General features: G+C 68.7%; 105 protein-coding genes and 1 tRNA gene (2 of these 106 running past the window's edge). 70 read left to right on the top strand and 36 right to left on the bottom strand.

The features are described from left to right. A protein-coding gene (locus tag G6N31_RS07835; protein WP_098001310.1) for an asparaginase crosses the window boundary here: on the bottom strand, positions 1-310 show its 5' end (the start). It extends 620 nt beyond the left edge of the window; 310 of the gene's 930 nt are visible here — the first part of the coding sequence; it begins with the start codon at positions 308-310; its stop codon lies beyond the left edge, outside the window. 42 nt (positions 311-352) lie between these two features. On the opposite strand from G6N31_RS07835, the gene lspA reads away from it, so the two are divergent. The 16 genes from lspA (at position 353) to G6N31_RS07755 (ending at position 18078) form a co-directional block, all read left to right on the top strand. Then, the gene (lspA, locus tag G6N31_RS07830; protein WP_234815154.1) at positions 353-952 is read left to right on the top strand and encodes a signal peptidase II; all 600 of its coding nucleotides are present in this window, start codon (positions 353-355) and stop codon (positions 950-952) included. Further along, positions 949-1878, top strand: a complete 930-nt coding sequence (locus tag G6N31_RS07825) for an RluA family pseudouridine synthase (RefSeq protein ID WP_098001312.1) — start codon at positions 949-951, stop codon at positions 1876-1878. The genes lspA and G6N31_RS07825 overlap by 4 nt, the downstream gene beginning before the upstream one ends. Next, positions 1875-2771: an EamA family transporter RarD gene (gene rarD, locus G6N31_RS07820; protein WP_098001314.1), complete on the top strand. Its 897-nt coding sequence runs from the start codon at positions 1875-1877 to the stop codon at positions 2769-2771. The genes G6N31_RS07825 and rarD overlap by 4 nt, the downstream gene beginning before the upstream one ends. 59 nt (positions 2772-2830) lie before the next feature. Beyond that, positions 2831-6382: a DNA polymerase III subunit alpha gene (gene dnaE / locus G6N31_RS07815; RefSeq protein ID WP_098001315.1), complete on the top strand. Its 3552-nt coding sequence runs from the start codon at positions 2831-2833 to the stop codon at positions 6380-6382. Beyond that, positions 6379-7584, top strand: coding sequence for an MFS transporter (locus tag G6N31_RS07810; protein WP_098001317.1), 1206 nt, complete (start codon positions 6379-6381; stop codon positions 7582-7584). The genes dnaE and G6N31_RS07810 overlap by 4 nt, the downstream gene beginning before the upstream one ends. A 121-nt stretch (positions 7585-7705) precedes the next feature. Continuing rightward, on the top strand, positions 7706-8239 hold the full coding sequence (locus G6N31_RS07805) for a hypothetical protein (protein ID WP_133117650.1): 534 nt from the start codon (positions 7706-7708) through the stop codon (positions 8237-8239). Continuing rightward, a complete protein-coding gene (locus tag G6N31_RS07800) occupies positions 8236-9147 on the top strand; it encodes an ABC transporter substrate-binding protein (protein ID WP_133117651.1) in 912 nt (303 codons plus the stop codon). The genes G6N31_RS07805 and G6N31_RS07800 overlap by 4 nt, the downstream gene beginning before the upstream one ends. Then, entirely contained in the window at positions 9144-10211 is a 1068-nt protein-coding gene (locus G6N31_RS07795; protein ID WP_098001323.1) for an ABC transporter substrate-binding protein, read from the top strand. Before G6N31_RS07800 ends, G6N31_RS07795 begins: the two co-directional genes overlap by 4 nt. Beyond that, positions 10208-11101: an ABC transporter permease gene (locus G6N31_RS07790; RefSeq protein WP_098001325.1), complete on the top strand. Its 894-nt coding sequence runs from the start codon at positions 10208-10210 to the stop codon at positions 11099-11101. The genes G6N31_RS07795 and G6N31_RS07790 overlap by 4 nt, the downstream gene beginning before the upstream one ends. Beyond that, a complete protein-coding gene (locus G6N31_RS07785; protein ID WP_098001327.1) occupies positions 11098-11916 on the top strand; it encodes an ABC transporter ATP-binding protein in 819 nt (272 codons plus the stop codon). Before G6N31_RS07790 ends, G6N31_RS07785 begins: the two co-directional genes overlap by 4 nt. Then, a complete protein-coding gene (locus tag G6N31_RS07780; protein WP_098001329.1) occupies positions 11913-12800 on the top strand; it encodes a carbon-nitrogen hydrolase family protein in 888 nt (295 codons plus the stop codon). The genes G6N31_RS07785 and G6N31_RS07780 overlap by 4 nt, the downstream gene beginning before the upstream one ends. Beyond that, positions 12800-14323 (top strand): amidohydrolase family protein, encoded by a 1524-nt coding sequence (locus tag G6N31_RS07775; protein WP_098001331.1) that lies wholly within the window; start codon positions 12800-12802, stop codon positions 14321-14323. Before G6N31_RS07780 ends, G6N31_RS07775 begins: the two co-directional genes overlap by 1 nt. Beyond that, positions 14320-15702, top strand: a complete 1383-nt coding sequence (hydA, locus tag G6N31_RS07770; protein ID WP_220098544.1) for a dihydropyrimidinase — start codon at positions 14320-14322, stop codon at positions 15700-15702. The genes G6N31_RS07775 and hydA overlap by 4 nt, the downstream gene beginning before the upstream one ends. After that, positions 15699-16400, top strand: coding sequence for a GntR family transcriptional regulator (locus G6N31_RS07765; RefSeq protein ID WP_098001335.1), 702 nt, complete (start codon positions 15699-15701; stop codon positions 16398-16400). Before hydA ends, G6N31_RS07765 begins: the two co-directional genes overlap by 4 nt. A gap of 30 nt (positions 16401-16430) precedes the next feature. After that, complete coding sequence (locus tag G6N31_RS07760) at positions 16431-16841, top strand: allophanate hydrolase-related protein (protein WP_098001337.1); 411 nt, start codon at positions 16431-16433, stop codon at positions 16839-16841. Then, positions 16822-18078: a Zn-dependent hydrolase gene (locus tag G6N31_RS07755; RefSeq protein ID WP_163722095.1), complete on the top strand. Its 1257-nt coding sequence runs from the start codon at positions 16822-16824 to the stop codon at positions 18076-18078. Before G6N31_RS07760 ends, G6N31_RS07755 begins: the two co-directional genes overlap by 20 nt. Here the strand turns inward: G6N31_RS07755 and G6N31_RS07750 are convergent. Next, positions 18066-18302 carry a hypothetical protein gene (locus G6N31_RS07750; protein ID WP_098001341.1) on the bottom strand — a complete coding sequence of 79 codons (237 nt, stop codon included), beginning with the start codon at positions 18300-18302 and terminating at the stop codon, positions 18066-18068. The two genes, G6N31_RS07755 and G6N31_RS07750, sit on opposite strands and share 13 nt — an antisense overlap. A 258-nt stretch (positions 18303-18560) precedes the next feature. Here G6N31_RS07750 and ilvA point away from each other — a divergent pair, with 258 nt between their 5' ends. Next, a complete protein-coding gene (gene ilvA / locus G6N31_RS07745) occupies positions 18561-19826 on the top strand; it encodes a threonine ammonia-lyase IlvA (protein ID WP_420090102.1) in 1266 nt (421 codons plus the stop codon). A gap of 27 nt (positions 19827-19853) precedes the next feature. Here the strand turns inward: ilvA and treZ are convergent, their stop codons facing one another. The 4 genes from treZ to sucT are packed head-to-tail and all read right to left on the bottom strand — an operon-like array spanning position 19854 to position 28240. Then, the gene (gene treZ / locus G6N31_RS07740; protein WP_098001493.1) at positions 19854-21602 is read right to left on the bottom strand and encodes a malto-oligosyltrehalose trehalohydrolase; all 1749 of its coding nucleotides are present in this window, start codon (positions 21600-21602) and stop codon (positions 19854-19856) included. Then, positions 21595-23895, bottom strand: a complete 2301-nt coding sequence (treY, locus tag G6N31_RS07735; protein WP_098001343.1) for a malto-oligosyltrehalose synthase — start codon at positions 23893-23895, stop codon at positions 21595-21597. Before treY ends, treZ begins: the two co-directional genes overlap by 8 nt. A 2-nt stretch (positions 23896-23897) precedes the next feature. After that, positions 23898-26048, bottom strand: coding sequence for a glycogen debranching protein GlgX (gene glgX / locus G6N31_RS07730; protein WP_098001495.1), 2151 nt, complete (start codon positions 26046-26048; stop codon positions 23898-23900). Next, on the bottom strand, positions 26048-28240 hold the full coding sequence (sucT, locus tag G6N31_RS07725) for an acetyltransferase SucT (RefSeq protein WP_163722093.1): 2193 nt from the start codon (positions 28238-28240) through the stop codon (positions 26048-26050). Before sucT ends, glgX begins: the two co-directional genes overlap by 1 nt. Positions 28241-28263: 23 nt before the next feature. On the opposite strand from sucT, the gene G6N31_RS07720 reads away from it, so the two are divergent. From G6N31_RS07720 to G6N31_RS07705, 4 genes are read left to right on the top strand one after another with little or no spacing between them, the layout of a single operon-like run. Beyond that, positions 28264-29565, top strand: a complete 1302-nt coding sequence (locus G6N31_RS07720) for an adenosylmethionine--8-amino-7-oxononanoate transaminase (protein ID WP_098001345.1) — start codon at positions 28264-28266, stop codon at positions 29563-29565. A 38-nt stretch (positions 29566-29603) separates the two neighbouring features. Continuing rightward, the gene (locus G6N31_RS07715) at positions 29604-30746 is read left to right on the top strand and encodes an 8-amino-7-oxononanoate synthase (RefSeq protein WP_098001347.1); all 1143 of its coding nucleotides are present in this window, start codon (positions 29604-29606) and stop codon (positions 30744-30746) included. Continuing rightward, on the top strand, positions 30743-31423 hold the full coding sequence (bioD, locus tag G6N31_RS07710; RefSeq protein WP_098001349.1) for a dethiobiotin synthase: 681 nt from the start codon (positions 30743-30745) through the stop codon (positions 31421-31423). Before G6N31_RS07715 ends, bioD begins: the two co-directional genes overlap by 4 nt. Further along, complete coding sequence (locus G6N31_RS07705; RefSeq protein ID WP_098001351.1) at positions 31423-31947, top strand: 2'-5' RNA ligase family protein; 525 nt, start codon at positions 31423-31425, stop codon at positions 31945-31947. The genes bioD and G6N31_RS07705 overlap by 1 nt, the downstream gene beginning before the upstream one ends. A 2-nt stretch (positions 31948-31949) precedes the next feature. Here the strand turns inward: G6N31_RS07705 and G6N31_RS07700 are convergent, their stop codons facing one another. Then, entirely contained in the window at positions 31950-32522 is a 573-nt protein-coding gene (locus tag G6N31_RS07700) for a TetR/AcrR family transcriptional regulator C-terminal domain-containing protein (protein WP_098001353.1), read from the bottom strand. 175 nt (positions 32523-32697) lie between these two features. On the opposite strand from G6N31_RS07700, the gene bioB reads away from it, so the two are divergent. From bioB to G6N31_RS07685, 3 genes are read left to right on the top strand one after another with little or no spacing between them, the layout of a single operon-like run. Continuing rightward, positions 32698-33693, top strand: a complete 996-nt coding sequence (gene bioB, locus G6N31_RS07695) for a biotin synthase BioB (RefSeq protein WP_098001499.1) — start codon at positions 32698-32700, stop codon at positions 33691-33693. Continuing rightward, on the top strand, positions 33693-33920 hold the full coding sequence (gene bsaP / locus G6N31_RS07690; protein WP_098001355.1) for a biotin synthase auxiliary protein BsaP: 228 nt from the start codon (positions 33693-33695) through the stop codon (positions 33918-33920). The genes bioB and bsaP overlap by 1 nt, the downstream gene beginning before the upstream one ends. Beyond that, positions 33917-34558 (top strand): DUF2567 domain-containing protein, encoded by a 642-nt coding sequence (locus G6N31_RS07685; protein WP_098001357.1) that lies wholly within the window; start codon positions 33917-33919, stop codon positions 34556-34558. Before bsaP ends, G6N31_RS07685 begins: the two co-directional genes overlap by 4 nt. On the opposite strand, the gene G6N31_RS07680 is transcribed toward G6N31_RS07685, so the two are convergent. Continuing rightward, the gene (locus tag G6N31_RS07680; protein WP_098001358.1) at positions 34509-35858 is read right to left on the bottom strand and encodes a lipase family protein; all 1350 of its coding nucleotides are present in this window, start codon (positions 35856-35858) and stop codon (positions 34509-34511) included. The genes G6N31_RS07685 and G6N31_RS07680 overlap by 50 nt on opposite strands. A gap of 42 nt (positions 35859-35900) precedes the next feature. Then, complete coding sequence (locus G6N31_RS07675) at positions 35901-36578, bottom strand: NUDIX hydrolase (protein ID WP_179964325.1); 678 nt, start codon at positions 36576-36578, stop codon at positions 35901-35903. 75 nt (positions 36579-36653) lie between these two features. Between G6N31_RS07675 and nadA the strand changes: the two genes are divergently transcribed. The 4 genes from nadA to G6N31_RS07655 are packed head-to-tail and all read left to right on the top strand — an operon-like array spanning position 36654 to position 40569. Further along, positions 36654-37685, top strand: a complete 1032-nt coding sequence (gene nadA, locus G6N31_RS07670) for a quinolinate synthase NadA (protein ID WP_098001362.1) — start codon at positions 36654-36656, stop codon at positions 37683-37685. After that, entirely contained in the window at positions 37682-39235 is a 1554-nt protein-coding gene (locus G6N31_RS07665) for an L-aspartate oxidase (RefSeq protein ID WP_098001364.1), read from the top strand. The genes nadA and G6N31_RS07665 overlap by 4 nt, the downstream gene beginning before the upstream one ends. Beyond that, entirely contained in the window at positions 39235-40092 is an 858-nt protein-coding gene (gene nadC, locus G6N31_RS07660) for a carboxylating nicotinate-nucleotide diphosphorylase (protein WP_098001501.1), read from the top strand. Before G6N31_RS07665 ends, nadC begins: the two co-directional genes overlap by 1 nt. Before the next feature lie 3 nt (positions 40093-40095). Beyond that, the gene (locus G6N31_RS07655) at positions 40096-40569 is read left to right on the top strand and encodes a hypothetical protein (protein WP_098001366.1); all 474 of its coding nucleotides are present in this window, start codon (positions 40096-40098) and stop codon (positions 40567-40569) included. Here the strand turns inward: G6N31_RS07655 and G6N31_RS07650 are convergent. Next, the gene (locus G6N31_RS07650; RefSeq protein ID WP_098001368.1) at positions 40540-40962 is read right to left on the bottom strand and encodes a nitroreductase family deazaflavin-dependent oxidoreductase; all 423 of its coding nucleotides are present in this window, start codon (positions 40960-40962) and stop codon (positions 40540-40542) included. The genes G6N31_RS07655 and G6N31_RS07650 overlap by 30 nt on opposite strands. A 36-nt stretch (positions 40963-40998) precedes the next feature. On the opposite strand from G6N31_RS07650, the gene hisD reads away from it, so the two are divergent. The 8 genes from hisD to hisI are packed head-to-tail and all read left to right on the top strand — an operon-like array spanning position 40999 to position 47431. Beyond that, a complete protein-coding gene (gene hisD, locus G6N31_RS07645) occupies positions 40999-42354 on the top strand; it encodes a histidinol dehydrogenase (protein WP_163722092.1) in 1356 nt (451 codons plus the stop codon). Beyond that, on the top strand, positions 42351-43457 hold the full coding sequence (locus G6N31_RS07640) for a histidinol-phosphate transaminase (protein ID WP_098001370.1): 1107 nt from the start codon (positions 42351-42353) through the stop codon (positions 43455-43457). The genes hisD and G6N31_RS07640 overlap by 4 nt, the downstream gene beginning before the upstream one ends. A gap of 32 nt (positions 43458-43489) precedes the next feature. Continuing rightward, the gene (hisB, locus tag G6N31_RS07635; protein WP_098001505.1) at positions 43490-44098 is read left to right on the top strand and encodes an imidazoleglycerol-phosphate dehydratase HisB; all 609 of its coding nucleotides are present in this window, start codon (positions 43490-43492) and stop codon (positions 44096-44098) included. Further along, positions 44095-44715, top strand: coding sequence for an imidazole glycerol phosphate synthase subunit HisH (gene hisH / locus G6N31_RS07630; protein WP_098001372.1), 621 nt, complete (start codon positions 44095-44097; stop codon positions 44713-44715). The genes hisB and hisH overlap by 4 nt, the downstream gene beginning before the upstream one ends. Next, positions 44712-45479 carry a bifunctional 1-(5-phosphoribosyl)-5-((5-phosphoribosylamino)methylideneamino)imidazole-4-carboxamide isomerase/phosphoribosylanthranilate isomerase PriA gene (priA, locus tag G6N31_RS07625; RefSeq protein ID WP_179964276.1) on the top strand — a complete coding sequence of 256 codons (768 nt, stop codon included), beginning with the start codon at positions 44712-44714 and terminating at the stop codon, positions 45477-45479. Before hisH ends, priA begins: the two co-directional genes overlap by 4 nt. 10 nt (positions 45480-45489) lie before the next feature. Then, on the top strand, positions 45490-46305 hold the full coding sequence (locus G6N31_RS07620; protein WP_098001376.1) for an inositol monophosphatase family protein: 816 nt from the start codon (positions 45490-45492) through the stop codon (positions 46303-46305). Then, positions 46302-47087 (top strand): imidazole glycerol phosphate synthase subunit HisF, encoded by a 786-nt coding sequence (gene hisF / locus G6N31_RS07615; protein ID WP_098001379.1) that lies wholly within the window; start codon positions 46302-46304, stop codon positions 47085-47087. Before G6N31_RS07620 ends, hisF begins: the two co-directional genes overlap by 4 nt. Next, positions 47084-47431, top strand: a complete 348-nt coding sequence (gene hisI / locus G6N31_RS07610; protein WP_098001381.1) for a phosphoribosyl-AMP cyclohydrolase — start codon at positions 47084-47086, stop codon at positions 47429-47431. The genes hisF and hisI overlap by 4 nt, the downstream gene beginning before the upstream one ends. Before the next feature lie 5 nt (positions 47432-47436). Here the strand turns inward: hisI and G6N31_RS07605 are convergent, their stop codons facing one another. Further along, positions 47437-47901, bottom strand: a complete 465-nt coding sequence (locus G6N31_RS07605; protein WP_098001507.1) for a peroxiredoxin — start codon at positions 47899-47901, stop codon at positions 47437-47439. Between the two features lie 41 nt (positions 47902-47942). On the opposite strand from G6N31_RS07605, the gene G6N31_RS07600 reads away from it, so the two are divergent. The 6 genes from G6N31_RS07600 to lgt all read left to right on the top strand — a co-directional run bounded on the left by G6N31_RS07600 (position 47943) and on the right by lgt (position 55582). Further along, the gene (locus G6N31_RS07600) at positions 47943-49469 is read left to right on the top strand and encodes an anthranilate synthase component I (protein ID WP_098001383.1); all 1527 of its coding nucleotides are present in this window, start codon (positions 47943-47945) and stop codon (positions 49467-49469) included. Further along, positions 49466-50062, top strand: a complete 597-nt coding sequence (locus G6N31_RS07595) for a TIGR02234 family membrane protein (protein WP_098001385.1) — start codon at positions 49466-49468, stop codon at positions 50060-50062. Before G6N31_RS07600 ends, G6N31_RS07595 begins: the two co-directional genes overlap by 4 nt. Positions 50063-50127: 65 nt before the next feature. Beyond that, positions 50128-50946, top strand: coding sequence for an indole-3-glycerol phosphate synthase TrpC (trpC, locus tag G6N31_RS07590; protein WP_098001387.1), 819 nt, complete (start codon positions 50128-50130; stop codon positions 50944-50946). After that, positions 50947-52206: a tryptophan synthase subunit beta gene (trpB, locus tag G6N31_RS07585; protein ID WP_098001389.1), complete on the top strand. Its 1260-nt coding sequence runs from the start codon at positions 50947-50949 to the stop codon at positions 52204-52206. Then, on the top strand, positions 52203-52991 hold the full coding sequence (gene trpA / locus G6N31_RS07580) for a tryptophan synthase subunit alpha (protein WP_098001391.1): 789 nt from the start codon (positions 52203-52205) through the stop codon (positions 52989-52991). Before trpB ends, trpA begins: the two co-directional genes overlap by 4 nt. Next, on the top strand, positions 52988-55582 hold the full coding sequence (gene lgt / locus G6N31_RS07575; protein WP_163722090.1) for a prolipoprotein diacylglyceryl transferase: 2595 nt from the start codon (positions 52988-52990) through the stop codon (positions 55580-55582). The genes trpA and lgt overlap by 4 nt, the downstream gene beginning before the upstream one ends. A gap of 2 nt (positions 55583-55584) precedes the next feature. Here lgt and G6N31_RS27630 read toward each other — a convergent pair whose 3' ends face one another. After that, positions 55585-55716 carry a hypothetical protein gene (locus G6N31_RS27630; protein WP_272938765.1) on the bottom strand — a complete coding sequence of 44 codons (132 nt, stop codon included), beginning with the start codon at positions 55714-55716 and terminating at the stop codon, positions 55585-55587. 10 nt (positions 55717-55726) lie between these two features. On the opposite strand from G6N31_RS27630, the gene G6N31_RS07570 reads away from it, so the two are divergent. The 6 genes from G6N31_RS07570 (at position 55727) to G6N31_RS07545 (ending at position 65029) form a co-directional block, all read left to right on the top strand. Continuing rightward, positions 55727-56113: an NINE protein gene (locus G6N31_RS07570; RefSeq protein WP_098001394.1), complete on the top strand. Its 387-nt coding sequence runs from the start codon at positions 55727-55729 to the stop codon at positions 56111-56113. Beyond that, the gene (locus tag G6N31_RS07565; RefSeq protein ID WP_098001396.1) at positions 56103-56516 is read left to right on the top strand and encodes a DUF2752 domain-containing protein; all 414 of its coding nucleotides are present in this window, start codon (positions 56103-56105) and stop codon (positions 56514-56516) included. The genes G6N31_RS07570 and G6N31_RS07565 overlap by 11 nt, the downstream gene beginning before the upstream one ends. An 80-nt stretch (positions 56517-56596) precedes the next feature. Continuing rightward, positions 56597-61153, top strand: coding sequence for a glutamate synthase large subunit (gltB, locus tag G6N31_RS07560; protein ID WP_098001399.1), 4557 nt, complete (start codon positions 56597-56599; stop codon positions 61151-61153). Continuing rightward, positions 61146-62654, top strand: coding sequence for a glutamate synthase subunit beta (locus G6N31_RS07555; RefSeq protein WP_098001401.1), 1509 nt, complete (start codon positions 61146-61148; stop codon positions 62652-62654). The genes gltB and G6N31_RS07555 overlap by 8 nt, the downstream gene beginning before the upstream one ends. 27 nt (positions 62655-62681) lie before the next feature. Next, positions 62682-64100 carry a pyruvate kinase gene (pyk, locus tag G6N31_RS07550; protein ID WP_098001403.1) on the top strand — a complete coding sequence of 473 codons (1419 nt, stop codon included), beginning with the start codon at positions 62682-62684 and terminating at the stop codon, positions 64098-64100. Positions 64101-64129: 29 nt separating this feature from the next. Beyond that, a complete protein-coding gene (locus tag G6N31_RS07545; RefSeq protein WP_098001509.1) occupies positions 64130-65029 on the top strand; it encodes an acyl-CoA thioesterase II in 900 nt (299 codons plus the stop codon). Here the strand turns inward: G6N31_RS07545 and G6N31_RS07540 are convergent. The 6 genes from G6N31_RS07540 to G6N31_RS07515 form a co-directional block, all read right to left on the bottom strand. Beyond that, positions 65007-65510, bottom strand: a complete 504-nt coding sequence (locus tag G6N31_RS07540) for a DUF4190 domain-containing protein (RefSeq protein WP_098001405.1) — start codon at positions 65508-65510, stop codon at positions 65007-65009. The genes G6N31_RS07545 and G6N31_RS07540 overlap by 23 nt on opposite strands. After that, positions 65507-66988, bottom strand: a complete 1482-nt coding sequence (locus G6N31_RS07535) for an ATP-binding cassette domain-containing protein (protein WP_098001511.1) — start codon at positions 66986-66988, stop codon at positions 65507-65509. The genes G6N31_RS07540 and G6N31_RS07535 overlap by 4 nt, the downstream gene beginning before the upstream one ends. After that, on the bottom strand, positions 66975-68537 hold the full coding sequence (gene cydD, locus G6N31_RS07530; protein WP_098001407.1) for a thiol reductant ABC exporter subunit CydD: 1563 nt from the start codon (positions 68535-68537) through the stop codon (positions 66975-66977). The genes G6N31_RS07535 and cydD overlap by 14 nt, the downstream gene beginning before the upstream one ends. Before the next feature lie 53 nt (positions 68538-68590). Continuing rightward, positions 68591-69640, bottom strand: coding sequence for a cytochrome d ubiquinol oxidase subunit II (gene cydB / locus G6N31_RS07525; RefSeq protein WP_098001409.1), 1050 nt, complete (start codon positions 69638-69640; stop codon positions 68591-68593). 14 nt (positions 69641-69654) lie between these two features. Beyond that, positions 69655-71112, bottom strand: coding sequence for a cytochrome ubiquinol oxidase subunit I (locus tag G6N31_RS07520; RefSeq protein ID WP_098001411.1), 1458 nt, complete (start codon positions 71110-71112; stop codon positions 69655-69657). A gap of 80 nt (positions 71113-71192) precedes the next feature. Then, entirely contained in the window at positions 71193-71786 is a 594-nt protein-coding gene (locus G6N31_RS07515) for an HdeD family acid-resistance protein (RefSeq protein ID WP_098001413.1), read from the bottom strand. A gap of 265 nt (positions 71787-72051) precedes the next feature. Here G6N31_RS07515 and G6N31_RS07510 point away from each other — a divergent pair, with 265 nt between their 5' ends. Genes G6N31_RS07510 through G6N31_RS07480 form a run of 7 tightly spaced genes read left to right on the top strand, consistent with a single transcriptional unit; the run spans position 72052 to position 78765 of the window. Then, positions 72052-72927 (top strand): ABC transporter substrate-binding protein, encoded by an 876-nt coding sequence (locus G6N31_RS07510; protein WP_098001415.1) that lies wholly within the window; start codon positions 72052-72054, stop codon positions 72925-72927. Positions 72928-72944: 17 nt separating this feature from the next. Next, positions 72945-73856, top strand: a complete 912-nt coding sequence (locus G6N31_RS07505) for an amino acid ABC transporter permease (RefSeq protein ID WP_098001417.1) — start codon at positions 72945-72947, stop codon at positions 73854-73856. A 35-nt stretch (positions 73857-73891) separates the two neighbouring features. Continuing rightward, entirely contained in the window at positions 73892-74644 is a 753-nt protein-coding gene (locus G6N31_RS07500; protein ID WP_098001513.1) for an amino acid ABC transporter ATP-binding protein, read from the top strand. Continuing rightward, the gene (macS, locus tag G6N31_RS07495; RefSeq protein WP_234815155.1) at positions 74641-75771 is read left to right on the top strand and encodes a MacS family sensor histidine kinase; all 1131 of its coding nucleotides are present in this window, start codon (positions 74641-74643) and stop codon (positions 75769-75771) included. Before G6N31_RS07500 ends, macS begins: the two co-directional genes overlap by 4 nt. Beyond that, on the top strand, positions 75732-76418 hold the full coding sequence (locus G6N31_RS07490) for a response regulator (protein WP_098001419.1): 687 nt from the start codon (positions 75732-75734) through the stop codon (positions 76416-76418). The genes macS and G6N31_RS07490 overlap by 40 nt, the downstream gene beginning before the upstream one ends. Before the next feature lie 43 nt (positions 76419-76461). Next, positions 76462-78228, top strand: coding sequence for a DUF2339 domain-containing protein (locus tag G6N31_RS07485; protein WP_098001517.1), 1767 nt, complete (start codon positions 76462-76464; stop codon positions 78226-78228). 39 nt (positions 78229-78267) lie between these two features. Next, positions 78268-78765 carry a Dps family protein gene (locus tag G6N31_RS07480; protein WP_098001421.1) on the top strand — a complete coding sequence of 166 codons (498 nt, stop codon included), beginning with the start codon at positions 78268-78270 and terminating at the stop codon, positions 78763-78765. Here the strand turns inward: G6N31_RS07480 and G6N31_RS07475 are convergent. Then, positions 78740-80011, bottom strand: coding sequence for an adenylate/guanylate cyclase domain-containing protein (locus tag G6N31_RS07475; RefSeq protein ID WP_098001519.1), 1272 nt, complete (start codon positions 80009-80011; stop codon positions 78740-78742). The two genes, G6N31_RS07480 and G6N31_RS07475, sit on opposite strands and share 26 nt — an antisense overlap. Before the next feature lie 217 nt (positions 80012-80228). On the opposite strand from G6N31_RS07475, the gene G6N31_RS07470 reads away from it, so the two are divergent. Then, complete coding sequence (locus G6N31_RS07470; RefSeq protein ID WP_234815156.1) at positions 80229-80549, top strand: hypothetical protein; 321 nt, start codon at positions 80229-80231, stop codon at positions 80547-80549. A 10-nt stretch (positions 80550-80559) separates the two neighbouring features. Here the strand turns inward: G6N31_RS07470 and G6N31_RS07465 are convergent. Then, a tRNA-Leu gene (locus G6N31_RS07465) sits at positions 80560-80636 on the bottom strand. 70 nt (positions 80637-80706) lie between these two features. Between G6N31_RS07465 and G6N31_RS07460 the strand changes: the two genes are divergently transcribed. After that, on the top strand, positions 80707-81339 hold the full coding sequence (locus G6N31_RS07460) for a two-component system response regulator PdtaR (protein ID WP_098001423.1): 633 nt from the start codon (positions 80707-80709) through the stop codon (positions 81337-81339). Positions 81340-81466: 127 nt separating this feature from the next. Next, a complete protein-coding gene (locus G6N31_RS07455; RefSeq protein WP_098001425.1) occupies positions 81467-82801 on the top strand; it encodes an ABC transporter substrate-binding protein in 1335 nt (444 codons plus the stop codon). Positions 82802-82867: 66 nt separating this feature from the next. Here the strand turns inward: G6N31_RS07455 and G6N31_RS07450 are convergent, their stop codons facing one another. From G6N31_RS07450 to G6N31_RS07435, 4 genes are read right to left on the bottom strand one after another with little or no spacing between them, the layout of a single operon-like run. After that, positions 82868-83674: an ABC transporter ATP-binding protein gene (locus G6N31_RS07450; protein WP_098001427.1), complete on the bottom strand. Its 807-nt coding sequence runs from the start codon at positions 83672-83674 to the stop codon at positions 82868-82870. Then, a complete protein-coding gene (locus tag G6N31_RS07445; RefSeq protein ID WP_098001429.1) occupies positions 83671-84648 on the bottom strand; it encodes an ABC transporter ATP-binding protein in 978 nt (325 codons plus the stop codon). Before G6N31_RS07445 ends, G6N31_RS07450 begins: the two co-directional genes overlap by 4 nt. Next, the gene (locus tag G6N31_RS07440) at positions 84641-85630 is read right to left on the bottom strand and encodes a branched-chain amino acid ABC transporter permease (protein WP_098001431.1); all 990 of its coding nucleotides are present in this window, start codon (positions 85628-85630) and stop codon (positions 84641-84643) included. Before G6N31_RS07440 ends, G6N31_RS07445 begins: the two co-directional genes overlap by 8 nt. Positions 85631-85639: 9 nt before the next feature. Beyond that, positions 85640-86926, bottom strand: coding sequence for a branched-chain amino acid ABC transporter permease (locus G6N31_RS07435; protein ID WP_098001433.1), 1287 nt, complete (start codon positions 86924-86926; stop codon positions 85640-85642). Between the two features lie 431 nt (positions 86927-87357). On the opposite strand from G6N31_RS07435, the gene G6N31_RS07430 reads away from it, so the two are divergent. Continuing rightward, positions 87358-88476 (top strand): branched-chain amino acid ABC transporter substrate-binding protein, encoded by a 1119-nt coding sequence (locus tag G6N31_RS07430; protein WP_244962256.1) that lies wholly within the window; start codon positions 87358-87360, stop codon positions 88474-88476. A gap of 56 nt (positions 88477-88532) precedes the next feature. Here the strand turns inward: G6N31_RS07430 and G6N31_RS07425 are convergent, their stop codons facing one another. Beyond that, entirely contained in the window at positions 88533-89741 is a 1209-nt protein-coding gene (locus G6N31_RS07425; RefSeq protein ID WP_098001437.1) for a lipid-transfer protein, read from the bottom strand. After that, on the bottom strand, positions 89738-90172 hold the full coding sequence (locus G6N31_RS07420) for a Zn-ribbon domain-containing OB-fold protein (protein ID WP_098001439.1): 435 nt from the start codon (positions 90170-90172) through the stop codon (positions 89738-89740). Before G6N31_RS07420 ends, G6N31_RS07425 begins: the two co-directional genes overlap by 4 nt. Before the next feature lie 96 nt (positions 90173-90268). Between G6N31_RS07420 and G6N31_RS07415 the strand changes: the two genes are divergently transcribed. The 3 genes from G6N31_RS07415 (at position 90269) to G6N31_RS07405 (ending at position 95174) form a co-directional block, all read left to right on the top strand. Then, positions 90269-91495, top strand: a complete 1227-nt coding sequence (locus tag G6N31_RS07415) for an MFS transporter (RefSeq protein WP_098001441.1) — start codon at positions 90269-90271, stop codon at positions 91493-91495. A 43-nt stretch (positions 91496-91538) separates the two neighbouring features. Continuing rightward, complete coding sequence (polA, locus tag G6N31_RS07410; RefSeq protein WP_098001443.1) at positions 91539-94280, top strand: DNA polymerase I; 2742 nt, start codon at positions 91539-91541, stop codon at positions 94278-94280. Between the two features lie 90 nt (positions 94281-94370). Further along, positions 94371-95174: an acyl-CoA thioesterase gene (locus G6N31_RS07405; RefSeq protein WP_098001445.1), complete on the top strand. Its 804-nt coding sequence runs from the start codon at positions 94371-94373 to the stop codon at positions 95172-95174. 9 nt (positions 95175-95183) lie between these two features. Here G6N31_RS07405 and G6N31_RS07400 read toward each other — a convergent pair whose 3' ends face one another. After that, positions 95184-96347 (bottom strand): PrsW family intramembrane metalloprotease, encoded by a 1164-nt coding sequence (locus tag G6N31_RS07400; protein WP_098001447.1) that lies wholly within the window; start codon positions 96345-96347, stop codon positions 95184-95186. 171 nt (positions 96348-96518) lie between these two features. Here G6N31_RS07400 and rpsA point away from each other — a divergent pair, with 171 nt between their 5' ends. Together rpsA and coaE are read left to right on the top strand one after the other, a co-directional pair. After that, positions 96519-97961: a 30S ribosomal protein S1 gene (gene rpsA / locus G6N31_RS07395; RefSeq protein WP_098001449.1), complete on the top strand. Its 1443-nt coding sequence runs from the start codon at positions 96519-96521 to the stop codon at positions 97959-97961. Between the two features lie 75 nt (positions 97962-98036). Further along, positions 98037-99170 carry a dephospho-CoA kinase gene (gene coaE / locus G6N31_RS07390; RefSeq protein WP_098001451.1) on the top strand — a complete coding sequence of 378 codons (1134 nt, stop codon included), beginning with the start codon at positions 98037-98039 and terminating at the stop codon, positions 99168-99170. Here the strand turns inward: coaE and G6N31_RS07385 are convergent. Both G6N31_RS07385 and G6N31_RS07380 read right to left on the bottom strand, forming a co-directional pair. Continuing rightward, on the bottom strand, positions 99167-99730 hold the full coding sequence (locus G6N31_RS07385) for a hypothetical protein (RefSeq protein ID WP_234815157.1): 564 nt from the start codon (positions 99728-99730) through the stop codon (positions 99167-99169). The two genes, coaE and G6N31_RS07385, sit on opposite strands and share 4 nt — an antisense overlap. Positions 99731-99740: 10 nt before the next feature. Then, the gene (locus G6N31_RS07380; protein WP_179964323.1) at positions 99741-100247 is read right to left on the bottom strand and encodes a ribonuclease FAU-1 family protein; all 507 of its coding nucleotides are present in this window, start codon (positions 100245-100247) and stop codon (positions 99741-99743) included. 68 nt (positions 100248-100315) lie between these two features. On the opposite strand from G6N31_RS07380, the gene uvrB reads away from it, so the two are divergent. Together uvrB and G6N31_RS07370 are read left to right on the top strand one after the other, a co-directional pair. After that, positions 100316-102475, top strand: coding sequence for an excinuclease ABC subunit UvrB (gene uvrB / locus G6N31_RS07375; RefSeq protein WP_098001457.1), 2160 nt, complete (start codon positions 100316-100318; stop codon positions 102473-102475). 39 nt (positions 102476-102514) lie between these two features. Continuing rightward, positions 102515-103933, top strand: a complete 1419-nt coding sequence (locus G6N31_RS07370) for an MFS transporter (protein WP_098001459.1) — start codon at positions 102515-102517, stop codon at positions 103931-103933. A 55-nt stretch (positions 103934-103988) separates the two neighbouring features. Here the strand turns inward: G6N31_RS07370 and G6N31_RS07365 are convergent, their stop codons facing one another. The 5 genes from G6N31_RS07365 to G6N31_RS07345 are packed head-to-tail and all read right to left on the bottom strand — an operon-like array spanning position 103989 to position 108804. Beyond that, a complete protein-coding gene (locus G6N31_RS07365) occupies positions 103989-104402 on the bottom strand; it encodes an ATP-binding protein (protein WP_098001461.1) in 414 nt (137 codons plus the stop codon). Continuing rightward, complete coding sequence (locus tag G6N31_RS07360; RefSeq protein WP_098001463.1) at positions 104389-104730, bottom strand: STAS domain-containing protein; 342 nt, start codon at positions 104728-104730, stop codon at positions 104389-104391. Before G6N31_RS07360 ends, G6N31_RS07365 begins: the two co-directional genes overlap by 14 nt. Then, positions 104730-106703 carry a glycosyltransferase family 2 protein gene (locus G6N31_RS07355; RefSeq protein ID WP_098001465.1) on the bottom strand — a complete coding sequence of 658 codons (1974 nt, stop codon included), beginning with the start codon at positions 106701-106703 and terminating at the stop codon, positions 104730-104732. The genes G6N31_RS07360 and G6N31_RS07355 overlap by 1 nt, the downstream gene beginning before the upstream one ends. After that, positions 106700-107935, bottom strand: a complete 1236-nt coding sequence (locus G6N31_RS07350; RefSeq protein WP_098001467.1) for a GAF domain-containing SpoIIE family protein phosphatase — start codon at positions 107933-107935, stop codon at positions 106700-106702. The genes G6N31_RS07355 and G6N31_RS07350 overlap by 4 nt, the downstream gene beginning before the upstream one ends. Continuing rightward, a complete protein-coding gene (locus G6N31_RS07345; RefSeq protein ID WP_098001523.1) occupies positions 107932-108804 on the bottom strand; it encodes a glycoside hydrolase family 26 protein in 873 nt (290 codons plus the stop codon). Before G6N31_RS07345 ends, G6N31_RS07350 begins: the two co-directional genes overlap by 4 nt. A 438-nt stretch (positions 108805-109242) precedes the next feature. Here G6N31_RS07345 and G6N31_RS07340 point away from each other — a divergent pair, with 438 nt between their 5' ends. From G6N31_RS07340 to G6N31_RS07330, 3 genes are all read left to right on the top strand, one after another. Further along, positions 109243-109920 (top strand): cutinase family protein, encoded by a 678-nt coding sequence (locus G6N31_RS07340; protein WP_165776218.1) that lies wholly within the window; start codon positions 109243-109245, stop codon positions 109918-109920. 118 nt (positions 109921-110038) lie between these two features. Beyond that, positions 110039-111082, top strand: a complete 1044-nt coding sequence (locus G6N31_RS07335; RefSeq protein ID WP_163722088.1) for a hypothetical protein — start codon at positions 110039-110041, stop codon at positions 111080-111082. 181 nt (positions 111083-111263) lie between these two features. Continuing rightward, positions 111264-111710, top strand: a complete 447-nt coding sequence (locus G6N31_RS07330; protein ID WP_098005750.1) for a universal stress protein — start codon at positions 111264-111266, stop codon at positions 111708-111710. Between the two features lie 78 nt (positions 111711-111788). Here the strand turns inward: G6N31_RS07330 and G6N31_RS07325 are convergent, their stop codons facing one another. Continuing rightward, positions 111789-112673, bottom strand: a complete 885-nt coding sequence (locus G6N31_RS07325) for a fructose bisphosphate aldolase (protein ID WP_098005748.1) — start codon at positions 112671-112673, stop codon at positions 111789-111791. A gap of 33 nt (positions 112674-112706) precedes the next feature. Next, entirely contained in the window at positions 112707-113384 is a 678-nt protein-coding gene (locus tag G6N31_RS07320; RefSeq protein WP_098005761.1) for an MBL fold metallo-hydrolase, read from the bottom strand. 173 nt (positions 113385-113557) lie between these two features. Here G6N31_RS07320 and uvrA point away from each other — a divergent pair, with 173 nt between their 5' ends. After that, positions 113558-115041 carry the 5' portion of an excinuclease ABC subunit UvrA gene (gene uvrA / locus G6N31_RS07315; RefSeq protein ID WP_098005746.1) on the top strand. 1420 nt of this gene lie beyond the right edge of the window, so 1484 of the gene's 2904 nt are visible here — the first part of the coding sequence; it begins with the start codon at positions 113558-113560; the stop codon falls past the right edge of the window.

Genomic DNA, 115041 nt, shown 5'->3' with positions numbered 1-115041 from the left:
CGCCCGTCAGCACCACCGGCACGACCGCGTCGGAGGTCAGTGCCAGCCACAGAGCCGTCTCTTCCAGCGAGTCGGTGCCGTGGGTGACGACCACGCCATCCGCGTCGGCGGCGGCGTCCCGCACCGCAGCGGCGATGCGGTCCCAGTCCGCGGGCAGCAGAGCCGAGCTGTCCACGTTCATCACATCGTTCACCGCGACGTCGAGGCCGGCCGTGAGGTCGGTGCCCGATCGGGTGGGACGTTTCACGCCCTCGACGTCTGCGCTGGTTGCGATCGTGCCGCCGGTGGTGATCACGACGAGTCGGGCCATGGCTGCGATTGTTGCGCATCCGGGTTTTGCGATGATGGACCCGTGACTGACGAATCCACCGGGCCGGCCGCCGAGGATCGGCTCGCGCAGCCCGCCCCGCGACGCCGGCTGCGTCTCCTGCTCGGGGTGGCCGCGGTGGTGCTCGTGCTGGACATCGTCACCAAGGTGCTCGCGGTCGAACTGCTCACCCCGGGTGAACCGGTGTCGATCATCGGTGACACCGTGACGTGGACGCTGGTGCGCAACTCCGGGGCGGCGTTCTCGATGGCCACCGGGTACACCTGGGTGCTGACGTTGATCGCGACCGGAGTGGCCGCGGGGATCATCTGGATGGGCCGGCGCCTGGTGTCGCCGTGGTGGGCGCTCGGCCTCGGGATGATCCTCGGCGGCGCGCTGGGCAACCTGGTCGACCGGTTCTTCCGGTCTCCGGGACCGCTGCAGGGCCACGTCGTCGACTTCCTGTCGATCGGTTGGTGGCCGGTGTTCAACGTGGCCGACCCCGCGGTGGTCGGCGGCGCGATTCTGCTGGTCGTGTTGTCGTTGCTGGGATTCGACTTCGATTCCGTCGGGAGGCGCAAGCCGGACGACGGCGACGATTCCGTCGGGAGGCGCGCGCCGGACGGCGAGGAAAAGCCCGCATGACGACGCGGTCGATGCCGGTGCCGGACGGCCTGGCGGGGATGCGGGTGGACGCTGGACTGGCCCGGTTGCTGGGCCTGTCGCGGACGGTGGCCGCCGCGCTGGCCGAGGACGGCGGAGTCGAACTCGACGGGACCGTCGCCGCCAAGTCGGACAAGCTGACCGCCGGGGCCTGGCTGGAGGTGCGGCTGCCGGAGCCGCCCGCGCCGGTGGAGAACACCCCGGTCGAGATCGAGGGCATGGAGATCCTGTACTCCGACGACGACATCGTGGCCGTCGACAAGCCGCCGGGCGTCGCCGCGCACGCGACGGTGGGCTGGCACGGCCCGACCGTGCTGGGCGGCCTGGCCGCGGCGGGCTACCGGATCAGCACCTCGGGCATCCACGAGCGCCAGGGCATCGTGCACCGGCTCGACGTGGGCACGTCGGGGGTGATGGTGGTCGCGTTGTCCGAGCGTGCCTACACGGTGCTCAAGCGGGCGTTCAAGCAGCGCACCGTGGAGAAGCGGTATCACGCCCTGGTCCAGGGCCACCCCGATCCGTCCAGCGGGACCATCGACGCACCGATCGGCCGGCACCGCGGCCATGACTGGAAGTTCGCGGTGGTCGAGGGCGGCCGGCACAGCATCACGCACTACGACACCCTCGAGGCGCACCGCGCGGCCAGCCTGCTCGACATCGAGCTGGAAACCGGCCGTACCCACCAGATCCGGGTGCATTTCGCGGCGCTGCACCATCCGTGCTGCGGCGACCTCACCTACGGCGCCGACCCGACGCTGGCCAAGAAACTGGGGCTGGAGCGGCAGTGGCTGCACGCCCGGTCGCTGGCCTTCACCCATCCCGCCGACGGCCGTCGGGTGGAGATCGTCAGTGACTACCCCGACGACCTCCAGCATGCGCTCGACGTGTTGCGAAACCACGAGCCGTGAGGTCCGGGCTGCTCTTCGGAGTCGGCGCGTACGGGATGTGGGGACTGTTCCCCGCGTTCTTCCCGTTGCTGAAGCCGGCCGGCGCCGTCGAAGTGCTCGCGCACCGCATCATCTGGAGCTTCCTGCTGATGGTCGTCGTGGTCGCCGCCGTGCGCCGGCTGGGCGACCTGCGACGCATCACCGGCCGCGAATGGCTGCTGCTCACCGCCGCCGCCGCGTTGATCTCGGTGAATTGGCTGATCTACGTCTACGCCGTGAACAACGGTCATGTCGTCGACGCGGCGCTGGGCTATTTCATCAACCCGCTGGTGTCGATCGCGCTCGGGCTGCTGGTGTTCCGGGAGAGACTCAACGGCTGGCAGGTGGGGGCGTTGGGGATCGCGATCGCCGCGGTGGCGGTCCTGACGGTCAACCTCGGCGCACTGCCCCTGGTGAGCCTGGGACTGGCGTTCTCGTTCGGCCTCTACGGGGCGGTCAAGAAGCTGGTGCCCACCGACCCGCGCGTCAGCGTCGGGGTCGAGGCGGGCTTGGCCACGCCGCTGGCACTGGCCTACGTCGTGGTGCTGCAGGTGACCGGACACGGCACCTTCACCACCCACGGCGGCGGCCACGTCGTGCTGATGATCCTGGCCGGCGTGCTCACCGCGCTGCCGCTGCTGCTGTTCGCGGCCGCCGCGCAGCGGCTGGCACTGGTCACCTTGGGTCTGTTGTTCTACATGACCCCGGCGATGCAGCTGACGTGGGGCGTGGTCGTGGGACAGGAGCCGATGCCTCCTGCGCGGTGGGTCGGTTTCGCCCTGATCTGGGCCGCGCTCCTGGTCTTCACCGTCGACGCCGTGCGCCGCGCGCGTGCCGACCGGAGGTCCGCGCGCATCTCGGCGCCGGTGCCGTGAAGACACGCATCCCCGACACGCCGAACGGTGTCGGTGGGCGGTCATAGACTGGCCACCCTATGAGCAGTCTGGATTCGCAGTCCTCGGGTTCGTTCGTGCACCTGCACAACCACACCGAATACTCCATGCTCGACGGGGCGGCGAAGGTCAAGCCGATGCTGGCCGAGGCGCAGCGGCTGCAGATGCCGGCGATCGGCATGACCGACCACGGAAACATGTTCGGCGCCAGCGAGTTCTACAACGCCGCCACCGACGCCGGCATCAAACCGATCATCGGCATCGAGGCCTATATCGCGCCGGCGTCGAGGTTCGAGACCAAACGGGTGCAGTGGGGCGATCCCAGCCAGAAGAGCGACGACGTCTCCGGCAGCGGGTCCTACACGCACATGACGATGGTCGCCGAGAACGCCACCGGACTGCGCAACCTGTTCAAACTGTCGTCGCTGGCGTCGTTCGAAGGCCAACTCGGCAAGTGGGCCCGCATGGACGCCGAGATCATCGCCGAGCACGCCGAGGGCATCATCGCCACCACCGGCTGCCCGTCGGGGGAGGTGCAGACCCGGCTGCGGCTCGGCCACGAACGGGAGGCGCTGGAAGCCGCCGCCAAGTGGCGGGAGATCTTCGGTGCGGACAACTTCTTCCTCGAGTTGATGGACCATGGGCTCGACATCGAGCGCCGCGTGCGCGAAGGCCTGCTCGATATCGGCCGCAAGCTCGGCATCCCGCCGTTGGCGACCAACGACTGCCACTACGTCACCCGCGACGCCGCCCAGAACCATGAGGCGTTGCTGTGCATCCAGACCGGTAAGACGCTGTCGGATCCCACCCGGTTCAAGTTCGACGGTGACGGCTACTACCTGAAGTCGGCCGCGGAGATGCGCGCTCTGTGGGACGGGCAGGTGCCCGGGGCGTGCGATTCGACATTGCTGATCGCCGAGCGGGTGCAGTCCTACGCCGACGTGTGGACTCCGCGGGACCGGATGCCGATCTTCCCGGTGCCCGACGGACACGACCAGGCGTCGTGGCTGCACCACGAGGTGATGGCGGGGTTGGAGCGCCGGTTCCCGGGCGCGGTGGGGCAGGAGTACGTCGAGCGCGCCGAGTACGAGATCAAGGTCATCTGCGACAAGGGCTTCCCGTCCTACTTCCTGATCGTGGCCGACCTGATCAACTACGCGAAATCCGTCGACATCCGGGTGGGGCCGGGCCGCGGGTCGGCCGCCGGGTCCCTGGTGGCTTATGCACTGGGCATCACCAACATCGACCCCATCCCGCACGGCCTGCTGTTCGAGCGGTTCCTCAACCCCGAGCGTCCCTCGGCGCCCGACATCGACATCGACTTCGACGACCGTCGGCGCGGCGAGATGCTTCGCTATGCGGCCAACAAGTGGGGCAGCGACCGGGTGGCCCAGGTCATCACCTTTGGCACCATCAAAACCAAAGCAGCCCTGAAGGATTCCGCCCGGGTGCACTACGGGCAGCCGGGCTTCGCGATCGCCGACCGGATCACCAAGGCGTTGCCCCCGCCGATCATGGCCAAGGACATCCCGGTGTCGGGGATCACCGACCCCACCCATGAGCGCTACAAAGAGGCCGCCGAGGTCCGCGCTCTGATCGACACCGATCCCGACGTCCGCACCATCTACGAGACCGCCCGCGGCCTGGAGGGGCTGGTCCGCAACGCCGGTGTGCACGCCTGCGCGGTGATCATGAGCTCCGAACCGCTCATCGACTCGATCCCGCTGTGGCGCCGTCCGCAGGACGGGGCGGTGATCACCGGGTGGGACTACCCGTCGTGCGAGGACATCGGTCTGCTGAAGATGGACTTCCTCGGGTTGCGCAACCTGACGATCATCGGCGACTGCATCGAGAACATCAAGACCAATCGGGGCGTCGACGTCGACCTCGAATCTCTGGCGCTCGACGACCCGAAGGCCTACGAACTGCTCGGCCGCGGCGACACCCTGGGGGTGTTCCAGCTCGACGGCGGTCCGATGCGCGACCTGCTACGGCGCATGCAGCCCACCGAGTTCAACGACATCGTCGCGGTGCTGGCCCTCTACCGGCCCGGACCGATGGGGATGAACGCCCACAACGACTACGCCGACCGCAAGAACAACCGGCAGGCGATCAAACCGATCCATCCGGAACTCGAGGAGCCGCTCAAAGACATCCTCGCCGAGACCTACGGCCTGATCGTCTACCAGGAACAGATCATGTTCATCGCGCAGAAGGTCGCGTCCTACACGATGGGTAAGGCCGACGCGCTGCGTAAGGCGATGGGCAAGAAGAAGCTCGAGGTGCTCGAGGCCGAATACAAGGGCTTCCGGGAGGGAATGACCGCCAACGGGTTCTCCGAAGGCGCGGTGAAGGCCTTGTGGGACACCATCCTCCCGTTCGCCGGATACGCGTTCAACAAGTCGCATGCCGCCGGGTACGGGCTGGTGTCCTACTGGACGGCCTATCTGAAGGCCAACTACCCGGCCGAGTACATGGCCGGGCTGCTCACCTCCGTGGGTGACGACAAGGACAAGGCCGCGGTCTACCTCGCGGACTGCCGGCGCCTGGGCATCACGGTGCTGCCCCCCGACGTCAACGAGTCGGTGCAGAACTTCACCTCGGTCGGTGACGACATCCGGTTCGGGATGGGCGCGATCCGCAACGTCGGCGCCAACGTGGTTACCTCGCTCGTCAGCACCCGCAGTGAGAAGGGAAAGTTCGCCGATTTCTCCGACTACCTCAACAAGATCGACATTGCGGCCTGCAACAAGAAGGTCACCGAGTCGCTGATCAAGGCCGGTGCGTTCGATTCGCTGGGCCACCCCCGCAAGGGGCTGTTCCTGGTGCACACCGATGCGGTCGATTCGGTGCTGGGCACCAAGAAGGCCGAGGCGATGGGCCAGTTCGACCTGTTCGGTGGCGGGGATTCGGCCACGGAGTCGGTGTTCACGATCAAGGTGCCCGACGAGGAGTGGGAGGACAAACACAAGCTGGCGCTGGAGCGTGAGATGCTCGGCCTGTACGTGTCCGGACATCCTCTCAACGGCATCGCGCACATGCTGGCCGCGCAGGTCGACACCCAGATCCCGGCCATCCTCGACGGCGACGTCCCCAACGAGTCCCAGGTGCGCGTCGGCGGCATCCTGGCCTCGGTGAACCGGCGGGTCAACAAGAACGGGTTGCCCTGGGCCTCCGCCCAATTGGAGGACCTCACCGGCGGTATCGAAGTGCTGTTCTTCCCCCAGACCTACTCCTTGTTCGGCGCCGAGATCGCCGACGACGTCGTGGTGCTCGTCGGCGCCAAGGTGGCCATCCGTGACGACCGGATCTCGTTGATCGCCAACGAGCTTGTGGTACCCGACTTTTCGAGTGCACAGGTGAACAAGCCGGTGGCAGTGAGTCTCCCGACACGGCAGTGCACCGTGGATAAGGTCAGCGCGCTCAAGCAAGTGCTGGCACGCCATCCCGGCCCCGCGCAGGTGCATCTGCGGTTGATCAGCGGGGAGCGGATCACCACCCTCGAACTGGACCAGTCTCTGCGGGTGACCCCGTCGTCCGCGCTGATGGGCGACCTCAAGGAACTGCTCGGCCCCGGCTGTCTGGGCGGGTGAGCCGCCCTCCGCCGGTTCGCCTGAGCGCCTGGCGGTTTGTCACCACCTTCGGCGCGGTGAGCCTGCTCGCCGACGTCGTCTACGAGGGCGCCCGATCGATCACCGGACCGCTGCTGGCGTCTCTCGGTGCGACGGCGCTGGTGGTGGGCGTGGTGACCGGGGTGGGGGAGGCGGCCGCGCTGGTCTTGCGGGTCGTGTCGGGTCCGCTGGCCGACCGCACCGGGCGGTTCTGGACCTGGGCGATCGCCGGCTACTTCCTGACGGTGGCGACCGTGCCGTTTCTGGGCGTGGCCGGAGCGCTGTGGATCGCCGCGGCGCTGGTGATCGCAGAACGGGTGGGGAAGGCGGTGCGCAGCCCCGCCAAGGACACGCTGCTGTCGCATGCCACCGCAGTCACCGGGCGTGGTCGGGGTTTCGCCGTGCACGAGGCGATGGATCAGGTCGGGGCGTTCGCCGGACCGCTCGCGGTGGCGGCCATGCTGGTGATCTTCGACGGCGACTACGGCCCCACCTTCGCGTTACAGGCGATCCCCGGGGCGGGTGTGCTGGTGCTGCTGTTCTGGCTGCGTTCGGCCGTGCCGCAGCCCGGTCTCTACGAGTGTGCGGCCCCGCATCCGGAGCCCGGACCCGCGCGCACCTTCGTACGCGCCCTGCCGCGCTCGTTCTGGCTGTACTCGGGTTTCTCCGCGTTGACGATGACGGGATTCGCGACGTTCGGGGTGCTGTCGTTCCATCAAGTCACCTCCGGGGTGGTCGCGGTCGCCGCGGTGCCGGTGATCTACGCGGCGGCGATGGCCGCCGATGCGGTGGCCGCGCTGGTCCTGGGATGGCGCTACGACCGGGTCGGCCCCCGGGTGCTCGGCTGGCTCCCGGTCCTCGCGGCGCTGGTGCCGCTGCTGGCGTTCGGCGCGCACATCGCGATGGTGGTCGCGGGTGCGCTGCTCTGGGGCGCCGCGGTCGGCATCCAGGAGTCCACCCTGCGCGCGGTGGTCGCCGATCTGGTCGAACCCGGCCGGCGCGCCACCGCCTACGGAATCTATGCCGCGGTGATCGGCGCGGCCGCCGCGGTGGGCGGTGCGCTCACCGGGTTTCTGTATTCACAGTCGGTTACGGCGTTGGTCGTGGTGGTGGCCGGAATCCAGATCCTGGCGCTGGGATTTCTGCCCGTCGTGTGGCGTGCGGCGCGGGGTCATCGACGCTGAGGCGCGACTTACGCTCGCGCACAACGCGGTCGGTCGCCCCGCCGACAAGGTGAGGAACCGTTAACGCGGCGAGGTAGCTCGGGTAACACTTCCGAAACAGCAGCTGCATCTAATGCTCTGCATGCGTTGTATACAGGACACAACGAGCCGGCTGGTCGTTGTCGAGTGGCCCGGGGTGGCCCCCGATGAGGCGTTCGACGATCTCGGTGACGTGCTGAGCCGACGTCTGCACATCGCAGCCGGACAGGGCCGACGGTGTTGCGCGTCCGAGACCGAACTGGTGGCGGTGGCCGCCGACGACACCACGCTGCCGCCTGCGACCCAGGCCGCGTTGCAGGTATCGGGACCAGGCCGTGCCGTGGCATCCACCGCACTCGCCGAGGTGCACGGCGGCTGGATTGCCGTGCCCGGACTCGACATCCGCGTCGTGGCGCAGACCGATCTCGGCGGCCCGGCCATCGCCATCTCCTACGACGACGCCGCGACGATCCTGGCGGGGGACCGGGACGGCCGACTCCTGGTGCGCACCGTCGCGGTCGTCGCCGCGACCGCGCCGGGCGCTCGGGGCGGCTGGCGGGTGGTTGGCAGCGGACTCGGTGAGGTGCCGGTGTCGACCGCTCTGGTGCGCGGGCACCGCGCCGGGTGCGCCGCATGAACTCGCGGACCCTCGTCCTCACCCATGGTTGCTCCCTGTCGAATCTTCCCCTCTTCGTCGCCGTCGGGGAGGGGCTCTTCGCCGACGAGGGGCTGCGCGTGGAGGCGCCCTACTTCGACGACATCGGTTCCACCGCAGAGCTTCTCGCCACCGGTGTAGCCGATCTCGGCACCGCCGGGTTCACCCAGCCGCTGATCGACGCATGCCGGCCCGACCCGCCGATCCTGGTCGCCGGCAGCGGTCTGATGGGGGTATTCGTGCTCACCCGCGATCCGGTGTCCGACGCCGCTGCGCTGGCCGGGCACCCCGTGGGGACCTTCCGCGCGGACCCGATGGAGGTGCTGCTCCACGATGTGCTGGCCGCCGCCGGGCTGGCCACGAGTGACGTCGAGATCCGTTACTTCGGCGTGCTCGAAGACGCCATCGAGGCCTTCACGGCCGGGGAACTGGCCGCGCTGACCCTGGCCGAACCCTACGCGGGCCGGGTGCGCGCCGCGGGCGGACACGTTCTCAGCGATGGCACCGACGTGTGGGGTCACCCGTTCCCCGACACCACCCTCGTGGCGTCCAGTCGGTTCCTGCGGGAACATCCCGATCACGTGCGCGCGGCCATCCGGGCGATGCTGCGGGCCTACGACCTGATCGTCGCCGACCTTCCGGCCGCCGTGCGTCACGCGCAGAAGTTCTTCCCCGGATACCGCCTCGACGAACTCGTCGATGCCGTCGGACGTCAGCCCTCGATGGTCGACATCCGTGACCTCACCGCCACCGTCTACGGGAGGTGGGAGACCCTGCGGTCCCTGGGCCTCGTACCCGCCGACGTCGATCTACCGCTCCACGCCGTCAATCTCGACCTGCTCAACGCCGAGCTCGCAGCCCGCACCACCGCCAAGGAGAACGCCCGATGAGAGAAAAGATCACCGCACCCGTCAGCCGCCGCATGTTCTTCCGCAACACCGCGATCGCCGGAGCGGCGGTCGCTGTCCCGGCCTGGCTGCTCAGCGGCTGTTCCGGCACCGCCGGCACCGCCGGCACGGCGCCCAACGCGGCCGGGGTCACCACCCTCAAGGCCACCCATGGGACCGGGCTGTGCAATCTGGGGATCTTCCTGACCAAGGAACGCAAGCTCAGTGAACCCGACGGCACCGCAATCGAGTTCGTCGTGACACCGACCAACGCCGACATCGTCACCTTGTTCGGCGCCGGTCAGGTCGACATGTCGCTGGTGCCCTACACCCAGTTTCTCACCCTGTACGACGCCGGCGCGCCGGTGACCATCGTCGCGGGTGGCGGCGTCGAAGGCTGCTCGATCGTGGCGCAGCCGGGCATCACCTCCGCGGCCGACATGCGGGGTAAGACGCTCGGCACCTTCCAGGCCGACACCCTCGAAATGCTGCCTTACGACTACCTGCAGAAAGCGGGAATGTCGTTCGGCGACATCGAGGTTCGGTACTTCGGTACCTCGCCCGAGCTCGCCCAGGCATTCATCAGCGGCTCCATCGACAGCATGTGTCACATCGAGCCCTACGTCACCCAGGCGCTCAACGGCAGGACCGGATCGGTGCTGCTCTCCGACGGCAAGGACGTCTACGGTCCTGGATACACCGACTGCGTGCTGGCCGTGCGCAATCCGTTGCTGCAGGAGAATCCGAAGGCCGTCAAGGCGGTGATCAAGGGATTGTTCGAAGCCCAGCAGCAGACCGAGGCGGACCGCAGCGCCGCCGTCGAGGTGGCCGTCGGTACCTACTTCAAGACCAGCCTCGAGGACGCACTCGACGCATCGACCAAACAGCCCAACGTCGTCGACCAGCGCAACAAGACCCAGTTCATGCTCGACCGCGCGGTCGGCATGAAAGACCTCGGCTACCTGAAGAAGCTGCCCGACGAGAAGATCGCCGACTGGTCGTTGCTCGAAGAGGTGATCAGCGAAAACCAGAGCCTCTACAACTCGCTGAAGGTGAAGACCGCATGACCGCCATCACGCACATCGACCTGCCGGCCCAGCGCACCGCGCCCGCCGCACCGCGACGCTCGCGCGGCAGATACCGCCGTCTCGGCGCCGCCGCCGCGTGGTGGGTGGCGTCGGTGGCCCTGTTCGCCGGTATCTGGGAACTGGCGTGGCTGATGGGATGGGCGCCCGAGCTGCTCCTGCCGCCGCCGCACATCTTCCTGCAGGATTTCAGCAGCCAGGCCCAGTTCTTCGACACCGCAACTATCGGCGCCGAACAGGCCACCCCGGTGGTCGCGGTGGCCGGCACGGTGCTCGCGACCGTGCTGCGCGTGCTGGCCGGCCTGGCGCTGGGCTTCCTCGCCAGCCTCATCACCGGCGTGCTGATCAGCCAGTTCCTGATGGTGCGCGGCCTGGTGCTGCCGACGATCACGCTGCTGGCGCCGATCTCGCCGATTGCGTGGCTGCCCGTGTCGATCTTCCTGTTCGGTATCGGCGACGGTCCGGCGATCTTCATGGTGTTCATCGGCGTCTACTTCGTCATGACGCTGGCGACGATCGGCCTGATCAATGACGTGCCCACGACCTATATCGACGTGGCCCGCACGATGGGCGCCTCCCGGCGCCAGATCCTGTTCCAGGTCATCCTGCCCTCGATCCTGCCCGGCCTGCTGCAGAGCTTGCGGCTGAACCTGTTCGCCGCGTGGATGGTCGTGCTGCTGGCCGAGGCCGTCGGCGTCGGCAGCGGGCTCGGCCAGGTGGTCATGTTGGCCCGCAACACCTTCAACTCGAGTCTGGTGTTCTTCTCGATGACCGTCATCGGCATCGCCGGCTACCTGCTCGACATCGCGTTCCGCCAGATGCAGAACCGGTTGCTGTGGTGGCAGCCGGTCGGGAAGGGAGCCCTCCGATGACACCGGCAGCAGCAGAAGCCAAGCAGGCCACCGGGGCGGTGCACTGCCGTGCCGTCAGCAAGGTGTTCGGCGACAGCGGATCCGAGGTGGTCGCCGTCGACTCGGTCAACCTCGACGTGGCCCCGGGGGAGTTCGTCGTCATCCTCGGCCCCAGCGGCTGCGGGAAATCCACCCTGCTGTCGATGATCGCCGGCCTGGAGCCGGTCACGTCGGGTGAGATCACCGCCGACGGTGCGCCCGTGATCGGACCCGGTCCCGACCGCTGCATGATCTTTCAGCAGTCCTCGCTGTATCCGTGGATGTCGGTCGCCGACAATGTCAGCTTCGGGCTGAAGCTGCGCGGTGTGCCGAAGGCCGAACGGCGCGAGACCGCAAGGGATCTGCTGCAGACCATGGGGCTCGGCGACTTCGCCGACGCACAGCCGGACGGCCTGTCGGGCGGGATGCGCCAGCGCGCGGCGATCGCCCGCGCGCTGGCGATGCAGCCGCGCGTGCTGCTGATGGACGAACCGTTCGCCGCGCTGGACGTGCAGACCCGCGCGAAGCTGCAGAACTACATCGCCTCGCTGCGCGCGGAGAGCGGCGCTTCGGTGCTGTTCGTCACGCACAGCATCGACGAGGCGGTGGCGCTGGCCGACCGCATCGTGGTGTTCACCGCGCGGCCCGGCCGGATCAAGGCGATGGTCGACGTCGAAATGGAACGCCCGCGCGACCCGCGATCGCCGGAGTACCATGCGCTGCACGACCAGCTCGTCGACCTGCTCGCCGACGAGGTCGACCGCGCGTTCGCCCAGCAGGAGAGGGCGCGCAGATGAGCACGCTCGTCGTCGCGGCGGCCCAGCTCCCGGCGTGTGCGGACGACCCCGACAAGAACCTGGCGGTGGTCGAGGCAGCGCTGACCGACGCGGCCGCCGCGGGTGCCGGCCTGGTCGTGTTCCCCGAGTTGGCCGCCACGCCGTACTTCTGCGGCGAACCACCCGGCGCCTACCGGGACTGGGCGCAGCCAGTGCCCGGCCCGCAGACCGACTCCATCTCCGTGCGCGCGGCGGAACTGGGTGTGGCGGTGGTGCTTCCGCTGTTCGAAAGGGACGACAGCACCCACACGTTCCACAACGCGGCGGTGGTGCTCGACGAGCGCGGCGCCGTCGTGCCGTGCGTCGACCGGGCTGGACAGACCCACACGGTCGCCCGCAAACTGCACCTGCCGGTCGGTGACTTTCCGGCACCGGGGTTCGACGAACCGGCGCATTTCACCCCCGGGCAGTGGCTCGGGGTGCACACCGTGGCCGGTGCGCGCCTCGGTATCCCGATCTGCTATGACCGTCGATTCCCCGAGTGTTGGCGGGAACTGCGGGCGCTGCGGGCGGATCTCGTGACCGTCCCGGTCGCCGGCAGCGGTGGTGACAGCGTCGACTTCTTCCTGGCCGAACTGCGCACCCACGCCCGTGAGAACGGGTTGTTCGCCGTGGCGGCCAACAAGATCGGGGTGGAATGGGTGGGCGGCCACGCCGTCGAGAACTTCGGCGCCTCCTGCATCGTCGGCCCCGACGGCGAGGTGATCGCGCACCGGCCCGGCGCCGACGGTCCCGGCCTGGTGATCGCCGAGCTCGACATCGGCAGCCTCGTCGAGACCCGCCGCGCGCTGCGCTATTTCGACCACCGCCGCACCGACCTTTTCCCCAGTGCCGAGGAGATCTGATGAGCACCCTGTTCCGCAACGCTCTCGTCGTCGCAATGGACGACACCAACCGCAGCAGGCCCTTCCGATCCGACGTGCTGGTGGTCGGGGACCGGATCACCGCGGTGGCGCCGGATCTGCCCGTGCCCGACGGGGCCGAGATCATCGACTGCACCCACCGGCTGTTGATGCCCGGCCTGGTCAATGCGCACGTGCACTCGTGGGAGGCGCTGTTCAAGGGCCGCTACGACAACCTGCCCCTGGAACTGTGGATGCTGCTGTCCTATCCGATCCTCGGCTTAGAGCCGATGTCGGAGCGGCTGATCTATCTGCGCACGCTGCTGGTGGGCATGGAGTCGCTGCGCAACGGCGCCACCTGCCTGCTCGACGACGTCATCGAGTCGCCCACGCAGAGCCTGACCGCCCTGGAAGCCGTCTTCCGGGGGTACGAGGACATCGGCATCCGCGCCAACTGCTCGGGCAACATCGTCAACCGGCGCTACATCGACACCATCCCGTTCGTCGACGAGATGGTGCCGGCGGAGCTGGTCACCGAGGCCCGCGCGGTCGCGCCGCGGACCACTGAGGACTACGTGCAGTTCAGCAAGGAGGCGCTGACACGCTTCGACGGCCGGGCGGGCCGGCTGCGTTATGTGATCGCGCCCAGCGGCCCGCAGCGATGCACCGAGGAGTTGTTCGTCGCCGCCAACGAGTTGTCGCGCGAGCACGACACGACCTTCCACGTGCATGTGCTGGAAACCAAGATGCAGGCCGTGACCGGCCGGGAGTTCTACGGGTCGACCCTGGTCGAGTACCTGGACTCGCTCGGAGTGCTGACCGACCGCGCCACGCTGGCGCACGGTATCTGGCTGACCGACAGCGACATCGAACGGCTCGGCGCGGTCGGGGCGTCGGTGGCGCACAACCCGATCTCGAATCTCAAGCTCGGCTCGGGCATCGCACCGTGGCGCGCCCTGCTCGACGCCGGGGTCAACATCGGGCTGGGCTCGGACGGGCTGTCCAGCAACGACTCAGCGCGGATGTTCGACGTGGTGAAGTCGGCGGCTCTGTTGCACAAGGTGACTCAGCCCGACTTCGAGGCATGGCCCACCGCCGACGAGGTGCTGTGGGCCGCCACCCGCGGCGGGGCCAGGTCGGCGCGGCTGGCCGACCAGGTCGGCGCCATCGCGCCCGGTCGCAAGGCGGATCTGGTGATGCTCGACCTCAACGCGTTGAACTTCACCCCGGCCAACGACGTCGCCCGGCATCTGGTCTACGTGGAGAACGGCGACTCGATCACCGAGGTGTGGGTCAACGGCGAGGTCGTCGTCCGCGACGGACGCTGCCTGCACATCGACGAGGACGCGGTGCTGGCCGAGGTGCGCGAGCTCGGAGGGGAGTACCTCCACCGCTACGCCGAGATCGAGCAGCGCAATCACGCGCTCATGCCGCACTTTCGTGCGATCTACCAGCGCTGCTGCCGGGAGGCCGTGGGCATCAACAGATTCAGTGACGACGAACGAGCATGGGTGGGTGTGCTGTGAGCCTGCTGATCAAGGGCGCGCGGGTGGTCACGGCCGCCGACGACTACGTCGCCGACGTGTACGTCGCCGACGGCAAGGTGACCACGATCGGGGCCGCGCTGGACATCCCGGCCGACCAGGTGATCGACGCGAGCGACTGCTACCTGTTGCCGGGCGGGGTGGATCCGCACACCCATCTGGCGTTCAGCCTGGCCAGCACCACCACCGCCGACGACTATGAGTCCGGCACGATCGCCGCAGCGATGGGCGGCACGACGACGGTGGTGAACTTCGCCCAGCAGCGCAGGGGGCAGCACCTGCGGGCCGCGATCGACGACGGGCTGGCCGCGGCCGAGGGCAAGGCCGTCATCGACTACGCCCAACACATCGTGATCACCGACATGGCCGCCGAATCGCTCGGCGAGATCGACGAACTGGTCGACGAGGGTGTCACCAGCATCAAGATGTTCATGGCGTACCCGGGTGAGCTGATGGTCGACGACGCGACCCTGTTCCAGGTCATCGAGCGGGCCGGCCAGGTCGGCGCGCTGTGCTGCATTCACGCCGAGAACGGTCCGGTCATCGACGTGCTGGTGCGCCGCGCCCTGGCCCAGGGCCGCACCAACCCGTCCTGGCACGGCCGCACCCGGCCCGAGCTGGCGGAGGCCGAGGCCACCCACCGTGCGATCGCGCTGGCTGAAATGGCGGACGCGCCGGTGTATTTCGTGCACTTGTCGTGCGCGGAGGCGCTGCAGGAGGTGACCGGGGCCCGTGACCGCGGGCGGCCGGTGTTCGCCGAGACGTGTCCGCACTACCTGTTCCTGGACTCCAGCGTCTACGACGACGAGAGCTTCGACACCGCCAAGTACGTGCTCACTCCGCCGCTGCGCCCGTCGCACCACCAGCAACATCTCTGGCGGGGCCTGCGTACCGACGACCTGCAGGTGGTGTCGACCGACCACTGCCCGTTCTGCCTCAACGGCCAGAAGACGATCGGTGCCCACGACTTCTCGAAGATTCCCAACGGCGGCCCCGGGATAGAACACCGTCTGCAGTTGATGTACTCGGGCGGTGTTGTGGCGGGACATCTTTCGCTTCGGCGGATGGTCGACGTCTTCTCCACCACGCCTGCGCGGTTGTTCGGCTTGTTCCCGCGCAAGGGCGCCATCGCCGTGGGGTCCGATGCTGATCTCGTGATCTTCGATCCGAACGGTTCGACGACCATCAGCGCCGAAACCCATCACATGAAGGTCGACTACAGCATGTACGAGGGCTGGACTCTGCGTGGTGCGGTTCGCAGCGTCATCTCGGCGGGACGCCCGGTCGTGGTCGACGGCCTCTTCGTCGGCAAGCACGGTGCGGGACGGTACCTGCGACGCGAACAGAGCGGGCAGCTGTGAGCGAGCGTCTGCAGGGAATCGCCTCGTTGTCGGCCCAGACGCGCCGCAAGACCTACGAACACGTGTACCGGGCGCTGCGGCACGCGCTGATCACCGGTCAGATACCGCACGGCACCCATCTGGTGGAGACGGAGCTGGCCGCTCAGCTCGGGGTGAGCCGGACTCCTGTGCGGGACGCGTTGCGTCGCCTGGAAAGCGACGGATTCGCCGAACGGGGTAGCGGGGGCGGGCTGTGGTCGCGAGGCATCGGCGCCGATGAGATCGAGGACCTGTTCCTGGTTCGCGCCGAACTGGAGAAGCTCGCGGCGCGGCTGGCCTGCGAACGCGCCAAACCGGAGCAGTGGGCCGAACCCCGCGCCCTGCTCGATGCGATGGTCGAGGTGATCGACGCACACGGCGTCGGCTCCGAGGAGTTCTCGGAGATCCATCTGGCGTTTCACAGCTCGATCTACCGCATTGCGTTCGGTGACCGGTTCGCCGGGCTCCTCGACGGTTATCTGCTCCAATGCCTCGACGTGGCCGCCGAGCTGAGTTATCGCGATCCCGGCCGCACGCTACCGGCGGTCGAGCAGCATCAGCTCCTCCTCGACGAGTTGTGCAGCGGTGACGTCGGCCGCGCGGTCGCCGCGGCCGAAGCGCACGTCCGCCGCGGCGCCGACGATGCGCAGCGTGCGCACACCGACACCACCCTGTCCTGATTTCCAGCGAAAGGTCTTTCCGTGCATCAGATGTTCCTCAACGGCACCGCCATGTCCGGCCAGAAGGACCATGGCTGCATCGCCGGTCTAGCGAGGCCTCTCGGTCCGGCCACCACTGCGCCGGACTTCCGGTTCTTCGCCGTTCGCGACGAGTTCCCCGGCCTGTTCCCCGTATCGAGTGGTGGGCTGCCGATCGTCGGCGAGCTCTACGAGATGTCCGACAGTCTCTTGTTCGACACGCTCCTACCGCAGGAGCCCAAGGAGCTCGAGCTCGGGACGATTCACCTCGCCTGCGGAACGGCCGTACGAGCAATGATCCTGCAGCCGAACCGGATCGCGACCGGCGACAAAGTCGTCGACATCGCCGACTTCGGCGGTTGGCGCGCCTACCAGTCCCATCTCGCGGCCAATGCCCGGGTTCATGACGTCCTCGGGCTGTGACCTCGCGGTCGCCGCAGAGCACGTCGTCGATCGACTCGACGCTCTGGCGGCGATCGGAGCCGATCCGGCCGGCGGGGTGACCCGGCTGGCCTACTCGCCAGAGGACGTTCATGCCCGCGAGACCGTGGCGAGGTGGATGGCCGAGGCTGGTCTGCAAGTCTGGATCGACCAGGCCACCAACCTGTTCGGTCGGCTGCCGGGCAGCGACCCCGGCGCCGGCGCCCTGCTGAGCGGCAGTCACCTCGACAGCGTGACCAGGGCCGGTGCGCTGGACGGTCCGGCCGGGGTGGTGGCCGCCCTCGCGGTGGCGCAGGCCCTGTGCGCATCGGGGACGACGCTGCGGCACGACCTGGTCGTGGTGGCGTTCAGCAACGAGGAAGGTACTCGTGGCACGCCCGGCATGGTCGGTTCGAAAGCGATGGCCGGGCTGCTCACACCCGAGGACCTGGCCCGGCCCGGTGACGGAGCCGTCACGCTCGCCGAGCGGATCCGTTCCGCGGGCGGTGATCCGCAGCGTATCGCCGACGCCAGGTGGTCACCGGACCGGATCGCCGGCTTCATCGAGTTGCACATCGAGCAGGGCCCGGTACTGCATTCGGAGGGCGCACGTATCGGGGTGGTCACCGAGGTCACCGGCCAGCTGAGTGTTGCCGTGACGATCACCGGCGAGGCCAACCATGCCGGCTCGACCCCGATGAACCATCGTCGCGACGCCGCGGTGGCCGCCGCGCGCGTGGTGCTCGCGGTGGAACGGCTGGCCACCGACGGCCACGTACGGGTCGCGACCACTGGCGTCCTCGGCCTCCGGACGGGAGCGCGCAACGTGGTTGCGGGGGAGGCGCTGCTCGGTGTCGACATCCGTGACGGCAGGGCCGAGCGGATTGCCGACGCGTACGCGCGCCTGGATCGGGAAGTGACCGACATCGCCCGCCGGACCCGCACGCTGATCACCCTGACACCCGGTACCTGTCAGAGCCCGGTCGCCACGGATCGGCGGCTCACGGAGCACATCATCGATGCAGCCGATGAACTGGAGGTGCCGTGGCTGGAGCTACCGAGCGGGGCGGGTCATGACGCCCAGGTCATGTCGGCGATAGCGCCGATGGCGATGGTGTTCGTCCCGAGCGTGGGGGGCGTCAGCCACTCGCCGGACGAGGCGACCGACCCGAGTGACCTGGTGCTCGGCGCGAATGTCCTGCTGCGCGCGCTCGTCGCGGCCGACGCTCAGCTCCCGTAGCCCACAGAGCCGATCAACGAACCGCCGATCCAGGCCAGGGTGGCCGCCCCGGCGCCGATGAGCACCGCGGGCGCGGCGGAGGCCGCGATCGCGCCGACCACGATGAAAGTGGCGAGCCCGACGATCAACGCCACCACCTTGTACAGCGGCCACGGGACACCGGCGATCGAGACCGTCGCGGCGCGCCGAGCGCCGAGGTCGCGGGCGTGTTCAGCCGTGGTCATGGTGTCGACGATAACCCTTATGCAAGTTTTCGGCCACCCGAAACACCGGATGTGGGGCGGCTGTTTCGGCTGGCTTGTCTGCGGGCTTCCGGTGGGCGTCGCCGGCCGGGCGGGAAATCCGGTTTCCGCTTGACCGCTGCTCAGTGGCACCATTGACCGGTGTCCACCGAGCTGAGCCGGCAGTACCGCCTCGATCCGGCCGACGAGCGCTCGCGCGAGGAGAAGATGGCTGCCGACGAGCGCTCGCGCGAGGAGAAGATGACTGCCGACGAGCGCTCGCCGCTGTGCGCGGCGGACATCGACGAGGCTGCGCGGCGAATCGCCGGCGTGGTCACCCAGACGCCCCTGCAGTTCAGCGACCGGTTGTCCGACATCACCGGTGCCCAGGTGTACCTGAAGCGCGAGGACCTGCAGGCCGTGCGGTCCTACAAGCTGCGCGGCGCCTACAACCTGCTCATGCAGCTCGGCGCCGAGGAGACCGCCGCCGGGGTGGTCTGCTCATCGGCCGGCAACCATGCGCAGGGGTTTGCGCTGGCATGCCGGTCGATGGGGATCCGGGGCAGGGTGTATGTCCCCGCCAAGACGCCGAAGCAGAAGCGCAGCCGGATTCGCTACCACGGCGGCGACTTCATCGACCTGATCGTCGGGGGCAAGACCTACGACATGGCCGCCCAGGCCGCGCTCGACGACGTGGCCCGCACCGGTGCAACTCTGGTTCCGCCCTACGACGACCTGCGCACGATGGCCGGTCAGGGCACCATCGCCGTTGAGATCCTCGAGCAGCTCGGCGGCGAACCCGACCTGGTGATCGTGCCGGTCGGTGGCGGCGGCTGCATCAGCGGCATGACAACCTATTTCGCCGAGCGCACCACCGCCACATCGGTGCTGGGCGCGGAGCCGGCGGGGGCGGCCTCGGTGGTGGCCGCGCTGGCCGGCGGCACACCCGTCACCCTCGACCACGTCGACCAGTTCGTCGACGGCGCGGCGGTCGCGCGGGTCGGCACCCTGCCGTTCGCGGTGTTGTCCGCCGCCGGTGACATGGTGTCGATGACCACCGTCGACGAAGGCGCGGTGTGCACCGCAATGCTCGACCTCTATCAGAACGAGGGCATCATCGCCGAACCGGCCGGCGCCCTGTCGGTGGCCGCGCTGCTCGACGCCGACATCGAACCGGGCTCGACGGTGGTCTGCCTGATCTCCGGCGGCAACAACGACGTGTCGCGCTACGGCGAGGTGCTCGAACGCTCCCTGGTACACCTGGGCCTCAAGCACTATTTCCTGGTGGACTTCCCGCAGGAGCCCGGCGCGCTGCGCCGTTTCCTCGATGACGTCCTCGGACCCAACGACGACATCACGTTGTTCGAGTACGTCAAGCGCAACAACCGCGAGACCGGAGAGGCCCTGGTCGGCATCGAACTGGCGTCTGCCTCCGATCTGGAGGGTCTGCTGGAGCGGATGCAGGCCTCGGAGTGCCACATCGAACTGCTCGAGCCGGGCTCGCCCACCTATCGCTATCTGACCTGACGCCGTGGGGCCAGGGCTACCAGCGGGTCAGCGTGACCGCAGCACCGCCACGGAGTGACCACCCAACCGGGTGATGTCGCCGGCGACATCCGGCTCGCCCCAGGCCAACACCACGTCACCGGAAGCCGGCACCTCGACGGTCTCGGTGCCGAGGTTGCAGACGATTGCGAAGCCGCCCCGGCGCATCAAGAACCAGCGGGCCGTTTCGTCGTAGTCGATCTGCAGATGATCCAGCCACGGGTCGGCCAGGTCGGGTTCGGTGTGGCGCAGCCGGATCAGATCCCGGTAGAACGCATACAGCCGGCCGTGCTCGCCGGTGGTGACCTCGTCCCACATCAGCTTCGAGCGTTCGAACGTCTGCGGGTCCTGCGGATCGGGGATCTCGTCGGCGTCCCATCCGTGGTCGGCGAACTCGCGCTTGCGCCCCTCGGCGGTGGCTCGGGCCAACTCCGGTTCGGGGTGGGAGCTGAAGAACAGGAACGGCGAACTGGAGGCCCACTCCTCGCCCATGAAAAGCATTGCCGTATACGGTGACCCGAGAGCCAGAGTCGCCTTGATCGCGAGCTGGCCCATGGCGAGGTTCTGTGATGGCCGATCGCCGATGGCCCGGTTGCCGACCTGGTCGTGGGTGAGGGTGTACGCCAACAACCGGGTGGCCGGGATCGTCGCGGTGTCGAGCGGGCGTCCGTGGCGGCGCTGCCGGAACGACGAGTACGTGCCGGCGTGAAAGTAGCCGTGGCGCAACGTCGTCGCCAGCGTCTCCAGCGTGCCGAAGTCGCCGTAGTAGCCCTGGCGCTCGCCCGAGACCGCGGTATGGATGGCGTGGTGGATGTCGTCATCCCACTGCGCGGTCATCCCCAGACCTCCGTGAGCGCGGGGGGTGATCAGCCGCGGATCGTTCATGTCGCTCTCGGCGACCAACGACAGGGGACGCCCGAGGTCGCTTGACAGCTCGTCGGTTTCGGCGGAGAGCTCTTCGAGAATGTGGTACGCGGTGGTGTCGACGAGGGCGTGGACGGCGTCGAGCCGCAGTCCGTCGGCGCCGAAGACGCGCATCCAGCGCCGTGCGCAGTCGAGGATGTAGCGGCGGACCTGGTCGGCGCCGGCGTCGGCGATGTTGATCGACTCGCCCCACGGATTGGATCCGCTCGACAGGTACGGCCCGAACTTGGGCAGGTAGTTGCCCGACGGTCCGAGGTGGTTGAACACCGCGTCGATGAGCACGCCGAGGCCGCGGGTGTGGCAGGCGTCGATGAATCTGACCAGTCCGTCGGGGCCGCCGTAGGGTTCGTGCACGGCGTACCACAGCACCCCGTCGTAGCCCCAGCCGTGGGTGCCGCCGAAGGCGTTGACCGGCATCACCTCCACGAAGTCGACGCCGAGGTCGACCAGGTGGTCGAGCTTGTCGATCGCGGAGTCGAAGGTCCCCGCCGGTGTGAAGGTTCCGATATGCAGTTCGTAGATGACGGCGCCCTCGATCGAGCGCCCCTGCCATCCGCCCGCGGCCTCGGCGCGGGGGCCGGGTTGCCACAACTGTGAGCGTTCGTGCACTCCGTCGGGCTGCCGGGGCGAGCGGGGGTCGGGCAGCACTGTGGGGTCATCGTCGAGGACGTAACCGTATCGCGCGTCCGCGGCGGCCTCGACGACCGCACGCCACCAACCCTTCTCGTCGCGCTCCATGGGGTGCAGGACACCCTCGACGTCCAGCCGCACCCGTTCGGGAATGGGTGCCCAGACGGCGAATTCGTGGTCGTTGCGGGTGTCGGGATCAGTCATCGCCATGCACCAGCAGAGCTACCGGAAGGTTGGCGAATAAGTCCTCGGCGCGCACCGTTCCGCTGTACGCGGCACCGCTGAGGCGGTCGGTCCAGGCGCCCGTGGGCAGCGTGACCGTGGTGTCGCCCCAGCCGTTGTCGGCCAGCCGCACCGTCCAGCGACTGACCGCGACGAGCACGTCATCGCCGCGCAGGAACGCCACCACATGGCCGGCGTTCTCACCGTCGGCGAGCACGGGACGATGCCCGCCGGCCAGGAACGTCTCGGGTCGCTCCCGCCGCAGCTGCAGCGCGGTCCGCACCACCCGGATCTTCGGATGTGCCAGCTGCCGCAGCGCCTCCCGGCGAGCGGCGTAGTCCACCGGGCGCCGGTTGTCGGGATCGACGAGGCTGTCCTCCCACAGCTCGGTGCCCTGATAGACATCGGGTACGCCGGGCGCGGTGAGCGCGATCAGCTTCTGGCCGAGTGCATCCGAACGAGCGTGCTGATCGATCCGGGCGACCAGCTCGGTCATCTCCGTCGCGATCGGGCCGTCGAAAACGGTGTCCAGCCAGGCGTGTACCGCAGATTCGAACCCGTCGTCGGGGTCGTTCCAGGCGGTATGCAACGCGGCTTCGCGGATCGCCTTCTCGGTGTAGGCGTGCAGTCGGTGGCGCAGCTCGTCGGTCACCGCGCCGTCGGTCGGCCACACCCCGAAGATGTTCTGCCACAGGAACAAAGCGGTCTGGGCATCGGGGCTGGGGTTGACTCGCTCCCACCCGCGGACCATTTCGGCCCACAACGAAGGAACCTGAGACAGCACGCCGATGCGGGCGCGTACGTCTTCCCCCCGCTTGGTGTCGTGGGTGCTAAGGGTGGTCATCGCCTGCGGCCACAGGGCCGCGCGTACGGCCGCCCGGCGATGGAACTCCGCGGTGCTGACGCCGAACTTGTCCGGTTCGCCGCCGACCTCGTTGAGCGAGACCAGGCGTGCGTCCCGATAGAACAGGCAGTCCTCCATGGACTTCGCCGTCGCCGCGCCGCAGAGCTGTTGCAGGCGGACCTCGACTTCGGGGCTACCGGCCAGCGCCGCGGCCAGCAGGGTCAACGGCTCGTCGAGATGGGGGTGGTCGACCGCGGTCGCGGCCAACGCGCCGGGAAGCACCGCCGACAGTGCGGGGTAGTCGGAGCGGTACACGCCCACGTGACTGAGCACGGCCGCCACCGCATCCGGCAGCAACGGGTGATCCCGACCGGTCGTCGCGACGGCGGTGCGGCACAGCCGCGCGAGTTCGCTGGCCAGCGTCGCGGTCACCGCCTGTACCTTCAGGCGGCGAGCGACGTCGGGCATGGCCGCGTAATCGCCGCCCGGCGACTCGACGAGTTCGGTCAACGCTTCCTCGCCGGACGGGTCGACGAACACGCCACCGGCTTCGCGCAGCGCGTCGTATCCGGTGGTGCCCTGGACCGGCAGGCTGAGGTCGAGTGCCTCGTCGACGGCCAGGATCTTCTCGATGACCAGCCACGCGTGCGGCCCGATCAGCTGTCGCAGCCAGACCAGATAGCCGGCCGGATCGGACAACCCGTCCGGATGGTCGATGCGGATGCCGTCGACCAGTTCCGCGGAGAACCAGCGTCCGACCTCGGTGTGCGTGGTGTCGAAGACCGCACGGTCCTCCTGACGGAGGCCGGCCAGCGACGTGATGGAGAAGAACCGGCGGTAACCGCAGACCCCGCTGCGCCAGCCGACCAGCCGGTAATGCTGGCGGTCGTGCACCTGCGCACCCGAGGCGCCGGCGTCGGCGGTGCCGGGGGCGATCGGGTAGGCGAGGTCGCCGAGACGCAGCTGATCTCCGTCGACGACGAGATCGTCGACGTCGTCATCGGAACCGAGTACGGGCAGGATGATCCGGCCGTCCGGGTCGAGATCCCAGTCGATGTCGAAGAACGATGCGTACTCCGACCGGCGACCGTGGGTCAGCAGATCCCACCACCACGCGTTCTGCCGGGGGACGTCGACACCGACGTGATTGGGCACGATGTCGACCACCAGACCCAGACCGGCCGCCCGCGCGGCCGCGGCCAGCCGGTGCAGACCTTCCGGCCCGCCGAGCTCCGCGGACACGGTGGTCGGGTCGGTGACGTCGTAGCCGTGTGTCGAGCCGTGCGCGGCGGTCAGGATGGGGGACAGGTACAGATGTGACACGCCCAGCTCGGCGAAGTAGTCGACGAGCTCCTCGGCGTCGGCGAAGGTGAACGCGTCGCCGCTGGCCGCGCCGCGCATCTGCAGCCGGTAGGTGGACAGCACAGCCATGGTCACGCCACCTTGCGCAGCACGAGCAGCGACCGGGGCTGCAGTGAAATCTTCTGCCCTGCAATGACGTCGAGGTCGGTATCGCCGGTGACGTGGCCGGTGTCCAGGGCGCCGACCCAACGCCGGGCGTAGTCGTGGTCCGGGGTCACGAAGTCCTGGGGCTCGTCGTGGGCGTTGAAGCACAGCAGGAAGGACTCGTCGACGACGCGCTCCCCGCGTTCGTCGGGCGCCGGAATCGCGTCGCCGTTGAGGAACACCGCGACGCACTCGTCCAGACCCGAGCCCCAGTCCTCGAGCTCCATCTCCTTGCCCGACCGGGTCAGCCACGCGATGTCGCGGACCTGATGGCCGCTGCGGATCGGCTTGCCCTCGAAGAAGCGCCGGCGCCGGAACACCGGATGGCTCTTGCGGAAACGGATCACCTTACGGGTGAACTCCAGCACATCGGCGTTGGTCTCACACAGCGCCCAGTCCATCCACGACAGCTCGGAGTCCTGGCAGTAGACGTTGTTGTTACCTGATTGGGTGCGACCGATCTCGTCGCCGTGCGAGATCATCGGAGTGCCCTGGGACAGCATCAGCGTGGCCATGATGTTGCGCATCTGCTGACGGCGCAACTCGTTGATCTGCGGGTCATCGGTGGGACCCTCGACGCCGCAGTTCCACGACCGGTTGTGACTCTCCCCGTCGCGGTTGTCCTCGCCGTTGGCCTGGTTGTGCTTCTCGTTGTAGGACACCAGGTCGTTGAGAGTGAAACCGTCGTGGCAGGTCACGAAGTTGATGCTGGCGCTCGGCCGGCGGCCGGTCGCCTCGTACAGATCCGACGACCCGGTCAGCCGGGAAGCGAACTCGCCCAGGGTTGCGGGTTCGCCCCGCCAGTAGTCGCGCACAGTGTCGCGATACTTCCCGTTCCACTCGGTCCACAAACCTGGGAAGTTGCCGACCTGGTAGCCGCCTTCTCCGACGTCCCACGGCTCGGCGATCAGCTTGACCTGGCTGAGCACCGGGTCCTGCTGGATGATGTCGAAGAACGCCGAGAGCCGGTCCACGTCGTAGAACTCGCGGGCCAGCGTCGAGGCCAGATCGAACCGGAATCCGTCGACGTGCATGTCGAGAACCCAGTACCGCAACGAGTCCATGATGAGCTGCAACGTGTGCGGATGACGGGCGTTGAGGCTGTTGCCGGTGCCGGTGAAATCCTTGTAGTAGCGGTTGTCCTCGTCGAGCAGTCGGTAGTACGCGGCGTTGTCGATGCCGCGGAAGTTGATGGTCGGGCCGAGGTGATTGCCCTCCGCGGTGTGGTTGTAGACCACGTCGAGGATGACCTCGATGCCCGCCTCGTGGAACGCACGGACCATTGCCTTGAACTCCGCCACCGCGCCACCGGCGCTGCGGGTCGCGGCGTACTCGCTGTGGGGGGCGAAGAACCCGAAGGTGTTGTAGCCCCAGTAGTTCCGCAGGCCGAGGTCCAGCAGCCGGTGATCGTGCATGAACTGATGCACCGGCATCAACTCGATCGCGGTGATGCTGAGCGACTTGAGGTGGTCGATGATCGCCGGATGCGCCAGGCCCGCGTACGTCCCGCGCAACTCGTCGGGAATGCCCGGATGACGCTGGGTCATGCCCTTGACGTGGGCTTCGTAGATCACCGTCTCGTGGTAGGGCGTGCGCGGTGGGCGATCGGACCCCCACTGGAAGAACGGGTTGATCACGACGGAGACCATGGTGTGGCCCAGCGAGTCCAGCTGCGGCGGGATCCCTCCGGTGGCCAGATCGTCGGCCTCCAGGTCGTAGGAGTACAGCGCCTGACCGAAGTGGAAGTCGCCGTCGAACGCCTTGCCATAGGGATCGAGCAGCAGCTTGCTGGGGTCGCAGCGATGCCCGGCGGCCGGATCCCACGGGCCGTGCACCCGATATCCGTACCGCTGTCCGGGCGTGACCGTCGGCAGGTAGCAGTGCCAGACGTAGCCGTCGACTTCCTCGAGTTCGATGCGCCGTTCGCCGCCGTCTCGTCCGATCAGGCACAGCTCGACACGCTCGGCGACTTCGGAGAACAGCGAGAAGTTGGTGCCCGCTCCGTCGTAGGTGGCGCCCAGCGGATACGAGGTGCCGGGCCACACCATCGGTAGCGACGCCGGCTCCGGCCCGGTCATCAGCCCTTCCACCAGCGGGTGGCCGCCGCGATCTGACGGCCCAGCTCACCGGTCATGGTGCGCATGTAGGTCGACGAGATGTGGTGAGCGTCGTGGTAGAGCAACACGTTTCCCTCCACCGCCCGGCAGTAGTCGGCACGGCACACCGCGTCGCTCATGTCGAGCGGAATCAGCGACGGGAAGCGCGCGGTGTAGTCCAATGTCGGATTGGAGTCCGAGAGTACTTCGGATCGCTCGATACCGCAGGAAATGGCGTCACCGCCGCCGGCCAGACAGTCCACCGGGAGGAACGGTTCGCCGTCACGGACCATCCACGGTGTGTCCCGCATCGCCAGGACAGGGATTCCGTTGTCGTCGAACGTTTCCCAGATGCCCAGGTACCCCGACGGCATCACGTCGCCCGGCTTGATGTTCCACGGCCGCGTCGACGTGGTGAACACGTAGTCGGGCCGGTCGGCCACGATCCTGGGCAGCACCCGCTCGTTCCACGTGCGGCACTTGGGGTAGGGGTCGTTGTTTCCCATCACCCGCGGGGTTTCGTCAGTGGTCAGCGGGCAGCCCATCTTGAGATAGGTGACGACCTTGAAGTGGTGCATCCGTCCCAGAAGATCCAGCGCGGTGATCCAGTGCTCGGCATGTGAGCCACCCGCCAGCGCGATGGTGCGGGTCGCGGTGCGGTCACCGTAGGTGCAGTTGATGACGGTGACGTTGTCGAAGTCGCTGATGCAACCGTCGACGGTGGTCTGCGGGATGTCGTCGTCGGCTTCCAGGACGGTCGGGCGCATCGGTAGCTTGGGCACCTTGGCCTGGTCCACGAGGGCGCGGGCGCCGGGATAGTCGCGCGCCGACAGCCCGGACAGCTCTTTGCCGTTGGCGCGCAGCACCATCACGTGCTCGCGCCAGGTGAACGACGTCGCGGTCAGCGCCACCCCGAGCAGTGCCACCGTCGAGCCCAGCACGATGGTCGGCCTGCGCAGCCGCGACCGCAGCGGCACCGCCGTGGTCGGCGCAGCCGGTGCCGACTTGCGTGCCCGTAACGGCTCCTCGACATATCGGGTGGTCAGCCATGCCAGTAGGGCCGAGACGGCCAGTACGGCCGCGCCTTCGAGGAAGTTGACCCGCGAGCCGCCCGCGTAGGCCAGGTAGAAGATCAGCAGCGGCCAGTGCCACAGGTACAGCGAGTAGGCCATCGAGCCCAGCGTCATGAACGGTTTGGCGGCCAGCAGCCGGTTGGGTGCGGGGATCCGGCCGGCGGTGTGCGGATCGGCGTGCCGGTTGGCCGCCGAGAGGATGAACAGCAGCGTGGCGCCGACCGGGACCAGCGCCCACGGACCGGGGAACTCGTGAACCCCGTCGATCAGCGCGCCGCAGGACAGGATCGCGCCGAGGGCGACGACGGCCATCACGGTGCGCAGCCACATCGGGCAGCGCACGTGCGGCACCACGGCGCCCACCAGTGCACCCAGCAGCAGTTCCCACGCGCGGGCGAAGCTGTTGTAGTAGGCGGTGGCCTGGTCGGTGTTGTGCGCGATGATCGCGTAGACGAACGACGCGACGGTCAGCCCGGTCAACAGCACGACGAACGCCGCGCGCGCGTGCCTGCCGAGCAGGCGGCGGAACGCGAACGCAGCGAGCAGGACCAGCGCCAGGAACGCGATGTAGAACTGGCCCTGCACCGACATCGACCAGATGTGCTGCAGCGGGCTGACCGACTCGCCGGCCCGCAGGTAGTCCGACGCGGTGCGCGCCAGTTCCCAGTTCTGGTAATAGCCCAGGCTGGCCAGGCTCTGGTCGGCGAACGTCTCCCACCGGGTCTCGGGCTGGATCAGGATGGTCAGCACGGCCGACGCGGCCAGCACCACCACCAGCGCCGGCAGCAGGCGGCGGATCAGCCGGGTCACCTCCGGGCCCGGGCGCAGGGAGACTCCAGGGGTCAGCGCTCCGCGCAGCAACCGTCCCCCGAAGAAGAACCCGGACAGCACCAGGAAGACGTCGACACCGCCCGAGACGCGACCGAACCACACGTGGAACACGGCGACCAGCGCGATCGCGACGCCGCGCAGACCGTCCAGATCGTGCCGGTAGAACCCGGACGTGCGGGTGCCCATGCCGGGAACCGACGCATTCGCGGCAGTCCGGACTGAGCCCGGGGCGGTGCGGGACACCGGCCGGGCGGGGGCGAGGGTCATCATGATCGGGGGCTAATCTACCGAAGGTGAGTGCGTTGACGCCCATCGAGATCAGCGCCATCGACGCCGCTCACATCTGGCATCCGTACAGCCCCATCGGTCCCGGGACGCTCGAGCCGTTGGTGGCGCTGGCCGCCCGCGGTTCCCGTCTGACGCTGGCCTATCAGGGCGCGCAGGTCGAGGTGCTGGATGCGATGGCGTCCTGGTGGACGGCGGTGCACGGGCACGGTCACCCGGTGCTCGACGACGCCATCACCCGCCAGCTGGGGCGGATGAACCATGTGATGTTCGGCGGGTTGACCCACGAGCCGGCGGCGCGGTTGGCCCAGCTGTTGGTCGACGTCACCCCGCCGGGTCTGGAAACCGTGTTCTTCAGCGACTCGGGTTCGGTGTCGGTCGAAGTGGCGGTCAAGATGGCGCTGCAGTACTGGCGCAGCAGCGGCCGTGCCGCCAAGAGCAGGCTGATGACCTGGCGCGGCGGCTACCACGGCGACACTTTCACGCCGATGAGCGTGTGCGACCCCGACGGCGGCATGCACCAGCTGTGGCGGGGTGCGCATTCGCTGCTGGCCGAGCAGCTGTTCGCTCCGGCGGTTCCGCCCGACTACGACCCCGCGTACAGCGCGGCGTTCGCCGCCCAGGTCGCCGAGCACGCCGATGAACTCGCCGCGGTGATCGTCGAACCCGTCGTCCAGGGCGCCGGTGGCATGCGTTTCCACGATCCCCGCTACCTGACCGACCTTCGCAACATCTGCGACGAGCACGAGGTGTTGCTGATCTTCGACGAGATCGCGACCGGTTTCGGCCGGACCGGCGAACTGTTCGCAGCCGACCACGCCGGTGTCAGCCCCGACATCATGTGCGTGGGTAAAGCGCTGACCGGGGGATACCTCACCCTGGCCGCGACGCTGTGCACCCGGGATGTGGCCTCGACCATCAGCGACCACGAACCGGGTGCGCTGATGCACGGCCCGACGTTCATGGCCAACGCGCTGGCCTGCGCGGTGTCGGTGGCCTCGGTCGAACTCCTGCTGTCCGGCGACTGGCGCGCCCGGGTGCGCACGATCGAGGCCGATCTGTGTGACGGACTGGCGCCGGCCCGGGCGTTGCCCAACGTGGTCGACGTGCGGGTGCTCGGCGCGATCGGGGTGATCGAGACCGACCGGCCCGTCGACCTACGGGTCGCGACGCCGGTGGCTGTCGAGAACGGCGTGTGGCTGCGGCCGTTCCGCAATCTCATCTACGTGATGCCGCCGTATATCTGTACGCCGGTCGAGATCGGTGAGATCACCTCGGCGATGATCGCCGTGGCCCGTGCTCTAACCTGAACGGTGTTCAATACCGGGCACCATCGCGAGGAGCACGCATGACAGGCGTCGGGGCCGACCCGCTGGCCTGGCTGGCCGAGGTGGCCGACCGGCGCCGCGCCGAAGGTCTGCGCCGCAGCCTGCGCGCGCGCCCGCCCGTGGGCGCCGAGGTGGACCTGGCCTCCAACGATTACCTGGGGTTGTCGCAGCACCCCGACGTCATCGAGGGCGGAGTCACCGCACTGCGCACGTGGGGTGCCGGGTCGACCGGGTCGCGCTTGGTCACCGGGAACACCGAGCTGCACGAAGCCTTCGAGCGGGAACTCGCCGGATTCGTCGGCGCCGCATCAGCCCTGGTGTTCTCCTCGGGCTACACCGCCAACCTCGGCGCCGTGGTCGCGCTGTCCGGCCCGGGATCGCTGGTGGTCTCCGACGCGCTTACGCACGCCTCGCTGGTCGACGCCTGCCGCCTGTCGCGCGCCCGCGTGGTCGTCACCGGGCACAACGACGTCGGCGCCGTCGAGGCCGCGTTGGCCGCCCGCGACGAGGACCGCGCCGTCGTGGTCACCGACTCGGTGTTCTCGGCCGACGGCACGCTCGCACCGATCCGGGCGCTGCATGACGTGTGCCGCCGGCACGGGGCGCTGCTGCTCGTCGATGAGGCGCACGGTCTGGGTGTGCGCGGCGACGGCGGGCGCGGCCTGCTGCACGAGGTCGGCCTGGCCGGCGCGCCCGATGTCGTGATGACCACGACGCTGTCCAAGGCGTTGGGCAGTCAGGGTGGAGTGGTGCTCGCGCCGACGGCGGTGCGTGAGCACCTCATCGACGCGGCGCGGCCGTTCATCTTCGACACCGGCTTGGCGCCCGCGGCCGTCGGCGCCGCCCTGGCCGCGCTCGAGGTGCTCCAGGCAGAACCGGGGCGAGCGCAGCGCGTGCTCGACCGCGCGGCCGACCTGGCCGCGATGTGCGGGGTCGCCGAGACGCCACCGTCGGCGGTGGTGTCGGTGATCCTGGGCGAGCCCGAGGTCGCGGTCGCCGCAACCGCGGCCTGCCTGGAACGCGGTGTTCGCGTCGGATGCTTCCGGCCGCCCACCGTCCCGGCGGGAACGTCGCGCCTGCGGCTGACGGCGCGGGCATCGCTGACCGACGACGAGATGGCTCAGGCGCGCCAGGCCTTCACCGAGGTGCTGGCCCCGACGTGAGCGTCCTCATCGTCACCGGAACCGACACCGGCGTCGGAAAGACGGTCGCCACCGCCGCGCTGGCCTGCCACGCGCGGCTGGCCGGCATCGACGTCGCGGTGTGCAAGCCGGTGCAGACCGGGACCGCTGACGGCGATGACGACCTGGCCGAGGTGGGACGACTGTCCGGGGTGGCCGAACTCCACGCACTGGCCCGATTCCCGGAGCCGCTTGCGCCGCTGGCCGCCGCCGGGCGGGTCGGGGCCGAACTTCCGGCTCGCCGTGAGCTCACCGACCTGGCGATCGCAGCCGACCGGCCGGGCCGGCTGACGCTGGTCGAAGGGGCGGGGGGGCTGCTCGTCGAGATCGGCGCCGACGGGGCGACGCTGCGCGACGTCGCCGCAGAGTTGGGCGCCCCGGTCCTCGTGGTCGTGGCCGCGGGGCTGGGCACCCTCAACCACACCGCCCTGACCCTCGAGGCGCTGCGGTCGGCGGGACTGGCCTGCGCCGGCGTAGTGATCGGCGCGTGGCCGGCCGACCCCGGACCGGCCGAAGTCGACAACCGCGGCGCACTGGCCCGCCAGGCGCCCGTCCGGGCGGTCCTGCCCGCCGGTGCCGGGGCGATGACGCCCGAGCAGTTCGCGGCGGTCAGCGCGGCGGCCTTCGACACCGCGTGGGTCCAGACGCTGGTCGGCTGATGGTCCACTCCGTGGAGTTGCTGTTCGACGCGGACACCGACGCCGCGGTTCGCCAGGTGTGGTCCGACCTCGCCGAGGCCGGGATCCGCAGCCTCGCCGGGCACCGGTCGCCGACCAACCGCCCGCACGTGACGCTGACCGTAGCCGAGCACCTCGACGACACCGTCGATTCAGCGCTGCGCCCGGTGCTCGACCGGCTACCGCTGCCGTGCGTCATCGGCGCGCCGATGCTGTTCGGGGCCGGCCGGGCGGTCACGCTGGTACGCCTGGTGGTGCCGTCGGCACCGCTGTTGGACCTGCACGCCGAGACACATCGACTGACCGTTCCGCACATGCCGAAAGGGCCGCTCCCACATGCCGATCCGGGGCATTGGACCCCGCATGTGACGCTGGCCCGGCGGGTGCCTGCCGACCGGCTGGGCACCGCCGTCGGGCTGCCCCGGGTGAACCGTGACATCCGCGGCACGGCCGTGGCGCTGCGCCACTGGGACGGCGATGCCAAGGTCGTCCACCCGATCGGGTGAGGTCAGCTCCGTGTCCGGCTGTGCGCGGCGATGCCGTCCACCAACAGTTGCAACCCGAAAGTGAAACGCGCCGTGGGATTTTCGGTCCACACCGGCTGCGTGACATCGGCCCCCGCGGCGTCCCACTGCAGCCGCGACTGTTCGTCGGCGGTGAACCCCAGGACGTAGTAGACCACCGTCCGAGCGGCCAGCTCGGCGTTGCCGGAGCCCACGCCGGCCTCGACCGCGGCGGCACCGAGCACCGTCAGCAGATGGTCCATGGCCGCCGACTGGCCGGCAGCGAAGCTGGCCGACACCAACTCCGCGCCGTCGGTGTGCGACAGCAGCGCATCGCGAAGGCGGTGGCACAGGGCTGCGATCCGCTCGTGCCAACTGCCGGTCACGTCGTCGAAGCCCGGCAGCAGATGGTCGGCGACGGCGCCGAGCAACTGCTGCTTGTTGGCGAAGTGCCAGTACAGAGCGCCGGGGGAGACCGCGAGCTCGCGCGCCAACCGCCGCATGGTCAGGTCGGCCATTCCGTACGCGTCCAGCAGCGAGGTCGCCGCCGCGACCACGTCGCGTTTGTGGAGCTGCACGCCGGTAGCCTAACCTGAACGGTGTTCAACTGTCGGTTCGACCGACGTGTTCAACTGTCGGTTCGACCGACGTGTTCAACTGTCGGTTCGACCGACGTGTTCAACTGTCGGTTCGACCGACGTGTTCAACTGTCGGCTCGCCGACGGTTTTCAGGTAACGGACGGAAGGCGATCGGTGAGCGACATTCTGGCGGTGGCCCGCGAGCAGGTACTCGAGCGCGGCGAAGGTCTCGACCAGGAGCAGACCCTGCAGGTGCTGCAGTTGCCCGACGACCAACTCGACGACCTGCTGGCGCTCGCTCATGACGTGCGCATGCGGTGGTGCGGTCCCGACGTCGAGGTCGAAGGCATCATCAGCCTCAAGACCGGCGGCTGTCCCGAGGACTGCCACTTCTGTTCACAGTCCGGCCTTTTCGCCTCGCCGGTGCGCAGCGCCTGGTTGGACATCCCGAGCCTGGTCGAGGCCGCCAAGCAGACGGCCAAGACCGGCGCGACGGAATTCTGCATCGTCGCCGCGGTGCGCGGCCCCGACGAGCGGCTGCTGGCCCAGGTGGCTGCCGGTATCGAAGCCATCCGCAATGAGGTCGACATCCAGATCGCGTGCTCGTTGGGCATGCTCACCCAGGAGCAGGTCGACCAGCTCGCGGCGATGGGTGTGCACCGCTACAACCACAATCTGGAGACCGCCCGGTCGTTCTTCACCAACGTCGTCACCACCCATTCCTGGGAAGAGCGCTGGGGCACACTGCAGATGGTGCGCGAGGCCGGTATGGAGGTCTGCTGCGGCGGCATCCTCGGCATGGGCGAGACGCTGGAGCAGCGCGCGGAGTTCGCCGCCAACCTGGCCGAGCTGGATCCGCACGAGGTCCCGCTGAACTTCCTCAATCCGCGTCCGGGCACCCCGTTCGGCGACCTGGAGGTGTTGCCGGCCGGCGAGGCGCTGCGGGCTGTCGCGGCCTTCCGTCTGGCGCTGCCGCGCACCATGCTGCGTTTTGCGGGCGGCCGCGAGATCACCCTCGGCGACCTGGGCGCCAAGAAGGGCATTCTCGGCGGCATCAACGCCGTGATCGTCGGCAATTACCTGACCACGCTGGGACGCCCCGCCGAGGCGGATCTCGAGCTGCTCGACGACCTGCAGATGCCGATCAAGGCGCTCAACGCCAGCCTGTGATGATCGCCGATCTCCCGGCGCCGGTGGGCGCGGGAACCTACAACGTCTATACCGGCGGTCCGGCCGACAGCACTGTTCCGACCGCGGCGGAGCTCGGTCTGGAACCGCCCCGCTTCTGCGCCGCGTGTGGCCGCCGGATGATCGTGCAGGTGCGCCCGGACGGATGGTGGGCCAAGTGCTCACGCCACGGTCTGGTCGACTCGCGCGACCTGGATCTGTACCGATGACCCCCGCGGTGTCCGAACCGACGGTCTCCCGGCCCCGCGCGTTGCTGCGGACCGTGTCGGCGCTGGTCGCCGCCGGCGCGCTGGTGGGGGCGGTGTGGGGGCTGCTGGCCCCGCCCATCCGCGGTGTCGTGGCGCTCACCCGCAGCGGGGACCGCGTCAAGGCGGCCCTGGGTAGCGAGGCCGACCATTGGTTCACCGCGGCGGCGCTGTTCTGCGGCATGCTCTGTGTGCTGGCCGTCGTGGCGGCGGTGTGGGCGTGGCAGTGGCGGGCCCACCGCGGCCCGGCGATGACGGCCGCGCTCAGCGTCGGTGCGGTCGGTGCGGCGGTCGCAGCCGCGGGGACCGGTGCGCTGGTGGCGCGCTGGCGCTACGGTGCGGTCGACGTCGCGACGGCACCGGTGTCCGAGGACCGCCGCGTGCACTACATCATCGAGGCGCCGGCGGTGTTCTTCGGACACACCCCCTGGCAGATCGCGCTGACGCTGTTACTGCCGGCCGCCGTGATCGCCGGGGTGTACGTGCTGGCCGCGGTGTCGACACCGCGCGACGACCTCGGCGCGTGGCCACCGGTGGACTATCCGAGGGTGCTCACTGATCGAATCGCGACAGAGGCTGACGTTCCACCCGTCGTCCCGTGAGGACCTTGGCGGTGATCTTGGTCAGCGTCAGCATGCCCCGGTAGGTCGCCGGGTTCAGCAGCGTGGGCCACTTGGTGCGGGCGATGTGTGCGCCGAGCGGCCGGCCGGCGAACCGGTCCCGCAACCAGCGCAGCGTCATCGGAGCCGACATCGGGTGCAGCAGCAGATGTTCGCTGAACATGTCGCGGTGGTAGGTCACGCTGGCTCCGCCGCGGGTGTACGTCTCGGTCAACACGTCGATGTCGTCGACCGACACGATCCGGTCATGCACGGCCTGCACGATCAGCACGGGCGTCTTCGGCGCGCAGGTGCCGAGTTTGATGTCGGCGAACACCTTCTGCACCACCGGGGTCAGCAGGATCTCCTCGAGGGGGCGGTCGATCATCGTGCCCATGTCGCGGCCGAGGAACGACAGCAGCGCGTGCGCGGTGGTCATCTTCTCGATGCGGGCCAGCTTGGCCTTGCCTTCGACGGTGGCGTGCTCGTCGATGATCCGGTGCAGGTCCGGGTAGACGTGGGTCAGGGCGGCCACGACGAGCGCGGGCAGACCGGAGTAGATGCTGCCGTTGAGGCGCTTGAATGCGTGACCGAGATCGCCGACCGGGGATCCCAGGACGGCGCCGACCAGGTTGAGCTCGGGCGCGTAGCTGTCGTGCACTTCGGCGGCCCACGCAGACGCCAGTCCGCCGCCCGAATAACCCCACAGACCCACCGGGGACTCCGGGCTCAGCCCGAACGATTGGTGGTTGATCGCCGCGCGGACCCCGTCGAGGACGTGGTAGCCGGGTTCGTGCGGCGCGCCCCACATGCCGGAGGGTCCCTCGTGGTCGGGGACCGAGACCGCCCAGCCCTCGGCCAGCGCCGCTGCCACCAGCAGGAACTCGAACTGGGCGAACGACCCGATGGCCTTGGCGCCGCGGCGCAGCGCGTACGACGGGAAGCAGCGGCCGGCCACGGCGTCGATGGCGCACTGGTAGGACACGATCGGCAGCGGCGTGCGGTCGGACCGCTCCGCGGGGCTGATCACCGTGGTCACCGTGGCCTGCGCGGTGCCGTTGAGGTCGGTGGTGCGGTACAGCAGCTGGGTGGCGACCAGCTTCTGCCGGATGATGCCGAGGAAGGCCAGCTCGACGTCACGGGTCCGCAGCACCGTGCCCGGGCGGGCGTGCTCGAAGCCCTCGGGAGGCCGATAGAACGGATCTTCGCTGGGGATTACCGGACGTGCGCTGCGCAGCGGCTCGTGCGGCGCCTGACCGATCCACTCCGCACCGGTCGACCGTGCCACGCTGCCCAAGTCCATCCAGGCATTCTTACTTAAGAGTGCTTTAAGAATCCAGTCGACTCACCCGGGTGGACGCAATGCGGCGAATTCGTCGGTGACGCGGTAGCGCGCTTCGGTGAAGCGGTACAGCGCCGCCGGTCGACCTCCGCTGCGGCCCGAGCGTGCCGTGGTGCCGGTGCGGGTGATCACCTGACGACGCTCCAGCACACGCTGCAGGTTGGTCGCGTCGACCTGGTAGCCCAGGGCCGCGCTGTAGATGTCGCGCAGTGTCGACAGCGCGAATTCTGCTGGCGCCAGCGCGAATCCGATGTTGGTGTAGGACAGTTTGGCCGCCAGCCGGTGATGGGCGTGCTGCACCATCGGCGCGTGGTCGAACGCCATCGGCGGCAGCTCGTCGACCGGATGCCATCGGGTGTCGGCCGGCAACTCCGGGGTGGCCGGGGAGGGCACCAGCCCCAGGAAGGTCGACGCGATCGTGCGGGGCCCGGGCACTCGGCGGGGATCGGAGAAGACCGCGAGCTGTTCGAGGTGGGCCAGTTCACGAAGGTCGACCTTCTCGGCCAACTGCCGGCGCACCGAACTCGTCAGGTCTTCGTCGGCGCCCAGGCGCCCGCCGGGTAGCGACCACTTGCCCTGTTCGGGCTCCAGCGCGCGTTGCCACAACAGCACGTGAAGTGCGGATTTCCCGGCGGGGTCGGACTCGTCGAGGGGGCGAACCTGGAGCACCGCTGCCAACACCTCGTGCTCGGTGCTACTATGAACCATGTTTTCGATTGTAAGTCGAAAACCTCGGTTTTGGGAAAGGGGGCGGTGATGACCATCACTGCTGATGAGCTCGCGGACCGGATCGTCGACGGTCCGGACGGGTTCACGGGGGTCGAGCCGGGCCGGGCGTGGGCCGCTGAGGTGCGCCGCCTGCTCGATCTGCGCGGCGCGACGCTGCTGGCGCACAACTACCAGCTGCCCGCCATTCAGGACGTCGCCGACCACGTGGGCGACTCGCTGGCGCTGTCCCGCATCGCCGCCGACGCCCCGGAGGACACCATCGTGTTCGCCGGGGTGCACTTCATGGCTGAGACGGCCAAGATCCTGTCACCGGACAAGACGGTGCTGATCCCCGACCAGCGGGCGGGGTGCTCACTGGCGGATTCGATCACCGCCGACGATCTGCGCGCGTGGAAGGCCGACCATCCCGGCGCGGTGGTGGTGTCCTACGTGAACACCACGGCCGCGGTGAAGGCCGAGACCGACATCTGTTGCACCTCGTCGAACGCCGTGGACGTAGTGGCGTCCATTCCCGCCGATCGGGAGGTGCTGTTCGGCCCGGACCAGTTCCTCGGGGCGCACGTCCGCCGCGTCACAGGCCGCCAGAACCTGCACATCTGGGCCGGCGAATGCCATGTGCACGCCGGCATCAACGGTGACGAACTCGCCGAACAGGCCCGCTCGCACCCGGACGCCGAACTGTTCGTCCACCCGGAATGTGGTTGCGCCACATCGGCTCTGTACCTGGCCGGGGAGGGATCCTTCCCGGAGGAGCGGGTCAAGATCCTGTCCACCGGAGGCATGCTCGACGCGGCCCGCGCCACGGGCGCGCGCCAGGTGCTGGTCGCCACCGAGGTGGGCATGCTCCACCAGCTGCGGCGCGCGGCACCCGAGGTCGACTTCCGCGCGGTCAACGACCGGGCGTCCTGCCGCTACATGAAGATGATCACTCCGGCGGCCATGCTGCGCTGCCTGATCGAGGGGGCGGACGAAGTGCACGTCGATCCCGACACCGCGCGCGCCGCCCGGGCGAGCGTGCAGCGGATGATCGAGATCGGACAACCCGGCGGCGGGGAATGACTCCAGCCTGCGGCGGCGCGGGCATGTGGCGGCAGCGCGCCGACGTCGTCGTGGTCGGCACCGGTGTGGCGGGGCTCGCCGCGGCGCTGGCCGCACATCGGCAGGGCCGCACGGTGGTGCTGCTCAGCAAGGCTGAGCAGACGGCCACCTTCTACGCTCAGGGCGGCATCGCGGTCGTGCTACCGGACACCGACGACTCCGTCGACGCCCATGTCGCCGACACGATCGTCGCGGGAGCCGGCCTGTGCGACCCGGTCGCGGTGCGCTCGATCGTCGCCGACGGGTATCACGCTGTCCGCGAACTCGTCGGCGCGGGAGCGGTTTTCGACGAATCGACGCCGGGGCGCTGGGCGTTGACCAGGGAGGGCGGCCATTCGCGCCGACGGATCGTGCACGCCGGCGGCGACGCCACCGGCGCGGAGGTGCAGCGTGCGCTCAACCACGCCGCCACCAGCCTCGACGTCCGTCGGGACCACCTGGCGCTGGAGGTACTCGTCGACGACGGGGCGGTGGCCGGTGTGCTGGTGCGCAGCGCCGACGGCCTCGGCGTCATCCATGCGCCGGCGGTCATTCTGGCCACCGGGGGACTGGGGCACCTGTATCAGGCCACCACCAACCCCGACGGCTCCACCGGCGACGGGGTGGCACTGGCGTTGTGGGCCGGCCTGCCCGCCGCCGACATCGAGTTCATCCAGTTCCACCCGACGATGCTCTACACCGCCGATGCCGGTGGCCGCCGCCCGCTGATCACCGAGGCCTTACGCGGTGAGGGCGCCACGCTGATCGACCGGCACGGTGTTTCGGTGACCGCCGGTGTGCACCCGATGGGCGACCTGGCGCCGCGCGATGTCGTGGCCGCGGCGATCGAGGCCCGCCTGACCGCCACCGGAGATGACTGCGTCTACCTCGACGCGCGCACCGTGCCCCACCTGGCCGCCCGGTTTCCGACCGTCACCGCCGCCTGCCTGGCGGCCGGCATCGATCCGGCGCACCAGCCGATTCCGGTGATACCCGGCGCCCACTACAGCTGTGGCGGCGTCGTCACCGACGTCGACGGTCGGACCGCGCTGCCGGGGCTCTTCGCCGCCGGTGAGGTCGCCCGCACCGGAATGCACGGCGCCAACCGCCTGGCATCCAACAGCCTGCTCGAAGGGCTCGTCGTCGGCGGCCGGGCCGGTCGTGCGGCCGCCGGCCACGCCGCGGTCGCTGGACCCGCCCGGGTCGTGACCCCCGACGCTCCGGTGCGTCCCGTGCTGCCGCGCGCCGAGCTGCAGGCGATGATGACCCGACACGCGTCGGTGGTACGCAGCGGCGCGGGACTGCGCGACGCGATCGACCGCTTCGCGGAGGCGAGACCCCGCACCCTGGTCACCCGCCGCGACGTCGAGGACGCCGCATTGACCGCCGTGGCGGCCACTGTGGCGGAGGCGGCGCTGGCCCGCACCGAAACCCGCGGCTGCCACCACCGCGCGGACTTCCCCGACACCGACCCGGCGCAGGCGTTCAGTAGCCGCCGTGGCGCCCTCGGTCTCACCCCGGCGGGGTGCTGATGGAGCTCACCGACGCCGAACGCGCCGACGCACGCGCGGTGATCACCCGCGCGCTCGACGAAGACCTGCGCTACGGGCCCGATGTGACGACGCTGGCCACCGTGGCTGTCGACGCCACCACCACGGCGTCGGTGGTGGCGCGCGAACCCGGCGTCCTGGCCGGCTCGGAGCTGGCCATGATGGTGCTCGACGCGGTGCTCGGCGACGGCGGCTACCGCGTCGTGCACCGGCGACCGGACGGGACGCGGCTGCGCGCCGGGGAGGCCGCGCTGACCGTCGAGGCGCACACTCGGGGCCTGCTCACCGCCGAGCGCACGCTGTTGAACCTGGTGTGCCACCTGTCGGGCATCGCGACGACGACCGCGGCGTGGGTCGAGGCGGTCGAGGGAACCTCGGCGCAGATCCGGGACACCCGCAAGACCCTGCCCGGCCTGCGGACGGTGCAGAAGTACGCGGTCCGCGTCGGCGGCGGCGTCAACCACCGCATGGGCCTCGGCGACGCGGCGCTGATCAAGGACAACCACGTCGCCGCTGCCGGCTCGGTGGTCGCGGCACTGCGCGCCGTGCGCGCCGCGGCGCCGGATCTGCCGTGTGAAGTCGAGGTCGACTCGCTCGAGCAACTCGACGAGGTGCTCGCCGAGGGCGCGGAACTGGTCCTGCTGGACAACTTCCCGGTGTGGCAGACCCAGATCGCCGTGCAGCGGCGCGCCGCGGCCGGATCGCACACCATGCTCGAGTCCTCGGGCGGGCTGGCTTTGGAGAACGCCGCCGACTACGCCGGCACCGGGGTCGACTACCTGGCCGTCGGCGCGCTCACCCACTCGGTGCAGGTGCTGGACCTGGGGTTGGATCTGTAGCCCATGAGATCAGCCCTTGCGGTGGCGTTGCTGGCTCTCGGCGTCGCCGTGTTCGCGCTCCTGCGAACGTTCGACGGCGAACCCGACCACACCGACACGCAGCGCGCCGAGGCCGTGTCGGCGACCTGTTCGGCCTACGACACGGTCCGCCGGGCCGTGGCGACCAACACCAACACCGAACCGCCCGGCGGCCCCGACGACCTCGCCGGCGCGCTGGCCGCGGCCGCGAACGCCCGCGTCGCGCTGCTCGACGGCGGCCAGTACCTGTTGGCCCGGCTGGACCCGGCGACCCCGGCCGAGCTGGCCGGCGACGTGCGTAGGTTCGCCGACCAGTTGATGGACATCGGCGCCGCGGCCACCGCCGGCGTGCCCAATGCCGACCCGGTCCAGGCTGCCCGTCTCGCCGACGCCGAGGCCGCCAGCGGCGCGATCAGCGCCCGCTGCGCGTCACGCGATCTCGGCGACGAAAACCCCTGACCGTTTGGCCAGCATCCGGGCGGTCCGCGGCAACGACTCGTCGGTGGTGCCGGCCGGGAGAACGCGGGGCCGCACCAGATGCAGCGTGTTGCGGCCGATCTGGATCTCGGCCTCACCGGCCGCCAGCACGTTCTTGACCCAGTTGGTCTTGCCGTGGGCCAAGCCGATGGCCAGTACCGAGCCCTTGCGGTACGGCGTGACGATCGTCTCGTACTCCCGGCCCGACGTGCGGCCCCGGTGCCGGATCACGCCGAGGCCGGGCACCCGCTTCGAGAACGGCCGGATCAGCGGATTGATGTACTTGATCTGCAGGCGCTCGAACCACGGCGGAAAGATCATCGGCACGCCGGGCGCATTGTTGGGGTGGCTGTTTCTGCTGGACTGACCGGACATGACGCCTCCGATACCGATTTGTGCAGCTCTGGGACAATGGTCAGCGTGAATGTATCGCCAAGGCTCCTGCGGCGCATCGATCTGCGCGGCACGACGCTGTCGGCGGCCCGCCTGCGCTCGGCGCTGCCCCGCGGCGGTGTCGACGTCGACGCCGTCGTACCCAAAGTCCGGCCCATCGTCGACGCGGTCGCCGACCGCGGCGCCGCCGCGGCGCTGGAGTACGGCGCCGCCTTCGACGGCGTGCGGCCCGAGCGGGTGCGGGTACCCGCCGAGCGTCTTGCGTCGGCGCTGGCCGAGCTCGATCCCGACGTCCGCGCCGCGCTGGACGTCGCGATCGAGCGGGCCCGTGCCGTGCACGCCGACCAGCGGCGCACCGAGACCACCACCACCCTGGCCCCGGGCGCGACCGTCACCGAGCGCTGGGTGCCCGTCGAGCGCGTCGGGCTCTACGTGCCCGGCGGCAACGCCGTCTACCCGTCCAGCGTCGTGATGAACGTGGTCCCGGCCCAGACCGCCGGGGTGGACTCGCTGGTGATCGCCAGCCCGCCGCAGAGTACGAACCCCGACCGTTTCCAGGGCCTGCCGCACCCGACGATCCTGGCCGCGGCAGCGCTGCTCGGTGTCGAGGAGGTGTGGGCCGTCGGCGGGGCGCAGGCGGTCGCGCTGCTGGCCTACGGCGGCACCGACACCACGGGCGAGGAACTGGCTCCGGTGGACATGATCACCGGACCCGGCAACATCTACGTCACCGCCGCCAAGCGGATCTGCCGGTCGGCGGTCGGCATCGACGCCGAGGCCGGTCCGACCGAGATCGCGATCCTCGCCGATCACACCGCCGACCCGAGCCATGTCGTGGCCGATCTGATCAGCCAGGCCGAACACGACGAAATGGCGGCCAGCGTGCTGGTCACCCCCAGCCCCGAGCTCGCCGATGCCACCGATCGCGAACTGGCCGTGCAGCTGGAGACCACCGTGCACCGGCAGCGGGTGACCGCGGCACTGAGTGGGGAGCAGTCGGCGATCGTGCTGGTCGACGATCTCGACGCCGGCGTTCGCGCCGTGAACGCCTACGCCGCCGAGCACTTGGAGATCCAGACCGTCGATGCCGCCGGGGTGGCCGGCCGGATTCGTTCTGCAGGAGCGATTTTCGTCGGTCCGTACGCGCCGGTCAGCCTCGGCGACTACTGCGCCGGGTCCAATCACGTGCTGCCGACCGCAGGGTGCGCACGGCACTCCAGCGGACTGTCGGTGCAGACGTTCCTGCGCGGCATCCACGTCGTCGACTACACCGAGGCGGCTCTGAAAGACGTGTCGGGTCATGTCATCACGCTGGCCCAGGCCGAAAACCTGCCCAGCCACGGAGAAGCCGTTCGGCGGAGGTTCGAGCGGTGAGCCCGATCACCCTCGAGGACCTGCCGCTGCGCGACGACCTGCGCGGCAAGTCACCGTACGGCGCGCCGCAACTGACGGTGCCGGTGCGGTTGAACACCAACGAGAATCCGCATCCGCCCACCGAGGCGCTGATCGAGGACGTCGCGGCGTCGGTGCGTGCCGCCGCCGCCGAGCTGCACCGCTACCCCGACCGCGACGCGGTGGCACTGCGCGCCGACCTGGCCCGCTACCTGACACAGCAGACGGGGTTCCCGGTCGGGGTCGACAACGTCTGGGCGGCCAACGGGTCCAACGAGATCCTGCAGCAGCTGCTGCAGGCGTTCGGCGGCCCGGGCCGCAGCGCGATCGGTTTCGTGCCGTCGTATTCGATGCATCCGATCATCGCCGACGGCACCCAGACCACTTGGCTGGTGGCCAACCGCGCCGAGGACTTCAGCCTCGACCCCGCCGCGGCGGCGCGTGCGATCAAAGAGCACAACCCCGACGTGGTCTTCGTCGCCAGCCCGAACAACCCGTCGGGCCAGAGCGTCACCCACGACGACCTGCGGGAGCTGCTGGACGCGCTGTCGGCGCAACCCGGCGGCATCCTGATCCTCGACGAGGCCTACGGCGAATTCTCGTCTCAGCCCAGCGCCGTCGGCCTGATCGACCAGTACCCGACCAAGCTGGTGGTGACGCGCACCATGAGCAAGGCGTTCGCGTTCGCGGGGGGCCGGCTGGGCTATCTGGTGGCGACACCGGCGGTGATCGACGCGATGCTGCTGGTGCGGCTGCCGTACCACCTGTCCTCGCTCACCCAGGCCGCGGCCCGCGCCGCGCTGCGGCACGCCGACGACACGCTGGGCAGCGTCGCCACCCTGATCGCCGAGCGAGAACGGGTGGCCCGGGAATTACAGACCCTGGGGTTCCGCGTTGTACCCAGCGACGCGAACTTCCTGATGTTCGGGGAGTTCTCCGACGCCCACGCGACATGGCAGCGCTATCTCGACGACGGCGTGCTCATCCGGGACGTGGGGATCCCCGGTTATCTACGAACCACGATCGGCCTTGCCGACGAGAACGACGCGCTGCTGGCCGCCAGCGCACGAATAGGAGCATCGTGACCACTTCACCTGGTTCATCCGGCGTGGACCGCATTGATCGCCGTGCGTCCGTCACACGCACCACCAAAGAGTCCGCCATCGTCGTCGACCTGAATCTCGACGGCACCGGAGTCGTCAGCGTCGACACCGGGGTGCCGTTCTTCGATCACATGCTCACCTCGCTGGGCAGTCACGCCAGCTTCGACCTGACCGTCAAGGCCACCGGGGACATTGAGATCGAGGGCCACCACACGATCGAGGACACCGCCATCGTGCTGGGTCAGGCGCTGGGCCAGGCGCTGGGGGACAAGCGCGGCATCCGCCGCTTCGGCGATGCGTTCATCCCGATGGACGAGACCCTCGCGCACGCGGCCGTCGACGTGTCCGGGCGGCCCTACTTCGTGCACACCGGTGAACCCGAGTACATGGTGGAATTCACCATCGCCGGTTCCGCGGCGCCGTATCACACCGTGGTCAACCGGCACGTGTTCGAGTCGCTGGCCTTCAATGCCCGCATCGCGCTGCATGTGCGCACGCTCTACGGACGCGATCCACACCACATCACCGAAGCGCAATACAAGGCCGTCGCCCGCGCGCTGCGCCACGCGGTCGAGTACGACGACCGGGTCAGCGGTGTGCCGTCGACCAAAGGCACGCTGTGACAAAGAAACTCGTGGTGCTCGACTACGGTTCGGGCAACCTGCGTTCGGCCCAGCGCGCGCTGGAGCGGGTCGGTGCCGACGTGGAGGTGACAGCTGACCCGGCGTCCGCGATGGCCGCCGACGGTCTGGTGGTGCCCGGTGTCGGTGCCTTCGAGGCCTGCATGGCCGGGCTGCGCTCCATCGACGGGGAGAGGATCATCGCCGACCGGTTGGCTGCGGGTCGACCGGTGCTCGGGGTGTGTGTCGGTATGCAGATCCTGTTCTCCCGCGGCGTCGAGTTCGGCGTCGAGACCACCGGCTGCCGGCAGTGGCCGGGATCGGTGGTGCGCATCGATGCCCCGGTCATCCCGCACATGGGCTGGAACGTCGTCGACGCACCGACCGACAGCGTGCTGTTCGCCGGTCTGGACGCAGACACCCGCTTCTATTTCGTGCACTCCTACGCGGCCCAACAGTGGGAGGGCGACGCGGATGCGTCGCTGACCTGGGCCACCCACCACGTGCCGTTTCTGGCCGCGGTCGAGGACGGAGCGCTGTCGGCCACCCAGTTCCACCCGGAGAAGAGCGGGGACGCCGGTGCTCAATTGCTCTCCAACTGGGTCGGGGCGCTAAGTTGACCAGCGTGAATCCGAGTTCTTCGAAATCCTCCGCGCTGATCCTGCTGCCCGCTGTGGACGTGGTGGAGGGCCGCGCGGTGCGGTTGGTGCAGGGACAGGCCGGCAGCGAGACCGCCTACGGTTCGGCGCTGGACGCGGCGATGACGTGGCAGCGCGACGGCGCCGAATGGATTCACCTGGTCGACCTCGACGCCGCGTTCGGCCGGGGCTCCAACCGCGAACTGCTCGCCGAGGTGGTCGGCAAGCTCGACGTCGCCGTCGAGCTGTCCGGCGGTATCCGCGACGACGAATCGCTGACGGCCGCGCTGGCCACCGGGTGCGCACGGGTGAACCTCGGCACCGCCGCACTGGAGAATCCGCAGTGGTGCGCCAAGGTGGTCGCCGAGCACGGCGAGAAGGTGGCCGTCGGGCTGGACGTCAAGATTGTCGACGGAGCCCACCGGCTCCGCGGACGCGGCTGGGAGACCGACGGCGGTGACCTGTGGACCGTGCTGGAACGCCTTGACCGCGAAGGCTGTTCACGATTCGTCGTGACCGATGTCACCAAGGACGGCACCCTCAATGGTCCCAACCTCGAGCTGCTGACGCAGGTGTGCGAGCGCACCGACGCGCCCGTCATCGCCTCCGGCGGTGTGTCCAGCCTCGACGACCTGCGCGCGATCGCGACCCTGACCGGACACGGTGTAGAGGGCGCGATCGTGGGCAAGGCGCTCTACGCCGAACGTTTCACGCTGCCGCAGGCGCTGGCCGCGGTCAGTCGGTGAGGCTGAGCCGATGCTCGATTCGCATCAGCTGGCCGAGCTGCTGGGCACTGCCGCCGGCATCCTCGACGCGGCGTCGTCGCAGTTCGTCAACGGTCATCGCGCCGACTCCGCCGTCGAGAAGAAGGGCAATGACTTCGCCACCGACGTCGACCTGGCTCTGGAGAAGCGCATCACCGCCGAGCTGACCCGGCTCACCGGCATCGGCGTGCACGGCGAGGAGTTCGGCGGCGAGGCGCTCGACGCCGCGCAGGTGTGGGTGCTCGACCCCATCGACGGCACCTTCAACTACGCCGCGGGCCTGCCGATGGCCGCGATGCTGTTGGCGCTGCTGGTCGACGGTGAACCGGTGCTCGGGTTGACGTGGTTACCGTTCACCGCGCAGCGCTACACCGCGCTGGTCGACGGTCCGGTGCACTGCAACGACCAGCCGGTGGAGAAGCTGCGGCCCGCCGCGCTGGCCGACGTGGTCGTCGCGACGGGCACCTACAACATCGACTCCCGTGGCCGCTACCCGGGCCGCTACCGCGCAGCCATGCTGGCGAACCTGAGCCGGGAATGCTCCCGGATGCGCATGCACGGCTCGACGGGCATCGACTTCGCCTACGTCGCGGCCGGAATCCTGGGCGGCGCCATCAGTTTCGGCCACCACGTGTGGGATCACGCCGCCGGGGTGGCGCTGGTGCGAGCCGCCGGCGGAGTCGTCACCGATCTCGCCGGGAAGCCCTGGACCATCGAGTCGCCGTCGGCGTTGGTCGCGGCTCCGGGCGTGCACGAGCGGATGCTCGAACTCATCGGTGCCGCCGGCGACCCGGAGGACTACCGGTGAGCGCATCCAGCGACGTGGCCACACGGGTGATTCCGTGCCTGGACGTCGACGCCGGCCGGGTGGTCAAGGGTGTGAACTTCGCCAACCTGCGCGACGCCGGCGACCCCGTCGAACTGGCCGCCGTCTACGACGCCGAAGGTGCCGACGAGCTGACCTTCCTCGACGTGACCGCATCGTCATCCGGTCGCGCCACCATGCTCGATGTGGTGCAGCGCACCGCCGATCAGGTGTTCATCCCGCTCACCGTCGGTGGCGGGGTCCGTTCGGTCGACGACGTCGACGTGCTGCTGCGGGCCGGCGCGGACAAGGTGTCGGTCAACACCGCGGCCATCGCTCGCCCGGAGTTGCTCTCCGAGCTGTCCCGCCGGTTCGGTTCCCAGTGCATCGTGCTGTCCGTCGACGCCCGCACCGTGCCGGAGGGATCACCTCCGACGTCGTCGGGATGGGAGGTCACCACCCACGGTGGGCGGCGCGGTACCGGCATCGACGCGGTGGAGTGGGCCGTGCGCGGCGCCGAGCTGGGGGTGGGCGAGATCCTGCTCAACTCGATGGACTTCGACGGCACCAAGGCCGGCTTCGATCTGAAGATGCTGCGCGCCGTGCGTGGCGCGGTCTCGGTCCCGGTGATCGCCAGCGGCGGGGCCGGCGCGGTCGAGCACTTCGCCCCCGCGGTCCACGCCGGCGCGGATGCGGTGCTGGCGGCCAGTGTGTTCCACTTCCGGCAACTGACCATCGGGCAGGTCAAAGCAGCGATGGCGGCCGAAGGGATCACCGTGCGATGAGCCTCGACCCGGCGATCGCGTCGCGCCTGAAGCGCAACACCGACGGATTGGTCACCGCGGTCGTACAGGAACGCGGCACCGGTCAGGTCCTGATGGTCGCGTGGATGGACGACGACGCGCTCGCGCGCACGCTGGAAACCCGTGAGGCGACCTATTTCTCGCGGTCGCGTGGCGAGCAGTGGGTCAAGGGCGCGACCTCGGGACACACGCAGTACGTGCACTCGGTGCGCCTGGACTGCGACGGCGACACCGTGCTGCTCGAAGTCGACCAGGTCGGCGGCGCCTGCCACACCGGGGACCACACCTGCTTCGACGCCGGCCGGCTGCTCGGCCCGGAGGCCTGAGCTTTTCAGGCCGTCGTGCGCCGCCGCAGCACCTCGAGGGCCTTGTCGGCGTGCACATCCATGCTGAACTCGCTGCTGATGACATCGATCACCGTGCGGTCGGTGTCGATGACGAACGTCGAGCGCTTCACCGGCATCAACTTGCCCAGCAGCCCGCGTTTGACCCCGAACTGCGCGGCCACCGCGCCGTCGGCGTCGGACAGCAGCGGGTAACCGAACCCCTGCTGATGGGCGAACTTGGCCTGCTTGTCCACCGGGTCGGCGCTGATGCCCACCGTGGTGGCGCCGACCGCCGCGAACTCGGCGGCCAGGTCGCGGAAGTGACAGGCCTCCTTCGTGCAGCCCGGCGTCATCGCCGCCGGGTAGAAGAACAGCACCATCGGACCGGCGGAGAGCAGGTCGGTCAGCCGCCGCGGTGTACCCGTCTGGTCGGGCAGCTCGAACTCGGCCACCCGATCACCGGCTTTCAGGGGATTCATGTTCCCAACCGTACGTCTGGGACAATCTCCGCGTGCAGACGACCGCGACCCTCAGTGCGACCACGACGCGCGAGGACTTCCGGGCGCTGGCTGCCGAGCACCGTGTGGTGCCGGTGACCCGCAAGGTGCTGGCCGACAGCGAGACGCCGCTGTCGGCCTACCGCAAGCTGGCCGCCAACCGTCCTGGAACGTTCCTCCTGGAGTCCGCGGAGAACGGTCGGTCGTGGTCGCGGTGGTCGTTCATCGGTGCCGGCGCCCCGTCGGCTCTGACGGTGCGGGACGGCGAAGCCGGGTGGCTGGGCGCCATCCCCCGGGACGCTCCGTCCGGCGGCGACCCGCTGGCGGCACTGCGGGCCACGCTGGAGCTGTTGGGGACCGCGGCGCTGCCCGGGCTGCCACCGCTGTCGTCTGGCCTGGTCGGTTACTTCGCCTACGACTTCGTCCGGCGGCTCGAACGGCTCCCCGAGCTGACCGTCGACGACCTCGGCCTGCCCGACATGGTGCTGCTGCTGGCCACCGACATCGCCGCGGTCGACCATCACGAGGGCACCATCACCTTGATCGCCAACGCGGTGAACTGGAACGGGACCGACGAACACGTCGATCGGGCCTACGACGCCGCGGTGGCCCGACTGAACGTGATGACCGCGGCGCTGGCCGAGCCCCTGCCCTCGACGGTGGCCACCTTCGATCGGCCGGCCCCGATCCACCGCGCACAACGCACGGTCGAGGAGTACACCGCGATCGTCGACAAACTCGTCGCCGACATCGAGGCCGGTGAGGCGTTCCAGGTGGTGCCGTCGCAGCGGTTCGAGATGGACACCGACGCGGACCCTCTCGATGTCTACCGGATGCTGCGGGTGTCCAACCCCAGTCCCTACATGTATCTGCTGAACGTGCCCAACGCCGAAGGCGGACTGGACTTCTCGATCGTCGGGTCCAGCCCGGAGGCGCTGGTGACCGTGAAGGACGGGCGCGCCACGACCCATCCGATCGCGGGCACGCGGTGGCGGGGGGACAGCGAGGAAGAGGACCTGCTGCTGGAGAAGGAGCTGCTGGCCGACGAGAAGGAACGCGCCGAGCACCTGATGCTGGTCGACCTCGGCCGCAACGACCTGGGCCGGGTGTGCCGCCCCGGCACTGTGCGCGTCGAGGACTACAGCCACATCGAGCGCTACAGCCACGTCATGCACCTGGTGTCGACGGTGACCGGACTGCTCGCCGACGGCAAGACGGCACTGGACGCGGTGACCGCGTGTTTCCCCGCGGGCACTCTGTCGGGTGCGCCGAAGGTGCGCGCGATGGAGCTGATCGAAGAGGTCGAGAAGACCCGCCGCGGCCTCTACGGCGGTGTCCTGGGCTATCTGGACTTCGCCGGCAACGCCGACTTCGCGATCGCGATCCGCACTGCGCTGATGCGCAACGGCACCGCCTACGTGCAGGCCGGCGGCGGTGTGGTCGCCGACTCGAACGGTCCGTACGAGTACACCGAGGCGTCGAACAAGGCGCGGGCGGTGTTGAGCGCGATCGCCGCCGCCGAGACCTTGAGCGAACCGTGATCAGGGTCGCGCAGCTGCTGCTGGTCCTGGCCGCGGTCGCGCTGTGGGTCGGCTCCCGGTTGACCTGGGTCGAGGTGAACTCGTTCGACGGGCTGGGCCAGCCCCGGACGACCGACCTCAACGGGGCGGCCTGGTCGACGGCGCTGTTGCCGCTGGCGCTGTTGCTGCTCGCGGCGGCGGCCGCGGCCCTGGCTGTGCGCGGCTGGCCGTTGCGGGTGCTGTCGGTGCTGGTAGCCGCGGCGAGCGCGGGCATGGGTTATCTGGCGATCGGTTTGTGGGTCATCCCCGATGTCGCCCCGCGCGCGGTGCGCTTGGCCGACCTGCCCGTCTGGGAACTGCTCGACACCGAGCGGCACTATCTCGGCGCCGTGGTGACCCTGGGCGCCGCCGTCCTGTCGTTGGTGGGGGCGGTGCTGTTGATGCGTGCCGCGGCGCGCCCGCGCGCGGATACCGCGCGGTACTCGCGCCGGGCGGCGCCGGCCGACGGTCCCGCGTCGGCGATGTCGGAGCGAGCGATCTGGGACGCCCTCGACGAGGGCGCCGATCCGACCCGCGACACACCCGACCCGGACACCAGGGGCGGTGATCGGTGATGGCTCGGTGGCGGCTACCCTTCGTTAAGGATCAAGCGGCTGTCAGGGGAAGGGAAGCGACGCCTATGGGTTCGGCGACCGTGCTCGACTCCATCCTCGAGGGAGTCCGTGCCGACGTTGCCGCTCGCGAGGCCGAGGTGAGCCTGGCCGAGATCAAGGAGCGGGCCAAGAAGGCGCCGGCACCCCTGGATGTGCTGGGGGCGCTGCGGGCACCGGGTATCGCGGTGATCGCCGAGGTGAAGCGGGCCAGCCCGTCACGCGGTGAAATGGCATCGATCGCCGATCCGGCCGACCTCGCGACGGCCTATCAGAACGGCGGGGCGCGGGTCATCAGCGTGCTGACCGAGCAGCGTCGCTTCAACGGTTCGCTCGACGATCTGGACGCGGTGCGCGCCGCGGTCTCGATTCCGGTGCTGCGCAAGGACTTCATCGTCTGGCCGTACCAGATTCACGAGGCCCGCGCGCACGGCGCCGACATGCTGCTGCTGATCGTGGCGGCGCTGGAGCAGCCGGCGCTGGAGTCGCTGCTGGAGCGGACCGAATCGCTGGGGATGACCGCGCTGGTCGAGGTGCACACCGAGGAAGAGGCCGACCGGGCCTTGCAGGCCGGGGCGAAGGTCATCGGGGTCAACGCCCGCAACCTCAAAACCCTCGAAGTCGACCGCAGCACCTTCTCGCGCATCGCGCCGGGACTGCCGAGCAACGTGATCCGGGTCGCGGAGTCGGGTGTGCGGGGGACCGCAGACCTGCTCGCCTACGCCGGGGCCGGCGCCGACGCCGTGCTGGTCGGTGAAGGGCTGGTCACCAGCGGGGACCCGCGCAGTGCCGTCGCCGACCTCGTGACCGCCGGTACGCACCCGTCGTGCCCGAAGACCGCGCGTTAAGTGAGCGAGTCGACCGGTCCTGACCTACCGCGTGCCAGCGCGGCAGTCGCCGAACCGACCGCGCACGACCCCGACGAGCGCGGACATTTCGGTGTGTACGGCGGCCGATACGTTCCCGAGGCGCTGATGGCGGTCATCGAGGAGGTGACCGCCGCCTACGAGAAGGCCCGCGGAGATCAGACCTTCCTCGATGAACTCGACCGTCTGCAACGGGATTACGCCGGTCGCCCGTCGCCACTGTACGAAGCCGAGCGGCTCAGCGAACACGCCGGCGGGGCCCGGGTGTTCCTCAAGCGCGAGGACCTCAACCACACCGGCTCGCACAAGATCAACAACGTGCTGGGCCAGGCGCTGCTGGCCCGTCAGATGGGCAAGACCCGGGTGATCGCCGAGACCGGCGCCGGCCAGCACGGGGTCGCCACCGCCACGGCATGCGCGCTGCTGGGACTCGAATGCGTCATCTACATGGGAGCCGTCGACACGGCGCGGCAGGCGCTGAACGTGGCGCGGATGCGCCTGCTCGGGGCGACCGTGGTCGCTGTCGAGTCGGGATCCAAGACGCTCAAGGACGCGATCAACGAGACATTCCGGGATTGGGTCACCAATGCCGACAGCACCTACTACTGCTTCGGTACGGCGGCCGGTCCGCACCCGTTTCCGATGATGGTGCGCGACTTCCAGCGGGTGATCGGGCTGGAGGCGCGGGCCCAGATGCTCGATCAGGCCGGGCGGTTGCCCGACGCCGTGGTCGCCTGCGTCGGCGGCGGCTCGAACGCGATCGGTATCTTCCACGCGTTCATCGACGACCCCGGAGTACAGCTGATCGGTTACGAGGCCGCCGGCGACGGGGTCGAGACCGGACGCCATGCGGCGACCTTCACCGGCGGTTCGCCGGGAGCGTTTCAGGGGTCGTACTCCTATCTGCTCCAGGACGAGGACGGCCAGACGATCGAATCCCATTCGATCTCAGCAGGTTTGGACTATCCCGGGGTCGGTCCGGAGCACGCACTGCTCAAGGATGTCGGGCGCGCCCGCTACGAGCCCATCACCGACACCGAGGCGATGGACGCGCTGTCGCTGCTGAGCCGGACCGAGGGCATCATCCCGGCCATCGAGTCGGCCCACGCGGTGGCCGGTGCGTTGAAGCTGGGCCGCGAGCTCGGGCCCGGCGCCATCATCCTGGTCAACCTGTCCGGCCGCGGCGACAAGGATGTCGAGACGGCCGCGAAATGGTTCGGGCTGTTGGACGGTGGTCAGTGAGCCGATTGTCGAAGGTGTTCGAGTCGTGCCGCGCCGAGAACCGGTCGGCGCTGATCGGCTATCTGCCGACGGGGTATCCGGATGTGTCCACCTCGATCTCGGCGATGACGGCGCTGGTCGAGTCCGGCTGCGACATCGTGGAGGTCGGTATCGCGTACTCGGACCCCGGGATGGACGGCCCGACGATCGCGGCGGCCGCGGAGGTGGCGCTGCGCGGTGGAGTGCGGGTTCGCGACGCGTTGACCGCCGTGGAGGCGATCAGCAACGCCGGCGGGCACGCGGTCGTGATGAGCTACTGGAACCTGGTGCTGCGCAAGGGGGTCGATGCGTTCGCCCGTGATCTCGCGTCCGCGGGCGGTCTCGGCATGATCACTCCGGACCTGATCCCCGACGAGGCCGGCGAGTGGATGGCCGCGTCGGATGCGCACGATTTGGACCGCATTTTTCTGGTGGCGCCGTCCTCGACCCCCGAGCGGTTGGCCCAGACGGTGCACGCCTCCCGGGGATTCGTCTACGCGGCGTCGACGATGGGGGTCACGGGCGCCCGCGACGCGGTCTCGGATGCCGCACCCGAGCTGGTGCGCCGCATCAAGGAGGTGGCCGACATCCCGGTCGGGGTGGGCCTCGGTGTGCGTTCGCGCGAGCAGGCTGCGCAGATCGGCGCCTACGCTGACGGAGTGATCGTCGGTTCGGCTCTGGTCTCCGCACTCACGGACGGGATACCGGCGTTGCGGTCGCTGACCGAGGAATTGGCCGATGGTGTGCGGCAGAGGGTCACTGCGTGACCACTACGCTGCTGGCATCGTTCCCGAGCCCGCCGCAGGGTGTCTGGTATTTGGGGCCGTTCCCGGTGCGGGCGTACGCGTTGTTCATCATCGCCGGCATCGTCGCGGCCCTGGTGATCGGCGACCGCAGGTGGGTGGCGCGGGGCGGGGAGCCCGGTGTCATCTACGACATCGCTTTGTGGGCCGTGACCTTCGGGTTGGTCGGCGGCCGTCTCTACCACGTGCTGACGGACTGGAGCACCTACTTCGGCCCTGACGGCGCGGGCTTCACCGCAGCGCTGCGGATCTGGGACGGCGGCCTGGGGATCTGGGGCGCGGTCGCGTTGGGCGGTGTGGGCGCGTGGATCGCGTGCCGGCGACGCGGAATTCCGTTGCCGGCCTTCGGTGATGCGATAGCGCCCGGGATCATCCTGGCGCAGGCGATCGGCCGCCTGGGCAATTACTTCAACCAAGAGCTCTACGGGCGCGAGACGACGCTGCCGTGGGGACTGGAAATCTACGAGCGGCGCAACGCCAGCGGTGCCGTCGACTATCTGAACGGGGTCTCCACCGGGCAATTGCTGGAGGTGGTGCATCCGACGTTCCTCTACGAGCTGCTATGGAACCTCGTGGTGTTCGCGGTACTGCTCATCGTCGACCGGCGGTTCAAGATAGGGCACGGCCGGCTCTTCGCGCTCTATGTCGCGGGCTATTGCGTCGGCCGATTCTGGATCGAGCTGCTGCGCAGTGACTTCGCCACCGAATTGGCGGGGGTGCGAATCAACTCGTTCACTGCGACGTTCGTCTTCATCGGTGCCGTGGTGTACATCATGGTCGCGCCGCGCGGACGTGAGGAACCGGCGAGCTTGCGGGGGACACAGGAGACGGCCGCCGAAGCGGTCGTCAAGGACCTGACGGTGGGCGCCTCCACGGCCGGTGTGGTCGCCGCGGCGACGGTGGCCGCCGAGGAAGACCAGGGCGCCGGCGCCGGCGCGGACACCGAGGAAGACCAGGGCGCCGAGGCCGACGAGGAGTCGGTCGGTGGCGTGGGTGCGGTCGAGGAGGACGAGCTCGGCGAGGCGGTGGATGACGCCGCGCAGGCCCATGAGTCGGCGGTCGCGGGCGAGGCGGAGGCCTCGGAGCTGGCGGCTGAGGCCGGTGATGAGGTGGCGGCCGGCGGTGAGGGGGCTGTCGAGCAGGTTGTTCTTGCCGGGTCGCCCGATGACGCTGCCGAGTCCGAGGTCGGGGGCGTGGGGGCGGTCGAGGGCGAGGAAGCCGAGGAGGTTTTCGACGCCGTCGCCGATGAGGGTGCTGAGGCTGATGAGGCCGCCGAGGAAGACCAGGGCGCCGAGGCCGACGAGGAGTCGGTCGGTGGCGTGGGTGCGGTCGAGGAGGAGGAGCTCGGCGAGGCGGTGGATGACGCCGCGCAGGCCCATGAGTCGGCGGTCGCGGGCGAGGCGGAGGCCTCGGAGCTGGCGGCTGAGGCCGGTGATGAGGTGGCGGCCGGCGGTGAGGGGGCTGTCGAGCAGGTTGTTCTTGCCGGGTCGCCCGATGACGCTGCCGAGTCCGAGGTCGGGGGCGTGGGGGCGGTCGAGGGCGAGGAAGCCGAGGAGGTTTTCGACGCCGTCGCCGGTGAGGGTGCTGAAGCCGATGAAGGCGCCGAGGAAGACCAGGGCGTCGAGGCCGACGTCGCCGGGCAGGCGCCGGTCGCTGAGGGCGAGGATGCTGCCGAGGCGCTCGCCGGCGCGGCTGAGGCACCCGAGGGCGACCAGACGCCCACCGACGACGACTCCGGCGGAGACGCCGAAACCGTCGGCGCGGAGGTGGCGGCGCCCGAGGGCGCGGACGTCGCCGAGGCGCTGGTCGAATCCGAGGTTGCTGACGAGGACGGCGCTGACGCGTCCGTGGTGGCCGACGAGGCGGCCGAACACGAGATCGGCTCCGGCGAAGAGCCTGGCACCGACGCTGACGAGGACGGCGAGGAGGTGCCCGCCGCTGAGGGCGAGGATGCTGCCGAGGCGCTCGCCGGCGCGGCTGAGGCACCCGAGGGCGACCAGACGCCCACCGACGACGACTCCGGCGGAGACGCCGAAACCGTCGGCGCGGAGGTGGCGGCGCCCGAGGGCGCGGACGTCGCCGAGGCGCTGGTCGAATCCGAGGTTGCTGACGAGGACGGCGCTGACGCGTCCGTGGTGGCCGACGAGGCGCCCGAAGACGAGGTCGGTTCCGGCGAAGAACCCGAAATCGACGGCGAAGAGGTCTCCGCTCCCGAGGGCGAGGACGCGGCCGAGGCCCTCGCCGGCGCGACCGACGAGCCCGACGCGGATGGTGCCGCCGAGGGCGATGACTCCGCCGGCGAAACCCCCGTCGAGGAGCCCGGTGCGGCCGGCGGCACTGACGGCGAGAACGTGGTGTCGACCGAGGGCGAGGACGCGGCCGAGGCGCTCGCCGGCACGGAAGCCGGGGACGAGTCCGATGCTCAGAAACCGGCCACCGACAGCGGCACAGCCGAACCGGCCAAGATCCCGTCGTCGCTGACCGTGCCGAACTCAGGTTCGGCGTCCGCAGGTGGCCGCGTCCGACAGTGGTTGCGTCGCCGCAGAAATCGCTAGCGTCACGCCGCCCGGCCACACATCCGGCCCGCGGTGTCGGCTCCGCGATCGACCCCGAGGCCCCGGCGAAGTCCCGCCGTGCCCGCGGGCGGCGCGGCCAGGAACTGCTTCGGCTCGGCCGTTCGGTCTGGCATGCTGGGGGGCATGAGTGAGCCCCAATTCGGCGGCAACGAGGGCGGCAACCCTTACCCACCGCCACCCCAGCAGCCCGGATATCCTCCGCCGGTCGGCCACTACCCGCCGGCCTACGGCGACCCGAGCGCACCCTACGGTCGGCACCCGATCACGGGCGAACCGTTCTCGGAGAAGTCCAAGGTCGTTGCGGGACTGCTCCAACTTCTCGGACTCGTCGGCCTGGTCGGGATCGGCCGCATCTACCTGGGACAAACGGGGTTCGGGATCGCGCAGCTCGTCGTCGGATTGATCACCTGCGGCATCGGGGCCGTCATCTGGGGGATCGTCGACGCTGTGCTGATCCTGACCGACAAGGTGCGCGACCCTGAGGGTCGACCCCTTCGCGATGGGACCTAGTCCGGCCCGTTCCCGTCCGCCCCGACTGCTCGTCGGGTTGGGCGCCGGAGCCGCGACGCTGGGAGCGTTGGCCTACATCGGCTTCGGTGATCCGCACAGCTCCGACTTCGTCTTCCCGGCATGTCCGTTCAAGCTGCTCACCGGCTGGGACTGCCCGGCCTGCGGTGGTCTGCGGATGACCCATGACGTGCTGCACGGCGACCTCGCGGCGGCATTCGTCGACAACGCGTTTCTCCTCATCGGCCTTCCGCTGCTGCTGGCTTGGGTTGTCGTCCAGCGAAAGCGGGAGCGCACTCCGCTGGACTCGACGACGCTGACCGTGATCATCGTCGCCGCGGTGACGTGGACGGTCGTCCGCAATCTGCCCGGGTTCCCGCTCGTACCCACCGTTCTCGACGGGTAGCCGACCACCGGCGCTGATAGGATCGCCGGACGGGCCGGTGCAGTCCCTGAACACACTTCAGGACTGCGAGGAGCCCATCGATGCTTTTTTCGGCACTGCCGGAACCCCAGGGTCTCTACGACCCGGCCAACGAGTCAGACTCCTGCGGCGTCGCCATGGTCGCCGACGTCCGAGGCCGCCCATCGCACTCCATCGTCGCCGACGCGCTCATCGCCCTGGAGCACCTGGAACACCGCGGGGCTGCAGGTTCGGAACCCACCAGCGGGGACGGCTCAGGAATCCTGATCCAGCTTCCGGTCGACCTGCTGCGCGCGGTCACCGCTTTCGACCTGCCCGAACCCGCATCCGACGGGGGCAACACCTTCGCTGCCGGCATTTGCTTCCTGCCCGCCGATCCGCGAGCCGGCGCGGCGGCGCGTGACCAGATCCACCACATCGCCGCCGAGGAGGGGCTGGAGGTCCTCGGTTGGCGTGAGCTTCCAGTCGACCCGGTGGGCGCGGACGTCGGCGCCACCGCGCGGGGATGTATGCCCCACATGGCGCAACTTTTCGTCACTGATACCGAACAACACGGCGTTCAGGTGGGGGGAATCGAGCTCGACCGCCGCGTCTACCCCCTGCGCAAACGGGCCGAGCGCCACGGAGTGTACTTCCCGTCGCTGTCCAGTCGCACCATGGTCTACAAGGGCATGCTCACGACAATGCAGTTGCCGCAATACTTTTCGGATCTGCGCGACGAACGCTGCGTGAGCGCCATCGCGATCGTGCACAGCCGATTCTCGACCAACACGTTCCCGTCCTGGCCGCTGGCCCATCCGTTCCGGTTCGTCGCGCACAACGGCGAGATCAACACCGTGCGGGGCAACCGAAACCGGATGCACGCGCGGGAGGCGATGCTGGCCAGTGCGCACCTTCCGGGTGATCTGAGTCGGCTGTCGCCGGTCTGCACGCCAGGAGCGTCGGACTCGGCGTCCTTCGACGAGGTTCTCGAACTGCTGCACTTCGGCGGCCGCAGCCTGCCCCACGCGGTGCTGATGATGATCCCGGAAGCCTGGGAGAACAACACCGACATGGACCGCGATGAGCGGGCGTTCTGGCAGTTCCACGCCTCGCTGATGGAGCCCTGGGACGGACCCGCGTGTGTCACCTTCACCGATGGCACGCTGGTCGGCGCGGTGTTGGACCGCAACGGCCTACGGCCCGGCCGGTGGTGGCGAACCCTCGACGACCGGGTCATTCTCGCCAGCGAGAGCGGCGTGCTGGACGTCCCCTCGGCGCAGATCGTCACCAAGGGTCGACTGCAGCCGGGCCGGATGCTGCTGATCGATACCGCCGCCGGCCGCATCGTGCCCGACGAGGAGATCAAGCGGGATCTCACCGCCGCACACGCCTACGGGGAATGGCTGCACGCGGGACTGGTGGATCTGAAGTCGCTGCCCGAGCGGGTGCGGATCACCCCCAACCACGAATCGGTGGTGCGCCGTCAGATCAGCTTCGGCTACACCGAAGAAGACTTGCGGGTGCTCCTCACCCCGATGGCTGCGCTGGGCTCGGAGCCGCTGGGCTCCATGGGCAGCGACACCCCGGCCGCCGTGCTGTCGCAGCGTCCGAAGCTGCTGTACGACTACTTCGTCGAACTGTTCGCCCAAGTGACCAACCCGCCGCTGGATGCGATCCGCGAAGAAGTCGTCACCTCGATGTCACGGGTGATGGGTCCGGAACACAACCTGCTCGAACCCAGCGCGGCGTCGTGCCGGCAGATCGTGCTGCACCGGCCGGTCCTCGACAACGACGAGTTGAACAAGATCGTCCACATCAACGACGACGGTGATCACCCCGGGCTGCGCTGCGCCGTGGTGCGCGCACTCTACGACGTGGAGCGCGGTGGTCCCGGTCTGGCCGAGGCGCTGGAGGACCTGAGGCTTCGGGCCTGCGACGCGATCGCCAAAGGGGCTCGCACACTGGTGATCTCAGACCGCGACTCCGACCACCGGAAGGCTCCGATCCCGTCGCTGCTGGCGGTTTCGGCGGTGCACCACCACCTGGTGCGAACCAAACAGCGCACCAGCGTCGCCCTGGTCGTCGAGACCGGCGACGCTCGCGAGGTGCACCACATCGCGATGCTCATCGGCTACGGTGCGGCCGCGGTCAACCCGTACCTGGCCTTCGAAACGATCGAGGACCTGATCCGGGAGGGGGAGTTGACCGGGATCGAACCGGCCGCGGCGGTGCGCAACTACCTCGACGCGCTGGGCAAGGGCGTGATGAAGGTGATGAGCAAGATGGGCATCTCCACCGTCGCGTCCTACACCGGTGCCCAGGTGTTCGAGGCCATCGGCATCGACAGAGACGTCATCGAGGAGTACTTCACCGGCACGCCGACGCAGCTGGGCGGCATCGGTCTGGACGTCGTCGCCGACGAGGTCAAGAAGCGTCACCGCCGCGCCTATCCGGAGAACCCCACCGAACGGGTGCACCGGCGGCTGGAGGTCGGCGGCGAATACGCCTACCGGCGCGAAGGTGAACTGCACCTGTTCACCCCCGAAGTCGTTTTCCTGCTGCAGCATTCGACCCGCACCGCACGCTACGAGGTCTTCCAGAAGTACTCCGACGAGGTCAATCGGCTCGCCCGCGACGGTGGCGCCCTGCGCGGCCTGTTTCAGATCAGGACCGACCTGCGGCCGCCGGTCCCGTTGGAGGAGGTGGAACCGGTAGAAGCGATCCTGGCCCGGTTCAACACCGGCGCCATGAGCTATGGCTCCATCTCGGCCGAAGCCCACGAGACCATGGCGATCGCGATGAACAACCTCGGCGGACGGTCGAACTCCGGCGAGGGCGGTGAGGACGCCGGCAGGCTCCACGATCCGGTTCGGCGCAGCGCCGTCAAGCAGGTCGCCTCGGGCCGATTCGGGGTCACCAGTGACTACCTGGTCAACGCGTCCGACATCCAGATCAAGATGGCCCAAGGCGCCAAACCCGGTGAAGGAGGACAACTTCCCGGCTACAAGGTGTATCCCGACATCGCCAAGACCAGGCATTCCACCCCCGGGGTGGGTCTGATCTCGCCGCCTCCGCACCACGACATCTATTCGATCGAGGATCTCGCGCAGCTCATTCACGATCTGAAGAACGCCAACTCCGAGGCCCGCGTCCACGTCAAGCTGGTCAGTTCGGTCGGGGTCGGCACCGTTGCGGCCGGTGTGGCCAAGGCGCACGCCGACGTGGTCCTGATCTCCGGCTACGACGGCGGAACCGGCGCCGCACCCCTGACGAGCCTCAAACACGCCGGAGCGCCGTGGGAGATCGGCCTTGCCGACACCCAGCAGACGTTGCTGCTCAACGGCCTGCGTGACCGCATCACCGTGCAGTGTGACGGCGGCATGCGCACGGCGCGCGACGTGATGGTCGCCATGCTGCTGGGTGCCGAGGAGTACGGCTTCGCCACCGCGCCGCTGATCGTGTCCGGCTGCATCATGATGCGGGTCTGCCACCTCGACACCTGCCCGGTGGGCGTGGCCACGCAGAACCCCGAACTGCGCTCCCGCTTCACCGGGAAGCCGGAGTTCGTCGAGAACTTCTTCCGCTTCATCGCCGAAGACATCCGAAAGTATCTGGCCGAACTCGGTTTCCGCAGCGTCGACGAAGCCGTAGGGCATGTCGAGCTGCTCGACACCGCGACGGGCGTGGCGCACTGGAAGAGCGCGGGCCTCGACCTGTCGCCCCTCTTCGCGCTACCGGCCGACGTGGCCGGCACCGGGCACTCGCCACGGCGGCGGATGCGCGCCCAGGACCACGCCCTCGCCCAGGCGCTGGATCAGACGCTGATCCAGCTGGCCGAAGGCGCACTCGAAGACGCCCACCCGGTGCGGCTGGAGCTGCCGGTGCGCAACGTCAACCGCACGGTGGGCACCCTGCTGGGCAGCGAGATCACCCGCCGCTACGGCGCCCAAGGGCTGCCCGAGGACACCATCCGGGTGAGGCTGACGGGCTCGGCGGGTCAGTCCCTCGGCGCGTTCCTCCCGCCAGGCATCACAGTGGAGCTTGTCGGAGACGCCAACGACTATGTCGGTAAGGGACTTTCGGGTGGAAAGATCATCGTCAGACCGCAGGACGATGTGCTGTTCGTGCCGGAAGACAACGTGATCGCCGGCAACACACTGCTCTACGGAGCCACCTCGGGCGAGGTGTATCTGCGCGGCCGCGTCGGCGAACGGTTCGCCGCACGCAACTCCGGAGCGCTGGCCGTCGTCGAGGGAGTCGGCGATCACGCCTGTGAATACATGACCGGCGGCCGGGTGGTCGTGCTCGGCCGCGTCGGCCGCAACATGGCGGCGGGCATGTCCGGCGGTATCGCCTACGTGCTGGGTTTGGAGCCGGGCCGGGTCAACACCGACATGGTCGAGTTGCAGCGCCTCGAACCTGAAGACCTGTCGTGGTTGCGGGAGGTGGTGGCCGACCATCTGCGCCACACCGCCAGCGCTGTGGCCGCCTCGGTGCTGGCCGACTGGCCGCGGCGCAGTGCACAGTTCACCAAGGTGATGCCCCGCGATTACCAGCGGGTGCTGCGGGCCACCCGCATGGCCAAGGCCGAGGGCCGCGACGTCGACACCGCGATCATGGAGGCCAGTCGTGGCTGACCCGTACGGCTTCCTGGAGGTCGACAGGCGCGACGCGCCGAAGCGGCCCGTCGAGGAACGCGTCGGCGACTGGCGGGAGGTCTACCAACGCCAGAATGCCCACGAGCGGGCCGGCGAGGTGGCCCAGCAGGCCCGCCGCTGCATGGACTGCGGGATCCCGTTTTGTCATTCCGGATCGGCGGGCTGCCCGCTGGGCAACCTGATCCCGGAGTGGAACGACCTGGTTCGCCGCGGACGTTGGGACGCCGCCAGCGACCGCCTGCACGCCACCAACAACTTCCCGGAGTTCACCGGACGGTTGTGCCCGGCGCCGTGTGAATCAGCGTGTGTGCTCTCGATCGCCGAGGACCACACGGGCGGCAGCGTGACCATCAAACGCATCGAGCAGACCATCGCCGACCAGGCGTGGATGGACGGCCTGGTGGCACCGCAGCCGGCCGCGATCGCCACCGGCAAGCGGGTGGCGGTGGTGGGTTCGGGTCCGGCGGGCCTGGCCGCGGCGCAACAACTGACCCGAGCCGGGCACGACGTGACGGTCTACGAGCGCGACGACCGGATCGGCGGCCTGATGCGCTACGGCATCCCCGAGTACAAGCTCGAGAAGTCCGCCCTCGACCAGCGCCTGGCCCAGATGCGCGCCGAGGGAACGCGTTTCGTCACCGACTGCGAGGTGGGCGTCGACATCGGTGTCGAACGACTGCGGACGCAGTACGACGCCGTGGTGCTCGCGGTCGGCGCGCTGCGCGCCCGCGACACCGCGGTGGACGGACGTCACCTCCACGGCGTGCACCTGGCCATGGAGCATCTGGTGCCCGCCAACCGGGAATGCGAAGGCGACGGACCCAGTCAGGTCAGCGCCGCGGGAAAACACGTCGTCATCATCGGCGGCGGCGACACCGGCGCCGACTGCCTGGGCACTGCGCACCGGCAGGGCGCCCGGTCGGTCACCCAACTGGACTACCACCCCGAGCCGCCCCCACGGCGAGACGACTCCCGTTCACCGTGGCCGACCTGGCCGATCGTGGTGAGCACGCGTCTGTCGCCGGCCCATGCCGAGGGTGGTGAGCGTCGCTACGAGGTGGCCGTCCAGGGGTTCGTCGGCGACGACGACGGCCGAGTCCGGGCAGTGCAGATCGCCGAGGTGCGCGTCGAGCGTGACGAGCGCGGCGGCCGCCGCGTCATCCCGGTCGGTCAATCACAGCAAATCCCTTGCGAACTGGCCCTGTTGGCCATCGGATTCGAGGGGGTCGAACACATGCCGCTGCTCGACGGTCTCGGGGTGCGGCTCGGTCCGCGCGGCACGGTGCCGTGCGGTCAGGATTGGCAGACCGCGGCACCCGGGGTGTTCGTCTGCGGCGACGCGCACCGCGGTGCGTCGCTGATCGTGTGGGCGATCGCCGAAGGCCGCAGCGCCGCGCACGCCGTCGACGCCTACTTGATGGGGGAGTCCGACCTACCGTCGCCGGTCCGCCCGGGTGCGCTACCGCTGAGCGTCGTCTGAACCGATACGCGACTATGCTCAAAAGCCGTGACTAGACGCGGAAAGATCGTCTGTACGCTTGGACCCGCGACGGCCTCCGAGGAGGCCGTCCGCAAACTCGTGGAGTCGGGGATGGACGTGGCCCGGCTCAACTTCAGCCACGGCGATTATTCCGATCACGAAGCCAATTACAAGAGGGTGCGGGCCGCCTCGGACGCCACGGGCCACGCCGTCGGAATCCTGGCTGATCTGCAGGGACCCAAGATCCGGCTGGGCCGGTTCGCCGACGGGTCCACCCACTGGGCGAACGACGAGACGGTGCGCATCACCGTCGAGGACTGTGACGGTACTCACGATCGGGTGTCGACGACCTACAAGAGATTGGTCGAGGACGCCCGTCCCGGTGACCGGGTCCTGGTCGACGACGGCAACATCAGCCTGGTCGTCGAGCACATCGACGGCAACGACGTGGTCTGCACCGTCACCGAGGGCGGCAAGGTCAGCAACAACAAGGGCATGTCGCTGCCCGGCATGAACGTCTCGGCGCCGGCGCTGTCGGAGAAGGACATCGACGACCTCGAGTTCGCGGTGCGCCTCGGCGTCGATCTGGTGGCGCTGTCGTTCGTGCGTTCGCCCGCCGATGTCGAACTGGTCCACGAAGTGATGGACCGGGTCGGCCGCCGGGTGCCGGTGATCGCCAAACTGGAGAAGCCCGAGGCCATCGACAACCTGGAAGCCATCGTGTTGGCCTTCGACGCGATCATGGTCGCGCGCGGTGACCTGGGCGTGGAGCTGCCTCTCGAAGAGGTGCCGCTGGTGCAGAAGCGAGCCATCCAAATGGCAAGGGAGAACGCCAAACCGGTGATCGTCGCCACCCAGATGCTGGAGTCGATGATCGAGAACTCGCGGCCTACCCGCGCCGAAGCCTCCGATGTCGCCAACGCCGTGCTCGACGGTGCGGACGCGGTCATGCTCTCGGGAGAGACCTCGGTGGGCAAGTATCCGTTCGAAACCGTCAAGACGATGGCGCGCATCATCTCGGCGGTCGAAGACAACTCGGTGGCGGCCCCGCCGTTGACCCACGTGCCGCGCACCAAGCGCGGCGTCATCTCCTACGCGGCCCGCGACATCGGTGAGCGGCTCGACGCCAAGGCTCTGGTGGCGTTCACCCAGTCCGGCGACACGGTCCGCCGACTGGCCCGCCTGCACACACCGCTGCCGGTGCTGGCGTTCACCGCCCTGCCGGAGATCCGCAGCCAGCTGGCGCTGACCTGGGGCACCGAGACGTTCATCGTGTCGCACATCGACACCACCGACGGCATGATCCGCCAGGTCGACAAGTCGATGCTGGAGATGGGCCGCTACAAGCGGGGCGACCTGGTGGTCATCGTCGCGGGTGCCCCGCCGGGCACAGTAGGCTCCACCAATCTGATTCACGTACACCGAATCGGAGAGGATGACGTCTAGCGGCCGGGGTCGCGCTGAGGAGGTTGGTGGTGTCGGAGGCCGAATCAGCCCATCCTGACTTCGACGAACTGCTGGCGGTCCTGGATCTGGTCCAACGCGACGACGACACCTACCTGGGCGCGCACCCGAGCAAGAATCCGGTCCGCACCTTCGGCGGCCAGATGATGGCCCAGGCGTTCGTCGCGGCCAGCCGCAGCCTGCGTCACCCGGTTCCTCCCAGCGCGCTGTCGGTGCACTTCATCGCCGGCGGGGATCCGCAGCTCGACCTGGAATTCCACGTGGTGCGGCTGCGCGACGAACGCCGCTTCGCCAATCGGCGGGTCGACATCATGCAGAACGGTCAGCTGCTGACCACCGCGATGGTGTCCTACCTGGCCGGCGGACGCGGGCTGGAACACGGCGTCGTGGCACCGCCGGCCGCCGACCCGGCGACGTTGCCGCAGATCGACGACCTGCTGGCCGGCTACGAGAAAGTCGTGCCGCACTTCGCCAACGCGCTGCGCCCCATCGAATGGCGCTACACGAACGACCCGGCATGGATCATGCGGGACAAGGGCGCGAGTCTGGACCACAACCGGGTGTGGATGAAAGCCCGCGGCGCCATGCCCGACGATCCGGTGTTGCACGCCGCGGCGCTGGTGTATTCGTCCGACACCACGGTCCTCGACTCGATCATCACCACCCACGGGCTGTCCTGGGGTCATGACCGGATCTTCGCGGTCACCGCCAACCATTCGGTGTGGTTCCACCGCCCCGTGCGGTTCGACGAATGGTTGCTCTATTCAACGACCTCGCCGGTGGCCGCCGAATCCCGCGGACTGGGCACCGGGCACTTCTTCGACTCGACGGGACAGTTGCTGGCCACCGTCGTGCAGGAGGGGATCGTCAAGTACTTCCCGGCGCGGACTACGGGGTCGGCGTCACCGTGACGGAGAACCGGTCCTCGACGCGCTGAGTGAACTCGTCCGCGCAGCGCTGCGCGGCGTCCGGGTCGGACCCGGCGTCGCTGAGGCAGTCGATGTAGTCGGTGCCGCCCACCTGATCGAAGAGTCCGACGTAGATCGGGATGAACACCAGCGCCGCAACGACCGCCACGACCCCCAGTGCGATGCCCGCGATCGCCACGCCGCCGTTGGTGGCTTCGCCCCGTTTGACCCGGCCCCGCGCGACGAAACCGATGATGACGGCGCACAGACCCAGGATTACGCCGCCCGCAACCGTCCAGCACAGCACCACCCCGACGATCGCCAACACCAGCGCCGCGATGCCCAGCCCGTTCTTGGGTCCCTGCGGCGAGCCGCCATACGGCATCTGCGGCGGGTAGCCGCCGTAGGGCATCGGCGGTGGCGGATAACCTCCCGGCATCGGGCCGTACTGCGGTGGCGGCGGCGGTGACGGGGGTTCGCTCATACCGGCGAGATTACTCGCACGGGCAGGTTCTCGGGCAGATGATGAGTGGCGACCACGACGGTGCGGTCGGCGCCGAACAGCCCGCCCGGAGTGAGCAGGTCGGTCAGGATCCGATCGGCATCGGACGCGTCGAGGTGTTCGGTGGGTTCGTCGAGCAGAACCGTGGCCGCTCGCGAGATCAGGGCCCGCGCGAGCAGCAGCCGTCGGCGCTGCCCCGCCGAGACCGCCGCCGCGCCGCCGACCAGCACGGTCGACAACCCGTCGGGTAGCTCATCGAGCCAACGGCCCAGTCCTACCCGGGTCAGCGCGTCGCGCCCCTCGGCGTCGGTGGCGTCGCCGCGGGCGACCAGCAGGTTGTCCCGGACCGTGGTGGAGAACAGGTGGGCGTCCTCCGCGAAGAATGTCCCCTCGGTCTGCATGAGCAGCGTCGTCTTGCCGCACCCGCTGGGGCCGACGACGGCAACGCGCTCACCGGGTCGTAGCCGCAGCGGCGCCACCACGGGCCGGAGGCGGTCTTCGGCGCCGCCGGGCTCCAGGAGCGCCAGCAGGCGCCGGCCGGCGATGCGGGCCCGGGTCAGCGCCACCGCGGCGCCCGGAAGCGCGGCGGTGGCCTCGAACGCCGACAGCGGCAACAACATCAGAATGGCGACGGTGGTGGGCGCCACCGTACCGGCCAGCGCGATCCCGGCGACCAGCGCGCCGAGCACGCTGATCCCGATCGCCGCGGTGGGCGCCGCGGCGGCCCACGCGGCGGGCGCGGCGGCGCGGTCCATCGCCTGTCCCCAGCGCCGTTGTTGCGCGCCGGCTTCGGCGATGACGTCGGCCAGCCGCCCGCTGACCCGCAGCTCGGGGGCGTGGTCCAGAGCAAGCATCGCAGCGGTGTCGCGTTGTGAATGATGTGCTGCAGCAACCTGTTCAGCTGATGCCGCGGCGCGTGCCGCGACCGCCGGCGCCACGACGCCGGCCAGCACGAGGCACAGAGCCAGCACGACGGCTGCCGCGGGGGAGATGAGTGCAATCACCGCGACAGCCAGCGTTCCGAGAACGGCGGCCACCCCGATGGGCACCACGGCCCGCACCAGCACGTCGGAGAGTTCGTCGACACCGGCGCCGGCCCGAGCCGCCAAATCGCCGCTGTGCCGGCGTAACACGACCTCGGCCGGTCCGGTGGCCAGGCGCCCGAAAAGTTGCGCACGCGCCGAGCCCGCGGCACGCAACGCGGTGTCATGTGACGCGAGCCTCTCGCAGTACCCGAGAAGCCCCCGGGAAATCCCCAGTGCGCGCACGGCGACCACGGCGACCGTCAGATCCAGCACCGGCGGCATCTGCCAGGCCCGGGTGATCAGCCACGCCGACACCGCGGCCAGCGCGAGGGCGCTGCCCAGCGACAGCACCCCGAAGGTGATCGCGAGTGCCACCCGGGTCGCACGCGGCCGCAACAGCGGCCAGGCCAGCAGAAGAGGATCAGTGCGCGACACCGACACCCCTCACGTCGACGACGGTGTCGGCGATGGCCAGCACCGGATCGCGGTGCCCCACCACGAGCACGGTCGCACCGCCGGCCGCCCGGTCGGCGATCGCGCGCAGCACACGGGCCTCGGTCGGCCCGTCGAGGTGCGCGGTGGGCTCGTCGAACAGCAGCACCCTTGCGGGCGAACCGAGCACCCGGGCCAGACCCAACCGCTGCCGCTCGCCGAGCGACAACCCCACACCACCGCGCCCGACGAGGGTGTCCATCCCCGCCGGCATCGTGGCCAGGACCTCGTCGAAACACGCTGCCGCGCAGGCGCTGTGCATGTCGCCAAGTGGGCCGAACAACTCGAGGTTCTCCCGGATCGTCCCGGGGATCAGGACCGGCCGGTGCGCCAGCCACCCCACCTCGGACCACCAGCGGGGCAAGTCGAGTTCGGCCACGTCGATTCCGTTGACCCGAATCCGCCCCGCCGGCGGTGGGTTCAGTCCGAGGACGGCCTGCATCAGGGTGGACTTGCCGACACCGTTGGGGCCGGTCAGGACGGTCACCCGGCCCGGCTGCGCCAGCACCTCGGGGACGTCGATCTGCACGGTGCGAGTGGCACCGTGCAGCACCGTTGTGCCCGACGAGACGACAGGTGTGGTGTCGAGGAACGAGAACGCGGCCTGCACGGCGGTCTTGCCGTCCTGCGCGGAGTGGAACGCGGCGCCGACCCGACGCAACGGCCAGAACACTTCAGGGGCGAGCAGCAGCGCGGTCAGGGCGGTCTGCAACGGTAGGTGGCCGTACACCAGACGCATCCCCACACTGACCGCGACCAACGCTACGCCCAGCGTCGCCAGCAACTCCAGCACCAGCGCCGACAGGAACGCGATCCGCATCGTCGCCATCGCCGAGCGGCGATGTGCGGCACCGAGATCGGCGATCTGGGTAGCCGAGCCTTCGGCCCGGCCGAGGGCGCGCAGGGTCGGGAGGCCGGCGACCAGATCGAGAAGGCGCGCCTGCAAGGTCGTCATCGCCGCCAGCGCGGCCGCGGATCGGTCTTCGGTGGCCAGCCCGATGAGCACCATGAAGACCGGGATCAACGGCAGCGCGACCAGCACGATCGCGGCGGCCTGCAGGTCGACCACCGCGATCACCGCCGCGGTGGCCGGAGTCAGGACGGCAGCCAGAAACAGCGCCGGCAGGTAGGTGGTGAAGTACACCCGAAGGCCGTCCAGTCCGCGGGTGACCAGCACGGCGGCGTCGTCGCGACGGCGGGCGAGGTCGCGGGGCGGCAGCGCCGCCGCGGTGCTGAGCACGCGGTCGGCGAGGTCGGCTATCACCGCGCTGGCGCCGCGCTGGGAGAGCCGACCCTGCAGCCACTGGGCGACCGTACGAACGGCCCACAGCGCCAGCAGAACGAGGATCGACGGCCCCAGCGCGTGCCACGACCGGGCCGCCGGGTCGCTGATGACGCGGGCGACGATGCCGGCCAGCACCACCGCCGAGGCGATCGTGGCGCCCGCGATGAGCAGTCCGCAACCGGTGGTGGCAGCCAGGAATCGGCGCATCGCCGATGAGACCCGCCACAACCGCGGGTCGATCGGTGCGCGCGAGGAACCAGTCAGGAGGATCGCCTGGACAATCCGACCGAGGCGGGGATGGAGTCGGCGGTGATGCGCTTGCGGAAGACCCAGTAGGTCCATGCTTGGTAACCCATCACCAGCGGCAACAGGGTCAGCGACGCCCAGCTCATGATCTTGAGGGTGTACGGCGTCGACGAACCGTTGTAGATCGACACGCCCCACTCCGGGTTCAGCGTCGACGGCAGCAGGTACGGGTACAGCGAACCGAAGATCAGCACAGTCACCGCGGCCACCACGACGACCATCGCGGCGAACGCGACGCCTTCGCGGCCGCGGCGCCACATTAACGCCACCGCGGTCAACAGCGCCAGCACCGCGACGGCCAACACCGCCCAGGTCCAGTTCTTTCCGTGCGCCATCTGCGTCCACAAGCCGAAGCCACCGGCGAGCGCGATCACCGGCAACGACAGCACCCGGGCGAACCGGAATGCGTCCGCGCGCACCGCTCCCGCCGTCTTCAACGCGACGAACGTCGCTCCGTAGAAGGCGAACAACGAGGCGGTAGCCAGTCCGCCGAGCAGGGTGTAGCCGTTGACGAGGTCGGACAGCGACGCGTGCACGCGCCCGTCGGCGTCGATGGGCAGCCCCTGCACCAGCACCGCGAACGCCACCCCCCACAGGACGGCCGGCAGCCAGGAACCGACCGCGATGCCGACGTCGGCCCAGTCCCGCCATCGGGGGTCGTCGACCTTGCCCCGCCACTCGATGCCGACGATGCGCACGATCATGCCGAACAGAATCGCCAACAGCGGCAGGTACAGAGCCGAGAACACGGTCGCGTACCAGACCGGAAAGGCCGCGAACATCGCTGCGCCGGCGGTGATCAGCCAGACCTCGTTGGCGTCCCAGACAGGCCCGATCGTGTTCAGCGCCGCACGCCGATGCCGCTCGCTGAGGTCCTTGTCCCCGTCGGCCACCGCCCCGAACGGCACCATCAGCATGCCGACGCCGAAATCGAATCCCTCCAGGATCAGGAAGCCGAGGAAGAGCGCGGCGATGAGCAGGAACCAGAGTTCTTGCAGTCCCATGAGATCGCGTCCTCTCAGTAGGCGAAGGACAGGGGTGCCACGTCGTCGTCGCTGGGCGGCTTCGGCGGGGCGGGTTCGGTGTCGTGCTCCTGCGGGCCCTCCACGACGTAGCGGCGCATCAGCCAGAACCAGACCACCGCCAGCATGCCGTAGACCAGTGTGAACATCACCAGGGAGAACAACACCAGGCCGGCGGGATGGCCGGACACGCCCTCCTGCACCGTCATTCGCACCAGCTGATCACCGGTGGGGTTGGGCACCACAACCCAGGGCTGGCGGCCCATCTCGGTGAAGACCCAGCCCGACGAGTTCGCCAGAAACGGCGTCGGAATCGTGAGGAGCCCGAATCGGCCGTACCACCGTTGATCGGGGATCCGGCCGCGGCGGGTCAGCCACAGACTGAGCAGCGCGAACGCCACGGGCACGAGCAGCAGGCCGATCATCGCGCGGAACGACCAGTATGTGACGAACAGGTTGGGCCGGTAGTCGCCGGGCCCGAACCGCTCCTGGTACTGCTGCTGCAGGTCCTGCACCCCCTCGAGCGTCACCCCCTCGAACCGGCTCTCGGCGAGGAACGGCAGCACATAGGGCACTTCGATCAGGTGGGTGACGCTGTCACAGTTGTTGTGTGTACCGACCGTCAGAATCGAGAACATCGGGTCGGTCTCGGTGTGGCACAACGATTCTGCCGATGCCATCTTCATGGGCTGCTGAACGAACATCAACTTGCCCTGGAAGTCGCCGGTGACGAACAGGCCCGCGGCGGCCACCAGGGCGACCATGCTGCCGAGAATCGTCGCGGGCCGGTAGAGCGCTCGGGCGTCGGCCGCGTCGGACCTGCGGTGCGACCGCACCATCAACCACGCCGAGACCCCGGCGACGAACGCGCCGGCGGTCAGGAAGGCGCCGGCGACGGCGTGCAGGAACGCCCAGATCGCGGTGTTGTTGGTCAGCAGCGCCACGAAATCGGTCAGCTCGGCGCGACCGGTCTCCGGGTTGAACCGGGCGCCGACCGGATGCTGCATGAACGAGTTGGCCGCGATGATGAAGTACGCCGACGCGTTCACCGCGACGGCCACGATCCAGATGCATGCCAGGTGCACCGCCCGCGGCAACCGCCCCCACCCGAAGATCCACAGCCCGATGAAGGTCGACTCGAAGAAGAACGCGATCAGCCCTTCGAACGCCAGTGGAGCGCCGAAGATGTCACCGACGAACTTCGAGTACTCGCTCCAGTTCATGCCGAACTGGAACTCCTGGACGATGCCGGTGGCGACACCGAGCGCGAAGTTGATCAGGAACAGCTTGCCGAAGAAGCGGGTCAGCCGGTACCAGGCCGTGTTGCCGGTGACATGCCACGCCGTCTGCATCGCGGCGATCAGCGGAGCCAAGCCGATGGTCAGCGGCACGAAGATGAAGTGGTAGACGGTGGTGATTCCGAACTGCCACCGCGACACGTCCAACGCGTCCATGCGCCACTCCAAGGTCGTCCACTAAACTACGACACAGTGTAGTAGCAATCGGTTCGTCGGCCGGTGCATCGTGTCAGGACTCACTCCGGCGCCGCGGCTGTGGCCTCCTGCCGGCGGTCGGTCAGTGTCTTGCTGGCCTTGCGGATGCCGAACGCCGAGACCACTTCGAAGACCCCGAGCACGATCAGCCAGATGCCGACCACCAGAGTCAGCGTCGCCAGCGACTCGAACGGGGCCGCCAGGATGACCACGCCGGCGACCAGGCTGATGACGCCGATGAAGATCTCCCAGGCCCGGCCGGGCAGGGACGGGTCGCTGATCGCCGAGACCGCGGTGGCCACGCCGCGGAAGATGAACCCGATGGCAATCCAGATGGCCAGCAGCAGGATCGACTCTTGCAGGCTGCGGAAGCACAGGACCGCGAGGATCAACGCGGCGGCGCCGCTGAGGAACAGCAGTACGCGCCCGCCGGCCGAGACGTGCAGGCTGAAGGCGAAGACCACCTGGCTGATGCCGGTGATCAACAGGTAAGCGCCGAAGAAGATCGCCGCCACGACGATGGTGATGGCCGGCCACACCAGGACCATCACGCCGAGCAGCACCGCGAGGATCCCGGAGAACAGCGCGTTTTTCCACAGGTGCTGCAACAAGGTGGGGGGTGCAGTGGTTTCCATGCCGCGCAGTGTGACACATACTGCCTGGCAGTCGGCCGTTTTCGCCGGTACGGCTGTGATGTCTCCACCCGGTCGTTAATGTTCCGTTACCGGCGCTGCATGTCGGCCCCTCGGTCGTTAACGTCCATGACGCGAAACTGCCCGTAAGGTGTCCGGCCAAGCGGTAGGTGAAGCGAGCAGGACTACCCCCGGGCGGGGCCCGAAACAGAAAGTGGAGGCAACTGTGCTGGGTGCATGGCAAGACCGCCGGGTTTCGACATGGCGTATGGCCGCGGCGGCGGTCGTGGCCGGAGCGCTGGCGCTGTCGGGCTGCTCGAGCAACACCGAGTCGTCCGGGCCCGCGACCGAGACGACCGCCGCGAACGCCGAGCGGGTCGAGGAGATCGCCAACAGCGTGCCCGCCGAGATCCGGGAGAGCGGCACGCTGGTCGTCGGCGTCAACATCCCGTATCCGCCCAACGAGTTCAAGGACCCTGACGGCAAGCTGGTCGGCTTCGACGTGGACCTGATGAACGCGATCGCCGCGACGCTGGGCCTGACGCCCGACTACCGGGAAGCTGACTTCGACAAGATCATCCCGTCCATCGAGGGCGGCACCTACGACGTCGGGATGTCGTCGTTCACCGACACCCGGCAGCGGGAAGAAGTCGTCGACTTCGTCACGTACTTCTCCGCGGGCTCGCTGTGGCTGCAGCAGGTCAACGCCGGCATCGACCCGGAGAACGCCTGCGGGAAAAAGGTTGCGGTGCAGTCGAACACCACACAGGCCACCGAAGAGTTGCCGGCCCGCAGCCAGAAGTGCATCGAGGCCGGGCAGCCGCCGATCGAGATCGTGCCGTTCGACGGGCAGGACGCCGCGACCAACGCCGTGGTGCTCGGCCAGGCCGACGCCATGTCGGCGGACTCGCCGGTGACGCAGTACGCGATCAAGCAGAGCAACGGCAAGCTCGAGCAGGCCGGCGAGCTGTTCGACTCGGCCCCCTACGGCTGGCCGGTGGCCAAGGGGTCGTCGCTGGCGCAGTCTCTGCTGCGCGCGCTCGAGCACCTGATCGGCAACGGCACCTATGAGCAGATCGCCACCAACTGGGGTCTGGAGGAAGGCCAGATCGACAAGCCGGTGATCAACGGGGCGATCAACTGAATGAGGCCGCGGCAGCGATGAGTTCCGCCGATCCGCCGCCCCAGCCGATCGACGCGGTGCCGCTTCGGCACCCGTGGCGCTGGGTCGCGGCTGCGGTCATCGTCGTGCTGCTCGGCCTGTTCCTCTACGGGGCGGCGACCAACGACGCCTATCGGTGGTCGACGTTCTGGCAGTACCTGTTCGACGACCGGATTCCCAGCGCGATCTGGTACACGCTCCAGCTGACCGTGTTGTCGATGGTGCTCGCGGTGATCCTGGGCGTGACGCTGGCCGTGATGCGGCTGTCGCCGAACCCGGTGTTCCGGTCGGTGTCCTGGGTCTACCTGTGGATCTTCCGCGGCACCCCGGTCTACGTGCAGCTGGTGTTCTGGGGGCTATTCCCGACGATCTACCAGAACATCCAGCTCGGGGTGCCGTTCGGCCCGACGTTCTTCCATCTCGACCTGCAGAGCCTGTCGATCCCGTTCCTGCTGGCGATCGTCGGGCTCGGCCTCAACGAGGCCGCCTACATGGCCGAGATCATCCGCGCCGGGATCACCTCGGTGCCCGAGGGGCAGCTGGAGGCCTCGACCGCGCTGGGCATGTCGTGGGGACTCGCGATGCGGCGGACCGTCCTCCCGCAGGCCATGCGGGTGATCATCCCGCCCACGGGTAACGAGGTCATCAGCATGCTGAAGACCACTTCGCTGGTCACCGCGGTGCCGTTCACCCTCGAGCTGTACATGGTCACCCGAAACATCGGCGCCGTCCGGTTCGAGCCCGTTCCGCTGCTGATGGTCGCCGCGGTGTGGTATCTGGTCATCACCAGCGTGCTGATGGTCGGCCAGTACTACCTGGAGAAGCACTTCTCCCGCGGTGCGTCGCGCACGCTGACCGACAAGCAGCTCGCCGCGCTGGCCAAGGCGCAAGCCGGTACGGGGTCGATGTGAGCACGCCGCCGGACGCCGCGGGGTCGGCTCACCCGATGGTGCGGGCCGAGATGGTGTGCAAGGACTTCGGGGCGTTGAAGGTTCTCAAAGGGATCAACCTCGAGGTGCAGAAGGGCGAGGTCCTGGTTCTGGTCGGGCCGTCCGGTTCGGGTAAGTCGACATTTCTGCGCTGCATCAACCACCTGGAGACCGTCTCCGCCGGCCGCCTGTATGTCGACGGGGAGCTCGTCGGCTACCACGAGCGCGGCGGTCGGCTCTACGAGATGAAGCCGCGCGAGGTCGCCAAGCAGCGCCGCGATGTGGGCATGGTGTTCCAGCATTTCAACCTCTTCCCGCACCGGACCGCGCTGGGCAATGTCATCGAGGCGCCGATCCAGGTGAAGGGCACCAGCAAGGACAGGGCGGTGCAGCGCGGCCGGGAACTGCTCGAGCAGGTCGGCCTGGCCGACAAGGCGAACGCCTATCCGCTGCAGCTGTCCGGGGGACAGCAGCAACGGGTCGCGATCGCCCGGGCGCTGGCGATGGAGCCGAAGCTGATGTTGTTCGACGAACCCACCTCGGCGCTGGATCCCGAACTGGTCGGCGAGGTGCTCGGGGTGATGAAGAGCCTTGCCGCTGAGGGGATGACGATGATCGTGGTCACCCACGAGATGGGATTCGCCCGGGAGGTCGCCGACGAGCTGGTGTTCATGGACGACGGCGTGGTGGTCGAGCAGGGCCGGCCGCGCGAGGTGATGGCCGACCCGCAACACGAACGGACGAAAGCGTTTCTGTCGAAGGTGATGTGAGGCCGGATCCGACGGCGCCGCTGTGGCGGGCCGCCCAGGTGTTCCGTCTGCTCAGTTGTGTCTACGCCCTGACGTTCCAGGTGGCCGTCAACGGCGATCTGGCGCATCCGCCGGCCGGTTGGGTGCTTTTCGGCGTGCTGATCGTCTGGAGCATCGCCTGTGCGGCAGCTTATCTGCAGGGCTTCGGCCGGCGCCCCGGATGGGTGGTGGCCGAAGTGGTCGTGGTGGTCGCGCTGATGCTCAGCACCGAGGTCATCGCCTCCGATCAGTGGGTGCTCGACAACCAGTCCCTGCCCACCACCCTGTGGGCGACCAATGCCACCATCTCGGCGGCGATCCTGTTCGGCCCGGTCGCCGGAATGGGCACCGGGCTGCTCGTGATGGCGGTCGGCGCCGCGCTGAAGGGCTACGTGCACATCGACCTGGGTGGCAACGCCACCATCGTCGTCGAGTTGGCGGTGGGACTGGCGGTCGGGATGGCCGCCCAGACCGCCCGCAGGGCCCACCGCGACCTCGAGCGAGCGACCCGGCTGTCAGCGTCGCTGGAGGAGCGGGAACGGCTGTCCCGGCAGGTTCACGACGGGGCCATCCAGGTGCTGGCCCTGGTGTCGCGGCGGGGCCGCGAAATCGGCGGCGAGACCGCCCAACTGGCCGAACTCGCCGGAGAGCAGGAACGCGCCCTGCGCCGCCTGGTCAGTGCCGCCGGGGAGCACCGCTCCGACGGCGCGACGACGGACTTCGCGGCGATGCTGCGCGGCTGTGCAGGTGACCGGGTGTCGGTGGCCGTGCCCGCCGAGCCGGTACTCCTCGATGTCGCCGTCGCCGAGGAACTCGCGGCCGCGGTGACCAACATCCTCGACAATGTCGCGCGCCACGCCGGTCCGGCGGCCAGGGCCTACGTGCTGCTCGAGGACCTGGGTGACTCGGTGACGATCAGCGTGCGCGACGACGGCATCGGGATGGCCGACGGCCGGCTGGCCGAGGCGGAACGGCAGGGTCACATCGGGATCGCGAAATCCATTGTCGGCAGGGTGAACTCACTCGGCGGGCAGGCCTGCCTGACGACCGCGCCGGGTGCCGGGGTGGAATGGGAGCTGACCGTGCCCCGGCAGGGGAGGAGTACGTGAGCGAGCAGGCAGTGACCGTCATGGTCGTCGACGACCACCCGATCTGGCGCGACGCGGTGGCCCGCGACCTCGCCGACGACGGTTTCGACGTCGTCGCCACCGCCGACGGGGTCGCCGCGGCCAAGCGGCGGGCCGCGGTCGTCACACCCGCGGTCGTGGTGATGGACATGCGGCTGTCCGACGGCGACGGGGCCCAGGCCACGACCGAGGTACTCGCGGTATCCCCGGGCAGCCGCATCCTGGTGCTGTCCGCCTCCGACGAGCGCGACGACGTTCTGGAAGCGGTGAAAGCCGGTGCGACCGGCTATCTGGTCAAGAGCGCATCGCGCCAGGAGCTCGCCGATGCGGTGCGGGCCACGGCGCAGGGCAGGGCGGTGTTCACCCCGGGGCTCGCGGGCCTGGTCCTCGGCGAGTACCGCCGGATCGCGCGGGACACCACCGGGCCGGCGGTGCCGCGTCTGACCGAGCGCGAGACCGAGATCCTGCGCCATGTGGCCAAGGGTCTGACCGCCAAACAGATCGCGGCGCGGCTGTCGTTGAGCCACCGCACCGTGGAGAACCATGTTCAGGCGACCTTCCGCAAGCTGCAGGTCGGCAATCGAGTCGAGTTGGCCCGCTACGCGATAGAACACGGTTTCGACGAGTAGTTGTACTCATCCCCTGGGCGTGGTCGCGGAGCACGATGAACCCATGACCGAACCGCAGCACGTCGTCATCGCGCGGCTTTCCGCCGAATTCGCCGCGATGTCCCGCCAGCTCGCGCGGGCTTCCGCTGAACTGCAGCAACTGAACCTGGCGTTGGCGCACCGGCCCCCGCCGGTGCCCGTGCCGCCCCCGACTGTCGCGATGCCGGCAGTCGCTGAGCCGGTGCCGTACTGGCACTATCCGCCGCCCGCCCCGGCCGCCGCGCGTCCGGTCGAGCCGCCGTCGCAGGGCTGGATCGGCAAACTGCTGGCGGTGGCCGGCGTCGGGGTCACGCTGATGGGCGTGGCGCTGCTGCTCGTGCTCGCGGCCCAGGCGGGAATTCTGCGCCCGGAGATCCGCGTCGCGGCCGGGGCGGCGCTCGCGGCCGCGCTGGTCGGGGCGGGTCTGTGGCTGGACCGCAGGCCGGGTGGGCGAGTCGGCGCGGTCGCACTGGTCGCCACCGGGGTGGCCGCGGCCTACATCGACGTGATCGCCGTGACGACGATCTACTCCTGGGTGTCGGCCCCCGTCGGATTGGTCATCGCTGTGGTGATCGCCGGTGGCGGGCTGACGCTGTCGCGCCGATGGCATTCCGAGCAACTCGGGTTGTTGGTCATCGTGCCGCTGCTGGTGCTCGCGCCGATCGTGACAGGCGGAGTCACCTTGCTGCTCATCGGGTTCATGCTGTCGCTGGCGGCGGTGTCGGTTCCCGTCCAGCTGGGGCGCGACTGGATCTGGTTGCACAGCGCACGCATCGCGGCCATCGTGCTGCCCCTGGGCACGGCGCTGGTCGTCCGCTACTTCGGCAACGAGGAGGATCTGGCGCTGGCGGGTGCGTGCGCGCTCGGTGCGGCGCTGGCGATCGTGACCGCGCTGGTGCTGCTGCCCAGCACTGCCCACCGTGGAATGCTCGCGTTGCTGACCACGGCCGGGGTGACACCGCTGCTGTGCGTCGATCTGGCGGTCGACAAGGCGCTGGCCGCGCTGCTGGTCGCGGCGCTGTCGGCCACGCTGCTGGCCGTGGTGCTGCTGGCTGACCGCCTGCCCGGAGTCGCCGGGCCGGCGCGGCAGGTCTTCGCGGTGTGTGCCGCAGTGGCCGCGCTCGTGGCCGTCGTCACTGCGTTCGACGGCACGCTGGCGGCGCCGATCCTGCTCGCGATGGCGCTGCTGGTGGTCGTCGCGGCGCGCCGCGACCACGTGGCCCGCGGGATCGCGGTCGGTCTCGCCGCCGCCGGCGGCGCCGTCTCCCTGGTCACCGCGCCGATTGGCGCACTGTTGACGCCGATGCCGGTCGGCATCGCGACCGGGCTGTCGGTTCTGGCGACCAGCACGTTGCTGGCCGCGGTGGCGCTCACCTGGACATGGACGGCGAGCAGTCGTGACGGCGCGCTCTGGGCGGCGACCGCAGCCGTCGTCGGGTACGCGGTCACCCAGTTCTGCGTCACGGCCGGGATGCTGATCGCCGCCGACGGGTGGGGCTTCTACGCGGGCCACATGGTGGCCACCATCTGCTGGATCGCGATGGCCGCAGTGGTGTTCGGCTACGCCCTGCGGCTGAACCGGACGGAGCGATCGGTACCGATCAGCGGCGGACTGGGGTTGGTCGGTGCCGCGGTGGCCAAGTTGTTCCTGTTCGACCTCGGTGCGTTGGACGGCATGTTCCGCGTCGCGGTGTTCATCGTCGTCGGACTGATCCTTTTGGGTATGGGCGCCGGCTACGCCCGCCTGCTCGACCGGCAGGATCAGCCCTCTGTGAGCAACAACACTTGCTAGACTGGACTCAGTCCAATCTAGAAAGGTGTTGTGAGGAACATGGGTACAACAGCCAACAAGCGCAGGACAGACGCCGAAGTCACCGGTTTTCACGCCTCTCCGGAACTGAATGCGGCACTGCAGCGGGTGCTCGTGGATCTGATCGAGTTGCATCTGCAGGGCAAGCAAGCCCACTGGAACGTCGTCGGAACGAACTTCCGCGACCTGCATCTGCAACTCGACGAGGTCGCAGATTTCGCGCGCACCGGCAGCGACACCATCGCCGAGCGGATGCGTGCCCTCGACGGTGTCCCCGACGGCCGGTCCGACACCGTCGCGTCGAGCACGACGCTGCCGGAGTTTCCGGCCTATGAACGCAGCACCGGCGATGTCGTGGATCTGATCACGGCCCGCATCTACGCGGTGGTCGACACCCTCCGCGACGTCCACGACGGTGTGGACGCCGAGGATCCGGCGACCGCCGACATTCTCCACGAGCTGACCGACGGCCTCGAGAAGCTCGCCTGGCTGGTCAAGTCGGAGAACCGGAAGGTATAGCAGAAACCGCCATCCCGGCGCGATGGCCGACCAGGTACCACGTGTGCATCACGCCTTTGCCCTTCACCTCGACGAGCCCGCGCTCCTCGAACGCGAAGGCGTGGCGCAGCCTGAGATACACGTCCTCCGGTACCTGGATCCGGCCGGCGATGTCGGTGGTCTCCATCCGGGAGGCGACGTTGACCGCATCGCCCCAGACGTCGTAGAAGAACTTCTTCGCGCCCACCACACCGGCGACCACCGGTCCCGCTGCCATCCCGATGCGCAGCGGGACCGCGTGTCCGTGCGCGTCTTTCATGGCGGCCACGGTGTCGGCGATGTCGAGAGCCAGCGCTGCCAGCGCCTCCAGGTGGTCAGCGCGCGGGATCGGCACCCCGCTGACCACCATGTAAGCGTCCCCGCTGGTTTTGACCTTCTCCAGCCCGTGCCGGTCGACCAGGGCGTCCAGATCGGTGTAGAGGCGATCGAGAAAGCGCACCAACTCCGCGGGCGTGGTGTTGCTGGCGCGCTCGGTGTAGCCGGCGATGTCGGCGAACAGAATCGACGCGTCGTCGTACTTGTCGGCGATCACGTCGCGCGACGGTTCTTTGAGTCGTTCGGCGATCGTCTCGGGCAGGATATTGGCCAAAAGCTGTTCGGAGCGCTCGTATTCGGCCTCCATCGCACGCTCCGCGCGCTGAATCTCGCGCAGCGTGTACCAGATGGTGGCCACCAGCATCACCGCCGACGAGGCCACCGAACTCAAGAACCCGGCGGTCAACGTCCACGACGGGCCGAGCCCGCGGTCGTGGGGCACCGTCAGCTCCAGCACGATGCAGATCGCGACACCGAGCGCGGCAATCGCCGAGGCCAGCGCGATGCGCTCGATGCCCAGGATCAACACCGCCAGCGCCGCGGAGACCAGGAAGTAGAACTGCAGCCCTGACCCGGTGCCGACTGTGAAACAGATGAAACCCACTGAGACGTAGGCGAACCCGACAAATGTCAGCGGTGCGATCAGTTCACCCAGTGAACACAGCCGCGGGATCGTGAGAAACGCTGCGCCGCAGATGATATTGACGACGCCCAACCACCACAGGCCGCCACCGAGGGTGAGCTGAAAGACGCCGAAGGCCGCCGACACCACCGCCGCGATCCACCCCGCGATGGTGAGCACCCGCTGCCGTCGCGCGGAGCTGGCGGAGCGGTGCCGCTCCGGCGACGCCACCCGGCTGCGCACCACCTCGGGTACGCACACCGGCCGCACGTTGAGCACGAGCCAAGGCTATCGCCGAATACAGCTTCACCTGCTGAAATGACAGGATCGCCAGTGCCCGCCCGCTGTGGGCGTGTAATCCGCCGGCGCCGGTGCGCCGTCCCGTCAATATGTTTGCTGATGCAACAGTTTCGCGTGGCGGTTCAGGGTCCTCTCGACATGATCATTTCGGGCCACGTAGAAAGGTGCGACGTTCTAAGCTGCCGTTATGAACGTCAGGGGGATGAGTGTCGTGGCCGCAGCTGCCGCGCTGACGTGGACGGTCGTCGGGGGTGCTGGTGTAGCTGGGGCCGCGCCTGACCCCTATTTCCCGTTGCCGCCGTCATGGTGTCCGGGTAATCCGCCAGGCGTGCTTTCGGCCTCGGGCTACGGGGGCTACTGCGAGGGCAAGACCTTTCCCGATGGCACCCGGTGGAATGCCTACGCGGTCGGGATGCTGTGGCAGCCGGTGCGCTGCATCATCCCCGACGGCACAGCGTTTCCGCCGCTTGCACCGCCGGGCGGCTGCGGGGGCGATTGGCAGGGCTGAGCGGCAGTTCTGGTGCCCTCGGTGAGATTCGAACTCACACTGTACGGGTTTTGAATCCGTTTCCTCTGCCAGTTGGGATACGAGGGCGTGCGGTCTCCCACCATAAAGGATGGCCCCGCGGTCGCTCATCTGACCTGCGCCCGCCACAATGTTTCTCATGTCAGCCTCAGTCGAGTCGTCGTCAGATGCCGTCGCGCCGCGCCGCGTTCTCGTTGCCGAGGACGAGGCGCTCATCCGGCTCGACCTGGCGGAGATGTTGCGCGAGGAGGGCTACGAGATCGTCGGCGAGGCCGGTGACGGCCAGGAAGCGGTGGACCTCGCGGAGTCGCTGCGGCCGGACCTGGTGATCATGGACGTCAAGATGCCCCGGCGAGACGGCATCGACGCGGCCTCGGAGATCGCGAGCAAGCGGATCGCCCCGATCGTGATCCTGACCGCGTTCAGCCAGCGCGACCTCGTCGAACGCGCCCGCGATGCCGGAGCCATGGCCTACCTGGTCAAACCGTTCAGCGTCACCGATCTGATCCCGGCCATCGAGGTGGCCATGAGCCGATTCGGCGAGATCGCCGAGTTGGAGAAAGAGGTCGCCTCGCTGTCGGACCGGCTGGAGACCCGCAAGCTCGTGGAACGGGCCAAGGGTCTTTTGCAGGCCAAACAGGGGATGACCGAGCCCGAGGCGTTCAAGTGGATCCAGCGTGCCGCGATGGATCGGCGGACCACGATGAAGCGCGTCGCCGAGGTGATCGTGGAGACTCTCGGCGATTCGGGAAGTGCCGATTCGCCCGCCTGACCGGGCCCACCCGGTTAGATCACAGATTGATCACGACGGCTCTCCCGGTCGTCGCCGGTACCGACTTCGCACTAGCGTCGAGTGCGCTTTGTACACCCTTGGCCCGTGAATTCAAGGAGCATTCTCGATGAAGAATCGAACCCTCGGTCACGTCGTCGCCGTGGCGGGCGTGGCTGCGCTCGCCCTGACTGCTTGTTCCTCCGGGGACAGCGGCGATACCGCTAGCGAAGCCACCACCGACGCCACGACCGGAAGCCAGGCCGAGGTGGTGTCCACCGACTGCGAGCCCGCGCAGGCCACCGCGGGAGCCACCCCGGACACCAGTCCACTCAAGATCGGCACCCTGCTGCCCGAGACAGGCACGCTGGCCTTCCTCGGACCGCCCGAGGTCGCCGGGGTCCAGGTCGCGGTGACCGAGATCAACGACGCCGGCGGCGTGCTCGACGCGCCGGTCGAGCTGGTCACCGGGGACTCCGGCGACACCACCACCGACACCGCCAACACCACGGTGGACCGGCACCTCGCCGGCGGAGCCGACGTGATCATCGGTGCGGCGTCCTCGGCGGTGTCGCTGAAGGTGATCGACAAGATCGCCAGCGCAGGCGTGGTGATGTTCTCGCCGGCCAACACCTCCGACCAGTTCGTCTGCTACGCCGACAAGGGCATGTACTTCCGGACCGCCCCGACCGACGTGCTGCAGGCCCAGGCGCTGGCCCAGTTGATCACCGGCGACGGTGCCCAGCGGGTGGCGATCCTGGCGCTCAACGATCCCTACGGCACCGGTCTGGCGGCCAACACCGTCGAAGACCTGCAGGAAGCCGGTATCGCCGAGGACCAGATCACCAAGATCGTCTACGACCCGAACGCACAGTCCTTTAACGCCGAGGTCGATCGGATCAGGGAGTTCAACCCCGACGCGGTCGCGGTCATCGGATTCGAGGAGACGGCCAAGATCATCACCCGGATGCACGAGGTCGGCATCGGCCCGTCGGACGGCATGCTGGTCTACGGCACCGACGGCAACATGGGCAACGCGCTGGGCGAAGGTGTGGCTCCGGGCCTGCTGGCCGGGATGAAAGGCACCACTCCGCTGACCGATGTCGGCCCGGAGTTCGAGGCCCGGCTGACCGCGGTGAACCCGGGTCTGGTCGACTTCAACTACGCCGGTGAGGCGTACGACGCCGTAGTGGTCTCGGCGCTGGCCGCCGAGCAGGCCAAGTCCACCGCCGGTGTCGACATCGCCGCCAACATCAACGCGGTCACCCGCGACGGCGCCAAGTGCACGTCGTTCGCCCAGTGCCGCGACATGATCCGGGCCGGCGAGGACATCGACTACGACGGCGTCACCGGTCAATTGGAGTTCGCTCCGGCTGGCGAACCGTCGGTGGGCTCGTACGGCAGCCTGGAGTTCGGACCGGACAACAAGATCATCACCAACGACTTCATCGTCGTGCAGAGCTGATCGGTCCACGGCACGAATTCGGGCCGGGTGGCATCCGCTACCCGGCCCGAATCCTGTTGTCGGCCGCTACTTCTGACGCTTACCGCTCAACGTTCCCAGGTACAGCTCGATCACCTTGGGATCGTTCATCAGTCGGTGTCCGGTGTCGGTGTAGGCGTTGGTGCCCTGGTCGAGCACATATCCGCGGTCACAGATCTGCAGGCAGCGCCGGGCGTTCTGCTCGACCATGATCACCGACACGCCGGCGGCGTTGATCTTCTTGCAGCGGATGAACACCTCGTCCTGAAACATGGGGGACAGGCCCGCCGACGGCTCGTCGAGCAGCAGCACCGACGGTTCCATCATCAGGGCCCGCCCCATCGCCACCATCTGTCGTTCGCCGCCGGACAGCGCCCCGGCCTTGACCCGCCGGCGTTCGGCCAGTAACGGGAACAGCCCGGCGACCAGGTCGAATTGCTCCCGGAACTTCTTGGGACGCAGATAAATCCCCATCTCCAGGTTCTCTTCGATGGTCAAGGCCGGGAAAACATTCTGGTTCTGCGGGACATACCCCACACCTTTGGTGACCAGTACGTGCGCCGGGGCGGAGGTGATGTCGGCCCCGCGCAGGGTGACCGTGCCCGAGCGGATCGGTATCAAGCCGAACAGCGCCTTGAGCAACGTCGACTTACCGGCACCGTTGGGGCCGATGATGCCCACGATCTCGCCGCTGCGCAGATAGAAGTCGCACCCGCGCAGGATGTCGACCTCGGGCAGATAACCGGCGACCAACCGGTCGGCGCGCAGCAGGGCCCCTTCGGCCATCCGGTCGTGCTCGGCCGGAGTGGCGGCGAGTTCGGCCGGCGACAGGCCGGATTCGGTGGAGTCGGTCATGGTCGGGACGGACCCCCGGGGATCTCGGCTTGGGACGGGTCGCCGCCGGCTTCGATGGTCTCGGCGACCGCCTGCTCGATCTGCTCCGCGAGGACGGCGGTGGCGCCGACCGGGTTCCCGTCGGCGTCGAACTCCAGCACCTGATCGTGGTGGCTGCCGAGATAAGCATCGACGACCGCGGTGTTGTCGCCCAACGCCTCGGGAAGCGACTCGGCGATGATCGAGCCCTGGGCCATCACCACCACCCAGTCGCTGATGTCGCGGATCACGTCCATGTCGTGCTCGACGAACACCACGGTCATGCCCTGATCCCGCAGGGAACTGATGTGGGCGAGCAGATTCTCGGTCAGCGCCGGATTGACCCCGGCCATCGGCTCGTCGAGCATGACGACCTTCGGGTCGGTCATCAGCGCCCGGGCCATCTCCAGCAGTTTGCGCTGGCCGCCGGACAGCGATCCGGCCATATCATCGGCCTTGGCGTCCAATCGGAACCTGGCGAGCATCTCGTGGGCCCGCTCGGTGATCTCGGCCTCCTGTTTGCGCCACCGGAAATGCAGCAGGGAGTTCAGGATCCGCTCACCGGCCTGATGGGTGGCGCCGAGCTTGACGTTGTCCAGCACCGACATCTTGGCCAGCGCCTTGGTCAGTTGGAACGTGCGCACCACGCCGCGCCGAGCGACCTGGTGCGGGTGCAGCCGCGACATGTTCGCCCCGTCGAGCGACCAGGTCCCCCCGTCGGCGCGTTCGAAACCGGTGAGCAGGTTGAAGAATGTCGTCTTGCCGGCGCCGTTGGGCCCGATGAGGCCGGTGATGGCACCGCGCTGAATCTCGAGATGGGCCACGTCGACGGCCTTCAGACCACCGAAGGCCCGGGAGATGTTGTCCACCACGATGATCGGATCCGGCTTGGCGGACCCGGGTTCGGCGGCCACCCCCACGAACCGGGCGGCGGTCGCGTCGGCGTGGTCAACCATCGAGGGCCACCTCCCGCCTCCTACCCATGATTCCCTGCGGTCGGAACACCATCAACACGATGATCAGGATGCCGACGAGGACGAAGCGGGTCGCGCCGACCTGAGCGTCGGTCAACGGCAGCATCGGATCCGGCCCCGCGATGGCCTGACGCAGCAGGGCGTCGGGGACGGCCAACAAAAACCAGAACAGCATCGCGCCGACCACCGGACCGAAGACGGTGGCCGCGCCGCCGAGCAGCAGCGCGCCGAACGCGTAGAACGTCTGGGACGTCGAGTAGAAGTCCGGGTGGATCGATTTGGTCTGCAGTGCGTTGAAGATGCCGCCGATGCCGCCGATCATGCCGCCGAGCACCAGGGCCTGCAGCTTGTAGACGAACACGTTCTTCCCGAGCGCCCGGGCAGCGTCCTCGTCCTCGCGCACCGCCTTGAGCACCCGGCCCCAGGGGCTGTGGATGAGCAGGTAGACGAAGCCACACAGCACCGCCACCAGCGTCCATCCCACCACCATCGCCCACAGGTCGTCGCCGACGAAGTTCATTCCGAGCAGCGAATACTGCTTGCTGGAGTCGAACGGGCTGATCCGGGTGAACGGGTCGGCGAACCCGTAGAGCCCGTTGGTGGATCCGGTCACAGGATCCGAGGCGGTGGACCGGAAGATCAACCGCAGCACTTCCGCGGCCGCGATGGTCGCGATGGCCAGATAGTCCGCGCGCAGACGCAGGGTCGGAATGCCCAGCACCACCGCCAGCAGGCCGGCCGCGGCAAGGCCCACCAGCACGCCGACCCACAGCGGCTGCTGGTAGGTGACCGTCATGATGCCGACCCCGTAGCCGCCCAGCAGGGCGAAGCCGATCTGGCCGAAGTTCAGCAGACCGGTGTAGCCGAAATGCAGGTTCAGGCCGATCGCCAGCAGCGCATAGAAGATGGCGGACGGCCCGATCAACTGGGCGAAGGAGATCTGGAGTGCGCTGAGAAGGTCCATCGGCGTCGCTCACCCGATCCTTTCTCGCGAGCCGAGAATGCCCTGCGGGCGCACGATGAGTATGAAGATCAGGATGAGCAGGCCGCCGACATACTTCAAATCGGGGTTGACCACCAGCGTCGACAACTGCACCAGCATGCCGACGATCAGGCAGCCCAGCAGCGCCCCGTAGGCGGTGCCCAGCCCGCCCAGAGTGATGCCGGCGAACATCAGCAACAGCAGCTTGAATCCCATCTCCCACTGCACCCGGCCGCCGAGCTCCGACATCGCCAGCAGCACCCCACCGAGCGCAGCCAAGCCGCCGCCCAGACACCACACATAGGTGATGACACGTTCGACGTTGATCCCCGATGCCGCGGCCAGATCCTTGTTGTCGGCGACCGCGCGCATGGCCTTTCCGATCTTGGTCTTCTGGAGCAGCAGCGCGACCGCGACCAACACCACGAGGCTGATCGCGATGGTCATCATGTTGACGTCGGTGATCGCGATCGGTCCCCACTGGCGTTGCGCGGTCACCGCGTAGCCCTCGAACGCCTGGGTGCGGTCGGAGAACAGCATCAGGATCAGATAGCGCAGCACGATGGCCAGTCCGATCGACACCACAAGTTGCGGGATCAGACCGATGCGTCGTTTGCGCAGTGGTCGCCAGAGCGCCGTGTTGTTGAGCCAGCCGATCGCCACGCCGACGACGACGGCCAGCAGCGCCGCCGGCAACAAGCCCATGCCCAGCGTGACGTTGAAGATCCAGGCGGTCACCGCGCCGAGCGTCACCAACTCTCCGTGTGCGAAGTTCGTCAGTCCGGTGGTGCCGAAGATCAGGCTCAGCCCTACCGCTGCGACGGCGATGACCAGGCCGAACCGCAGGCCGTCTATCGCTCGGTCCAGGACCTGCTGATACAGCGGGGTCTCCATCGAGGTGCGGACCTCGCCGAAGGTGAACACCACGGTGTTCAAGCGGCCGGCTTCGACCTCACGATCGACCGACCCCTGCACGGTGACACCTTCGGGCAGCGTCTCGGGGTCGACCTCGAACGTGTATGACCCGACCGGCACCTCGAACGACCACCGTCCGTCGTCGCCGGATGTGGTGGTGGCGACCTCGCTGCCATCGGGATCGAGGGCCCGCACCCGGGCGTCGGCGACGGGTTCACCGGCGTTGACCAGCCGACCGGACACCGTGGCCGTCTCCTGGACGGCTGCCGCGGGGGCGGCGCCGAGCAGGCCGGCCAGCACGGGGAGAAACAGCAGCACCAGCGCGCGGAGCGCGATTCGCGTCCCGAGGGAGCCCGACGCCACTGATGAACCTCCGATGCGGTTTGGTCGCACGCCGGGGGCGTGTTCCCGATTCCGGGACTGTACAAGCTTCGATCGCTGCCGGCGCGCTTCTCGATGTTCGGTGTGTATCGGTTGGGTTTCGGGATCGGCGGGGGCGCACTGGCGGAATATGGATGAAAGCTGTCTCTGCTGGCCCTATTGGCCGAGGCGGTCGCGGTGTCACCCTGATGACATGGCGTTGCTGCTGCTGTTCTTCGGCATGCTCATCGTCGCTTCGGTGGCGGCGATGCTCGAACTGACCCCCGACACGCACCGGGAGTGCAGCCAACACGGCGACTTCGAGTTCTGAGGAAGGCCGCTGCTGCTCCGGTTGACTATGTTTAGCCGATAGTCCACCGGCCCGGAGGTTCGATGTGCGTGGCAGAGCGGGGCGGACCGCTGCGCTGACCTCGGTGGCTCTGCTGACCCTCGCAGGGTGCGCTGTGCTGGACTCGGACGGGCGTTCTGATGACGCGGCGGCACCTGTCGTCGACAGTGTCGCCATCGATCGGAACGGCGATGTCGCGGGGGCCCCGCCGCCGGAATCGGTCCCCGCCGACCCGGCGGGCGACGGAACCGCCGTCTGTCCACCCTTGTCCATCGCGGTCGCGGTACCGCTGGCCGGGCCGGACGCCGCGCTGGGCCGTGAGATCCGAAATGGCGTCCAGCTCGCCGTCGACCGGCACAACAGCGCCCACGGTGGTTGCCAGATCCAACTCAAACCTTTTGACACCGAAGCGGTTTCAGACGACGCGGCGGCTTCGGCCGCGCGCCAGGTGGTCGATGACGCGTTCACCCTCGGCGTGGTCGGGCCGGCCCGGTCCGGCGCAGTTTCGGCCATGGGATCGATTTTCGAGGCCGCGGGCATGGTGGCGCTGAGCCCGTCGGCCACCGCGGCGGCGTTGACAGAACGCGGATGGCGCACGTTCTTCCGCGGCCTGGCCGACGATGTCGCGCAGGGCGTCGCGGTGGCCAACTACCTCCGCAGCACGGTGGGCGCCGGACGTGTCTGCGTCCTCGGCGTCGCCGAGGACGCCGAGCGGATCCAAGCAGTACGTGAAACTCTGGGACCGGCGGCGGATCCGGGCTGCAGCGTGACCGTCGCCGACAGCCCCGAGGGCCGCTCCGACGTCGTCGACCGCGTCGTCGACAGCGCACCCGACGCAGTGTTCTTCGGCGGCGACGAGAGCCGGGCCGCCACCTTGGTGGGTCAGCTTCGCGGGGCCGGTTACGACGCGAAATTTTTCACCGCTCAGGGTGTGCCCGGTCCCGGCCGAACGGCGGACCCGCTCGGCGGTGATCTCACTGCCGCCTACACCGAGCAGTTCGACGAAGCGCCGGGCCCTTTCAGTGCCGCCGGCTACGACCTCGGCACCGTCCTGCTGCTCGGGATCGACTCGGGGGCACGGACGCGGCCCGCTCTGCAGGAATTCGTGCGGGCCTACCGCGGCTCCGGATGGCAACGCACCTACCAGTGGACCGACGAGGGCGAACTGGTCGACCCGCTGGTGTGGGTCAACGAGTTCGGGTGACACCGGCTCGCGCGCGGGATTTCGCCGCAGATCCGGAACCGCTCGCCCTGCGTGGGTCAGCGGGCGACGACGACCGACGAGCCGTGGCCGAACAGCCCCTGATTGGCCGTGATGCCGACCTTGGCGCCCTCGACCTGACGTCCCGTCGCCTGTCCGCGCAGCTGCCAGCTCAGCTCGCAGACCTGCGCGAGGGCTTGAGCGGGGATCGCCTCGCCGAAGCACGCCAGCCCGCCGGACGGATTGACCGGGATCTTGCCGCCGATCGTCGTCGCACCGCTGCGCAGCAGCTGCTCGGCTTCCCCTTTCGCGCACAGCCCGAGGTGCTCGTACCAATCGAGCTCCAGCGCGGTCGACAGGTCGTACACCTCAGCCAGGCTCAGGTCCTCGGGGCCGATGCCGGCTTCGGCGTAGGCGGCGTCGAGGATCTGATCCTTGAACACCCGCTCCGGCGCGGGCACCACCGCGGTGGAATCCGTCGCGATGTCGGGCAGTTCCGGCAGGTGCTGCGGGTAGCGCGGCGTCTGCAGACTGACTGCGCGCACCGAGGGCACGCCCTCGACCGACCCGAGATGTTTCTCGGCGAACGACTTGCTGGCCACGATCAACGCGGCGGCCCCGTCGGAGGTCGCGCAGATGTCGAGCAGCCGCAGCGGATCGGAGACCACCGGGCTGGCCAGCACGTCGTCGACCGAGGCCGCCTTGCGGTAGCGGGCGTTGGGGTTGTCCAGGCCGTGCCGGGCGTTTTTCACCTTGACCTGAGCGAAGTCTTCGAGGGTGGCCCCGTAGAGGTCCATCCGGCGGCGGGCCAGCAGCGCGAAATACACGGTGTTGGTGGCGCCGATCAGGTGGAACCGCTGCCAGTCGGGGTCGTTCCTGCGCTCCCCGCCGACCGGCGCGAAGAAACCCTTCGGCGTGGTGTCGGCGCCGATGACAAGCGCGACGTCGCAGAATCCGGCCAGGATCTGGGCGCGGGCGCTCTGCAATGCCTGCGACCCGCTGGCGCACGCGGCGTAGCTCGACGTGACCGGGACGCCGTTCCACCCCAGCTTCTGGGCGAACGTCGAGCCGGCGACGAAACCGGGATAGCCGTTGCGGATGGTGTCCGCGCCCGCGACCAGCTGGATCTGCTGCCAGTCCAGCCCGGCTTCGGCCAGTGCCGCGCGGGCCGCGACGATCCCGTACTCGGTGAAGTCGCGTCCCCACTTACCCCACGGATGCATGCCCGCTCCGAGGATGTACAGCGGTTCCGGAGTTCCAGCACTCATACCGTCCTCCAGGCGTAGACGATCCGCTCGACACCCTCGTCGTCGACGTAGAGCGGCATGGTGGCCAATTCCATCTCCATGCCCACCTTTAGGTCGGCCGCTAGCGTGCCGTCGACGACCTTGCCGAGCACGATCAGACCCTCGTCGGCCAGTTCGACTGCTGCCACCGCGAACGGCTCGAACGGATCCGGTGACGGATAGGGAGGCGGTGGCGCGTAACGGTTCTCGGTGTAACTCCACAGTCGCCCGCGCCGCGACAGCGGGACCTGCGCGAGGTCGTCGCCGTCACAGCCGGGGTTGGGGCAGTTGTTGGCGCGCGGCGGGAACACGTAGGTGCCGCACTGATGACACTTGCCGCCGATCAGGTACGGGTTGCCGGACCCGTCCGTGGCGAACCACCCGTCGATCGCGGGTTGAGTGGAAGCTGACACGCGGTCAGCGTACCCACTGCCGCGGCGACAACTGAAACGTGTTCCAGTCGGCGGGAGACGCCACCCCTACACGGCCGTACAGCAGAATGGGCACCGATGAGCTACTTCGGGGAGCTGAAGACCCACTGGCAGCCGCTGGCGTCGGCGACGGCCGGGTTGAGTGCGGGCCTGAGCCTGAGTGCCTACACCAACGCCGCGATGGGCCCGCAGTTTCTCGAGGCCTTCGGATGGAGCCGCTCGGATTTCGTGCTGACCGGCGTCATCACGCTGCTCACCTTCGTCTTCCTGCCGATCTACGGCCGACTGACCGACCTGTTCGGGGTGCGCCGCGTCGCCGTCGTCGGCGTCGTCGGGCTGCCCGCGTGCTGGGTCGCGTACGCACCGATGTCCGGCCCCATCTGGCAGTACTTCGCGATCAACGTCGTGCTGATCGCGGTCGGGGTGACGACCACGCCGGCGATCTACAGCCGCATCGTGGCAACGTGTTTCGTGCGCGCCCGCGGGCTGGCGCTGGCCATCGCGATCTCCGGGCCGCCGCTGCTGGGCGCGATCCTGGCGCCGCTGCTGGACACGGTCAACGGGGCCTATGGCTGGCGGGCGGGCTGTCTGACGGTGGCGGCCGTCATCGCCACGCTCGGAACTCTGGCGCTGCTGTTGGTGCCGACCGCTGACTCGGACACCAGACGTGTTGCGCGGCAACGCAGCAACCGCAGTGACTACCGCCGTATCGCACACCAACGGGTCTTCTGGCTGCTGCTGGCCGGAGTGCTGCTGTGCAACCTGTACCACACCGTCACCACCAGCCAGCTCGGCGTGATGCTGGCCGACAACGCGGCGGGGGACACGGTGGCCGCGCTGATCTCGACCTTCGCCGCGGCCGTCATCGTCGGGCGGTTCGTCTGCGGTGTCGCACTGGACCGATTCCCGCCCCACCTCGTCGCGGCGATCGCCATGGGGCTGCCCGGTCTCGGGTGCCTGCTGATCGCGTCGCCGTTCAACAGCGTCACCGCACTGGTGGTCGCGGTGTGCTGCCTGGGCGCGGCCTGGGGAGCAGAAGGCGATGTGATCGCCTATCTGGTCGCGCGCCGCTTCGACCTGGCGATGTACAGCACCGTGCTCAGCATCCTGTCCGCGGCCATCGGAGTCTCCTCGGCGCTTGGGGCGCTGATCCTCAGCGCGACCCTGCACTCCGGCCCCAGCTTCAACGGGTTCCTGACGTTCGCCGGTGTCGCGGCATTCCTCGGCGGCGCGCTGTTTCTTCTGCTCGGCCGCCAGCCGATGCCGGAGCAGACCGAGACGTCGATGCCCGCGGAAAGCCGGTGAACCCTCACCGCCGGATGTCGGGACCCGTGCTTAGAGTGATGGCGTGAGCCCAGCCAAGACCGCATCGACCGCCAAGGGCAAGCCCGCCGCAGCCGGCGCTCCGACCGACGACAAGCCGACCCTGATGCTGCTGGACGGAAACTCGCTGGCGTTCCGCGCGTTCTACGCACTGCCCGCCGAGAACTTCAAGACCCAAGGCGGCCTGACCACCAACGCGGTGTACGGCTTCACCGCGATGCTGATCAACTTGTTGCGCGACGAGCAGCCCACCCACATCGCGGCGGCCTTCGACGTGTCCCGGCAGACCTTCCGGCTGGAGAAGTACCCGGAGTACAAGGCCGGCCGCTCGGCGACCCCGGACGAGTTCCGCGGTCAGATCGACATCACCAAGGAAGTGCTGGGCGCCCTGGGCATCACGGTGCTCGCCGAGCCCGGGTTCGAGGCCGACGACGTGATCGCGACGCTGGCGACCCAGGCGCAGGCCGAGGGGTACCGGGTGCTCGTCGTCACCGGTGACCGCGATTCGCTGCAACTGGTCAGCGACGACGTCACCGTGCTCTATCCGCGCAAAGGAGTCAGCGAGCTGACCCGCTTCACGCCCGAGGCGGTGCTGGAGAAGTACGGTCTGACCCCGGCGCAGTACCCCGACTTCGCCGCGCTGCGCGGTGACCCCAGCGACAACCTGCCGGGCATCCCCGGTGTCGGGGAGAAGACGGCGACCAAGTGGATCGCCGAGTACGGCTCGCTGCAGGGTTTGGTCGACAACGTCGACAAGGTCAAAGGCAAGGTCGGCGACGCGCTGCGGGCCAACCTGTCCAGCGTGGTGCTCAACCGCGAACTCACCGACCTGGTCAAAGACGTGCCGCTGGCGCAGACGCCGGACACCCTGCGGATGCAGTCGTGGAACCGCGACCAGATTCATCGCCTCTTCGACGACCTCGAGTTCCGGGTGCTGCGGGACCGCCTGTTCGACACCCTGGCCTCGGCTGATCCCGAGGTGGAAGAGGGCTTCGAGGTCCGCGGTGAAGCGCTTCAACCCGGCACGCTGGCGGGGTGGCTGGCCGAGCACAGCCAGGGCCGACGGTTCGGTCTCGCAGTCGTCGGAAACCACCTGGCCTTCGACAGCGACGCCACCGCACTGGCGATCGTGGCCGCGGAGGGCGACGGCAGATACCTCGACACCGCAACACTGTCGGACGACGACGAAGCGGCGCTGGCGGCCTGGCTGGCCGACCCGGCGGTTCCCAAGGCGCTGCACGAAGCCAAGCTCGCCATGCACGATCTGCAGGGCCGCGGGTGGACGTTGGCCGGGGTCACCTCCGACACGGCACTGGCCGCCTACATCGTGCGCCCGGGACAGCGCAGCTTCACCCTCGACGACCTGTCGCTGCGCTACCTCAAACGTGAGTTGCGCGCCGAAAACGCTGAGCAGCAGCAGCTTTCGCTGCTCGATGATTCCGACGGCGTGGACAACCAGGCGGTGCAGACGCTGTTGCTGCGCGCCAACGCGGTCAAGGACCTCGCCGACGCGCTCGATGCCGAGCTGGACCGCATCGACTCCGCGGAACTGCTGGGCAACATGGAGCTGCCGGTGCAGCGGGTGCTCGCCGAACTCGAAACCGCCGGCATCGCCGTGGACCTGCCCAAACTCTCGGAACTGCAGAGCGAGTTCGCCGATCAGATCCGCGACGCCGCGGAGGCGGCGTATGCGGTGATCGGCAAGCAGATCAACCTGGGCTCACCCAAGCAGCTGCAGGTCGTGCTGTTCGACGAACTGCAGATGCCCAAGACCAAGCGCACCAAGACCGGGTACACCACCGACGCCGACGCGCTGCAATCCCTGTTCGACAAGACCGGTCATCCGTTCCTGCAGCACCTGCTGACCCACCGCGACGCGACCCGGCTCAAGGTGACCGTCGACGGCCTGCTGGCCGCGACCGCGAGCGACGGCCGAATTCACACCACGTTCAACCAGACCATCGCGGCGACCGGCCGGTTGTCGTCGACCGAGCCGAACCTGCAGAACATCCCGATCCGCACCGAGGCCGGCCGGCGCATCCGCGACGCGTTCGTGGTCGGCGGCGATCACGCCGAGCTGATGACCGCCGACTACAGCCAGATCGAGATGCGGATCATGGCGCATCTGTCGGGCGACGAGGGCCTGATCGAGGCGTTCAACACCGGCGAGGATCTGCACTCGTTCGTCGCGTCGCGGGCCTTTTCGGTGCCGATCGACGAGGTCACCGCCGAGTTGCGGCGCCGGGTCAAGGCGATGTCCTACGGGCTGGCCTACGGGCTGAGCGCCTACGGATTGTCCCAGCAACTCAAGATCTCCACCGAAGAAGCCAAGGAGCAGATGGAGCAGTACTTCGCCCGGTTCGGCGGAGTGCGCGACTACCTGCACGCGGTGGTGGATCAGGCGCGCAAGGACGGCTACACGTCCACGGTGTTCGGTCGCCGGCGCTATCTGCCCGAACTCGACAGCAGCAACCGCAATGTCCGTGAAGCCGCAGAACGTGCCGCGCTCAACGCGCCGATCCAGGGCAGTGCTGCCGACATCATCAAGGTCGCGATGATCAACGTCGACCGAGCGATCAAGGACGCCGGGCTGCGGTCCCGGATGCTGCTGCAGGTGCACGACGAGTTGTTGTTCGAAGTGGCCGACGGTGAGCGCGAGACCCTCGACGCGCTGGTCCGCGACAAGATGGGCAGCGCCTATTCGCTGGCTGTGCCGTTGGAGGTCAGCGTCGGCTACGGGTGTAGCTGGGACGCCGCCGCCCACTGACCGGCCCGGGTTCGGCGCCCGATCGATCGACTACACGATTATGTAGGGTGCTATAAATAGAATCGCTGCTTGTCCGCGAAAGGGGCCTGTATGGCACTGCATCCGTTCGATGAGGCGCTGGCGCTGGAACCGGCGGACGGCGGCTGGCGCGGACACACCAGCCCGAAGTGGGCCAACATGGTCGGACCGTTCGGCGGGCTGACCGCCGCGGTCTTGCTGCGCGCGGTCGAATCGCACCCGGACCGCGTGGGCGAGCCGGTCGCCCTCACCGTGAACTTCGCCGCCCCGGTCGCCGACGGCGTCTTCGACATCTCGGCCCGAGTCGTGCGGACCAACCGCAGCAACCAGCACTGGCTCGTCGAGCTGACGCAGGACGGCATCGTCAAGACCAACGCCACCGCCGTGTTCGCCACGCGGCGCGACACCTGGGCCGACACCGAGGTCCGTGCGCCGGACGTGCCCGCACCCGACGCCGTCGCCGCACCGGACGGGCCGCCGCTGGTGGAGTGGATCAGCAACTTCGACCTGCGCTACGTCGACGGCGGGGTACCCGCCCCCGACGCGGGGCCGGAGCCGTCCTCGGTGACCACCCTGTGGGTGCGGGACCGGCGCGACCGCCCGCTCGATTTTCCGGCGCTGACCGCGTTGAGCGACATCTTCTACCCGCGAGTCTTTCTGCGCCGCGGCGCCGTCGCGCCCGCCGGCACCGTGTCGATGACGGTGTACTTCCACGCCGACGGAGCCGCCCTCGACGCGGTGGGCGCCGACTTCGTGCTCGCGCGCGGGCAGGCGAACCGTTTCGCGCGCGGGCACTTCGACCAGTCCGCGGCGCTGTGGAGCCGACGCGGTGAGCTGCTGGTCAGCACCCACCAGCTCGTCTACTTCAAGGACTGACCGCGCGGTTCAGGGCACCCGGAAGCCTGCCATCCGATGCAGCGCGGGGGACGCCGCGCGCGCAGCGTGCACTGCGTAGGTCTCCTCGGCGAGCAGTGCGTTCACCCGCGGATCGCCGAATCCGCGGTCGATGCGATCGCGGACGAAGGCCAGTTCGACGACCTGGTGGGCGAACCTGCGTACCGACTTACCCGCCAGCCTGCCACCGAAGCGGGTGGCCTGCTCAATCGCGACCTTGCGGGTCGGAATCGAGCGCAGCCAGGTCGCCTCGTTGGGTGTGACCACCCCCGCAGCCACCATCCCCGGCAGCTTGGCCGACACGATGCGCTGCTCCTGGCGCCGGTTGTAGACCGCCAGCGTCACCGCCAGCGCGAAGATCGGCATCATCCAGAACACGTACACCCCGAAGTACGCCCCAACTCCGAGCAGGGACGACCCGTTCCAGAGGGCGTGCAGCGCAACTGCGCCGGCATACCCCAGCAGCAGGCACCCCAGCTGGGCGGCGGCGCTGCGCTTGTGCAGCGCGTACCAGACACCGAGCGCGAACATCGTGGTGAACAGCGAATGCGCGAACGGCGCCATGACCAGCCGCAGCGCCGCCGTCAGCAGCGAATCGGCCAGGGACTCGCCGTCGGCGATGTACATGATGTCCTCGAGCCAGGCGAAGCCCGCGCCCACCAGCCCGGCGTAGACCAGGCAGTCGGTCAGGGAGTTCATCTCGTTCCGGCGCGCGCCGGTCATCATCAGCAGCAGGAACAGCCCTTTCGCGGCTTCCTCGGTGACCGGAGCGCCGATCACCAGCGTCCAGACGTTGGTGCCCGCCGCTTCCGGGTCGAGGGTCGGATTCAGCCACACTTCGAGCAGGAGCTGCAGGATCAATGCGATCACGACGGCCGCCGAGGCACCCCAGATGAACGCGAACAACAGCAGTCGGGGGGGTTCGGGTTCCCATCGGTCCAGCCACAGGTAGGCCAGCACCACCACCGCGATCGCGAGGCTGGAGAGGACGAACCCTACGGCGGTGCCTGCGGGGTTGACCGCCGTCAGCACGATCACCAGCAGACCGGTCAGCGTGCCCAGCGCGATCAGGACGCCCAGCGGGGCGCCGACCTTGCGCACCCGGTGCTGCAGGCCGGGGTGGGCCGGGGCCGGGTGCGTCGGGGGGATCAGCATCCTCGCAGGGTAATCGGCGCGGCCCCCGACCGCCCGCCCCCGCCGCGACCCGGGTTTGTCCAGCATGTGCCCAGTCGAGTAGGCTCGTCCAGTACCTGTGTGCGCGATCTCAGGTCATCAACAAAACCAACCCTGTCCCTACGATTAAACCTGTCCGGAGCAACCCACCACATGCCAAGCCCCTCCGTCACCTCGCCGCAAGTAGCCGTCAACGACATCGGCTCGGCTGAGGACTTTCTCGCCGCCATCGACAAAACCATCAAGTACTTCAACGATGGCGACATCGTCGAGGGCACCATCGTCAAGGTTGACCGCGACGAGGTCCTTCTCGACATCGGCTACAAGACTGAAGGCGTCATCCCTTCCCGTGAGCTGTCCATCAAGCACGACGTCGACCCCAATGAGGTTGTGTCCGTCGGCGACGAGGTCGAAGCTCTGGTCCTCACCAAGGAGGACAAAGAAGGCCGCCTGATCCTGTCCAAGAAGCGCGCTCAGTACGAGCGGGCCTGGGGCACCATCGAAGAGCTCAAGGAAAAGGACGAGGCCGTCAAGGGCACCGTCATCGAGGTCGTCAAGGGCGGCCTGATCCTCGACATCGGCCTGCGCGGCTTCCTGCCCGCCTCGTTGGTCGAGATGCGGCGCGTCCGCGATCTGCAGCCGTACATCGGCAAGGAGATCGAGGCCAAGATCATCGAGCTCGACAAGAACCGCAACAACGTGGTGCTCTCGCGCCGCGCCTGGCTGGAGCAGACCCAGTCCGAGGTGCGCAGCGAGTTCCTCAACCAGCTCACCAAGGGCGCCATCCGCAAGGGTGTGGTGTCGTCGATCGTCAACTTCGGCGCGTTCGTCGATCTCGGCGGTGTCGACGGCCTGGTGCACGTCTCCGAGCTGTCCTGGAAGCACATCGACCATCCGTCCGAGGTGGTTCAGGTCGGCGACGAGGTCACCGTCGAGGTGCTCGACGTCGACATGGACCGCGAGCGGGTCTCGTTGTCGCTCAAGGCGACTCAGGAAGATCCATGGCGTCACTTCGCCCGCACCCACGCGATCGGCCAGATCGTCCCGGGCAAGGTCACCAAGCTGGTGCCGTTCGGTGCGTTCGTCCGCGTCGAGGAGGGCATCGAGGGTCTGGTGCACATCTCGGAGCTCTCCGAGCGCCACGTCGAGGTCCCGGACCAGGTGGTCCAGGTCGGCGACGACGCGATGGTCAAGGTCATCGACATCGACCTGGAGCGTCGCCGGATCTCGCTGAGCCTCAAGCAGGCCAACGAGGACTACGCCGAGGAGTTCGAGGCCTGGAAGTACGGCATGGCCGACAGCTACGACGACCAGGGCAACTACATCTTCCCCGAGGGCTTCGACGCCGAGACCAACGAATGGCTCGAAGGCTTCGAGAAGCAGCGTGACGAATGGGAGGCCCGCTACGCCGAGGCCGAGCGTCGCCACAAGATGCACACCGCGCAGATGGAGCGCTTCGCCGCCGCGGAGGCGGAGGAAGCTGCCCGTCCGGCCGGGAACGGCAGCTCGCGCTCGGAAGAGTCGAGTGCCGGTGGATCGCTGGCCAGCGACGCCCAGCTCGCCGCGCTGCGCGAGAAGCTCGCGGGCAACGCCTAGCCTGTCAGGATCGACGGCGGCCCCGGCTCTTGAGCCGGGGCCGCCCCTTTTTTCCGGGCCTGCCACACTGATCCGGTGCTGCGCATTGGATTGAGCGGAGGAATCGGGGCAGGCAAGTCCACGGTGTCGGCCACCTTTAGCGAGCTGGGCGGAATCGTCGTCGACGGCGACGTCATCGCCCGCGAGGTGGTCGAACCGGGAACCGAGGGGCTGGCCCGGTTGGTCGAGGCGTTCGGCGAGCAGATCCTGCAGCCCGACGGCTCGCTGAACCGTCCGGCGCTGGCCGCCATCGCCTTCAATGATGACGACGCCCGCAATACCCTGAATGGCATCGTGCATCCGCTGGTCGGTCAGCGACGCGCCGAGCTCATCGCGAGCGCCGCGGCGGACGCCGTGATCGTCGAGGACATCCCGTTGCTCGTCGAATCGCAGATGGCGCCGATGTTTCCGTTGGTGATCATCGTGCACGCCGACGAGGAGCTTCGGGTGAAACGACTGATCGAGCACCGCGACTTCAGCGAGGAGGACGCCCGCGCGCGGATCGCGGCGCAGGCCACCGAGGAGCAGCGCCGCGCCGTGGCCGACGTGTGGCTGGACAACTCCGGGACCGCCGACCAACTCGTCGCGCAGGCCCGCGCGCTCTGGCAGGAGCGCATCGCGCCGTTCGCGCGCAACCTGCAAACGGGACAGCCGTCGGTTCCGCGGCCCGAGGTGGTGCCGGCCGACCCCCTGTGGGCGGCGCAGGGACAGCGCATCGTGGCGCGGCTGCGGACCATGTGCGGGCACCGCGCGCGGCGCGTCGACCACATCGGTGTGACCGCGGTGGCTGGTCTGGACGCCCAGGATGTCATCGATGTGCAGATCACCGTGGAATCCCTGGACGTCGCAGACGAACTCACCGACCCGCTGCTGGCGGCCGGTTACGTCCGCACCGAGATCACCGAGGACGCCGGCGAGGCGGACGCGCGCAGCACCGTCGCCGAGTTCGACCACCGCGATGACCCGTCATTGTGGGCGAAGCGGCTGTACCGTTCGGCCGACCCCGGCCGCCCCACCAACGTGCACGTGCGTGTCGACGGCTGGCCGGGCCAGCAGTTCGCGCTGTTGTTCGTCGACTGGCTGACCGCCGATCCGGCAGCACACGACGACGATGCCTATCGCCGCGCGTGGCGGTGGGCGGACGCCACCGGGTGGCGGCCTCGCGGTTAAGCCGGCGGCGCGTCGGGTGGCGGCGGCGCCGGTTCTCCAGGCGGGGCAGGCGGGGCGGCGGGGTCGGCAGGAACGACGTTGGTGAGCCCGCTGACCGGGACTTCACAGGTCAACGCTCCGTAGTCCGGGTCGTCGCGCTGGGGCAGCACCCGCGGAGCGATGAAGTCGTCGGCCTGGGCGACCAGCGTGTCGTCGACGAGGATCTCGCAGTGCAGGTTCGCCGAGTACGGCCACTGGATGGAGATCCGCACGTTGGCGATCTCGGAGGACGGCAGCACGGTGTTGGCCTCGAAGACCCGTCCCGGCACCATCGTCGGATTCGCGACCTGAACCTGGTCGCCCTCTGCTTCGTAGGCGATCGTCGCGCCGCGCGAGACCCCGTCGATCCGGGCGCGGTAGGTGACGTTGTGCAGGATCTCCGGAGCCTGGGTCTGGGTCTCCAGCTCGGGGCCGCCGTCGGGCTGAGCGGTCGCAGCGCCCGCCACCAGCAGCCCCGTCCACGGCAGGGCCGTGGCCACGACGACAACGCCGGCGGTACGCGCCCGTCTCCTCGCCCTCACGGAGACGAGTCTAGGCCGTCCGCCATGTCAAGATCATCCCGATTCCCCGCAACCAGGAATCCAGGTCGTAGTCGTGACGTGCCAGCGCGGCGACGGTGTCGATCGCGACGCGCACAGCGCGCTCGGCGACATCGGGGCCGATCAGCCCTTCCCGCACCGCGGCCAGCAGCTCGTCCACGTCGGTCACCTGCACGGAGTCGCCGGTCCGCAGCACCAGATCCAGGTAGTGGTCCTCCCCGGACCAGCAGGTCGGGCCCCGGTGATAGTCGCCGACGTCGAGGTAGAAGTCCTGGTCACGCTCGTGGCCGGGATTGAAGTGGAACACCGTGACCCGCAATCCCAGCCCGGGGAGCAGCCACGACTCGAGGTAATGGAACTGCGCCCGGCCGGGCGTGGGGCGGGCCATGTACAGGCCCCACGGCGTCTCGGTGTAGTCGTCGACCGCTCGAACCACGCCCTTCGGGTCGGTGTTCGTGCGGGCGGCCAGGTCGAAGACCTCGTGCTTGGGAGGGTGGATGTGGTTCAGGATAAGGGTTGCGCACGCGCGGAACAGAACATGTCGGCCTCAGGTTCTACCCTGGTGAAATGGCTTTCGCGACCGAACATCCAGTGCTGGCGCACTCCGAGTACCGCCCGGTGGACGAGATCGTGCGCACCGGCCGGCGCTTCGAGGTCGTCAGCGAATACGAGCCGGCCGGTGACCAGCCCGCCGCGATCAACGAACTGGAACGCCGGATCCGGGCAGGGGAGAAGGACGTGGTGCTGCTGGGCGCCACCGGCACCGGCAAATCCGCGACCACGGCGTGGCTGATCGAGCGGCTGCAACGGCCCACGCTGGTGATGGCGCCGAACAAGACACTGGCGGCCCAGCTGGCCAACGAGCTTCGGGAGATGTTGCCCAACAACGCCGTCGAGTACTTCGTCTCGTACTACGACTACTACCAACCCGAGGCCTACATCGCCCAGACCGACACCTACATCGAGAAGGACAGCTCGATCAACGACGACGTCGAGCGGCTGCGCCACTCGGCGACGTCGAACCTGTTGTCGCGCCGCGATGTCGTCGTGGTGGCATCGGTGTCGTGCATCTACGGTCTGGGCACGCCGCAGTCCTACCTCGACCGCTCGGTGGAGCTGAAGGTGGGCGACGAGGTCCCCAGGGACGCACTGCTCAGACTGCTGGTCGATGTCCAGTACACCCGCAACGACATGGCGTTCACCCGCGGCACCTTCCGGGTCCGCGGCGACACCGTCGAGATCATCCCCTCTTACGAGGAGCTCGCCGTGCGCATCGAGTTCTTCGGCGACGAGATCGAGGAGCTCTACTACCTGCACCCGCTGACCGGGGACACCATCCGCAAAGTCGACTCGCTGCGCATCTTTCCGGCGACGCATTACGTCGCCGGCCCGGAACGCATGGCCCAGGCGATCTCGACCATCGAGACCGAACTCGAAGAGCGTCTGGCCGAGCTGGAGGGCCAAGGCAAGCTGTTGGAGGCCCAGCGGCTGCGGATGCGCACCAACTACGACATCGAGATGATGCGCCAGGTCGGATTCTGTTCGGGGATCGAGAACTACTCGCGCCACATCGACGGCCGCGGTCCCGGCACCGCGCCGGCGACGCTGATCGACTACTTCCCCGAGGACTTCCTGCTCGTCATCGACGAATCCCACGTCACCGTGCCGCAGATCGGTGGCATGTACGAAGGCGACATCTCCCGCAAGCGCAACCTGGTCGACTTCGGTTTCCGCCTGCCGTCGGCGGTGGACAACCGTCCGCTGACCTGGGAGGAGTTCGCCGACCGGATCGGCCAGACCGTCTACCTGTCGGCCACGCCGGGACCCTACGAGCTCAGCCAGACCGGCGGCGAGTTCGTCGAGCAGGTCATCCGGCCCACCGGGCTCGTCGACCCCAAGGTCATCGTCAAACCGACGAAGGGCCAGATCGACGACCTGATCGGCGAGATCCGCACCCGCACCGAGCGCGACGAACGGGTGCTGGTCACGACGCTGACCAAGAAGATGGCCGAAGACCTGACCGATTACCTGCTGGAGATGGGGATCCGGGTGCGGTACCTGCATTCGGAGGTCGACACGCTGCGCCGCGTCGAATTGCTACGTCAGTTGCGACTGGGGGAGTACGACGTCCTGGTCGGCATCAACCTGCTGCGTGAGGGTCTCGACCTGCCCGAGGTCTCGCTGGTCGCCATCCTCGACGCGGACAAAGAAGGTTTCCTGCGGTCTCCGCGCAGCCTGATCCAGACCATCGGGCGTGCCGCGCGCAACGTCTCCGGTGAAGTGCACATGTACGCCGACACGATGACCGACTCGATGAAGCAGGCCATCGACGAGACCGAGCGACGCCGCGCGAAGCAGATCGCCTACAACGAAGAGCATGGCATCGACCCGAAGCCGTTGCGCAAGAAGATCGCCGACATTCTCGACCAGGTGTACCGCGAAGCCGACGACACCGAGGCCGTCGAGGTCGGCGGCTCCGGTCGTAACGCGTCGCGGGGTCGGCGGGCGCCGGGTGAGCCGGGCCGGGCGGTCAGCGGCGGCATCGTCGAGGGCCGCGACACCGCCAACATGCCGCGCGCCGAGTTGGCCGATCTGATCAAGGATCTGACCGAGCAGATGATGGCTGCGGCCCGGGACCTGCAGTTCGAATTGGCCGCCCGGATCCGCGACGAGATCGCCGACCTGAAGAAGGAACTGCGCGGCATGGACGCCGCGGGCCTGAAGTGAGTTGATCTGAACCGCGGTTGAGGTTCTACGGTCAATGTCGTGACCGACACCGCGGCTGTGCCCACCGGGACCTGGCGGATGCTGCTGGGCCCGACGAATCTCGGTGCGTCTGCGGTGTTGGCCGGCGGCGTCGCGCTGTATGCGACCAACGAGTTCCTGACCATCAGCTTGATGCCCAGCGCGGTCGCCGAGATCGGCGGCCACCGGCTCTACGCATGGGTGACCACGGTCTATCTGGTGGGTTCGGTCATGGCCGCGACGACCGTGCATGCGCTGCTGATGAAGGTCGGTCCGCGGTGGGCCTATCTGCTCGGTCTGAGTGTCTTCGGCGCCGGCAGCGTCGGGTGCGCGCTGGCGCCGAGTATGGAGGTGTTGCTGGTCGGGCGCACCGTGCAGGGCGCCGCCGGCGGCTTGCTCGCCGGACTGGGATACGCGGTTATCAACACGGCGCTGCCGAGTGAGCTGTGGACCCGGGCGTCGGCGTTGGTGTCGGCGATGTGGGGCGTGGGGACACTGCTCGGCCCGGCCGCCGGAGGCCTGTTCGCGCAGTACAGTTCGTGGCGGTGGGCGTTCGGCGTCCTGGTCGTGATGGCCGCCGCGATGTCGGTGCTCGTGCCGATCGCGCTGCCGGCACGCACACCGCCCGACCGCAGTACGCCGGTGGTGGGGGTGCCCGCCCGTTCTCTGCTGCTGCTGGGCGCTGCGGCGCTGGTGGTCAGCATCGCCGGTGTCCCGCGCCATGCGGGGCTGACCGCGGTCCTGGTGGGGGTGGCCGCGGTGCTGGTGCTGGTGTTCGTATCCGTCGACCGGCGCGCCCCGGCCTCCGTACTTCCGCCCAGCACCTTCGGTCCGGGCCCGTTGAAGTGGATCTATCTGACGTTGGGCGCATTGATGGCCGCGACGATGGTTGACATGTATGTGCCGTTTTTCGGGCAGCGCCTTGCGTACATGACGCCCGTCGCCGCCGGCTTCCTTGCCGCCGGTCTGGCCATCGGCTGGACTGTGGCCGAGGTCGTCAGCGCCTCACTGACCGGTCGCCGGATCGTGGTGCGCACCGTGACGGTGGCTCCTCTGGTGATGGCGACGGGCCTCACGGTGGGCGCCCTGACCCAGCATCAGAATGCGTCGCCGGTGCTCATCGCGTGCTGGGCGGTGGCGTTGACGCTCAGCGGGGTGGGCATCGGCATGGCGTGGCCGCACTTGTCGGCGTGGGCGATGTTCAGCGTTGCCGATCCGGGGGAGGGGCCCGTCGCTGCGGCGGCGATCAATACGGTCCAGATCATTTCCGCGGCTTTCGGCGCCGCGCTGGCGGGCGTGGTGGTCAACCTCACCGACCGCGGTGACGCCACCGCAGCCCGCTGGCTGTTCGCCGGCTTCGCGGTGCTGGCCGCGCTGACGGTGGTGGCCTCTTCGCGAAGTTCGCGGACCGGGGCGCGCGCCAAGTTACGGTCTGCGTGAACGCAACACTGTTGTGCACCAGCTGTTCTGGCATCACAAGGGTCACTGCGGCCGTTCAGGTGGAGAGCCTTCGCACCAGGGTCCAGTGGTTGCCGTCGGCGTCGCGCCGATACGAGATTTCGTCGAGGACCCGATGCGCGATGGCCAGTCCGCGACCCCGTTCAGCGGTGTCGTCCGGCATGGCGACCGTCGACAGGTCCACCGGTGCGGCATGACCGTCGTCGGTGAAGGTGATGCGCACCGCATCGGGCAGGAGCGCGACCTCCATGCGCAGGCGCACCGGTTTTCCGTCGGCGGAATGCTCGATGATGTTCGAGGCGATCTCGCTGACCGCGAGTTCGACATGCATTCGGGCGATGTCGGGGATCTCGTGCGCCGCCCATGTCTCGTCGAGGACCTGTTGAATGCGTTCCAGGGTGTCCTCGCCGGTCCTGGTTTCCAGCACACGGTGCTGTTCAGGCCCGGTCATCGAAGGCACTTTCCGGTGACGGGTGCACGCTGAGCACCCGGTTGAGGTTCGTCAGTTCCAGCACCGTCGTCACCTGGCGCGTGGGTGCGGCGATCCGCAGGTCCCCACCGGCCTGGCGGGCCACCTTCAACCCCGAGATCAGCGCCCCGAGGCCCGAGGAGTCGATCAGCTCGGTCTTGCTGAGGTCGACGACGACGCGGCTCTGGCCACCGTCGACGAGTGTGTGCAGGTGCTTGCGCAGGACCGGGGCGGCGACCATGTTCAGCCGTCCGTCGGCGCAGACCACGACGGCGCCGTTGTCCAGTGTGCGGGTTTCGAACTGCCCCATCAGGTTTCCTCCGTTTCGTGTCCGCGGTAGCGGACGGCCTGGAACACCACACTGAGTATCACCACGTCGAACAACACCCAGAAGAGATTGACGCCGACACCGAGTACGGAAATGGCGCCGAAGTAAAGCTGCACGATGCCGATGACGGACGCGACGGCCAGTAGCGCGATCGCCACCAGCTGCCACCGGACCAGATGCCAGGGGATCGCGCCGGCTTCTTGTCTGGTCTTCGGCGTCACCGCGAAGCCCAGCGGCCGGTCGAAGAACACGTTCATGAAGGCGGTCACGCAGGCCCGGATCCACACCGGGAACAGGGCCAGGCTGTACTGCTGACCGCGCCAGGTCGGGGTCCCGCGGCTGATGATGATGAACATCAGCTGGTTGAGCACCAGGAACGGGATGAGCCGTCCGAAGAAGTCCCAGCTGTAGGCTTGCACCGGCATGATGCCGAAGATCAGGTAGATCGCCGGCGCGGCGATGTAGGCCAACGCGGCGAAGCCGGCCAGGTAGCTCCACATCGTGGCCCAGTACATCAGCCGCTGCCCGATACTCAAACCCTTCTGCACCAGGGGGTTCTCGCGCAGCATCACCTGGACGGTGCCTTGGGCCCACCGCAGTCGCTGGGTCAGCATCGTGCGCACGTCGTCGGGAGCCAAACCCCGCGCGAGGATTTCGTGGTGGTAGGCCGACTTCCAGCCTTGTGCGTGCAGGCGCATACAGGTGGCCATGTCCTCGGTGACCGAGATGGTGGCCATCGGCAGCATCGGCTGGGCCTCGTCGTCGCGGCCCACGTCCACAGCGCGGACCATCGCACTGATCGATTCGATCGCCCCCAGCGGAGACCACTCCCGGGTGGTCAGCGATTCGAGCGCCTCGTCGTCGAAAATGACTGTCGACGACGTGCGTTGCGGGTCCTCCTGCAATGCGGCGATGACGTCGAGATCGGCACGCATCGCGGTGATGTCGGCCTCGACGACGGTCCTGGCTGCGGCGTCGACGGCCCGCTGAAAGTCGTAGGTGATGTCGGCCAGCGGGCGCTTGTCCCGAACCTGGCCGCGGGCCGCGCGCACCGCATCCTGCACCGATTCCAGCGCCGCGCGCACCTGTGGTTGATCTTCCGGCACCTGGGAGCGGGCGCTCTTGAGGATCTTCCGCGCGGCGTACAGCGTGCGGCGCACCCCTTCCTCGACGGCGTGCACATAGCCCCGGATTCCGACCTGCATCAACGCTTCTCGGCGCAGCACCGCGTTCGACCCGCAGAAGTACGCCGCGTTCCAGCCGTCTTTGCCCTGTTGGATCGGACCGTAGAACAACGGGGCCTGACTGCCCAACGGATCACTGAACGGCACGTTGTGGAAATACTGGGGGGTCTGGACCAGCGCCATGTGCGGGTCACGGAAATAACCGAGTGTGTGGTCGAGGATCTGCGGTTCCGGAACCTGGTCGGCGTCGAGAACGAGGATGAACTCGCCCTGCGTCTCGAACAGCGCGTTGTTCAAATTGCCGGCTTTGGCGTGGCGTGGCTTGTCGGCCCAGCTGGCCGACCGGGTGACGTAGCCGATGCCGCGTTCGGCCGCCGCGGCCGCCAGATCCGCCCGGTTGCCGTCGTCGAGGATCCACGTCTGGTGCGGGTAGGTGATCGCCACGGCGGCGGTGGCGGTCTCCATCACCATCTCGATGGGCTCGTTGTACGTGGTGATGAACACGTCGACAGTGGCGCCGTCCGGCGGCGGTGGCGGCGGGTCGCGTCGCAGCAGCCGCCACATCGTCAGACCGAACAGCAGCGAGTCGATGACGCTGTAGGTCTCGGCGATGATCAGGGGCACGGCGATCCACCACGCCGGCCAGTTCACCGACGCCACCCAGCGCCACACGATGTAGTTCAGCCCGAGCAGGGCCGTGGTCAAGATCAACAGCCGCAGCCACAGAGATGGGTAACGGCCGACCGGGGTGTGCGGCAGGCGGTGCCTCACGAAGTCACTTCGCGACGGATGGCCACCAGGGTGATGTCGTCGAGGGGTGGCTGACGCTTCTGCAGTTCCCGCGCCTGGGCGCACAATTCCTCGGGGTCGGAGTACCGGGCCATGAACGCGACCGCGGCATCGATGTCGTCGCCGTCGGTGATCAGATCCAGCACGCCGTCGGAAGCCACCACCAGGGTGTCGCCGGGTTGGAGCTGCACGTCCCGGCATGTCCACCGGTCGTCGGGAAGGATCCCGAGGGGAAGACCGTCGCTGTTGAGTGGCTGCACACCACCGCCGTGGCGCACGACCGCGGCGAATCCGTGTCCGGCGTCGATGTAGTGCACGGCTCCGTCGTCGGTGCGCAGCTTCAGATGGAACAGCGTCACGAAACTCTCGGTGCTGTCCAGGTCGTCCTGAATCTGGACGTAGGTGGTGTTGACCGCCTCGGCGAGGTCGCCGGTACCGGCCTGGTCGACCGCGCGCGTCGCCCCGCGCAGCGCCGAGCGCACCGTCGCCGTCAGGATCGCGGCGCCGAGTCCCTTGCCCATGACGTCGGCGACGGTGAAGACCATGCCGTCGTGCACCGGGTAGTGGTCGTAGAAGTCTCCGCCCACCGCGAACGCGGGCAGGCACAGCGCGCAGACGCGGTAACCCGGGAGGTCACCCAGGGCGGACGGAAGTAGTTGCCGCTGAACGGTTGCCGCGCGTTGCAGGTCGTCGGAGCTCTGCATTTCGCGCTGTGCCCATTCGGCCAGTTCCCCGAGTGCTTCGCGTTGAGCGGCACTGAGGTGGCGGGGTTTGGTGTCGTAGATGCAGAAGGTGCCGACCGGGTGACCGCCGGGACCGTACAGCGGGTAGCCGGCGTAGAACCGGATGCCGCCCTCGGCGGTGATGGCCGGCAGTTCGCAAAAGGCCGATTCCCACGTGTCCTCGAGAATCAGCGCGGGGTCCTCCGGGTGTTGGTAGCCGCGGACGATGGTGGCCTGGCAGACGGTCTGCGCGCGCGGAACGCTGCCGTCGAGATCCAGCCCGTCGGCCTGTTTGAACCACTGGCGATCCCGGTCCAGCAGCGACACCGCCGCCATCGGCACCTCGAACACGCACCGGGCCATTCGAGTGATCTGGGCGAATCTCTCTTCTGGTGCAGTATCGAGCAGGTTGAGCTGCTCAAGTGATCGAAGTCGTTGCTCCTCCAGTTCGGCTGGCACTGTGCAGGGCGGGGCCAGCGGTTGGGCGCTCATGTCCGCGGCTCCGCGGACGTCCGCTGCGCGTTCTGCAGCGCGACCCTCATCGCTGCCGCCGAGGTGCCCGAACTGCCTGTCCGCCAGTCGGTTTCCTTGTCGTGGTCGAACCAGACCAGCCCGTCGACGGTGGTCTCGGCGCACAGGAAGCTCAGCAGTGCGGTGATCCAGTCGGCCTTGCTGCCTCCGGCCTCGGCGCAGCCCACCTCGCTGATCGTCACCGGTGTGGCGCCGGCCAGCGTCCGTACCTCGGCGATGGTGTCGCCGAAGAGCTCGGCCGGTTCGATCCAGCTGCTCCAGGGCTGGCTGGTGCCCCAGTTGTAGCCGTCGATTCCGACGACATCGACGTAGTCGGGGCCCGGGAACCACTGCTCGAGCGGTGAACCTTCGGGTAGGCCCGCGTTCGCGCACCAGACCCAGACGACGTTGTGCGCTCCTTCCGCATCGAAGATCGCCCGGATACGCCGCCAGACGTCGACGTACTCCGCGGCCGGGGTGCCGCCGGGGACGCTCCAGGGGTACCAGTGGCCGTTGAACTCGTGACCGAACCGCAGATACACCGTCACACCGGTCACCGCCAACTCGCGCGCCCAACGGCGCACGTGATCGTCGAACAAACCGGCGCGCAGCATCGACATCGTCGGCGTGGGCCGCCGGTCCCACCGCCACGGCTCCCAGGTGACGACGGGCACCGCGGCCATTGCTGTGACACTTCTGATCGCGTCCACCGGCGGTGCGGCCCCGAACTGCTCGAACCACATCACCCGGTCGAGGGCGCGGCCGACGCGGCGAGACGCCGCTTGCAGCTCGCGGACAGCAAACGGTCCGCCTTCGGTAGTCACCCCGTACAGGAAACGCTCAGGCGCCATCCCCACCCGACCCAGGTTATGGCACATCGTGGGGGCGTTGCCGAAAATCGGCCACAGTTGCGGGGATCGGGCGGATCCAAGGTTCCGACGGCGAACAACGGCGTATTTGCTGGCAACGCATCGGAGCCGATCGCTGGCAATGCCGATGTGTGATTGTCCGGTCAGCGAGGTGGCGGTCGCCCTCTCGCTGAAGGCCGTGCAGACGACGCCCGTGTCCCATGTCATGGTGGTCGCGGGATACCTGACCTCGTTCGTGCTGCCGGGGTGCGCGGCTGCGGCGTCGTGCTGGTCGAAGTCGGCGGGGCGCACTGACGCGCCGCGGATTATCCGCAAACTCGGCGAGTTCGCCACTTTGTTGCAACACAAATCAGCATCTGTTGAATCACCGTTGCATAGCTGCAGTGGGCTAATTTGCTGATCTTGTGACAGCGTGTTTGCGTGCACAGTTTCCAGGTACGCCGGGCCTTCGGTGCTGCGTTGCTGTCGGTTGTGCTCGCCTTCCTCGCCGCCGTCCAGGCGCCGGTGGCGTCCGCCGTGTCGTGCCCGGACGTCGAGGTGGTCTTCGCGCGTGGCACCAGTCCGCGACCCGGCCTGGGGACCGTCGGTACTGCGTTCGTCAGTTCGCTGAAATGGAAGCTGCTCGGCAAGAGGGTGTCGTACTACGCCGTGAATTACCCGGCAAGCTGGAACTTCTCCAAGTCGACCAATGCAGGCGCGGTGGACGCCAACAAGCACGTCCAGTACATCGCCGGCATGTGTCCGGAGACCAAGATCGTGCTCGGTGGCATGTCGCAGGGCGCTGGGGTGATCGACCTGATCCTCATCGGGAACCGGACGGTGTGGTTCTTCAAGCCGGTGCCGCTGCCCGACGCGATGGTCGATCACGTGGCCGCCGTGGCGGTCTTCGGCAATCCGGCCCGCGACGTCTACGGCGGGGGACCGCTGACGAGTATCAGCCCGCTCTACGGAAACAAAGCCATCGATCTGTGCGCCGATGGCGACCCGTATTGCTCGCGCGGGCTCAATTTCTTCGCTCACTTCGCCTACACCCGTAACGGCATGGTCGACGAAGCCGCCACCTTCGCCGCACGGCGGGTTCTGGGACGAGACGCCTGAGTCGTCGTCACCGCCCGGACTCCGGGTCGTATCGGTTCGGTAACCGAATGATCGGGCGGGGCCTCGCGCACGCTAGGTTCTGTGCGGGGGAAGACGCTGAAGGAGCGATAGAAAAGCCATGGCACGCAATGCCTCTCGTGCTTCTGCCGCAACGCTGGCCATGGGGGCGCTGGCGCCGCTGCTGATGTGGTCGGCCCCGGCGGGTGCCGAACCCAGCCCGGGTGTGCCGTGCCTGGATCTCGTCGCGCGGCTGGCGGCCGAGCCGCCCAGCGCACCCAGTGTTTCCGACGCCATCGCCACCGCGGCCAACGCGCTCGACGGGATCGTTCCGGCGCAGCCGCCCAGCCTGCCGCCGGTGCCCGTCGCTGACGTCGCCCACGGTGTCGCGGCGATGGCGGCGCCCGGCCCGGTGCCGCCCCCGGTCGATGCGGTGAGCCCGGCCGTCGCCGAGACGGCGCCACTCATGCACGCGTCCGCTGCGATTCCGCCGGCACCTCCGGGCCCCCCGGTGCCAGTGCCGGTGCCTCCGATACCGGCCGCGGTCGCCGCGCCCGCGCCGCCGGTCCCGCTCGCCCCGCCGCCGGTCGCCCCGGCCCCGGTCGCGACGGCCCCCGTGGTGCCGGTCGCGGCGCCCCCGCCGCCTCCGGTGCTGCCGGATCTCCCGGTCGCGCCATACTCTGCGGAGGCCGTCACCGCGCCGGCCCCGCCGGCGACTCCCGCGCAGGTCCCACCGGAACCCGTTGCTGCTGAAGCGGTTCCAGCCGCACCGCCGCCCGAAGCGGTGCCTGCCGCACCGCCGCCCGAAGCGGTGCCTGCCGCCGTGGCGCCTGGTGAGGTCGTCGAAACCGCGGCCGTCGTCGCCGAGGCGCCACCGGTGCCGCCGGCCGCTCCCGGACCCGCGCCGGTGCTGCACGCCGCCGGTGGCCCGGGCGTGGTGCCGGCGCCGGGCCCGATCGTGACCGTGGTGCCCGCCGGGGTGCCTGCGGCGCCCGTTCCTGCGGTGCCGCTCGGAGAGGTCGTGCCGGCTTTGCCGTTGTGGCCGGCAAGCTTGCCGATGCCGACCGACCTCGTCTGCGAGGGCACCGCGTGGTCAGCAGACGCCGCCGACACCGGCACGGATCAGGACAGGATCTCGTCGCCGGTTCGGCGCGAGCGCTGGTGACTTCTGTTGGGGCAGTGCCGGTGTACCCGTCGTCACGTCGGCGTGGCAGCGTGATGTCGGTGTCAAAGCACCCGCCACCATCTGCAACGATGGCATCTTGGTGTGGTGATTCGTGCCCATGCCCGCCTGATGCCGGGTTACTGTCTCGGGTGGCTCTGGAACTGACGCTGGGAGGATATGGATGAACACCTATCAAACCGTGGTGGTTGGTACGGACGGATCTGATTCGTCGTTGCGTGCCGTCGACCGCGCCGGCCAGATTGCTGCGGGGGCAAATGCGAGGCTGGTCGTTGCCACGGCGTACTTCCCGCAGGGTGAGGATCAGCGAGCCGCGGACGTCCTCAAAGACGAGGGCTACAAGATGTCGGGTAACGCGCCGATTTATGCGATCCTTCGCGAGGCGCGCGACCGCGCCAAGGCCGCCGGTGCGCAGAACATCGAAGAGAAGGCCGTGGTGGGCGCGCCTGTCGACGCACTCGTCGAGTTGGCCGAAGAGGTCGGCGCCGACCTGCTGGTCGTCGGTAACGTCGGGTTGAGCACCATCGCCGGACGCCTTCTCGGCTCGGTGCCGGCCAACGTGGCGCGCCGGTCCAAGAGCGACGTGCTCATCGTGCACACGACGCCCTGACGGCGAGTCCCGGGAACGTGAGGACCCTGGGTCGGCGGTGACCGACCCAGGGTCCTGTTTCGTCCAGGGTCCTGTTTCCTAGGTGTTGGACGCCTTCGCGATGGCACTGATCGCCGCATCCAGCGTGGCGTTGAACTCGTCGTCGCTCTGCTGGGCGGTGAGCCCCTCGGTGAGGGCGCGCGAGAAGCTGGCGATCACACCATGGTTGGCCGTCAGCTTCTCGCAGGCCTCCTCACGGTTGTAGCCGCCCGACAGCGCCACCACGCGCAACACCTTCGGATGATCGACCAGTTCGCGGTACAGGTTCGCCTCGTCCGGCAGCGTCAGCTTGAGCATGACGACCTGGTCATCGGCCAGACTGTCGAGGCCCTTGAGCAGAGCGGCCTTGAGCTGTTCCTCGGCCTTCGCCTTCTCCGGGCTGTGGATGTCGACCTCGGGCTCGATGATGGGTACCAGGCCCGCGGCCAGAATCTGCCGGCCCACCTCGAACTGCTGGTCGACGACGGCTTCGAGGCCACCGCCGGGCATCTTGATGACCGAGCGCATCTTGGTGCCGAAGACGCCCTTCTCACGCGCACGCTTGAGCAGATCGTCGAGGCCCGGGATCGGCTTCATCACCTGGGCGCCGTCCTTCTCCTCGGCCAGCCCTTTGTCGACCTTGAGGAACGGCACGATCTTCTTGGCCTCCCACAGGTATTCGGCAGTGGGCTTGCCGTCGATCTCGCGGTCCATCGTGTCCTCGAACAGGATCGCGCCGACGATCCGGTCGCCGTCGAAACTCGGGCTGGTGATGATGCGGGTTCGCATCTCGTGGACGAGGTCGAACATCTCCGCGTCACCGGAGTACGCGTCCTCGGCGATGCCGTAGAGCTTCAACGCCTTGGGCGTGCTGCCGCCGCTCTGATCCAGCGCGGCAATGAAGCCGGAGCCGCTCTGCGCCTTCTTGAACTGATCGCTACTCATGTTCCCTTTCCTGACTACCTGTCACCCTTTGAGTCACCAGCCACGCTCACGCCATTCGTCCAGATGCGGGCGCTCGGTCCCGAGCATGGTGTCATCGCCGTGTCCTGGATACACCACGGTCTGATCTGAGAAGACATCGAATACCCGGCTGGTGACATCGCCCAGCAACTGTTCGAAGTCCCCGTCCTTCCAGGTCTTGCCGACACCGCCGGGGAACAGGCAGTCGCCGGTGAACAGATGCACCCGGTCGTCGGTGGGCGGCCCGCTCAACGCCAACGCCACCGAGCCGGGGGTGTGGCCCCGCAGGTGGATCACATCGAACTGCAGTGCGCCGACGTCGACGGTGTCGCCGCCGGCGAGCAGCCGGTCCGGCGACACCGGCAACGGCCCGGCGTCGAGCGCGTGGGCCGCGGTCGGGGCGCCGGTCGCGCGGACGACCTCCTCGAGCGCCAGCCAGTGGTCCTGGTGCTGGTGGCTGGTGACGATCAGCGACAGCTTCGGTGCGTAGCGCTCGATGAGCTCGAGCAGGATCGGCGCGTCGTTGGCGGCGTCGATCAGCAATGTGTCACCGGTTCGGGAACACGTCACCAAGTAGGCGTTGTTATCCATGGGGCCGACCGACACCTTCACGATCGATGCGCCGGGGAGAGTGCGCCGCGCCGCCGTGCGGGGCTCGACGTGGCCCGTGTAGTTCTCGTCGACGACTGTCATGGCCGTCACGTTACTTTGCCTGGTAAGGCCCGTGGAGAGACCGTCGGGTAAACGTGACGGAACCCTCGGCGCGCAACGTGTCGGTGGTCGTGTCGGTGGGCACACATAGCATGGGTCTGAATTGCGTCCCGTTGCGTTCGGGATCGCTATGGGCATGACTTGAAAGGACATCGTTGGCCGACCGCCTGATCGTCAAGGGTGCCCGGGAGCACAACCTGCGCGGTGTCGATCTCGACCTGCCGCGCGACGCCATGATCGTGTTCACCGGACTCTCGGGCTCCGGTAAATCGTCGCTGGCTTTCGACACCATCTTCGCCGAGGGACAACGGCGTTACGTGGAGTCGCTGTCGGCCTACGCACGGCAATTCCTCGGGCAGATGGACAAGCCTGACGTCGACTTCATCGAGGGGCTCTCGCCCGCGGTGTCGATCGACCAGAAGTCCACGAACCGCAACCCCCGCTCCACGGTGGGCACCATCACCGAGGTCTACGACTATCTGCGCCTGCTCTATGCGCGTGCCGGTACTCCGCACTGCCCGGTGTGCGGGGAACGTATCGCGCGGCAGACCCCGCAGCAGATCGTCGACCAGGTGCTGGCCATGGACGAGGGACTGCGCTTCCAGGTGCTCGCGCCGGTGGTGCGCACCCGCAAGGGCGAGTTCGTGGACCTGTTCGACAAGCTCAACACGCAGGGTTACAGCCGCGTACGGGTGGACGGTGTGGTGCACTCGCTGACCGACCCGCCGAAGCTGAAGAAGCAGGAGAAACACGACATCGAGGTGGTGGTCGACCGGCTGACGGTCAAGGCCACCGCCAAGCAGCGTCTGACCGACTCGGTGGAGACGGCGCTGAACCTCGCCGACGGCATCGTGGTGCTCGAGTTCGTCGATCGTGAGGACGATCATCCCCACCGCGAGCAGCGTTTCTCCGAGAAGCTGGCCTGCCCGAACGGTCACCCGCTGGCGGTCGACGACCTGGAGCCGCGGTCGTTCTCGTTCAACTCGCCCTACGGTGCCTGCCCCGAGTGCCTGGGCTTGGGGATCAGGAAGGAGGTCGACCCCGATCTGGTCGTGCCGGATCCCGACCTCACCCTGGCCGAGGGCGCCATCGCCCCGTGGTCGATGGGCCACACCGCCGAGTACTTCACCAGAATGCTCTCCGGCCTGGGCGATCAACTGGGCTTCGACGTCGACACCCCGTGGAAGAAGCTGCCGGCCAAGGCGCGCAAGGCGATCCTCGAGGGCTGCGACGAGCAGGTGCATGTGCGGTACAAGAACCGCTACGGCCGCACCCGGTCGTACTACGCCGACTTCGAAGGCGTGATGGCGTTCCTGCACCGCCGCATGGAGCAGACCGACTCCGAGCAGATGAAGGAGCGGCTCGAGGGCTACATGCGCGACGTGCCGTGCCCCGAGTGCGACGGCACCCGGCTCAAGCCCGAGATCCTGGCCGTGACGATGACGGCGGGCGCCTTCGGCGCGAAGTCCATCGCCGAGGTGGCCGAACTGTCCATCGCCGAATGCGCGCAGTTTCTCAACGCGCTGACCCTGGGCACCCGGGAGGCCGCCATCGCCGGTCAGGTGCTCAAGGAGATCCAGTCCCGGCTGGGTTTTCTGCTCGACGTCGGCCTGGACTACCTGTCGTTGTCCCGGGCCGC

The sequence above is a fragment of the Mycolicibacterium duvalii genome (genome assembly GCF_010726645.1).
GTDB classification, from domain to species: domain Bacteria; phylum Actinomycetota; class Actinomycetes; order Mycobacteriales; family Mycobacteriaceae; genus Mycobacterium; species Mycobacterium duvalii.
Note: the sequence above shows the minus strand (reverse complement) of the source record. Positions and strands in the feature narration are given on the sequence as shown.

Excerpts from the sequence above, each read along its gene's own strand:
- G6N31_RS07800 (WP_133117651.1), top strand. The coding sequence starts at position 8,236 with ATGAACTCGCGGACCCTCGTCCTCACCCATGGTTGCTCCCTGTCGAAT.
- G6N31_RS07360 (WP_098001463.1), bottom strand. The coding sequence starts at position 104,730 with ATGGGGCAGTTCGAAACCCGCACACTGGACAACGGCGCCGTCGTGGTC.
- G6N31_RS07705 (WP_098001351.1), top strand. The coding sequence starts at position 31,423 with ATGGTCCACTCCGTGGAGTTGCTGTTCGACGCGGACACCGACGCCGCG.
- dnaE (WP_098001315.1), top strand. The coding sequence starts at position 2,831 with ATGAGCAGTCTGGATTCGCAGTCCTCGGGTTCGTTCGTGCACCTGCAC.
- G6N31_RS07790 (WP_098001325.1), top strand. The coding sequence starts at position 10,208 with ATGACCGCCATCACGCACATCGACCTGCCGGCCCAGCGCACCGCGCCC.
- G6N31_RS07520 (WP_098001411.1), bottom strand. The coding sequence starts at position 71,112 with ATGGACGCGTTGGACGTGTCGCGGTGGCAGTTCGGAATCACCACCGTC.
- G6N31_RS07350 (WP_098001467.1), bottom strand. The coding sequence starts at position 107,935 with ATGAGCGCCCAACCGCTGGCCCCGCCCTGCACAGTGCCAGCCGAACTG.
- G6N31_RS07755 (WP_163722095.1), top strand. The coding sequence starts at position 16,822 with ATGACGTCCTCGGGCTGTGACCTCGCGGTCGCCGCAGAGCACGTCGTC.
- nadC (WP_098001501.1), top strand. The coding sequence starts at position 39,235 with ATGGAGCTCACCGACGCCGAACGCGCCGACGCACGCGCGGTGATCACC.
- G6N31_RS07750 (WP_098001341.1), bottom strand. The coding sequence starts at position 18,302 with ATGACCACGGCTGAACACGCCCGCGACCTCGGCGCTCGGCGCGCCGCG.
- G6N31_RS07460 (WP_098001423.1), top strand. The coding sequence starts at position 80,707 with ATGTCAGCCTCAGTCGAGTCGTCGTCAGATGCCGTCGCGCCGCGCCGC.
- G6N31_RS07415 (WP_098001441.1), top strand. The coding sequence starts at position 90,269 with ATGAGCTACTTCGGGGAGCTGAAGACCCACTGGCAGCCGCTGGCGTCG.
- sucT (WP_163722093.1), bottom strand. The coding sequence starts at position 28,240 with ATGATGACCCTCGCCCCCGCCCGGCCGGTGTCCCGCACCGCCCCGGGC.
- bsaP (WP_098001355.1), top strand. The coding sequence starts at position 33,693 with ATGATCGCCGATCTCCCGGCGCCGGTGGGCGCGGGAACCTACAACGTC.
- G6N31_RS07440 (WP_098001431.1), bottom strand. The coding sequence starts at position 85,630 with ATGGACCTTCTCAGCGCACTCCAGATCTCCTTCGCCCAGTTGATCGGG.
- uvrB (WP_098001457.1), top strand. The coding sequence starts at position 100,316 with ATGGCTTTCGCGACCGAACATCCAGTGCTGGCGCACTCCGAGTACCGC.
- G6N31_RS07470 (WP_234815156.1), top strand. The coding sequence starts at position 80,229 with ATGAACGTCAGGGGGATGAGTGTCGTGGCCGCAGCTGCCGCGCTGACG.
- G6N31_RS07680 (WP_098001358.1), bottom strand. The coding sequence starts at position 35,858 with ATGGACTTGGGCAGCGTGGCACGGTCGACCGGTGCGGAGTGGATCGGT.
- G6N31_RS07650 (WP_098001368.1), bottom strand. The coding sequence starts at position 40,962 with ATGTCCGGTCAGTCCAGCAGAAACAGCCACCCCAACAATGCGCCCGGC.
- G6N31_RS07485 (WP_098001517.1), top strand. The coding sequence starts at position 76,462 with ATGACCGAACCGCAGCACGTCGTCATCGCGCGGCTTTCCGCCGAATTC.
- G6N31_RS07405 (WP_098001445.1), top strand. The coding sequence starts at position 94,371 with ATGGCACTGCATCCGTTCGATGAGGCGCTGGCGCTGGAACCGGCGGAC.
- nadA (WP_098001362.1), top strand. The coding sequence starts at position 36,654 with ATGACCATCACTGCTGATGAGCTCGCGGACCGGATCGTCGACGGTCCG.
- cydB (WP_098001409.1), bottom strand. The coding sequence starts at position 69,640 with ATGGGACTGCAAGAACTCTGGTTCCTGCTCATCGCCGCGCTCTTCCTC.
- G6N31_RS07345 (WP_098001523.1), bottom strand. The coding sequence starts at position 108,804 with ATGGCGCCTGAGCGTTTCCTGTACGGGGTGACTACCGAAGGCGGACCG.
- gltB (WP_098001399.1), top strand. The coding sequence starts at position 56,597 with ATGCTTTTTTCGGCACTGCCGGAACCCCAGGGTCTCTACGACCCGGCC.
- G6N31_RS07500 (WP_098001513.1), top strand. The coding sequence starts at position 73,892 with ATGGTGCGGGCCGAGATGGTGTGCAAGGACTTCGGGGCGTTGAAGGTT.
- G6N31_RS07450 (WP_098001427.1), bottom strand. The coding sequence starts at position 83,674 with ATGACCGACTCCACCGAATCCGGCCTGTCGCCGGCCGAACTCGCCGCC.
- rpsA (WP_098001449.1), top strand. The coding sequence starts at position 96,519 with ATGCCAAGCCCCTCCGTCACCTCGCCGCAAGTAGCCGTCAACGACATC.
- G6N31_RS07455 (WP_098001425.1), top strand. The coding sequence starts at position 81,467 with ATGAAGAATCGAACCCTCGGTCACGTCGTCGCCGTGGCGGGCGTGGCT.
- G6N31_RS07795 (WP_098001323.1), top strand. The coding sequence starts at position 9,144 with ATGAGAGAAAAGATCACCGCACCCGTCAGCCGCCGCATGTTCTTCCGC.
- G6N31_RS07775 (WP_098001331.1), top strand. The coding sequence starts at position 12,800 with ATGAGCACCCTGTTCCGCAACGCTCTCGTCGTCGCAATGGACGACACC.
- G6N31_RS07445 (WP_098001429.1), bottom strand. The coding sequence starts at position 84,648 with ATGGTTGACCACGCCGACGCGACCGCCGCCCGGTTCGTGGGGGTGGCC.
- hisD (WP_163722092.1), top strand. The coding sequence starts at position 40,999 with ATGGTCAGCGTGAATGTATCGCCAAGGCTCCTGCGGCGCATCGATCTG.
- G6N31_RS07665 (WP_098001364.1), top strand. The coding sequence starts at position 37,682 with ATGACTCCAGCCTGCGGCGGCGCGGGCATGTGGCGGCAGCGCGCCGAC.
- G6N31_RS07715 (WP_098001347.1), top strand. The coding sequence starts at position 29,604 with ATGACAGGCGTCGGGGCCGACCCGCTGGCCTGGCTGGCCGAGGTGGCC.
- G6N31_RS07490 (WP_098001419.1), top strand. The coding sequence starts at position 75,732 with ATGGGAGCTGACCGTGCCCCGGCAGGGGAGGAGTACGTGAGCGAGCAG.
- G6N31_RS07785 (WP_098001327.1), top strand. The coding sequence starts at position 11,098 with ATGACACCGGCAGCAGCAGAAGCCAAGCAGGCCACCGGGGCGGTGCAC.
- G6N31_RS07540 (WP_098001405.1), bottom strand. The coding sequence starts at position 65,510 with ATGAGCGAACCCCCGTCACCGCCGCCGCCACCGCAGTACGGCCCGATG.
- G6N31_RS07780 (WP_098001329.1), top strand. The coding sequence starts at position 11,913 with ATGAGCACGCTCGTCGTCGCGGCGGCCCAGCTCCCGGCGTGTGCGGAC.
- G6N31_RS27630 (WP_272938765.1), bottom strand. The coding sequence starts at position 55,716 with ATGCCAGACCGAACGGCCGAGCCGAAGCAGTTCCTGGCCGCGCCGCCC.
- G6N31_RS07565 (WP_098001396.1), top strand. The coding sequence starts at position 56,103 with ATGGGACCTAGTCCGGCCCGTTCCCGTCCGCCCCGACTGCTCGTCGGG.
- G6N31_RS07825 (WP_098001312.1), top strand. The coding sequence starts at position 949 with ATGACGACGCGGTCGATGCCGGTGCCGGACGGCCTGGCGGGGATGCGG.
- G6N31_RS07620 (WP_098001376.1), top strand. The coding sequence starts at position 45,490 with ATGCTCGATTCGCATCAGCTGGCCGAGCTGCTGGGCACTGCCGCCGGC.
- G6N31_RS07685 (WP_098001357.1), top strand. The coding sequence starts at position 33,917 with ATGACCCCCGCGGTGTCCGAACCGACGGTCTCCCGGCCCCGCGCGTTG.
- treZ (WP_098001493.1), bottom strand. The coding sequence starts at position 21,602 with ATGACTGATCCCGACACCCGCAACGACCACGAATTCGCCGTCTGGGCA.
- G6N31_RS07335 (WP_163722088.1), top strand. The coding sequence starts at position 110,039 with ATGGCACGCAATGCCTCTCGTGCTTCTGCCGCAACGCTGGCCATGGGG.
- G6N31_RS07320 (WP_098005761.1), bottom strand. The coding sequence starts at position 113,384 with ATGACAGTCGTCGACGAGAACTACACGGGCCACGTCGAGCCCCGCACG.
- treY (WP_098001343.1), bottom strand. The coding sequence starts at position 23,895 with ATGGCTGTGCTGTCCACCTACCGGCTGCAGATGCGCGGCGCGGCCAGC.
- hisI (WP_098001381.1), top strand. The coding sequence starts at position 47,084 with ATGAGCCTCGACCCGGCGATCGCGTCGCGCCTGAAGCGCAACACCGAC.
- G6N31_RS07655 (WP_098001366.1), top strand. The coding sequence starts at position 40,096 with ATGAGATCAGCCCTTGCGGTGGCGTTGCTGGCTCTCGGCGTCGCCGTG.
- G6N31_RS07570 (WP_098001394.1), top strand. The coding sequence starts at position 55,727 with ATGAGTGAGCCCCAATTCGGCGGCAACGAGGGCGGCAACCCTTACCCA.
- G6N31_RS07425 (WP_098001437.1), bottom strand. The coding sequence starts at position 89,741 with ATGAGTGCTGGAACTCCGGAACCGCTGTACATCCTCGGAGCGGGCATG.
- trpC (WP_098001387.1), top strand. The coding sequence starts at position 50,128 with ATGGGTTCGGCGACCGTGCTCGACTCCATCCTCGAGGGAGTCCGTGCC.
- glgX (WP_098001495.1), bottom strand. The coding sequence starts at position 26,048 with ATGACCGGGCCGGAGCCGGCGTCGCTACCGATGGTGTGGCCCGGCACC.
- G6N31_RS07805 (WP_133117650.1), top strand. The coding sequence starts at position 7,706 with ATGCGTTGTATACAGGACACAACGAGCCGGCTGGTCGTTGTCGAGTGG.
- G6N31_RS07510 (WP_098001415.1), top strand. The coding sequence starts at position 72,052 with ATGGCCGCGGCGGCGGTCGTGGCCGGAGCGCTGGCGCTGTCGGGCTGC.
- G6N31_RS07330 (WP_098005750.1), top strand. The coding sequence starts at position 111,264 with ATGAACACCTATCAAACCGTGGTGGTTGGTACGGACGGATCTGATTCG.
- G6N31_RS07365 (WP_098001461.1), bottom strand. The coding sequence starts at position 104,402 with ATGACCGGGCCTGAACAGCACCGTGTGCTGGAAACCAGGACCGGCGAG.
- cydD (WP_098001407.1), bottom strand. The coding sequence starts at position 68,537 with ATGCGCCGATTCCTGGCTGCCACCACCGGTTGCGGACTGCTCATCGCG.
- G6N31_RS07480 (WP_098001421.1), top strand. The coding sequence starts at position 78,268 with ATGGGTACAACAGCCAACAAGCGCAGGACAGACGCCGAAGTCACCGGT.
- G6N31_RS07325 (WP_098005748.1), bottom strand. The coding sequence starts at position 112,673 with ATGAGTAGCGATCAGTTCAAGAAGGCGCAGAGCGGCTCCGGCTTCATT.
- G6N31_RS07515 (WP_098001413.1), bottom strand. The coding sequence starts at position 71,786 with ATGGAAACCACTGCACCCCCCACCTTGTTGCAGCACCTGTGGAAAAAC.
- G6N31_RS07505 (WP_098001417.1), top strand. The coding sequence starts at position 72,945 with ATGAGTTCCGCCGATCCGCCGCCCCAGCCGATCGACGCGGTGCCGCTT.
- G6N31_RS07400 (WP_098001447.1), bottom strand. The coding sequence starts at position 96,347 with ATGCTGATCCCCCCGACGCACCCGGCCCCGGCCCACCCCGGCCTGCAG.
- ilvA (WP_420090102.1), top strand. The coding sequence starts at position 18,561 with ATGACTGCCGACGAGCGCTCGCCGCTGTGCGCGGCGGACATCGACGAG.
- G6N31_RS07760 (WP_098001337.1), top strand. The coding sequence starts at position 16,431 with ATGTTCCTCAACGGCACCGCCATGTCCGGCCAGAAGGACCATGGCTGC.